112 protein-coding genes and 1 pseudogene (2 of these 113 running past the window's edge) are annotated in these 112,442 nt (G+C 59.9%); 52 read left to right on the top strand and 61 right to left on the bottom strand.

The window, feature by feature from the left end; translation table 11 throughout:
- The 3 genes in view from E8E78_RS23230 to zigA are tightly spaced (at most 39 nt apart) and all read right to left on the bottom strand, a layout consistent with a single transcriptional unit that may run on beyond the window.
- On the bottom strand, positions 1-76 hold the 5' end (the start) of the coding sequence (locus tag E8E78_RS23230; RefSeq protein ID WP_049273936.1) for a CobW family GTP-binding protein. The gene continues 896 nt to the left of window position 1, outside the view; the window shows 76 of its 972 coding nt (coding positions 1-76); the start codon lies at positions 74-76; the stop codon falls past the left edge of the window.
- A 39-nt stretch (positions 77-115) separates the two neighbouring features.
- Positions 116-742 carry a DUF1826 domain-containing protein gene (locus E8E78_RS23225; protein ID WP_049273935.1) on the bottom strand — a complete coding sequence of 209 codons (627 nt, stop codon included), beginning with the start codon at positions 740-742 and terminating at the stop codon, positions 116-118.
- Positions 739-1,947: a zinc metallochaperone GTPase ZigA gene (zigA, locus tag E8E78_RS23220; protein WP_049273933.1), complete on the bottom strand. Its 1,209-nt coding sequence runs from the start codon at positions 1,945-1,947 to the stop codon at positions 739-741. Before zigA ends, E8E78_RS23225 begins: the two co-directional genes overlap by 4 nt.
- Before the next feature lie 115 nt (positions 1,948-2,062).
- Between zigA and E8E78_RS23215 the strand changes: the two genes are divergently transcribed.
- Together E8E78_RS23215 and folE2 are read left to right on the top strand one after the other, a co-directional pair.
- Positions 2,063-2,443 (top strand): hypothetical protein, encoded by a 381-nt coding sequence (locus E8E78_RS23215; protein WP_049273931.1) that lies wholly within the window; start codon positions 2,063-2,065, stop codon positions 2,441-2,443.
- A gap of 26 nt (positions 2,444-2,469) precedes the next feature.
- Positions 2,470-3,375, top strand: a complete 906-nt coding sequence (gene folE2 / locus E8E78_RS23210; RefSeq protein ID WP_049273930.1) for a GTP cyclohydrolase FolE2 — start codon at positions 2,470-2,472, stop codon at positions 3,373-3,375.
- Here folE2 and E8E78_RS23205 read toward each other — a convergent pair.
- Positions 3,359-3,886 carry a DUF3617 domain-containing protein gene (locus E8E78_RS23205; RefSeq protein WP_016502287.1) on the bottom strand — a complete coding sequence of 176 codons (528 nt, stop codon included), beginning with the start codon at positions 3,884-3,886 and terminating at the stop codon, positions 3,359-3,361. The genes folE2 and E8E78_RS23205 overlap by 17 nt on opposite strands.
- 131 nt (positions 3,887-4,017) lie before the next feature.
- On the opposite strand from E8E78_RS23205, the gene cls reads away from it, so the two are divergent.
- The gene (gene cls / locus E8E78_RS23200; RefSeq protein ID WP_049273928.1) at positions 4,018-5,457 is read left to right on the top strand and encodes a cardiolipin synthase; all 1,440 of its coding nucleotides are present in this window, start codon (positions 4,018-4,020) and stop codon (positions 5,455-5,457) included.
- Positions 5,458-5,530: 73 nt separating this feature from the next.
- On the opposite strand, the gene cfaB is transcribed toward cls, so the two are convergent.
- A complete protein-coding gene (gene cfaB / locus E8E78_RS23195; RefSeq protein WP_016502289.1) occupies positions 5,531-6,715 on the bottom strand; it encodes a C17 cyclopropane fatty acid synthase CfaB in 1,185 nt (394 codons plus the stop codon).
- 207 nt (positions 6,716-6,922) lie between these two features.
- Between cfaB and lpdA the strand changes: the two genes are divergently transcribed.
- On the top strand, positions 6,923-8,323 hold the full coding sequence (gene lpdA, locus E8E78_RS23190) for a dihydrolipoyl dehydrogenase (RefSeq protein WP_016502290.1): 1,401 nt from the start codon (positions 6,923-6,925) through the stop codon (positions 8,321-8,323).
- A 324-nt stretch (positions 8,324-8,647) separates the two neighbouring features.
- Positions 8,648-9,523 carry a nucleotide-binding protein gene (locus tag E8E78_RS23185; protein WP_280312655.1) on the top strand — a complete coding sequence of 292 codons (876 nt, stop codon included), beginning with the start codon at positions 8,648-8,650 and terminating at the stop codon, positions 9,521-9,523.
- Between the two features lie 248 nt (positions 9,524-9,771).
- Here the strand turns inward: E8E78_RS23185 and E8E78_RS23180 are convergent, their stop codons facing one another.
- Together E8E78_RS23180 and E8E78_RS23175 are read right to left on the bottom strand one after the other, a co-directional pair.
- Entirely contained in the window at positions 9,772-10,800 is a 1,029-nt protein-coding gene (locus E8E78_RS23180; protein ID WP_280312657.1) for a DUF4238 domain-containing protein, read from the bottom strand.
- A 251-nt stretch (positions 10,801-11,051) separates the two neighbouring features.
- Entirely contained in the window at positions 11,052-11,870 is an 819-nt protein-coding gene (locus E8E78_RS23175; protein WP_280312658.1) for a hypothetical protein, read from the bottom strand.
- Positions 11,871-12,055: 185 nt separating this feature from the next.
- Between E8E78_RS23175 and E8E78_RS23170 the strand changes: the two genes are divergently transcribed.
- A complete protein-coding gene (locus E8E78_RS23170; protein WP_280337143.1) occupies positions 12,056-12,307 on the top strand; it encodes an SDR family oxidoreductase in 252 nt (83 codons plus the stop codon).
- A 93-nt stretch (positions 12,308-12,400) separates the two neighbouring features.
- Here E8E78_RS23170 and E8E78_RS23165 read toward each other — a convergent pair whose 3' ends face one another.
- Entirely contained in the window at positions 12,401-12,916 is a 516-nt protein-coding gene (locus E8E78_RS23165) for a hypothetical protein (RefSeq protein ID WP_280312660.1), read from the bottom strand.
- Positions 12,917-12,939: 23 nt separating this feature from the next.
- Entirely contained in the window at positions 12,940-14,607 is a 1,668-nt protein-coding gene (locus E8E78_RS23160; protein WP_280312661.1) for a hypothetical protein, read from the bottom strand.
- 259 nt (positions 14,608-14,866) lie between these two features.
- Here E8E78_RS23160 and E8E78_RS23155 point away from each other — a divergent pair, with 259 nt between their 5' ends.
- The gene (locus tag E8E78_RS23155; RefSeq protein WP_280312662.1) at positions 14,867-15,424 is read left to right on the top strand and encodes a hypothetical protein; all 558 of its coding nucleotides are present in this window, start codon (positions 14,867-14,869) and stop codon (positions 15,422-15,424) included.
- A gap of 113 nt (positions 15,425-15,537) precedes the next feature.
- Here the strand turns inward: E8E78_RS23155 and E8E78_RS23150 are convergent, their stop codons facing one another.
- Entirely contained in the window at positions 15,538-15,771 is a 234-nt protein-coding gene (locus E8E78_RS23150) for a hypothetical protein (RefSeq protein ID WP_280312663.1), read from the bottom strand.
- 654 nt (positions 15,772-16,425) lie between these two features.
- Positions 16,426-16,812: an antitoxin Xre/MbcA/ParS toxin-binding domain-containing protein gene (locus tag E8E78_RS23145; RefSeq protein WP_280312665.1), complete on the bottom strand. Its 387-nt coding sequence runs from the start codon at positions 16,810-16,812 to the stop codon at positions 16,426-16,428.
- Between the two features lie 481 nt (positions 16,813-17,293).
- Here E8E78_RS23145 and E8E78_RS23140 point away from each other — a divergent pair, with 481 nt between their 5' ends.
- Genes E8E78_RS23140 through E8E78_RS23130 form a run of 3 tightly spaced genes read left to right on the top strand, consistent with a single transcriptional unit; the run spans position 17,294 to position 19,231 of the window.
- Positions 17,294-18,124, top strand: coding sequence for a TIGR04255 family protein (locus tag E8E78_RS23140; RefSeq protein WP_280312667.1), 831 nt, complete (start codon positions 17,294-17,296; stop codon positions 18,122-18,124).
- A complete protein-coding gene (locus E8E78_RS23135) occupies positions 18,121-18,750 on the top strand; it encodes a hypothetical protein (RefSeq protein WP_280312670.1) in 630 nt (209 codons plus the stop codon). Before E8E78_RS23140 ends, E8E78_RS23135 begins: the two co-directional genes overlap by 4 nt.
- A gap of 4 nt (positions 18,751-18,754) precedes the next feature.
- Complete coding sequence (locus tag E8E78_RS23130) at positions 18,755-19,231, top strand: hypothetical protein (RefSeq protein ID WP_280312672.1); 477 nt, start codon at positions 18,755-18,757, stop codon at positions 19,229-19,231.
- A 53-nt stretch (positions 19,232-19,284) separates the two neighbouring features.
- On the opposite strand, the gene E8E78_RS23125 is transcribed toward E8E78_RS23130, so the two are convergent.
- Positions 19,285-20,049 carry an NAD-dependent deacylase gene (locus tag E8E78_RS23125; RefSeq protein WP_280312674.1) on the bottom strand — a complete coding sequence of 255 codons (765 nt, stop codon included), beginning with the start codon at positions 20,047-20,049 and terminating at the stop codon, positions 19,285-19,287.
- Positions 20,050-22,313: 2,264 nt separating this feature from the next.
- On the opposite strand from E8E78_RS23125, the gene E8E78_RS23120 reads away from it, so the two are divergent.
- The 3 genes from E8E78_RS23120 (at position 22,314) to E8E78_RS23110 (ending at position 26,622) form a co-directional block, all read left to right on the top strand.
- On the top strand, positions 22,314-23,318 hold the full coding sequence (locus E8E78_RS23120) for a hypothetical protein (protein WP_280312675.1): 1,005 nt from the start codon (positions 22,314-22,316) through the stop codon (positions 23,316-23,318).
- A gap of 101 nt (positions 23,319-23,419) precedes the next feature.
- A complete protein-coding gene (locus E8E78_RS23115) occupies positions 23,420-25,312 on the top strand; it encodes a transposase (RefSeq protein ID WP_280312676.1) in 1,893 nt (630 codons plus the stop codon).
- Positions 25,309-26,622, top strand: coding sequence for a transposase (locus E8E78_RS23110; protein WP_280312678.1), 1,314 nt, complete (start codon positions 25,309-25,311; stop codon positions 26,620-26,622). Before E8E78_RS23115 ends, E8E78_RS23110 begins: the two co-directional genes overlap by 4 nt.
- On the opposite strand, the gene E8E78_RS23105 is transcribed toward E8E78_RS23110, so the two are convergent.
- The 22 genes from E8E78_RS23105 to rpmH form a co-directional block, all read right to left on the bottom strand.
- Positions 26,619-27,518 carry a hypothetical protein gene (locus tag E8E78_RS23105; RefSeq protein ID WP_280312680.1) on the bottom strand — a complete coding sequence of 300 codons (900 nt, stop codon included), beginning with the start codon at positions 27,516-27,518 and terminating at the stop codon, positions 26,619-26,621. The two genes, E8E78_RS23110 and E8E78_RS23105, sit on opposite strands and share 4 nt — an antisense overlap.
- A 147-nt stretch (positions 27,519-27,665) precedes the next feature.
- Complete coding sequence (gene glmS / locus E8E78_RS23100; protein WP_049273927.1) at positions 27,666-29,501, bottom strand: glutamine--fructose-6-phosphate transaminase (isomerizing); 1,836 nt, start codon at positions 29,499-29,501, stop codon at positions 27,666-27,668.
- A gap of 3 nt (positions 29,502-29,504) precedes the next feature.
- Positions 29,505-30,281, bottom strand: coding sequence for a DeoR family transcriptional regulator (locus E8E78_RS23095; RefSeq protein WP_280312683.1), 777 nt, complete (start codon positions 30,279-30,281; stop codon positions 29,505-29,507).
- Positions 30,282-30,471: 190 nt separating this feature from the next.
- The gene (glmU, locus tag E8E78_RS23090; protein WP_061202514.1) at positions 30,472-31,839 is read right to left on the bottom strand and encodes a bifunctional UDP-N-acetylglucosamine diphosphorylase/glucosamine-1-phosphate N-acetyltransferase GlmU; all 1,368 of its coding nucleotides are present in this window, start codon (positions 31,837-31,839) and stop codon (positions 30,472-30,474) included.
- Positions 31,840-31,960: 121 nt separating this feature from the next.
- Entirely contained in the window at positions 31,961-32,380 is a 420-nt protein-coding gene (locus E8E78_RS23085; protein WP_016489909.1) for a F0F1 ATP synthase subunit epsilon, read from the bottom strand.
- A 43-nt stretch (positions 32,381-32,423) separates the two neighbouring features.
- A complete protein-coding gene (gene atpD / locus E8E78_RS23080) occupies positions 32,424-33,800 on the bottom strand; it encodes a F0F1 ATP synthase subunit beta (protein WP_016502294.1) in 1,377 nt (458 codons plus the stop codon).
- Between the two features lie 27 nt (positions 33,801-33,827).
- Entirely contained in the window at positions 33,828-34,688 is an 861-nt protein-coding gene (atpG, locus tag E8E78_RS23075) for a F0F1 ATP synthase subunit gamma (RefSeq protein ID WP_016502295.1), read from the bottom strand.
- A gap of 48 nt (positions 34,689-34,736) precedes the next feature.
- Positions 34,737-36,281, bottom strand: coding sequence for a F0F1 ATP synthase subunit alpha (gene atpA, locus E8E78_RS23070; protein WP_012274911.1), 1,545 nt, complete (start codon positions 36,279-36,281; stop codon positions 34,737-34,739).
- 21 nt (positions 36,282-36,302) lie between these two features.
- Positions 36,303-36,839, bottom strand: a complete 537-nt coding sequence (locus E8E78_RS23065; protein WP_003253191.1) for a F0F1 ATP synthase subunit delta — start codon at positions 36,837-36,839, stop codon at positions 36,303-36,305.
- A 12-nt stretch (positions 36,840-36,851) separates the two neighbouring features.
- Entirely contained in the window at positions 36,852-37,322 is a 471-nt protein-coding gene (locus E8E78_RS23060) for a F0F1 ATP synthase subunit B (protein ID WP_003253189.1), read from the bottom strand.
- Positions 37,323-37,378: 56 nt separating this feature from the next.
- Positions 37,379-37,636 (bottom strand): F0F1 ATP synthase subunit C, encoded by a 258-nt coding sequence (gene atpE, locus E8E78_RS23055; RefSeq protein ID WP_003097235.1) that lies wholly within the window; start codon positions 37,634-37,636, stop codon positions 37,379-37,381.
- A 142-nt stretch (positions 37,637-37,778) separates the two neighbouring features.
- Entirely contained in the window at positions 37,779-38,648 is an 870-nt protein-coding gene (gene atpB / locus E8E78_RS23050; protein WP_016489912.1) for a F0F1 ATP synthase subunit A, read from the bottom strand.
- A gap of 16 nt (positions 38,649-38,664) precedes the next feature.
- Positions 38,665-39,072 carry a F0F1 ATP synthase subunit I gene (locus E8E78_RS23045; protein WP_008092225.1) on the bottom strand — a complete coding sequence of 136 codons (408 nt, stop codon included), beginning with the start codon at positions 39,070-39,072 and terminating at the stop codon, positions 38,665-38,667.
- A gap of 148 nt (positions 39,073-39,220) precedes the next feature.
- Positions 39,221-40,093, bottom strand: a complete 873-nt coding sequence (locus tag E8E78_RS23040; RefSeq protein ID WP_016502296.1) for a ParB/RepB/Spo0J family partition protein — start codon at positions 40,091-40,093, stop codon at positions 39,221-39,223.
- A 9-nt stretch (positions 40,094-40,102) separates the two neighbouring features.
- Positions 40,103-40,894, bottom strand: a complete 792-nt coding sequence (locus tag E8E78_RS23035) for a ParA family protein (RefSeq protein ID WP_016502297.1) — start codon at positions 40,892-40,894, stop codon at positions 40,103-40,105.
- Between the two features lie 18 nt (positions 40,895-40,912).
- Complete coding sequence (gene rsmG, locus E8E78_RS23030; RefSeq protein WP_016502298.1) at positions 40,913-41,563, bottom strand: 16S rRNA (guanine(527)-N(7))-methyltransferase RsmG; 651 nt, start codon at positions 41,561-41,563, stop codon at positions 40,913-40,915.
- On the bottom strand, positions 41,560-43,452 hold the full coding sequence (mnmG, locus tag E8E78_RS23025) for a tRNA uridine-5-carboxymethylaminomethyl(34) synthesis enzyme MnmG (protein WP_084966817.1): 1,893 nt from the start codon (positions 43,450-43,452) through the stop codon (positions 41,560-41,562). Before mnmG ends, rsmG begins: the two co-directional genes overlap by 4 nt.
- Positions 43,453-44,085: 633 nt before the next feature.
- Positions 44,086-45,456 carry a tRNA uridine-5-carboxymethylaminomethyl(34) synthesis GTPase MnmE gene (gene mnmE, locus E8E78_RS23020; protein WP_114941846.1) on the bottom strand — a complete coding sequence of 457 codons (1,371 nt, stop codon included), beginning with the start codon at positions 45,454-45,456 and terminating at the stop codon, positions 44,086-44,088.
- Positions 45,457-45,544: 88 nt separating this feature from the next.
- The gene (gene yidC, locus E8E78_RS23015) at positions 45,545-47,227 is read right to left on the bottom strand and encodes a membrane protein insertase YidC (RefSeq protein WP_016502301.1); all 1,683 of its coding nucleotides are present in this window, start codon (positions 47,225-47,227) and stop codon (positions 45,545-45,547) included.
- Between the two features lie 2 nt (positions 47,228-47,229).
- Complete coding sequence (yidD, locus tag E8E78_RS23010) at positions 47,230-47,475, bottom strand: membrane protein insertion efficiency factor YidD (RefSeq protein ID WP_080642832.1); 246 nt, start codon at positions 47,473-47,475, stop codon at positions 47,230-47,232.
- Complete coding sequence (gene rnpA / locus E8E78_RS23005; protein WP_003253166.1) at positions 47,468-47,872, bottom strand: ribonuclease P protein component; 405 nt, start codon at positions 47,870-47,872, stop codon at positions 47,468-47,470. The genes yidD and rnpA overlap by 8 nt, the downstream gene beginning before the upstream one ends.
- Positions 47,873-47,885: 13 nt before the next feature.
- On the bottom strand, positions 47,886-48,020 hold the full coding sequence (gene rpmH / locus E8E78_RS23000) for a 50S ribosomal protein L34 (RefSeq protein WP_003253163.1): 135 nt from the start codon (positions 48,018-48,020) through the stop codon (positions 47,886-47,888).
- A gap of 596 nt (positions 48,021-48,616) precedes the next feature.
- On the opposite strand from rpmH, the gene dnaA reads away from it, so the two are divergent.
- Genes dnaA through gyrB form a run of 4 tightly spaced genes read left to right on the top strand, consistent with a single transcriptional unit; the run spans position 48,617 to position 54,849 of the window.
- Entirely contained in the window at positions 48,617-50,161 is a 1,545-nt protein-coding gene (gene dnaA, locus E8E78_RS22995) for a chromosomal replication initiator protein DnaA (RefSeq protein WP_016497343.1), read from the top strand.
- A 40-nt stretch (positions 50,162-50,201) separates the two neighbouring features.
- Positions 50,202-51,305 (top strand): DNA polymerase III subunit beta, encoded by a 1,104-nt coding sequence (dnaN, locus tag E8E78_RS22990; protein WP_016497344.1) that lies wholly within the window; start codon positions 50,202-50,204, stop codon positions 51,303-51,305.
- A 15-nt stretch (positions 51,306-51,320) separates the two neighbouring features.
- Positions 51,321-52,424: a DNA replication/repair protein RecF gene (gene recF / locus E8E78_RS22985; protein WP_016497345.1), complete on the top strand. Its 1,104-nt coding sequence runs from the start codon at positions 51,321-51,323 to the stop codon at positions 52,422-52,424.
- Between the two features lie 4 nt (positions 52,425-52,428).
- The gene (gene gyrB / locus E8E78_RS22980; protein ID WP_016497346.1) at positions 52,429-54,849 is read left to right on the top strand and encodes a DNA topoisomerase (ATP-hydrolyzing) subunit B; all 2,421 of its coding nucleotides are present in this window, start codon (positions 52,429-52,431) and stop codon (positions 54,847-54,849) included.
- A 64-nt stretch (positions 54,850-54,913) separates the two neighbouring features.
- On the opposite strand, the gene E8E78_RS22975 is transcribed toward gyrB, so the two are convergent.
- Positions 54,914-55,321 carry an RcnB family protein gene (locus E8E78_RS22975; protein ID WP_016497353.1) on the bottom strand — a complete coding sequence of 136 codons (408 nt, stop codon included), beginning with the start codon at positions 55,319-55,321 and terminating at the stop codon, positions 54,914-54,916.
- 163 nt (positions 55,322-55,484) lie between these two features.
- Entirely contained in the window at positions 55,485-56,777 is a 1,293-nt protein-coding gene (locus E8E78_RS22970) for a sigma-54-dependent Fis family transcriptional regulator (protein WP_016497354.1), read from the bottom strand.
- A 221-nt stretch (positions 56,778-56,998) separates the two neighbouring features.
- On the opposite strand from E8E78_RS22970, the gene E8E78_RS22965 reads away from it, so the two are divergent.
- The 3 genes from E8E78_RS22965 to E8E78_RS22955 are packed head-to-tail and all read left to right on the top strand — an operon-like array spanning position 56,999 to position 60,006.
- Complete coding sequence (locus E8E78_RS22965) at positions 56,999-57,883, top strand: MBL fold metallo-hydrolase (protein ID WP_197899350.1); 885 nt, start codon at positions 56,999-57,001, stop codon at positions 57,881-57,883.
- A gap of 39 nt (positions 57,884-57,922) precedes the next feature.
- Complete coding sequence (locus E8E78_RS22960; protein ID WP_280312691.1) at positions 57,923-59,191, top strand: FAD/NAD(P)-binding oxidoreductase; 1,269 nt, start codon at positions 57,923-57,925, stop codon at positions 59,189-59,191.
- Positions 59,188-60,006 (top strand): sulfite exporter TauE/SafE family protein, encoded by an 819-nt coding sequence (locus E8E78_RS22955; protein ID WP_016497357.1) that lies wholly within the window; start codon positions 59,188-59,190, stop codon positions 60,004-60,006. The genes E8E78_RS22960 and E8E78_RS22955 overlap by 4 nt, the downstream gene beginning before the upstream one ends.
- Here E8E78_RS22955 and E8E78_RS22950 read toward each other — a convergent pair.
- Positions 59,995-60,882, bottom strand: coding sequence for a LysR family transcriptional regulator (locus tag E8E78_RS22950; protein WP_049274907.1), 888 nt, complete (start codon positions 60,880-60,882; stop codon positions 59,995-59,997). The two genes, E8E78_RS22955 and E8E78_RS22950, sit on opposite strands and share 12 nt — an antisense overlap.
- 240 nt (positions 60,883-61,122) lie before the next feature.
- Between E8E78_RS22950 and E8E78_RS22945 the strand changes: the two genes are divergently transcribed.
- Positions 61,123-62,769, top strand: a complete 1,647-nt coding sequence (locus tag E8E78_RS22945; protein WP_280312693.1) for a GMC family oxidoreductase — start codon at positions 61,123-61,125, stop codon at positions 62,767-62,769.
- Between the two features lie 97 nt (positions 62,770-62,866).
- A complete protein-coding gene (locus E8E78_RS22940; RefSeq protein WP_016497360.1) occupies positions 62,867-64,486 on the top strand; it encodes an MFS transporter in 1,620 nt (539 codons plus the stop codon).
- A 177-nt stretch (positions 64,487-64,663) separates the two neighbouring features.
- Here the strand turns inward: E8E78_RS22940 and E8E78_RS22935 are convergent, their stop codons facing one another.
- From E8E78_RS22935 to glyQ, 4 genes are read right to left on the bottom strand one after another with little or no spacing between them, the layout of a single operon-like run.
- Entirely contained in the window at positions 64,664-65,449 is a 786-nt protein-coding gene (locus tag E8E78_RS22935; RefSeq protein ID WP_019471029.1) for a lysophospholipid acyltransferase family protein, read from the bottom strand.
- Positions 65,450-65,495: 46 nt separating this feature from the next.
- Positions 65,496-66,023, bottom strand: a complete 528-nt coding sequence (gene gmhB / locus E8E78_RS22930) for a D-glycero-beta-D-manno-heptose 1,7-bisphosphate 7-phosphatase (RefSeq protein WP_016497362.1) — start codon at positions 66,021-66,023, stop codon at positions 65,496-65,498.
- Between the two features lie 3 nt (positions 66,024-66,026).
- The gene (gene glyS / locus E8E78_RS22925; RefSeq protein WP_061202801.1) at positions 66,027-68,078 is read right to left on the bottom strand and encodes a glycine--tRNA ligase subunit beta; all 2,052 of its coding nucleotides are present in this window, start codon (positions 68,076-68,078) and stop codon (positions 66,027-66,029) included.
- Complete coding sequence (glyQ, locus tag E8E78_RS22920; RefSeq protein ID WP_019471032.1) at positions 68,075-69,022, bottom strand: glycine--tRNA ligase subunit alpha; 948 nt, start codon at positions 69,020-69,022, stop codon at positions 68,075-68,077. Before glyQ ends, glyS begins: the two co-directional genes overlap by 4 nt.
- 83 nt (positions 69,023-69,105) lie before the next feature.
- Between glyQ and E8E78_RS22915 the strand changes: the two genes are divergently transcribed.
- The gene (locus E8E78_RS22915) at positions 69,106-69,657 is read left to right on the top strand and encodes a DNA-3-methyladenine glycosylase I (protein WP_049274562.1); all 552 of its coding nucleotides are present in this window, start codon (positions 69,106-69,108) and stop codon (positions 69,655-69,657) included.
- A gap of 41 nt (positions 69,658-69,698) precedes the next feature.
- Positions 69,699-70,586 carry a lysophospholipid acyltransferase gene (locus E8E78_RS22910; RefSeq protein WP_016489937.1) on the top strand — a complete coding sequence of 296 codons (888 nt, stop codon included), beginning with the start codon at positions 69,699-69,701 and terminating at the stop codon, positions 70,584-70,586.
- Positions 70,587-70,763: 177 nt separating this feature from the next.
- Here the strand turns inward: E8E78_RS22910 and E8E78_RS22905 are convergent, their stop codons facing one another.
- From E8E78_RS22905 to def, 5 genes are read right to left on the bottom strand one after another with little or no spacing between them, the layout of a single operon-like run.
- On the bottom strand, positions 70,764-71,072 hold the full coding sequence (locus E8E78_RS22905) for a tetratricopeptide repeat protein (protein ID WP_049274561.1): 309 nt from the start codon (positions 71,070-71,072) through the stop codon (positions 70,764-70,766).
- A gap of 11 nt (positions 71,073-71,083) precedes the next feature.
- The gene (gene trkA, locus E8E78_RS22900; protein ID WP_016497366.1) at positions 71,084-72,457 is read right to left on the bottom strand and encodes a Trk system potassium transporter TrkA; all 1,374 of its coding nucleotides are present in this window, start codon (positions 72,455-72,457) and stop codon (positions 71,084-71,086) included.
- Positions 72,458-72,480: 23 nt separating this feature from the next.
- Positions 72,481-73,791 carry a 16S rRNA (cytosine(967)-C(5))-methyltransferase RsmB gene (gene rsmB / locus E8E78_RS22895; RefSeq protein WP_016497367.1) on the bottom strand — a complete coding sequence of 437 codons (1,311 nt, stop codon included), beginning with the start codon at positions 73,789-73,791 and terminating at the stop codon, positions 72,481-72,483.
- Positions 73,788-74,720 (bottom strand): methionyl-tRNA formyltransferase, encoded by a 933-nt coding sequence (fmt, locus tag E8E78_RS22890; protein ID WP_016497368.1) that lies wholly within the window; start codon positions 74,718-74,720, stop codon positions 73,788-73,790. The genes rsmB and fmt overlap by 4 nt, the downstream gene beginning before the upstream one ends.
- A 60-nt stretch (positions 74,721-74,780) precedes the next feature.
- On the bottom strand, positions 74,781-75,287 hold the full coding sequence (gene def / locus E8E78_RS22885; RefSeq protein ID WP_016497369.1) for a peptide deformylase: 507 nt from the start codon (positions 75,285-75,287) through the stop codon (positions 74,781-74,783).
- Between the two features lie 206 nt (positions 75,288-75,493).
- On the opposite strand from def, the gene dprA reads away from it, so the two are divergent.
- The 5 genes and pseudogenes from dprA to E8E78_RS22860 all read left to right on the top strand — a co-directional run bounded on the left by dprA (position 75,494) and on the right by E8E78_RS22860 (position 78,793).
- Positions 75,494-76,591 (top strand): DNA-processing protein DprA, encoded by a 1,098-nt coding sequence (gene dprA / locus E8E78_RS22880; protein WP_049274559.1) that lies wholly within the window; start codon positions 75,494-75,496, stop codon positions 76,589-76,591.
- A gap of 42 nt (positions 76,592-76,633) precedes the next feature.
- Entirely contained in the window at positions 76,634-77,191 is a 558-nt protein-coding gene (locus E8E78_RS22875) for an L-threonylcarbamoyladenylate synthase (protein WP_003253107.1), read from the top strand.
- A gap of 446 nt (positions 77,192-77,637) precedes the next feature.
- Positions 77,638-77,967, top strand: a pseudogene (locus tag E8E78_RS22870) (hypothetical protein).
- Positions 77,968-78,234: 267 nt separating this feature from the next.
- Positions 78,235-78,519, top strand: coding sequence for a type II toxin-antitoxin system prevent-host-death family antitoxin (locus E8E78_RS22865; RefSeq protein ID WP_019473739.1), 285 nt, complete (start codon positions 78,235-78,237; stop codon positions 78,517-78,519).
- Positions 78,485-78,793, top strand: coding sequence for a Txe/YoeB family addiction module toxin (locus E8E78_RS22860; protein WP_084738361.1), 309 nt, complete (start codon positions 78,485-78,487; stop codon positions 78,791-78,793). The genes E8E78_RS22865 and E8E78_RS22860 overlap by 35 nt, the downstream gene beginning before the upstream one ends.
- A 156-nt stretch (positions 78,794-78,949) precedes the next feature.
- On the opposite strand, the gene E8E78_RS22855 is transcribed toward E8E78_RS22860, so the two are convergent.
- A complete protein-coding gene (locus E8E78_RS22855) occupies positions 78,950-79,927 on the bottom strand; it encodes an NADPH:quinone reductase (protein ID WP_197899518.1) in 978 nt (325 codons plus the stop codon).
- Positions 79,928-80,061: 134 nt separating this feature from the next.
- Here E8E78_RS22855 and hemF point away from each other — a divergent pair, with 134 nt between their 5' ends.
- Positions 80,062-80,973 carry an oxygen-dependent coproporphyrinogen oxidase gene (hemF, locus tag E8E78_RS22850; protein WP_019473737.1) on the top strand — a complete coding sequence of 304 codons (912 nt, stop codon included), beginning with the start codon at positions 80,062-80,064 and terminating at the stop codon, positions 80,971-80,973.
- 25 nt (positions 80,974-80,998) lie between these two features.
- Complete coding sequence (gene aroE / locus E8E78_RS22845) at positions 80,999-81,823, top strand: shikimate dehydrogenase (protein WP_049274556.1); 825 nt, start codon at positions 80,999-81,001, stop codon at positions 81,821-81,823.
- Positions 81,824-81,962: 139 nt separating this feature from the next.
- Here aroE and E8E78_RS22840 read toward each other — a convergent pair whose 3' ends face one another.
- The 3 genes from E8E78_RS22840 to betC form a co-directional block, all read right to left on the bottom strand.
- On the bottom strand, positions 81,963-83,528 hold the full coding sequence (locus E8E78_RS22840; RefSeq protein ID WP_049274176.1) for a SulP family inorganic anion transporter: 1,566 nt from the start codon (positions 83,526-83,528) through the stop codon (positions 81,963-81,965).
- A 127-nt stretch (positions 83,529-83,655) separates the two neighbouring features.
- On the bottom strand, positions 83,656-84,579 hold the full coding sequence (gene choX / locus E8E78_RS22835) for a choline ABC transporter substrate-binding protein (RefSeq protein ID WP_016497378.1): 924 nt from the start codon (positions 84,577-84,579) through the stop codon (positions 83,656-83,658).
- Positions 84,580-84,593: 14 nt separating this feature from the next.
- The gene (gene betC, locus E8E78_RS22830) at positions 84,594-86,111 is read right to left on the bottom strand and encodes a choline-sulfatase (protein WP_236197755.1); all 1,518 of its coding nucleotides are present in this window, start codon (positions 86,109-86,111) and stop codon (positions 84,594-84,596) included.
- Between the two features lie 108 nt (positions 86,112-86,219).
- Here betC and E8E78_RS22825 point away from each other — a divergent pair, with 108 nt between their 5' ends.
- Positions 86,220-87,119, top strand: a complete 900-nt coding sequence (locus E8E78_RS22825) for a LysR family transcriptional regulator (protein ID WP_016497380.1) — start codon at positions 86,220-86,222, stop codon at positions 87,117-87,119.
- Positions 87,120-87,190: 71 nt separating this feature from the next.
- On the opposite strand, the gene E8E78_RS22820 is transcribed toward E8E78_RS22825, so the two are convergent.
- Positions 87,191-87,745: an NAD(P)H-binding protein gene (locus E8E78_RS22820; RefSeq protein ID WP_061202799.1), complete on the bottom strand. Its 555-nt coding sequence runs from the start codon at positions 87,743-87,745 to the stop codon at positions 87,191-87,193.
- Positions 87,746-87,797: 52 nt separating this feature from the next.
- Between E8E78_RS22820 and E8E78_RS22815 the strand changes: the two genes are divergently transcribed.
- Positions 87,798-88,130, top strand: coding sequence for a DOPA 4,5-dioxygenase family protein (locus E8E78_RS22815; RefSeq protein ID WP_016497382.1), 333 nt, complete (start codon positions 87,798-87,800; stop codon positions 88,128-88,130).
- A 118-nt stretch (positions 88,131-88,248) separates the two neighbouring features.
- Here the strand turns inward: E8E78_RS22815 and trpA are convergent, their stop codons facing one another.
- Both trpA and trpB read right to left on the bottom strand, forming a co-directional pair.
- The gene (gene trpA, locus E8E78_RS22810; RefSeq protein ID WP_114941835.1) at positions 88,249-89,058 is read right to left on the bottom strand and encodes a tryptophan synthase subunit alpha; all 810 of its coding nucleotides are present in this window, start codon (positions 89,056-89,058) and stop codon (positions 88,249-88,251) included.
- Positions 89,055-90,272, bottom strand: a complete 1,218-nt coding sequence (gene trpB / locus E8E78_RS22805; protein ID WP_016497384.1) for a tryptophan synthase subunit beta — start codon at positions 90,270-90,272, stop codon at positions 89,055-89,057. The genes trpA and trpB overlap by 4 nt, the downstream gene beginning before the upstream one ends.
- A gap of 110 nt (positions 90,273-90,382) precedes the next feature.
- On the opposite strand from trpB, the gene E8E78_RS22800 reads away from it, so the two are divergent.
- Positions 90,383-91,279 carry a LysR family transcriptional regulator gene (locus E8E78_RS22800; RefSeq protein WP_061202797.1) on the top strand — a complete coding sequence of 299 codons (897 nt, stop codon included), beginning with the start codon at positions 90,383-90,385 and terminating at the stop codon, positions 91,277-91,279.
- Here E8E78_RS22800 and E8E78_RS22795 read toward each other — a convergent pair.
- Complete coding sequence (locus E8E78_RS22795) at positions 91,276-91,599, bottom strand: DUF883 family protein (protein WP_016497386.1); 324 nt, start codon at positions 91,597-91,599, stop codon at positions 91,276-91,278. The two genes, E8E78_RS22800 and E8E78_RS22795, sit on opposite strands and share 4 nt — an antisense overlap.
- Before the next feature lie 149 nt (positions 91,600-91,748).
- Here E8E78_RS22795 and E8E78_RS22790 point away from each other — a divergent pair, with 149 nt between their 5' ends.
- Both E8E78_RS22790 and E8E78_RS22785 read left to right on the top strand, forming a co-directional pair.
- The gene (locus tag E8E78_RS22790) at positions 91,749-91,964 is read left to right on the top strand and encodes a dodecin (RefSeq protein ID WP_016497387.1); all 216 of its coding nucleotides are present in this window, start codon (positions 91,749-91,751) and stop codon (positions 91,962-91,964) included.
- A gap of 101 nt (positions 91,965-92,065) precedes the next feature.
- Complete coding sequence (locus E8E78_RS22785; RefSeq protein WP_049276156.1) at positions 92,066-92,287, top strand: DUF1161 domain-containing protein; 222 nt, start codon at positions 92,066-92,068, stop codon at positions 92,285-92,287.
- A gap of 98 nt (positions 92,288-92,385) precedes the next feature.
- Here the strand turns inward: E8E78_RS22785 and E8E78_RS22780 are convergent, their stop codons facing one another.
- Complete coding sequence (locus tag E8E78_RS22780) at positions 92,386-93,390, bottom strand: LLM class flavin-dependent oxidoreductase (RefSeq protein WP_061202796.1); 1,005 nt, start codon at positions 93,388-93,390, stop codon at positions 92,386-92,388.
- Between the two features lie 154 nt (positions 93,391-93,544).
- Between E8E78_RS22780 and E8E78_RS22775 the strand changes: the two genes are divergently transcribed.
- Together E8E78_RS22775 and E8E78_RS22770 are read left to right on the top strand one after the other, a co-directional pair.
- Positions 93,545-93,970 carry an OsmC family protein gene (locus tag E8E78_RS22775; protein WP_019470354.1) on the top strand — a complete coding sequence of 142 codons (426 nt, stop codon included), beginning with the start codon at positions 93,545-93,547 and terminating at the stop codon, positions 93,968-93,970.
- Between the two features lie 73 nt (positions 93,971-94,043).
- Positions 94,044-94,277: a DUF1161 domain-containing protein gene (locus tag E8E78_RS22770; protein WP_016497391.1), complete on the top strand. Its 234-nt coding sequence runs from the start codon at positions 94,044-94,046 to the stop codon at positions 94,275-94,277.
- A gap of 109 nt (positions 94,278-94,386) precedes the next feature.
- On the opposite strand, the gene E8E78_RS22765 is transcribed toward E8E78_RS22770, so the two are convergent.
- Entirely contained in the window at positions 94,387-94,800 is a 414-nt protein-coding gene (locus tag E8E78_RS22765) for a hypothetical protein (protein WP_016484244.1), read from the bottom strand.
- Between the two features lie 55 nt (positions 94,801-94,855).
- Positions 94,856-95,269, bottom strand: coding sequence for a hypothetical protein (locus E8E78_RS22760; RefSeq protein ID WP_016497392.1), 414 nt, complete (start codon positions 95,267-95,269; stop codon positions 94,856-94,858).
- An 85-nt stretch (positions 95,270-95,354) separates the two neighbouring features.
- On the opposite strand from E8E78_RS22760, the gene E8E78_RS22755 reads away from it, so the two are divergent.
- Entirely contained in the window at positions 95,355-96,428 is a 1,074-nt protein-coding gene (locus tag E8E78_RS22755) for an aminopeptidase (protein WP_280312711.1), read from the top strand.
- A 132-nt stretch (positions 96,429-96,560) separates the two neighbouring features.
- Here E8E78_RS22755 and E8E78_RS22750 read toward each other — a convergent pair whose 3' ends face one another.
- The gene (locus tag E8E78_RS22750) at positions 96,561-97,211 is read right to left on the bottom strand and encodes an HAD family hydrolase (protein WP_049277621.1); all 651 of its coding nucleotides are present in this window, start codon (positions 97,209-97,211) and stop codon (positions 96,561-96,563) included.
- A 120-nt stretch (positions 97,212-97,331) separates the two neighbouring features.
- The gene (locus E8E78_RS22745) at positions 97,332-97,880 is read right to left on the bottom strand and encodes a gamma carbonic anhydrase family protein (protein WP_016497395.1); all 549 of its coding nucleotides are present in this window, start codon (positions 97,878-97,880) and stop codon (positions 97,332-97,334) included.
- A gap of 102 nt (positions 97,881-97,982) precedes the next feature.
- On the opposite strand from E8E78_RS22745, the gene prlC reads away from it, so the two are divergent.
- From prlC to E8E78_RS22720, 5 genes are all read left to right on the top strand, one after another.
- The gene (gene prlC, locus E8E78_RS22740) at positions 97,983-100,034 is read left to right on the top strand and encodes an oligopeptidase A (protein ID WP_232861478.1); all 2,052 of its coding nucleotides are present in this window, start codon (positions 97,983-97,985) and stop codon (positions 100,032-100,034) included.
- The gene (locus E8E78_RS22735) at positions 100,031-100,312 is read left to right on the top strand and encodes a YheV family putative zinc ribbon protein (RefSeq protein ID WP_016497397.1); all 282 of its coding nucleotides are present in this window, start codon (positions 100,031-100,033) and stop codon (positions 100,310-100,312) included. The genes prlC and E8E78_RS22735 overlap by 4 nt, the downstream gene beginning before the upstream one ends.
- Before the next feature lie 80 nt (positions 100,313-100,392).
- Entirely contained in the window at positions 100,393-101,451 is a 1,059-nt protein-coding gene (locus tag E8E78_RS22730; protein ID WP_016497398.1) for a PA0069 family radical SAM protein, read from the top strand.
- A 346-nt stretch (positions 101,452-101,797) separates the two neighbouring features.
- Entirely contained in the window at positions 101,798-102,517 is a 720-nt protein-coding gene (locus E8E78_RS22725; RefSeq protein ID WP_016497399.1) for a carbonic anhydrase, read from the top strand.
- A 190-nt stretch (positions 102,518-102,707) separates the two neighbouring features.
- Positions 102,708-104,240 carry a SulP family inorganic anion transporter gene (locus E8E78_RS22720; protein WP_084966191.1) on the top strand — a complete coding sequence of 511 codons (1,533 nt, stop codon included), beginning with the start codon at positions 102,708-102,710 and terminating at the stop codon, positions 104,238-104,240.
- 158 nt (positions 104,241-104,398) lie between these two features.
- On the opposite strand, the gene E8E78_RS22715 is transcribed toward E8E78_RS22720, so the two are convergent.
- On the bottom strand, positions 104,399-105,040 hold the full coding sequence (locus tag E8E78_RS22715) for a hypothetical protein (RefSeq protein WP_016497401.1): 642 nt from the start codon (positions 105,038-105,040) through the stop codon (positions 104,399-104,401).
- Between the two features lie 368 nt (positions 105,041-105,408).
- Here E8E78_RS22715 and coxB point away from each other — a divergent pair, with 368 nt between their 5' ends.
- The 4 genes from coxB to E8E78_RS22695 are packed head-to-tail and all read left to right on the top strand — an operon-like array spanning position 105,409 to position 109,650.
- The gene (coxB, locus tag E8E78_RS22710) at positions 105,409-106,536 is read left to right on the top strand and encodes a cytochrome c oxidase subunit II (protein WP_016497402.1); all 1,128 of its coding nucleotides are present in this window, start codon (positions 105,409-105,411) and stop codon (positions 106,534-106,536) included.
- 43 nt (positions 106,537-106,579) lie between these two features.
- The gene (gene ctaD, locus E8E78_RS22705; protein WP_016497403.1) at positions 106,580-108,169 is read left to right on the top strand and encodes a cytochrome c oxidase subunit I; all 1,590 of its coding nucleotides are present in this window, start codon (positions 106,580-106,582) and stop codon (positions 108,167-108,169) included.
- Between the two features lie 10 nt (positions 108,170-108,179).
- Positions 108,180-108,746: a cytochrome c oxidase assembly protein gene (locus E8E78_RS22700; protein WP_016484257.1), complete on the top strand. Its 567-nt coding sequence runs from the start codon at positions 108,180-108,182 to the stop codon at positions 108,744-108,746.
- 16 nt (positions 108,747-108,762) lie between these two features.
- Complete coding sequence (locus E8E78_RS22695; protein ID WP_016497404.1) at positions 108,763-109,650, top strand: cytochrome c oxidase subunit 3; 888 nt, start codon at positions 108,763-108,765, stop codon at positions 109,648-109,650.
- 29 nt (positions 109,651-109,679) lie between these two features.
- On the opposite strand, the gene E8E78_RS22690 is transcribed toward E8E78_RS22695, so the two are convergent.
- Entirely contained in the window at positions 109,680-109,883 is a 204-nt protein-coding gene (locus tag E8E78_RS22690; protein WP_016484259.1) for a twin transmembrane helix small protein, read from the bottom strand.
- 51 nt (positions 109,884-109,934) lie between these two features.
- Between E8E78_RS22690 and E8E78_RS22685 the strand changes: the two genes are divergently transcribed.
- The 4 genes in view from E8E78_RS22685 to cyoE are tightly spaced (at most 9 nt apart) and all read left to right on the top strand, a layout consistent with a single transcriptional unit that may run on beyond the window.
- On the top strand, positions 109,935-110,672 hold the full coding sequence (locus tag E8E78_RS22685) for an SURF1 family protein (RefSeq protein WP_114941831.1): 738 nt from the start codon (positions 109,935-109,937) through the stop codon (positions 110,670-110,672).
- A complete protein-coding gene (locus E8E78_RS22680) occupies positions 110,641-111,222 on the top strand; it encodes a hypothetical protein (protein ID WP_049272956.1) in 582 nt (193 codons plus the stop codon). Before E8E78_RS22685 ends, E8E78_RS22680 begins: the two co-directional genes overlap by 32 nt.
- A gap of 9 nt (positions 111,223-111,231) precedes the next feature.
- Positions 111,232-112,311 (top strand): COX15/CtaA family protein, encoded by a 1,080-nt coding sequence (locus E8E78_RS22675; RefSeq protein ID WP_016497407.1) that lies wholly within the window; start codon positions 111,232-111,234, stop codon positions 112,309-112,311.
- Positions 112,296-112,442, top strand: the 5' end (the start) of a protein-coding gene (cyoE, locus tag E8E78_RS22670; RefSeq protein WP_059395858.1) for a heme o synthase. The gene runs 747 nt beyond the window's last position; only the first 147 of its 894 coding nucleotides appear in the window; the start codon lies at positions 112,296-112,298; its stop codon lies off the right edge, out of view. Before E8E78_RS22675 ends, cyoE begins: the two co-directional genes overlap by 16 nt.

Below are 112,442 nucleotides of genomic sequence, written 5' to 3'. Positions count from 1 at the left end.
GCAGATGGCGGATCAGGGTGGTCTTGCCGGCCCCCAGTGGGCCAGCAATTACATGGGTGGGAATGTTCTGCAGCATGGGATGGCTTCAGGCGGGGTGATGGCTCACTATGCGCCGTCAGGCTAGCCAGTCAAGGCTGAGCAGCAGGCGCCCCTGCTGGCCCGAGGGCGAGCGGTGCACAAGCCCTGCACCTCCGTTGCCCTGCCACTTCTCGCCCTTGAGTACAGCCACTTCACCTACTTGCAGCTTCTGAATTTTATCCACAGGCACTTGAGCTGTGTGTAACTCCCCGCGCCGGCTCTCCTGCTCTCGCAACCACTCGCTACCCGGGCCCGCATAGGTGGTGAGCAATCGCAACGGCACGTTATCCACATGAAAGCGCGGGCACATGGGCCCGGTCAGCACCCGCAGGCGCAAACCGACCCGCCGCGCGCCAACCAGGCAGGTATATGCCGCCATCAGCCAGGCTACATCGGCCACGAATGCTTCGTAACCGTGGAAGTCCGCCGCTTCGCGTAGCAAATCCGGCAAAACCGGCATCTGCTGTTCGTCCACATCGATTACCCAGTGATCTGCCAGGGGTTGCCCAAGGCTGACTACCAGCTCGGCGAAATCCTCCAGCTGTGGCGGCAAGCGCCGGCGCCATACCGCCAGGTTCACGCCGTCCTGCAGCACGTCGGTCAACACCAGCGGCGTTTCGCCAGACACCTGAAAGATATCCACAGGCTTTAGCGCCTGGTTCATGCTGCTGCCTCCTCGTGCCAAGGACCAAATGGATCGGGCAGACGCAACCATCCCATAGGCCCCAACTCCATTTCTTCATCCGTCAACAAGCAGGTCTCAAGCTCTGTGGATAACTTTTTGAAGTCGATATTCTGACCAATGAACACCAATTCCTGCCGGCAGTCACCGGTTTCGGCGTGCCAGTGTTTCAAGATATCGGCGGTGTTATCCACATCCTGGGGCCACTGCTCGCGCGGCACGAAACGCCACCAACGGCCCGCCAAGCCGTGACGCATCATGCCACCTGCCTGGGACCAGCTACCGGCTTCCTGGTACTTGCTGGCCAACCAGAAAAAACCCTTCGAACGCAGCAGCCGACCATTGCTCCAAGGCTTGTGGATAAAATCGAAAAAGCGTTGTGGATGAAGTGGCCGCCGCCCCTGCCAGGTCGTGGCCGCGATGCCGTACTCTTCAGTCTCCGGCACATGCTCGCCGCGCAATTCTTGCAACCAGCCAGGCGCTTGAGCAGCCTGGTCGAAGTCGAACAGGCCAGTGTCCAGGATGCGCGCCAGCGGCACCTGGCCCATGACCATGGGCACGATCTGCGCCCGGGCGTTGAGGCTACGCAAAATGGCCATGAGTTCCTCACGCTCGTGCTGGCCGATCAGGTCGATCTTGCTCAACAACAGCACATCGGCGAACTCCACCTGTTCGATCAACAGGTCGCTGATCGAGCGCTCGTCCTCTTCGCCCAAGGTTTCGCCACGGCTGGCCAGGCTGTCTGCTGCCTGGTAATCGCGTAAAAAATTCAGGCCATCGACCACGGTGACCATGGTGTCCAACCGCGCCATATCGGAAAGGCTGCGGCCCTGCTCGTCGCGAAACGTGAACGTCTCGGCAACCGGCAGCGGCTCCGAGATACCCGTGGACTCAATGAGCAAATAATCGAAGCGGCCTTCCTCGGCCAGCCGCGCCACCTCTTCGAGCAGGTCTTCACGCAGTGTGCAGCAGATGCAGCCGTTGCTCATCTCGACCAGTTTCTCTTCAGCGCGGTTGAGGCTGACGTTGCGCTGCACCTCGCTGGCGTCGATGTTGATTTCACTCATGTCGTTGACGATGACCGCGACCCGCAGGTTGTCGCGGTTACGCAGCACATGGTTAAGCAAGGTGCTCTTGCCGGCGCCAAGGAAGCCGGACAGCACGGTGACAGGGAGACGATTGGACATGGCGAAACCTCTTCAGGCGAGCGCATTCGAAACGATGCATTGCACAATGTTATAAAGTAACAATACAATTTCGCCAAGCCGTTCTCGACGGACGAGTATTCACCGGGGATGAAAAATGAACCTGCTGCGCGCCATGGTGTTGCTGTTGCTCGCCATGCCTACTTCGCTGTTCGCCATGCCCAAGAACAGCCCATTAGCGATGTGTACACGCAGCGCGACACTGCTTGCCTGCCAGGACGGAAATGGCAGTTCTTACAGCGTGCGCAGCGAAGGCAGTACGTTCTACCTGCGGGGCTACGACTTCAGCAGCCGGCGCCTGTGGGCACAAACCAACAGCCGCTATGGCACGTTGACCTTTTTTACCGGCCTGGCCAGCGATGGCGAAGCCTGGGTGGGTTACAGCCGTCGAGTTGGCTGGACCACCCTGAACCGCGTATCCAGCTCCAGTGGGCAGCGCTTCAAGCTGCATTGCAGCTTGATCGGCGGTTGCCACTGATTGCCCCTTTTTGTTTGGAAAGCCAGATGACCCAGCTCAAGCTCCCCGACATCGCAGCACAAACCCTGGAGTACACCTTGCCTTTGGACTGGGTGGGCATGTGCGGGATTGCCTTGCCTGTGCAATTCGAAGGGCGCACCGCAGCCGCCAAAATCGATGCAGGGGTAAGCCTGGTAGACGGCAGTTCACGCGGTATCCATATGTCGCGACTTTACCTTGCCCTTGAGACATTGGAGCACCAGCCCCTCACTCCACTAGCAATCAGACAGCTACTGGCTGAGTTCCTGAGCAGCCATGAAGGCCTTTCTTCGGCAGCCTACCTGCGCCTGCGGTTTGAGCATCTGCTGAAAAGGCCGGCCTTGATCAGCCCCTTGGCAGGCTGGAAAAGCTACGCCGCTACGGTCGATGCACGGATAGAAAACGAAATGTTCCACGTGGAACTATCTGTTTCCGTACCTTACTCCTCTACCTGTCCATGCTCGGCTGCGCTTGCACGCCAGATGATCCAACAGCAGTTCCTGGACGACTTCAGCGAAGACCAAGTCGAAAAGTCCGCAGTAATGCAGTGGCTTGGCAGTGCCGCAGGTATTGTGGCGACGCCGCACAGCCAACGAAGTACCGCACACATTCAGGTAAGGCTGCGCAGCAATGAGCACGTATTACCCATCACCGAATTGATCGATTGCATTGAGGCAAGCTTGGGGACCGCTGTGCAGACCGCTGTGAAGCGTGCGGACGAGCAAGCGTTCGCCTTGGCCAACGGGCAGAACCTGATGTTCTGTGAAGACGCCGCACGACGCCTGCACAAGGCGCTACGGCAACTGGAATGGAGCACGGCCTTCAAGCTGCGCGTGGAGCATGCAGAAAGCCTGCATGCCCACGACGCCGTCGCCACCAGCCAATGGCAATGGGACGTCAGCTGCGCGGTTTGACCGTGCCACAGTCATTGCCCAGCCACACCGCACGGGTGTTCATGCTGCCTTGCTGCTGTACACCCGAAGCGTTGAAGGTACCACTGACCTGCGTGGTGAATTCCCGGTCACTGAGGAAGGTGGCCTGGCCAGTGCCCTGTGCCTTGGGGCAGCTGAACTGGAACTTCCAAACATTACCGGTACGGTCGGTGATCTTCTGGGTGCAGCCTGACTTCGGGTCCTGCAGTGGGATGTCGTTGGTTGCCACCTGCTCTGGCGTCAGGCACGAACGCACGCCGTTGCCACCGACCGTCACCCCTTGTTTGGCCAACACCCCTTCCATCATCGCGCGCTGCTCTGGCGGCAGGTTTTTCAACTGACCGAGCATGAACTGCATGTCGGGTAGCGGCTTGCCATCGACCTGCATGTTGCTGGTGGTCAGCTCCCACAAACCTGGTTGCAGCACCTGCGCATGCACCAGCGGGCTGCTCGCAGCCAGGGCCAACGCCAACAGTGGCAGACGAATCTTCATGGACGATCGCTCCTGAAAAAACCGGCCAAGCGGGCCGGGCTCAACCTTGGACGCCAAATCCACCTTCAGGTTGCAAGGCGGACCGGGAACGTGTTCTGTTAGCTCAAGTGTACTCGGCAAGCAGGATGCATATGGACTACCACAGCCCCTACTTTTTTGGTTACCTACTCGGACTGATTCACCTACTGGGTATCGTCGCCGCACTGCACGCGATCTTCACCGTGCGTACCGCCCAAGGCGCAATCGCCTGGGCCATGCCGTTGGTCTTCATCCCCTACCTTACCTTGATCCCCTACCTGGTCTTCGGCGCTCGCTCGTTCTATGCCTACATCAAGGCCAGGCGCCAGGCCAACCAGGAAATGCACGTGGCCATGGCCAGTCTCAACTGGCGGCCCTGGGTGGAAGAAGCCCTGACCGCCCGTGAATCAGAAAGCTATGCAGCCCTGCGCGCAATGCCAAAACTGGGGCGCATGCCCTGCCTGGCGAATAACCAGGTGAAGTTGCTGATCGATGGCAAAGCCACGTTCGATGCCATCTTCGCCGCCATCGACAAAGCCCGCGACGTGGTGCTGGTGCAGTTCTTCATCATCCATGACGACACCCTCGGTAAGGCATTACAGCAGCTTCTGCTACGCAAGGCTGCCGAAGGGGTGCAGGTGTTCGTGCTGTATGACCGCGTTGGCAGCCATGCCTTGCCAGCCAGATACAGCCAGCAGCTGCGCGACGGTGGTGTACAGATTCATGCCTTCGCCACTCGCCGCGGATGGTTCAACCGCTTCCAGGTTAACTTCCGCAACCATCGCAAGATCGTGGTAGTGGACGGCCTGCTGGGTTTCATTGGTGGGCACAACGTAGGTGACGAATACCTCGGTGAGCACCCGAAGCTTTCCCCCTGGCGCGACACCCATGTACAGATCAGCGGGCCGGTGCTGGCCTGCCTGCAGGAGTCGTTCGCCGAGGACTGGTACTGGGCCACGCGCCAGCTGCCGCCGCTGATCCTGCCAGATACCTACCCAGATAACGGGGTGCTATGCCAGGCCTTGGCCAGCGGCCCGGCCGACCCGCAGGAAACCTGCTCGCTGTTCTTCCTCGAAGCAATTCATTCCGCTACCCGACGGGTATGGATCACCAGCCCTTACTTCATCCCTGACGAGGCAGTGTTCGCCGCCTTGCGCCTGGCAGTCCTGCGTGGGGTCGATGTGCGAGTGCTGATCCCGTCGCGGCCAGACCACCGGGTGGTCTATGCCGCCTCCAGCCTGTTCGCCTTCGAAGCGGTGCGCGCAGGTGTACGCATGTTCCGCTATCAGCCGGGCTTCCTGCATCAGAAGGTGGTGCTGGTGGATGATGATGTCAGCGCGATCGGTAGCGCCAACCTGGACAACCGCTCTTTCCGTCTGAATTTCGAGATTACCCTGCTGACCGTCGACCGCAGCTTCGCAGACCAGGTCGAGCACATGCTGATCAACGACTTTGAACAATCGCGGGAAATTACTGCGGAGGACAGCCTCGACACTCATCGACTGCAGCAATTGGGGATGCGGATTGCACGGCTGATTTCGCCAATCCTTTAAGCTAAGCAGTCTGAGTATGGGAGCGGCTCTTTCGCTACACAAGGCCGCTCCCATAACGTCCGCATCTACATGCTTAGCGATACAGATCTTCGCGCGTCCAAGGCAGGTCATGGTGCCCGTCGGCGTATGGCTTCACTGCCAAGATCTGGTGCAGGTTGATCCAGCCCTTCTCAAAGGCATACGCGCACCCTGCGAGATACAGGCGCCAGATACGCAGGGTCTTTTCCGGCACCAGCGCTGCGGCCTTGTGCAACTGGTTCTCAAGGTTGGCGCTCCAGTGATGCAAGGTCTTGGCGTAGTGCAGGCGCAGGCTTTCCACGTCTACCACCTCCAGCCCCGCTTCACAGATGTTGGCGCTGATCATCGACAGGTGAGGTAGCTCGCCATGGGGGAACACGTAGCGGTCGATGAACTCACCTGCACCACGCCCTACCGGGCGTCCATCGATGTGCTTGGCGGTGATACCGTGGTTCATCACCAGCCCCCCTTCCCTCACGGCGCCGAACAGTTTCTGGCAATACAGCGCCAGGTTGGCATGCCCGACATGCTCGAACATGCCAACGCTGACAACCTTGTCGAAGCGGCCATCCTGAGGCAGGTCACGGTAGTCGAGAATCTGCAGGTCGACCTTGTCAGCCAAGCCTTCGGCCTTGACCCTCTGCCGGCCAAGCTTGAGCTGCTCCTTGCTCAAGGTGATGCCGAATACCTTGGCGTCATATTCCCGTGCAGCGAAGCGCGCAAGGCCCCCCCAACCACAGCCAACGTCCAGCAGGTAGTCGCCGGCATTCAGGCGCAACTTGCGACACAGGTGGTCGAACTTGTCCTGCTGCGCCTGATCGAGCGTGTTATCAGGCTCGCGAAAGTAAGCGCACGAATAGGCCATGTCCTGGTCCAGCCACAGCCGGTAGAACGCGTTGGAAACATCATAGTGGTAGGAGATGGCTTCGGCGTCAGTGCTTTTGTCATGGGCAAGCCGCGCCGGCGAAGCCTCTTCGAAATCAGGTAACAGCGCCTCGCTCAGCTCATCGCATACCCGGATGGCTTCACCGATATCGCCTTCCAGCTCCAGCTTGCCTTCGACGAACGCGGTGCCCAACTGCTCCAGGCTCGGGTGCGTCAACTGGCTGATCAACTGTGGCTCTTTGACCAGGATGGTGACCTGCGGGCTAGGCCCCAGATCGAACTGGTTACCGTCCCACAATTTCAGCCGCAGCGGCAGATGCAGGCTCTGCAGTGCAGGTGGAAGTTGCGCGAGCATGAACAACCCTCCTATCCGTGTTTGACCACGACGCCTGATATTTCGAACGTCGCCGGATCAGAGTAGTTCATTGGTGGGAGGTTTCCTCTAAACGAGACCAAGGTCTAGAACCAACTGATCTTATCCACACAGCAGATTGTATACAATTCTCGCATCTCAGCTTAACCTTGTGCCCCTCTCGCGCTTCTACATCCTGGAGTTGAACCCATGAAATCCTATGACGTGGTGATCATCGGCGGTGGCCCTGGCGGCTACAACGCAGCCATCCGCGCTGGCCAGCTGGGCCTGAGCGTCGCCTGCGTGGAAGGCCGCTCAACCTTGGGCGGCACTTGTTTGAACGTGGGCTGCATGCCCTCCAAGGCACTGTTGCATGCGTCCGAGCTGTACGAGGCCGCCAGCGGTGAAGAGTTCGCCCACCTCGGTATCGAAGTCAAGCCCACCCTCAACCTCGCCCAGATGATGAAACAGAAGGACGAGAGCGTGACCGGCCTGACCAAGGGAATCGAATACCTGTTCCGCAAGAACAAGGTCGACTGGATCAAGGGTTGGGGCCGCCTGGACGGCGTCGGCAAGGTTGTGGTCAAGGCTGAAGATGGCAGCGAAACGGCGCTGCAAGCCAAGGACGTGGTCATCGCCACCGGCTCCGAGCCTACCCCTCTGCCGGGCGTGACCATCGACAACCAGCGCATCATCGACTCGACCGGCGCGCTGTCGCTGCCGCAAGTGCCCAAGCACCTGGTCGTCATCGGTGCCGGCGTGATCGGCCTTGAGCTGGGTTCCGTCTGGCGCCGCCTGGGCAGCCAGGTCACCGTTATCGAATACCTCGATCGCATCTGCCCAGGTACCGACACGGAAACCGCCAAGACCCTGCAAAAGGCACTCGCCAAGCAAGGCATGGTGTTCAAGCTGGGCAGCAAAGTGACCCAAGCCACTGCAAGTGCCGATGGCGTGAGCCTGACGCTGGAGCCCGCTGCCGGCGGCACCGCAGAATCGCTGCAGGCCGATTACGTGCTTGTGGCTATCGGCCGCCGCCCTTATACCAAGGGGCTGAACCTTGAAAGCGTGGGCCTGGAAACCGACAAGCGCGGCATGCTTGGCAACGACCACCACCGCACTTCAGTGCCCGGTGTGTGGGTGATTGGTGACGTCACTTCCGGCCCGATGCTGGCGCACAAGGCCGAAGACGAAGCGGTCGCCTGCATCGAGCGCATTGCCGGCAAGCCCCACGAGGTCAACTACAACCTCATCCCTGGCGTGATCTACACCCGCCCGGAGCTGGCCACCGTGGGCAAGACCGAAGAGCAGCTCAAAGCCGAAGGGCGTGCTTATAAAGTAGGCAAGTTCCCCTTCACCGCCAACAGCCGCGCCAAGATCAACCACGAGACCGAAGGCTTCGCCAAAGTCATCGCCGATGCCCAAACCGATGAAGTGCTGGGTGTGCACCTGGTGGGCCCAAGCGTCAGCGAGATGATCGGTGAGTTCTGCGTGGCCATGGAGTTCTCGGCCTCGGCAGAAGACATCGCCCTGACCTGCCACCCCCACCCGACCCGCTCCGAGGCCTTGCGCCAGGCAGCGATGAATGTGGACGGCATGGCGATGCAGATCTGAGCGGAGCCGCCAGGTTGATGCTGCCGAATCGTATGTCTGGGTGCGGTGTTTAGTAGGCATCAGAAAGCAAAAAGCCCTCCTTCTGGAGGGCTATCGTGATCTTAAATAAATAAGTCGGTCTCGCCCTGCAACGTGGCTTGGGCTCTGTAGCTTGTCGGAATGAGTTTTTAAGTCAGTCTCGCGACATCGCCGGCGCGGTTTTGGGCTTCGCAAAAATAATTAAGTCAGTCTCGCAGAGACAAGGCGCGACCGGAGCCTCCCAAGGGTGATTGGACATTTCAAATCAGCAATAATGGCCTACCGCTACCAAGGAATGTGTAGACCATGGCACGAAAGACCCCCTCTGTTGTACCTCCACAGCCGAAGCTGAAACTGACATCGCAAGAGATCGACCGTGGCCTTGCTCGGCTATCTGAACGAATTGCAGAGCTCCACGCTTTTGACCTCAACACCGTTCGGAATGGAAACACACCTGAGCTTAAGGCTATGCAGGTTGCCATCAAGGACAGTCTGACCAGATGCTTCGGGGAAGAAACCAGTGCCTATCGGACCTACGCAGCCGCCACAGACCTCACGTACTATCCGATGATCGTCAGTACCGGACAGCAGATTGACTACCACACCCCAATTCAACGCAGGGTACAAAACTCTATTGCTCTGCTGGAGCAAGCGCAGAAAAGTTTGAAGGAGGATCTGGCGGATCTCTCAGCCTCGGAGGAGGTTCAGGTCACTTCATCCCCTGAAGACAGAGTCGTCCATTCAGGCCGAGTGTTCGTTGTCCATGGCCATGACGAGGGAGCACGAGAGTCGGTAGCTCGATTCCTTGAAAAGCTTGGTCTAGAGCCAATCATTCTGCATGAACAGGCAAACCGTGGCGGGACGGTGATCGAGAAGATAGAAAGACACCGAGACGTAGGATTTGCCGTTGTACTGCTCACGCCTGACGACCACGGCGGTGTAAAGGGTGGGGAATTGGAGCCCCGCGCAAGGCAAAACGTCCTGTTGGAGCTCGGTTATTTCCTCGGCTGCCTGGGGCGCGAGAGAGTCTGCGCACTGAAGCGCGGTCAGGTTGAGATTCCAAGCGACTTTGCAGGCGTAGTCTGGACGCCGATGAACGACGACGGTTGGAAGCAAGCCTTGAGTCGTGAGCTCCAAGACGCCGGTTATGAGATTGATTGGAATAAGGTGATGCGCGGCTAGCCCCGCTTGTCATGGTTACGTTGATAACGCTGGTAGACACAGATCAGAAAACGTAACCTGTGACAGCTTGCTCCGAGACCTCGTTGGCGCTCAGCCTCCCCTCGGAGACACCTGATAGCCCGCCCACTAAGGCGGGCTTTTCTATGTGCGTACTTCGCTGATTAGTGAATATTCACCAGTATCCCGGCAGCACCAAGGCCATGGTGCAGTCGGGATACACCTGCCCAAAGCAAAAAGGACTCGATTGATCACATGTCAGGATAATTGGCTTCCTCTCTCGACTGGGTCTCATGCCATTCCTCCCAATGCTTACGTACTGCTTTAAATTGCTCGGGACAGACGGTGCGGGGCCTGTATTCCTCAATATCTCGCGTATCTGTCGCAAATACGTAGTGATGGGCCCCGGTCAAAATCATCGTCCTGAAAAATGCTGACTGAGCGAGACTTAACGTGGTGCCGCGCCGAGGGGGCGGTGAGCCAACACACGTGAACAGGAGGTGCTTGGGACTGAGTGGCATGAACAGCATCGTGCCTGGTACATCCCAACCGCCCTCAAGACTAAGTGCTCCATTCGCCCCAACTCCGACCCTCATGAACGGATTATCGGACGTTGGCCAAGTGACTCCAGGTGGAGCGTGTAAGATGGTCCAACGATGATTCGGCAATCGATTGATAGTGCCCTTAAGCACGTGTTCGATCTGCCAGAGCCAAAATTTCCGCCCGACCAGGATCTCGGCTTGGATGCCTTCTTCGCCATGCTCATTCTTCACACGTTGAATCTTCAGCGGCAGCTTACTGTAATGGTCTAGAACCATAGGGGGTTCAGGCTGAACTCCAGCGGCTGAAGCTGCCTCAATTTGGCCCACTGACCACGCCATAGTCTCAGACAGGAATGCCTCAAGCGTTTCAGTGTGGCGTTTGATAAAGCTCTGCATTTGGGCAGGCGTACGGACAGATTGCGCAACAGCAAAGCGGAACAAGTTGTTCCAATCCTCGCGGGTCAGCTGCGACTCGCTAACTACCTTTTCGATGGATGCGAGTCCTGGACCTTCGAAACCCCGCTCAAGCCAGCGCTCGACTTCGTCGCTCTCCTCAGAGCCAGAGAGACGAGTATAAAGATGCCGAAGCACGGCCACGCTTTTAGTTGAAAGCGGCTTCCAGATCGCGCTTTTTTCATGCGGCACTAGCAGACGGTAGGCGAGGACTTTGCCCTGGATCATCCAGTGCCTCAGGTACGCCTGAGGCACGTAGTGGTTGTCCTTTTTAAAGCTTTCCATTTCTGCTACATCCTCAAATGCCCTGCCACCTGGCAACCGAGCTCGCATGCGCGCCTCGCTGGCGAATCCTATCTCGAACCATCATGGACGAAGGCCAACCTCGCCTCTACATCCTGCTTCTTTGCAGGCAGCTTCGCGCCCGACGCGTTAGCTTTCTCAGGTGCCGCTTGGTAATCATCAGGTGATGGCCAACGAGTACCGAACCCCCTCACGCATCGTGATCCTTGCAGATAGGCCAAGGGGTAACCTTACTAGCGCCAGAACTGCCACCACTTACGGCGCATATCTTGAATCGGCTTCATCGACGCGTACCAATCTTTATATTTCTCTCTGACTCGAACCTGCCGAGCCTCTGCATCTGGTCTCAACAGCAATTTCCTGACAACCACTGGCTCTTTGGAGAACGTCTTTAGGCTCTTCCTCAACGCAGAGGCGTGCTTATACAACTCCAAGCACAGCACTTCGCTAAAAAACAGCATTTCGTCACTTGTCTCGGCGAGGTTCATAACGATGTCATTGTAATCTCTGTGGGCCACCCCACCCACAGGTATGCCGTAGTACATCTCGGCAAAGCCGAACCCGTCGGGATACTGGTTGTTCCTGAATTTTTCGAGAAGCTCGTTGCGACTCTCGATAGCATTAACGGCATGCTCGACCGCTTGGGACAACGACATAATCGCTCGCAGCGCGCTCACTGGCGCTGTCACGTCTTCAAAGATAATCTTCCTCAGCTCAACGATTGGAGGAGTCGAGGCTGAAATGCCACGAACCTCCTGTGGGGTCATGGCTGGTGTGCCGAGGTTGTGCAACCGCATGGATTCTAGGTAGTTTTCACGCATAGGGTGTGCGACTTCGTAAACACCTACGGCATAATCCAGCATGAAAGTAGATATCGTTATGCCAGCGTTACAGGCCCGGATTTCCTTTATGAGGTCGTCGTGCTGCTTGCTGTCCTTCGCGATCTTTTGAGCTGCCGATGCACCACGGCGAGCGCCGATCAACGCAGTGATGAGGGCTGCGGTGGCCGTCAAGATGAAGGGAAACCATTGGAATTTGTCTAGAAAATCCAAGTTCGGCAACCACGACCCCGAAGCCGTAAACACACCGTTAACCGGTCCCCACAACGTCATTGAAATCCCTCTCATTAAACGCCGCGATACTTCGTGGCAAAGCGGGCGATGATAGCGGCGGCGTGGTTCAGGGACAATCAGGCACCTCGTGCCGACGTGCCCACTGCCCTAGCAGACGCAGCACCATGCCGAACTACTATGTCAGGGGCATGGCCAAGGCCAGCCTGAAAGCCGGCGTGCGCTATCTGGCCGGCAGCCTCGGCCCGGAAGGCACTCGCGCCAACGCCATTCGGCAGGTCCGATCCGCACCCTGGCCGCTTCGGGCATCCAGAGTTTTCGCAAGATACTCTACGAAAAACGAGAATCAGACCCCGCTGCGCCGCAACGTCACCATGACGGAGTCGGCAACGCTGCTGCCTTTTTGTGCTCAGACTTAGCGTCGGGCGTTAGCGGTTAAATCATGCACGTAGACGGCGGTTTCGACTTCACTGCAATGGGTAGAATATTCCACGTTGGACAGCAGATAGAGCTCAGGGGTAGGCCATCTCACTCTGCCACTCTTTGAGTGTTTCGGCAGTTCGAGTCTCAAGATCCGCTATGGACACACCGTGTCCAAGGACGAATTTTTCCGAGAGTGCCAAAATTTCCCTCAACAGCTGCGCAGACTCCTCCACTATAGATTCCAGCTTTCTGTGAAGCCCAATATAGGCAGCATCGTCATTCAAAGCGTTTTTGCTATCCGCGTTGGAGCTATGCACTAGCCAGTTGCGGTCTTTTAGCAAGGCCTGGAAGCGCACCAATACGTCTTTCGGGAGGTGTTCACTTCTGGATAGCCGCGAAATGCTGCCTCCGAAGGTCTTCTTTTGAGCGTCTGCTACAAGAAGGTTGCCTTCTTCCTCCCCCATCTGCGGTACGGCTTGCTCGACCAATACGAAAAATTGGGCAGTTGAGCCCTCAAGCGTCTGTAGCTGCCATAACGTGAAGCCGATTGCTTGGCAGATTTCACCAAATCTCTCAGCTCTTTCTAGGTTGTTTGTTGCGTTCATTTTGTCTACCGAGCAGGGAAAAATTAAAGGTTCGATAAGGGGGAAACGGCCAATGCAATGGCTGGTGGCGGACTGATCGGTTGCGCGGTTGGGGACTGTGAAGAAGGTGCGTTTAACCTAGCCTTAGCTTTTTCGGCCTTCCGCTGCTCACGTTTGCGGGCTTCTTCAAACTCCTGCATTGGATGGGTCACGAAGTGCTGTCGATAGGCTTTGATCAGCCCTTGATCATTGCTATTCATGGCTTCAGCAAGGACGTGATCGGAATCACGTAACTGGATATCCAATTTTGGATTCCGCGACCGCGCTGCGTTCACCATCGCAATCGCATTTTCGGAAAGCTTGCCGCTCGTCCACAGCTCGAACCTTTGGCGGATGCCAGACCATTCAGAGTGCGTTTTGACGAACCCCCTGATTACAGGAATCCGCTTGAGCAGCCATTTCTCCACTTCGGCATCATCCAAGGTGCTGATGGGGTGTATCCCCTTGCACTCGATGAACACGACTTCATGATTCGGACGGTGTACCAGCACGTCGACTTCCGCTTCCGCTCCGATGCTATCTTTGACAATCCGGTTCATCTCCTGGGGATATCCCCAGAACGTTGAACGCGCTATCTGGGCAACCGCAAATTCAAAAAGGCTGCCGCGCAGCGTCGAAGCCGCGCCTTCGATTCGGGACAAGTCGTTGAAAATTTTGTCCAGTGCTTCCGGGTCTTGAGTGAGTTTCGCAGTATCAGTCAAAACCATACAAAGGTTCTTCAAGGCTACTGCGACATCCCGGCCAAACAGGCTCTCGGTGGTCGCCGGAATGATGCCCTGCTCCTTGAGAAGGGCAAACGCCTCAGTTTGGTAGCTCTCAGCGACAAAAACCTGAAGGCATTTGCCCACCTTCCTGAGACTACGAAGCGTGACGCATTTGTTGACGAACCCTGTCAGGTGAGCAGCGGTCACCCACCCGTTTAGCGCAAGGTCGCAAACGAAGAAGCCTGGTTTGAGAGTTGTGCTGACGTACTCTCGCATCGGAAATAAGTAGGAGGGGCCGGCCAAGTCCCAATTGAACGTTCCGACCTTGGGTAACGCCTCTGAGCCCTCATCCTCGCGTGTTTCAACAGAGTCGTAGCTCACCATCCCCAGGTTGCGGGCCCAATCCTTCACCGCCAAAAGAGTTACCTTCTCTGCAATGAGCCGGCCTTTCATCTTTGCCCACATGGAGGTCATTTCGAGCATCTGGTGATGATCGCATCGCACCACACAGGATTCGCCACCTGGGAGTGCCACCTCCTTCACAAGCGTGGCTTTCACAAGTCGCTCCAACAGGGTTTCTGCTGAGATGTGTTTCTTCTGAGCCACGGGCGCGCCGCACGCAATAAGAAAATGCCGACGAGGCATCACATTGCCGCGAAGCGCGAGCGCCTGTAATGCCGCGAAATAGGCGCTGCGGGTTTTCTTCAGCGCTTCCATCAAATTGTCGAAGAAGTAGGGAGACCCATAGTCCTCTTGGAGATAGCAAAAGCGTGCTCGATGGGGAAAGATGATGTGATTGAGACGGGTCATCCCAGCGCACCCGCGCTCGACCCGCTTCCTGGCCGCTTCAGGAGTCAGACCAGATCTGGTTTCTAGGAGCTTGGATAAATCACTGCTCAGCAGGGGTCCGGTCTGCTTCAGCAGGTCGATGAGCGCATTGTCAGCCATGATCGTTCTCAAAGGATGTCACACAGCGCTATTTATACTCCTTGTAAACAAGGGTCAACGCTTCGTTTCGGCGCCTGTTTTTCGACATAGGAAAATCAGGCCTTTCCGAGCGCTTCGCTGCGTTTTTGAGTGAAAATGTCACAATATCCTATTTCACCACTACCCCGACGCATTCACTCGGTGATGGGGAATGACCAGCACTTGACCAATTTCTGCATGCGAGCCAAAACTCTCCTCACCCTTCATCTCGGAGCTGATTATGGATGAGCATCGTGAAGCACCGGTTCGACTCGATTACTTCCGCCTAGTTAAACGGCTCAATGAGTACCTGACTAACCTCGGTGACGAGCGAATTGATGAGGAGATTCAAGAAGCCTGGGCAGGCTATTTCCAGGAAATGGCCATAACGCAGGAAGAAGTAGACATCATTGGTCCCTGGTACAACAGGCACTACACGGTGAGCCTCTCGATCCCTACTCTGCGCCATTATCTAGAGCATCTGCGAGCCCGTCGTTCGTTGCCGAATCAACGGCTGGTAAATCAGGTTGAAAGTGATGCCGCTTCCATCCTGGAGACGTGTGCCTCAATGGGGCTGGATGGGCACAGGTTGTCAGACGCGCTTTTTCAGGCTGCCGCGTTGGTTCACCACGCTGCCTACCGTGCGAATTACCCAAACATCGATTCTGCTTGTATAAGGCAGGAAATCGAGAGCCGCGCTCGGCTCGCGGACTACTTCTCACGTGACATTTTGAATGAAGCTCAAAATGGGATCGGGGCCGCAGCCAAGCTAGGTAAGACTCTATTTCCACGCCACTGACATCCACTGCCAGCGCAGCGGCTGTACGCCAGAACATATGGATATCACCTGTGATCCGAGGATGACCCTATTTGTGATTGATGGTCCAGATCAGGGCGGGCAGTCGCCCAGGTTCACTGCTGAGTCTCTTGGACCAGCGAAAGGATAAGCATGGAGAGGCAAACATGCTGATCATGATAAGCCTCCCTGGCCTCCGAAGCCCTCAATCGCAGATTTTCCGCCTCAGCTGGGTCCACCCCCAGCTCGAAAGCTGTCGTGACCTCGGCCAGCACCTGGAGGTAATGCTGAAAAGCCACCTCAATATTCATGAGTTGAGGCACGAAGATTTGCGGATACACCGGTTGCATGGGCTCCCTCCACCTTTCCAAGCTCCTCTACTCAGCATAGCGCGGCTAACACACCTTGAACGGTGGCCAACGTTGGTGCTGCCTCGCAAGACACCAAGTTCAGCAGGGCGTGGGGGTAGCTCCTCGGGATTCTTGGTTTCGCAAGCGGATCGTTTCATCCACTCGTGTCTTTTACCTAACATACACTCTTTCGACGTAGATTTTGGCGCTGCCGGTGTCGGCAATCGACGGGCCGCCACTTCGGAGTCTCTGACTGTTCCCTATGTACCTGCAAAGCTGAGGACTCTTTAAGCTTCGGTATCAAGGTGCCGGAAGCCCCGCCAGGCCAGGCGATGACAATCGACCAAAACCGCTGAGTGGCATGGTGGTTGCGCACATCCACGAATTGGAAACCGTTATCTTGATCAAAAAGAGCTAGACGATGAGGCCGCTCAAAGCGCTACTTGATTCGTGACTTGGTTTTTTGCGCAGTAAGAGAGTCCAGGGCGAAGATTGATCCTCTCCATGCTAAGCAGTGGCCTTTCTCGACAACAGCAAGCCCGCTCCTGCTGCGCCCAGCAGATGGCTAAGGACTGAGCAGCCTAATTTCTCAGCCAAGCTTGGCGTGATCATGACTAGCAAACCTGGACGATCCACTGGCTCGACACGACAACATTATTGATACACACCCAATCGAATGCGTTCCAAGTAGTCCATCACAAGAGAAAAACCGAGCGCTGTATCGACCGCTTCGTATGGGATGATGCCAGATAGCCGAATGCACGGGCTTTTGAGCCAATGCTCGGCTGACGTTACAGAGCCGAAGGTCATTGCGGAGGCTTCGAGTACGTTGGCGTAATGGAAGGCTACTGCGCTCTGCTGAGCATTCAATCGAATTTCATTCGAGGCGTGCTTCAATCTTTGGATCGTGCGAGTAGATTTTCCCAGGATTCGCTCAAGCAGCTTTTGGGATGTGAACAAGCACGAAGAATCCACCATGGCTTGCACGTCACTGAGCGCAAAACCCGCCTGAATAAGGCGCAGAATTTCCAATTGGCTCAAGCTTCCCTTCTCAGCATGAGTCAGATGGAACGTAGGTGGTGGAGCTCTGCCCCCTGCCAGGGGACTTGTGATCCCATAAATCAATGCCTGACCTCCCAATCGCTTCTCTCAGATTAGCGTCTTTCACCGCACGAGGATGCTGTTCAGAGTCAGCGATTCGCGCCTGCCAAGCCCATACCTCAAAAAACGCCCAATCAGAACCAAATCTTTCGAAATGAGGTATCAAATAGGGGGTTGTCATAGGCATTTCGAGCAGCTAGGCTCTGGCCAACGGCCCCTACAGGGTGGCCGTTGGCCAGAGCCTGACGAGGAATTCACCCCTTGAATTTCGTTGGATCTGCCACACTACAGACGAGGAAGTCAGCCAAATGGAAATCGGCGCGCAGCAAGGCTTGAACCCTTGCCCACACCCTTCTCGATTGCCTTTGGCCAGCGTTCCACATTGCTCGGAATTCGGAGCTTCCTACCCATGAGTACAGGCATGTTCAAGCCGGTTCACGGCGCCCACGCCGTGGTTGAAACAGTGTTTTTCTTCGAGTTTGCGGCTCCGATTCTGTCGGACGAGGCAATCGAGGGAAGTCTGCCGGCCGCCTATGCCGATATCCTTGATCGCGTTGATAAAACAGGTTCGATTGAGGTCAGCTTCGATGCAGCTACTCGCCTTTCGAGCCAGCGCGAGATCTTCACGTACACGTTTTCCAACGGAGGCGATGAAGAATCCGAGGCTCCTGAATGGGCTGTGCGCATAATCGATGGGATTCAGATTTCCATTCATTGCACTGCCTACACCCGATGGGATGCCGTATCGAAACAGGCCTTCCAGTTCCTGGATAAGCTGGCAATGCACGCCGAGAACGCACTCGATTTAAGGTCCTTGGGGTTCAAGGTCGTAGATCAGTTCCGGTACGAGCCGTCAGAAGGCCCCTATGACCTACGTCAGCTCTGCGATCCGACCAGCAGCTACCTGGCCCGCAAAAACTTCGAGTCAGGTGAACGCTGGCACAACAATTCCGGCTGGTTCTGGGCGCACCCCAATGGGAAACAGATCCTGAATCACCTGAATGTGAATTCATCAGCGGTAGCGGTTCAATACAAAGCTCCTCACACCTACGTGACCATTGATCATGTCCAAGTCCTGCGACGTGAGGAGGAAGGGTATGCATTGCTCAGTTCGGTCGACGCAGACCAGTTCTCTCGCGTGGTCCATGAGTTCTTTGAGCCGCTTCACGATCAGAACAAGCTGGTGATCAACGACCTATTGACGGAGGACGCATGCCGTCGTCTCAGCCTGGTCGTAGGAGGGAAGCAATGAACGCAACGATGCTCAGCAACCCGTTTGCGAATGCTCAGGAAACCACTACTGGCGGTGGTAAATGGCTGCCGCCCGTAAAGGGAAAGGGTAAGAGCAAGATTATCTACGCGAAGGCCGGCACGGTTCAGAGAACAGTGAAAAGCACGGATTGTTTTTCCGGGTCGTATACCTGGACCTCACGAGTTCTCGCGGCCGGGAGCCAAATTCAGGGTACGCTGCGCGGACAAGCGAGAGCTACTCAATTCCCGCTTTACGACTTCCGTCCGGCTCTAACGCTGAAGAACAGTCTCTTATCGAAGATTCGCGGGCTGCTCGATTTGGAACCAGGATGGGATGGCTACACAGCGAAAGCCCCAGCCGGCGCGGCTATTGACGAGGCCGAGCAATTTTCAAGCAACGTGCTGCCCGCCGAGGGGTTTCAATTGCCCACGGTCACGGCAGCGGCAGACGGCGAGGTTAACTTCTCCTGGAAGAATGCTCTCGGCTATATTGATCTGGGCTTCTACGGTGACGGAAGCTACTCCTACTATGCCAAGACAGCAGTAGGCCAGGAGTTCATGAGTGATGAATCTTCTCTCACTGAGCACCTTCCAGAGCAGGTTTTGAAGATTATCCGGGGAAACTGAGTTCATGGATGTGCCGCCACTGTCCGACGACGAGAGCTTGGTCAGAGCCTTTTTTTGCCCAGAACAGCACGACGGCCAGGTGTTCCTGGCCACTGCTGTGAGCCTCGATGACCTAAAGGACCGAGGGTTCAGTGTCGATCGCCCGACGCTGACACCGCTATCTGTGCTGACGCATCGAGTGGATAACCAGCGTGCGAAAAATCCTGAAAAGCGGGAGTTTCCCAAGTATTCACAGCTTTTCTATTCCAAGCTCAAAGAAGATCGGAACGCTGACGGGCAACACTACTTCGAGATTCAGCCATCACCAGTCTTGGAGTCGGTGGACTTGCCGGGTAATCCTGGCCACGCCTCCATTTACAGTGCTGACAAAAAATTGGGCAATGGCGGCCTTCGCAAGGTCAGGACAGCCCTCATTGAGCACTTGAACAACGTCGTTGAGCTGGAGAACATCCCCTACATTCCCGATGCTGCAACGGAGTGATCAGCCGCTTCAGCCAGTGAGCTGATCCCCCTTGGGCACTTGATCGCTCATGATCACTCCCTCACACCCAAACACCTCAGCAATTCCGGCAGTACCTGCGCAGCGCTGCCTAGCAACATGATCTCCCTATCGCTCCCCAGGCTCACGTCCTCAAGGTTTACGTGGATCACGGTGGCATTCGCTCTGATGGCCATCTCAGGTAGGTCCGCTGCCGGCCGAACTACACCCGATGTTCCTACGGAGATAAGCAAATCGCAGGTCCTGACGAGCCGCACAGCCGACAGCCAAGCATCCTCAGGTAAACTCTCCCTAAACCACACCACTCCGGGTCGAGCCCGACCATTGCAGCGACTGCACCTGGGCGGCTCAACCAGTTCGCCCTCTTTGGAAATACTCAACTGTTCTGGCTCCAATGCAATCGGACGGTGACATGCAAAGCATTTCACCTTCAGCAGGGTTCCATGCAGATGGATAACTGCATCTACTCCGGCCCGCTCATGCAGATCGTCGATATTCTGAGTGATCACCGATACGTCCCAGCCAGCATCCGCCAAAATGCTGATTGAGTGATGACCAGCGTTAGGTTGAGCAAGGGTGACTTGGCGCCGGCGCCACAGATACCAACCCCATACCAGCGCGGGGTTCTGTCGAAACGCGTCAGCCGTTTCCAAACGCTCTGGGTCATGCTTTGCCCACAACCCGGTGAGCTTATCTCGGAAGGTTGGTATGCCGCTTTCTGCTGATATACCCGCACCCGTGAAGAACACGATTCGCCTGGCTTCTGCCAGCACATCGGCCGCTTTCTGCATGTGGTTCATGATGGGCACCCAGGCAATAAGAAATACCCTATCGTTGGGAAAGCAGCTTCATATAGGCCCGAGTCTGGGGATAGCGATCTCGACGCTCCAGACGCTGCGCAAGGCGTGGGAGTATGGTGAAAATCTGCGACTGCTTGAGACCCAGTTTCTGATTCGATCCGAATCGCCGAATGATTTCAGCCTCCAGCTTACGTTTCAGGCCTTCGTCCCTGCTGTTCCAATCGACTCGCGGATTATGGGCTCTGGCAGATTTGGCCATTTCACTAACCTGCGAACTCAACCAACCTCTGTCGTTTCGATGTAGCCAGGCGTAAAGCGCTTGGCATTCGCGGCGAAGCTCAGTGAGTGAATGCGATGGAAATCGCGCCTGAAGCTCAGCCCATCGTAAGCGATGATCAGCCAGAGCGAGAGCCATCCGTCGAGCTGCCCAGGAAGCCTGGACGCCCGGCTCTGATCGGAGCAGCTTGTTTACTGTGGAGATGGTGAGTTGGAACTCCCGGCAAATGTCAGCCTTTGCCGTCCCTACAGCCAGCTGGCTTATTAAAACTGCCCTGATCTCAGGCTTAAGTCGCTTCGGTCGAGGTTGGCCCTTTCTGCTGGCCGGTGATACGGACGCTCCAGGCATTGGAGCCAACGCCGGCTGTGCCGGGAGCGCATTCTGCTGGGCGCAAGCAACATCGTGGCATTCAACAAAGGACGAAACCTCGCCGAACAACCAGGTAATCATCATGAGGTGTTTGAGGGGATGAATGTGCCGGCGTGGCGATCGCACCATTTGCCTGATGAAGCTGGTGGTAGCGGACTCCGTGGATGGTAGCTCTCCATACGGACGAAACCTTCGCAACGCACCGATATGCGCCAATAAGCTCTGTGCCGCATTTTCTGCCGGTAGCCACTTCCGGTAGAGCTGCGCGACCAATACCGGATCAAGGTGCTTGGCCAGGCCTATAGACCCCAAGTCACGGCACGCGGAGGCCAGTTGGACGAGGCGCTTCTGTTCCAGTGAGGTGATCACACCATAGTCCGAATCGCGCAAAGTGCCGGTACAGGGCATTGTCCAAGTGAAGCGTCCACACCAACGACGGTTTTGGATGCACTCGTACAGCACTTCGCCGTGCTCGGGGCAAACCACCACGCCAGGGTACTGATGACACAGGTGCCAATACGAGACGCCGTTCGAAGCCATATCCCGATCCATGCAAGACCTACACGCTCGTAGAGGGTGATCCGCACCGAAACCTCCACAAACGAGGCCCAATCGATACTTCAACGGCCCGAGTGATGAGCTTCTGATCTGAGCAAGCGCCCCAGTGACCGCACTGGCTGACTGAAAAGGAGAGAAGAAAGGGAAAATTGTGTGGTGCTCGATGATGGGGATGGCTGCTCCCCAGAGGCCAGCGGTGTTCCGCTCGAAGGCATCTAGGCCGCACGGGAGGTCATGCTTGATGCTCCGCTCCGTCAGGTTGAATAGCTCCTGCGCAGTGGAGGCCGGCCGTTGGTGCCCGGACATTAAGTGAAGGCGACTGCAAAGACTGAAAAAGGTCTCTCCTGGTAGCCAACAGGGGCAAGCACCCGAACAGGACGCATCCATGGTCACCTCTCTGTAGAACTTGAGACGTGGGAAGGAATATGGCGCTGTGGATAACTCATTGTAGCCCGAAGGCAATTGTGGATAGTTTTTTTGGGAATAAGAGTTGAGTCAGATATTCCGCAACTTTCAGGCCGTGTGGATAACTTTCAGATTATCCAATAACCGGCTGGTGAAGCCGTCCGCACACGCATCGGTAGAAATGATCAGAACTTCAAGAATCTATGAGAGGGACCGGAATCCTGTGTGCGCTCTTAGGAAAACTTTTATGGTTGTCAAGGCCGCTTTCATAGCGTTACCATGCGCCGTGATCGGAATAGGCATAACTGCAAATCGATCTAAAAAAACATAGATAGCGGGATATGATTAGTCTCCAAACTTTGCTACATGCTTGAGGCAAGTAGTTGGAGAGCTAATTAAACTAGCCCGATTGTAATAATACTGAGGTGGGAAAAATGAAGAATTCTGGTTAGCTTTTTTGGGGAGCCAGAATAGACAAGGGCCTGAGTTTTACCCCAGACCCCCGTGTCAAGATTCGAGCCCTGACACGGCCATTGTCTATCCGCGTGCGCGGGGCGTCAAGCCCTGCCGATTCCCCTCGTCCCTAGAAACGTAAATCCGGGTCGCAACAGCACCTGGTCGTATGCATACACCATTCGTATGCATGTACTCATGCATGGCCACCTCTGAATACCAAGTGGCATGGGTATGGACAAAAATGATTTCCGAAAAAACGCTAAAGCGCATCAGAGACCGCCAGGGAAATTTTCGCTGGGGAGATGATTATGTCCCCGCCATCTTTGCAGTGCCGGGTGAAGCACCTAAGACTTCCAGAATCTGCCGCCTGAACAGCCGCAAGCTTGGCCGCACGCTTCACCTGCTCTCTATTCCTGAACGGGTCTTCACACAGCTGGCATTGTTCAATCCAGCTGTATTTGAAATCCATGAACAGAAAATGCTTCAACCGCTGCCACATGTGCATCCACTGCACGGTCACCCGCTAGCCAGCGGTTTGAGCCTCAGCCCATTGGTTGGCACGCTCGCCGCAGCACAGGAAATTGGGATGAACCATGCCAAGGTGGTAGTCGAGTCATCCAATGGGGAACGGCAATGGTCCGCCTATCCCTACCTTGGGGACCTGCTCCTCTACCTTAGCGGGCCTGATTCAGAACCCTATGCTCTCAACTGGAACATCAAGCTTTCCAAGTACGATTTCATGGAAAAAAGTCGCTCCAAATTGAAATCATTGGAAGCGCGAAGGAAAGATAGGGTACTTGCTGATTTACGGCTCCGTCTCGAAGAAACATATTATTCAAGTGCTGGCATTAGAACAGTTAATCTCTCTCTCGACGATATAGATCCCATTGTCGCAGCCAACCTTGATCAGATGTTTGGCTTACATGATCGCCCTTTGAGCCTCGACACTCATTTGCTAGAAGACTTTAGCTCTAAATTGAAAGAGGATTTTGATATCGGTCGCCCTTTAGCGCCTGCTGCGATTGCGTATGCCAACAAGTGGGGTCATCGAGATCAATTTATTGCACGGATATATCAAGATATTTGGAATCGAGCGCTGCCTGTAGACCTGTTTCGATACATACAAATTGACCAACCGCTTGGACAGGCTCAATGCGAGATCATTGATCATTATCGCGGGTTCTTCTCGGAAGCCGCTCAATGATGGCGGGATCTCGACTCACCGCGCCAGAGGGCTGCGGTGAGCTTGTCAAAGGACATGACTACTACTTTCTCATCAGCGATGGGAGCTGTAACCGTGTCCGCATGGTTGAGTTCGACGAAAAAGGGGCTTCCGCCAAGCTGCTCACGATGACCCGCATGCGCTTCGAAGCGGCACTGAAGAACGGTGAGATCGTGGAGATAAGCAGCCACGACCATCCACCATGGCTGACGGCAGCGGCAGGGGTCGAAACCAAATGGCGTGAGAGCCGACGCGTTAGCGCAAAAATGTCGTATGAAGAAATGGTGGATCAGCGCCTCATGAGCATTGCTGAACTGATCCCTAATAGGGCGGAAATACTAGCCTCAGAGGACCCTGAGGCAATCATCAATGCTCACGCCAGAGCCGCAAAGCCAAGGCAGCATCCTGCACGAACCAGACTGTTGTTCTTCACATATATGGTGTTCGGGCAGACGAAATGGGCCTTATTACCCCGTTTTGACCGGTGTGGAAAGTCGAACAGGAGTGGGAATGAATATAAAAAGATGGGTCGCCCCTCCGCCCACGGTCATAATCATGGGAATCCCGTAACAACTGACATGAAAGTGAAGATTCTGGATGGCTTCCTGAAGCATAAACGAGTGGACAGAACCAGAGACGAAGTCTACGGAGAGTCACTGAGAAAGACGTTTGGTTGCCGTACTCGCGAAGGGGCAACAGGGAAAGAGCTTTACCATCCCAAAGGTGAGCCCTTTCCAAGCTTCACTCAATTCTGGTACTGGGTCAAAAAACAAACAGAGCCAGCTGCACTTGCAATAGAAATGCAAGGACCAAGCGCTGCCCGCGCAAAATCTGGCGACGTCGGAACTTATGCGCAGATGATTGGCAACCTAAACCAGCGCCTGGAGTTTGACGGCTATTATCCGAGCGAAAAAATATCGGGGATGATCGAGGGGGCGCCCCTGGATTCGTTTTGCGTGGTACGAACCGCGTGCGCACTGTCAGGAGCAATTGTAGCCGTAGGTTTTGCGAGGGGCAGAGAAAGCATGGAGGCGTACCGGATGGCGTTATTCTGTTTAGCAGTGGGTAAAGTCAAATACTGCGAGCTCTTTGGTATTTCTATAAAGCCGGAAGAATGGCCCTGTAAAGGACTTTCCAGCCAGATGATCTTCGACAGAGGCCCCGCAGCGCACATGGATGTGTCTGAAGCCCAGGATTGGCTGGGCCGTTTGGAGGTTACACCTACGCACTCTGGTCAATCAAAAGCTACCGTTGAATCCTCACATCCAAGGGACAAGCAACTGGACGATGCGGCGGTATACGTTCATAGCGGTCTCAATCTTGTTGAGATGGCTCGTAGAGAAATCCGTCGAGCATTAAAGGACAATGAGAATTCTGATGCTAGCGATCGGATGGATGGAGATATGTGGCTGGAAGGTTTCTCACCAACCCCGCTGAACGTCTGGAAATATCACCATGATTTAGGTCGAGACCATGGCATCAAAATGTCTTTCGACCAAGCGGTTAGGGAATTCTTGACGCCCATGACTGCGGTAATCAAGCAAAGCGGAGTACATTTTTTTGGACGGAAATATAACTCAAAAGAATTAACAGCTACTGGAATATTTGATCGCGTAGGGCCCGGTAGGACGATTCAAGTTACAGCTTACAGCATGACTATGTGCGTACGTCACATATGGGTCGAGGTTGAAGGCAGGCTCTACGAGCTAAGTTTCATCTACACCGCAAGCACGAGAGCAGGCAGTGGGGATATCTCCCTTGAAGATCTCCAGTTCATTAACCAATCGCGGCTCCAAGCTCAAGCAAAACGCCGGAGCGAAAAGGTTGCCATCGATCAGCACCACTATGAAGAATTTGAAAAAGAGACAGGAAAATCCTGGCATGCCGGTGTGAGAAAGCTGGGACGACCTGCAAAAAGTGCTGAAGCGCAGCGGGACTTGGATGATCAGAGAAGACTGATGGGTGATAAATCATGATCGAAATAATGCGAACAAGATTCGACGGTCTGATTGACAACGAGCACATTCGAAGGAAGGTAACGATTCGTCCTGTACCAGTCGGCGACATCGATCAGCTGCCTACTATGTTAGCCGCGCACTTTTTAGAAATGACGCTACGACAGATTTTCCTACCCAATCAATTCAGCATTGAACTAATTGCAGAGTTGGTAGGGAAAGCAGCGGCACACTCGGCGCTGCGTTCGACATCTGAACAAGCGTTTGTCAAAGGAATGTATTACCCAAGTCCAACTGAAACATTCCCGATTTGCCTGACTGGCTTAGCCGGTGTAGGTAAGTCGGCGACCATCGAAGCGCTTCTTCGTGTTATGCCCGGCCCGACTGAGTTCCAGATCGATCACTGCATGACCCCTCTGACAGCAGAGTCACACTGGTACGCTAGCGCTAAGGGCAAGTCATCTGGTAAGCAACTCCTCACCGACTTTCTCGGCATTGAAGCGACGACCCGTGAGAACGCAGCAAGCCTACAACTTAGGGCACAGCAGCAAGCGAACAAGCGTGGTATCTCACTGGCCGTCCTTGAGGAAATGCAGCATTTAACGCCAGGAAAAGGTGTAGCCCTAACAACCGATATACTGCTAACCATGTCCGGCCTCGGCTTGCCTATGGTATTTGTATCGAACTTTAGCCTGGGACATAAGCTGCTTAAGCGTAATCAGGAAGACACACAGCGGTTGGTAGCACATCCAAGAATCATGTGGCCGGACGCGCCAGAGTCAAAAATCTGGGCCGATTTCATAGATGAATGCATCGCAGCGAGTGATGGTCGTATTCGTGCCGATCGCTCAGATTTTTCACATGAAATCTATCGTGGTAGTTATGGGCTTAAACGTGCAGCCATCCATCTTATTGTACAAGCATATATTCAAGCTCGCCTGGCTAATCGCACGTGGATTGAACTAGGAGATGTCCATAAAGCTTACACCTCAAGTGCGTATTATACTTACAGAACCGACGTTGAAGAGCTGGAACGCATCGCAATCAAACAGAAAACCAAGCGAGACGATCTTCTGTGCCCTTTCGGATCACCCACTCGGTCGAATGTAGTGCAGTTCGTAAGGAAAGAGCGTGATAACCGTGTGGCTCAGGCTGCTTTCAAAGGTGCGCTTACAGCAGAGGAACGCGAAACGCACAAAAGCTTGAAGCTGGATATTGACATGAAGGCTGCGCCCCCAAAGCGGCCTAAGCGCAAGCCATTAGGGAAACCGACAAATGATGATTTGGGGAGCGGTTTCAGCGAGTTCTTCGATGATAAGAAGGATGATTAATATCTTGAACGATCGGTATACTCGACACGCATTAGATCATCAACGCTTCGGACTAATACACCTTTTCTACGCAAGCTATCTATCAGACCTGCGAAGCTACCGTGCACAATTGCAATTGTGTCTATTATGTCGTCGCTGTACATAACATCAGGACGATAATTTCTATCCGTATTTGAGATTCTTCTAGAGGCATCTAGCCTCCAAGAAATATAGGTAAGATATTTTTCAGAAATCTTCCCAGAGCTGCACAGTATTTTTGCCTCATCTGCAAGATGCGCTAGCACACATTCAAGGTTAACGGCGACTTCCGACTGTCCAATCTCCGCGAATATTCTCGCAAATATAAGCTTTTCTTCGTCATGGTTTTTCTCAGATTCATATTCATGAAAATAGCGCCCTTTACATCCTTTCCATAACAGATCTTGGCCATATCCAAAGCTGTGACGACTAAAGTCATAACCGCAAACAGGACATTTTCTAAGCAGGACTGTATTGTGTTTAGCGCATACTTTTACGTATCTATGATCACGTCTCCAGTATGGGAAGCCAAGTGAGTTAATATCCTCTTTTGTACAGTCGATGCAAATACCGGCCAGCTGGCTCTCAGTTTCAAATCTTGTATAAGAGTCCTTATACTCTCCTCGGGTATAGCTGTCCTGGCTGGCATCAGGAAAAACTGCCACTTGCGAGTAACTTGTGTGATCGTGGAGCAGGCGGTTGAACTCGTAGGTATCAGACCTTCCAAGTACATCCGCGATTAACCCAATCGATAATCCTCGCATGTAGTACCTGGAGATTTTCTTGAACTCAATCGACTCAGGTGAGCGTGGATCGACAAAGAAATGCCTTTCCAGAAAGGAACGTAAGGACTCCTGCGGTTGGATGGTCAGCAGCAAGGTGGCGCACCAGGGGGGTCAAAGCACGAGAGAGGCAAGGGACATCACGTCGCTTGGAGCCCCTAAAGGCTCCAAGCGAGACTGACTTATTTATTCCGAGACTGACTTATTTATTTAAGATCAATCGAACCGGACAATCAGCGTTGGTTATTCGACAGTAACCGACTTGGCCAAGTTGCGCGGCTGGTCCACGTCGGTGCCCTTCAGCACGGCCACGTAGTAGGACAACAGTTGCAGCGGAATGGTGTAAAGGATCGGCGCCAGCGCATCGACGATGTGCGGAACCTTGATCACATGAGTGCCTTCACCATTGGTCATGCCAGCGTGCTCGTCGGCGAACACTACCAACTCGCCACCACGGGCACGCACTTCCTGCAGGTTGGATTTCAGCTTCTCCAGCAGTTCGTTGTTCGGGGCAACGGTCACCACCGGCATGTCGTTATCCACCAGTGCCAGCGGGCCGTGCTTCAGCTCGCCGGCTGGGTAGGCTTCGGCGTGGATGTAGGAGATTTCCTTGAGCTTGAGCGCACCTTCCATCGCCACCGGGTACTGTGCACCACGGCCGAGGAACAGGGTGTGGTGTTTGTCGGCGAACAGCTCGGCGATTTTCTCGACAGTAGCGTCCATGGCCAGGGCTTCACCCAGGCGGGTCGGCAGGCGACGCAGCTCTTCAACCAGCTCGGCTTCGACGCCCTCTTCCAGGGTACCGCGGACTTGGCCCAGGGCCAGGGTCAGCAGCATCAGCGACACCAGCTGAGTGGTGAAGGCTTTGGTCGAGGCCACACCGATTTCCGGGCCGGCCAAGGTCAGCAGGGTCAGGTCCGACTCACGCACCAGCGAGCTGATGCCCACGTTGCAGATTGCCAGGCTGCCGAGGAAGCCCAGCTCCTTGGCGTTACGCAGTGCGGCAAGGGTGTCGGCGGTTTCGCCAGACTGCGAGATGGAGACGAACAAGGTATCCGGCTGCACCACCACCTTGCGGTAGCGGAATTCGCTGGCCACTTCCACTTGGCACGGGATGCCAGCCAGGCTTTCGAGCCAGTAACGGGCGACCATACCGGCATGGTAGCTGGTGCCGCAGGCAACGATCTGCACGTTGCGCACTTTGGCGAACAGGTCGGCAGCTTTCGGGCCGAAAGCCTGGACCAGCACGTTGTCCTTGCCAAGGCGGCCTTCCAGGGTGCGCTGAACAACGCTTGGCTGCTCGTGGATTTCCTTGAGCATGAAGTGGCGATAGTTGCCCTTGTCGGCAGCTTCGGCACCTTCATGGTACTGCACGGTTTCGCGCTGGACCTTGTTGCCTTGCTGGTCCCAGATGGTGACCTGATCACGGCGGATTTCAGCGATGTCGCCTTCTTCCAGGTATATGAAGCGGTCGGTCACCTGGCGCAGGGCCAACTGGTCGGACGCCAGGAAGTTTTCACCCAGGCCCAGGCCGATGACCAGCGGGCTGCCGCTGCGTGCAGCCACCAGGCGGTCAGGCTGCTTGGCACTGATCAGTGCCAGGCCATAGGCGCCATGCAGGCGCTTCACAGCGGCTTTCAGGGCCTCGGCCAGGTCCGGGATGCTCTTCAGGGTGTGGTGGATCAGGTGGACGATGACTTCGGTGTCGGTCTGCGAATTGAAGACGTAGCCCAGGCCTTTCAGCTCTTCGCGCAGCTCTTCGTGGTTCTCGATGATGCCGTTGTGCACCACAGCCACTTCATCGCCCGAGAAGTGCGGGTGGGCGTTGCCTTCGGTTGGCGCACCGTGGGTGGCCCAACGGGTGTGGGCAATGCCCAGCTGGCCGGCCAGCGGGTCAGCGGCAACAGCGGCTTGCAGCTCGCTGACCTTGCCAATACGACGGCGGCGCTCCAGCTCACCGGCCTGGGTCAGAACGGCCAGGCCGGCGCTGTCGTAACCACGATACTCAAGACGCTTGAGGCCCTCGATCAGGATGGCTGTGATATTGCGCTCGGCGACAGCACCAACGATTCCACACATGTTTTATTTCTCCTGGCTGATCGCGGCGCAGATCAGGTTGATGCCGCGAGCTTGAATTTGTTCGCGTGCCGCTGCAGGCAGGCGTTCGTCTGTAATAAGGGTGTGTACGCTGCCCCAGGGCAGCTCAAGGTTGGGGATCTTGCGCCCCACCTTGTCCGACTCGACCATCACGATCACTTCACGGGCGACTTCGGCCATGACGCGGCTAAGCCCGAGTAGCTCGTTGAAGGTGGTGGTACCCCGGCCCAGATCGATGCCGTCGGCGCCAATAAACAGCTGATCAAAATCGTAAGAGCGTAATACCTGCTCGGCAACCTGGCCTTGGAACGACTCGGAATGTGAATCCCAGGTACCACCGGTCATCAGCAGCACCGGCTCGTGTTCGAGGTCGCAGATGGCTCGGGCCACGTTCAGCGAATTGGTCATCACCACCAGGCCGGGCTGGCGCCCCAGTTCGGGGATCATGGCTGCCGTGGTGCTGCCGCTGTCGATGATGATGCGCGCATGTTCGCGTATACGCCTGACGGCGGCACGCGCAATGGCCTTCTTGTAGGAGGACACAGGCTGGGCCGGCTCACCGAGCAGTTCTTGCGGCACCGGTACCGCACCGCCATAGCGCCGCAGCAACAGGCCATTGGTTTCGAGGGCAGCGAGGTCTTTGCGAATGGTCACTTCCGAAGTTTCGAAACGCTTGGCCAAGGCGTCCACGCTCACCTCACCCTGTTCGCTGAGCAAAGCCAGGATATTGTGCCGCCGCTGCGGTGTGTTTCGTTTCGACATGAGCGCTTAAGTTTCGTTTCGAAAGATAATGGTTGCAATCAAAACCTAACACGCTCGTTTCGTCAAGCAGTTGCTGCCCTGTGGATAGTTTTGTCAGATTTGGCGCGGTCCCACGGGATTACCGATCGGCCAATAAAAAAGCCGACTTATTCGCATAAGTCGGCTTTCGATCGAAGCAGCTGTGGATAACTCAGCTCTTCTTGATTTTCTCCGGCCGCTTCCAGCCCGAGATATTACGCTGGCGCGCACGACCCACAGCCAGGTCGGCGGCTTCGACGGTCTGGGTGATGGTCGAACCGGCTGCGGTGGTTGCGCCGGCCTTGATTTCCACAGGCGCCACCAGCGAGTTGTTCGAGCCGATGAACACGTCCTCGCCCATCACTGTCTTGAACTTGTTGGCGCCATCGTAGTTGCAGGTGATGGTGCCAGCGCCAATATTGGTGCGTGCACCGATTTCAGCATCGCCCAGGTAAGTCAGGTGACCGGCCTTGGCGCCTTCACCCAGGTGGGCGTTTTTCAGTTCGACGAAGTTACCCACATGGGCCTTGGCGTCCAGCACGCTGCCAGGGCGCAAGCGGGCGAACGGGCCGGCATCGCTGCCCTCGCCCATCACGGCGCCTTCAAGGTGGCTGTTGGCCTTGACCACCGCGCCTTTGCGCAGGGTGGTGTTCTTGATGACGCAGTTAGGGCCGATTTGAACATCGTCCTCGATGACCACTTTGCCTTCGAGAATCACGTTGATGTCGATCAGCACATCACGACCAACGGTCACTTCACCCCGTACATCGAAGCGCGCCGGGTCCCGCAGGGTCACACCCTGGGCCATCAGGCGGCGGCCTTCACGCAGCTGGTAGTGACGCTCCAGCTCGGACAGCTGACGACGATCGTTGGCGCCCTGCACTTCCATCGGGTCGTGTGGCTGTTCAGTGGCCACCACCAGGCCGTCGGCCACTGCCATGGCGATGACGTCGGTCAGGTAGTACTCGCCTTGGGCGTTGTTGTTCGACAGGCGGCCCATCCAGTCGGCCAGGCGCGCGGCTGGCAGGGCCAGAATACCGGTGTTGCCTTCCTTGATCGCTTTCTGCGCGTCGTTGGCGTCCTTGTGCTCAACGATGGCAGTCACCTGGCCTTGATCGTTCCGCACGATGCGGCCATAGCCGGTCGGGTCGTCGAGCGTGACCGTGAGCAGGCCCAACTGCTGGTCATTGGCCTTGGCCAACAGGCGTTGCAGGGTCTCCACTTCGATCAACGGCACATCGCCGTACAGCACCAGCACGGTGTCGGCGGTCACGGCCGGCAGTGCCTGGGCTACCGCATGGCCGGTACCCAACTGTTTTTCCTGCATGACGAAGTTCAGGTCGTCAGCAGCCAGGCGCTCGCGAACCAGCTCGGCACCATGACCAATGACCACGTGAATACCTTGCGGCTGCAGCTGGCGCGCGCTGTGGATAACATGGCCGAGCATGGAGTTGCCGGCTACCGGGTGAAGCACCTTGGGCAGCGCCGAACGCATGCGGGTGCCTTGGCCGGCGGCAAGAATAACGATATCGAGTGACATTACTGGCTACCAATCCTGGGCGGTCAGTGAAAGACCGAGGGGAGAAAAATCAGAAAAAGAAAAAGGGTAGCCGAGGCTACCCTTTTACTCAATCGCAACAGAAGTTATCAGCCGAGGCCGATTACTTGCCTTTGCGCATTTGCTGGACGGTACGCAGCTGGGCTGCGGCCTCGGCCAGACGTGCGGCGGCGGCACCGTAGTCGAAGTCCGCGCCTTTCAGATTCAGGGCGTTCTCGGCAGCCTTGAGGGCTTCCTGAGCTTGCGCTTCATCCAGGTCTGCAGCACGTTGCACGGTATCGGCAAGCACCTTGACCATGTTCGGCTGAACCTCGAGGAAACCACCAGAGATGTAGAACACCTCTTGGGCGCCACCCTGCTTGGTCAGCGTAATCGGACCTGGCTTCAGATTGGTGATCAGCGGCGCGTGGCCTGGAGCGATACCAAGATCACCCAGGTTACCGTGCGCAACCACCATCTCGACCAGACCGGAGAAAATTTCTCCTTCCGCGCTGACGATATCGCAATGGACTGTCATAGCCATCTGCTTGCCTCAACCTGATAGCGCCCCTTGCGGGGCGCAGGAATTACAGTTTCTTGGCTTTCTCGATCGCTTCGTCGATGCTGCCGACCATGTAGAACGCTTGTTCTGGCAGGTGGTCGTAGTCACCTTTGAGGATGCCGCTGAAGCCAGCGATGGTGTCTTTCAGGGAAACGTACTTGCCTGGCGAACCGGTGAAGACTTCGGCCACGAAGAACGGCTGCGACAGGAAGCGCTGGATCTTACGAGCGCGGGCTACCAGTTGCTTGTCGGTCTCGGACAGTTCGTCCATACCCAGGATCGCAATGATGTCCTTCAGCTCTTTGTAGCGCTGCAGAACATACTGAACGCCACGAGCGGTGTCGTAGTGCTCGTTGCCGATCACGTTCGGGTCCAGCTGGCGCGAAGTCGAGTCCAGTGGATCGACCGCTGGGTAGATACCCAGGGAGGCGATGTCACGGGACAGAACGACGGTGGCGTCCAAGTGGGCGAAGGTGGTCGCTGGCGACGGGTCGGTCAAGTCGTCCGCAGGTACGTATACGGCCTGAACGGAGGTGATCGAACCTTCCTTGGTGGAGGTGATGCGCTCTTGCAGAACGCCCATCTCTTCAGCCAGGGTCGGCTGGTAACCTACTGCCGAAGGCATACGGCCCAGCAGTGCGGATACTTCGGTACCGGCCAGGGTGTAACGATAGATGTTGTCGACGAACAGCAGAACGTCGTTACCTTCGTCACGGAACTTCTCAGCCATGGTCAGGCCGGTCAGCGCTACGCGCAGACGGTTTCCTGGTGGCTCGTTCATCTGACCGTAGACCAGTGCTACTTTGTCGAGAACGTTGGAGTCCTTCATCTCGTGGTAGAAGTCGTTACCCTCACGAGTACGCTCACCCACACCAGCGAACACGGAGTAACCGCTGTGTTCCATGGCGATGTTACGGATCAGTTCCATCATGTTTACGGTCTTGCCGACACCGGCACCACCGAACAGACCAACTTTACCACCCTTGGCGAACGGGCAAACCAGGTCGATAACCTTGATGCCGGTTTCCAGCAGGTCGTTGCCGCCTGCCTGGTCAGCGAACGAAGGCGCTGGCTGGTGGATACCGCGACGCTCTTCTTCACCGATCGGGCCGGCTTCGTCGATCGGGTTGCCCAGTACGTCCATGATACGGCCCAGGGTGGCCTTACCAACAGGAACGGAAATGGCAGCGCCGGAGTCAACGACTTCCAGACCGCGCTTCAGGCCTTCGGTGGAGCCCATCGCAATGGTACGAACCACGCCGTCGCCCAGCTGCTGCTGAACTTCCAGGGTGGTTTCCGCGCCTTGTACTTTCAGCGCGTTGTATACACTCGGCACGACATCACGTGGGAATTCCACGTCGATGACGGCGCCGATGATTTGAACGATACGTCCGCTACTCATAGCTGGATCCTCTGAATTTTTGAACCGTTAAACCGCGGCAGCGCCGCCGACGATTTCCGAGATCTCCTGGGTGATCGCAGCCTGACGCGCCTTGTTGTAGATCAACTGAAGCTCTTTGATCAAATCACCGGCGTTGTCTGTGGCGTTCTTCATGGCGATCATCCGGGCCGCTTGTTCAGCAGCGTTGTTCTCGACCACCGCCTGGTATACCTGCGACTCCACGTAACGCACCATCAAGCCGTCCAGCAGCTCTTTTGCGTCGGGTTCGTACAGGTAATCCCAGTGATGCTTGAGATCCTGATCCGGGGTTGCCACCAACGGTACCAATTGCTCGACCGTTGGCTTCTGGGTCATGGTGTTGATGAACTTGTTCGAAACCACGGAGAGGCGATCGATACGGCCGTCCAGGTAGGCGTCCAGCATCACTTTGACGGAGCCGATCAGATCGTTGATCGATGGCTCTTCGCCCAAGTGGCTGATCGCTGCTACGACGTTGCCGCCAAAGATGCGGAAGAAAGTCGCACCCTTGCTGCCGATCACGCACAGGTCGATTTCAACGCCCTGTTCGCGGTTTGCGCTCATGTCCTTGACCAAGGCCTTGAACAGGTTGGTATTCAAGCCACCGCACAGACCACGGTCACTGCTCACCACGATATAACCGGCGCGCTTTACAGGGCGCTCGATCATGAACGGGTGGCGGTATTCCGGGTTGGCGTTGGCCAGATGACCGATCACCTGGCGGATACGCTCCGCGTAAGGACGGCTAGCAGCCATGCGCATTTGTGCCCTGCGCATCTTGCTGACCGCCACTTTCTCCATGGCGCTGGTAATTTTTTGCGTGCTTTTGATGCTCGCAATCTTACTGCGAATCTCTTTTGCGCCTGCCATGTATCACCTATCAGGTTAGCAAGCGGGGGCCAGGGCCCCCGCTGCGGCTTACCAGGTCTGGGTGGCCTTGAACTTCTCGATACCGGCTTTCAGGCCTGCGTCGATTTCGTCGTTGAAGTCACCCTTCACGTTGATCTTCGCCATCAGTTCAGCGTGATCACGGTTGAAGAAGGCGATCAGTGCTTGCTCGAAGCTGCCGATCTTGGAGACTTCTACGTCGGTCAGGAAGCCACGCTCAGCGGCGTACAGCGACAGTGCCATGTCCGCGATGGACATTGGCGCGTACTGTTTCTGCTTCATCAGCTCGGTAACGCGCTGACCATGCTCCAGCTGCTTGCGGGTCGCTTCGTCCAGATCGGACGCGAACTGGGCGAATGCAGCCAGTTCACGGTACTGAGCCAGCGCGGTACGAATACCACCGGACAGCTTCTTGATGATCTTGGTCTGAGCGGCACCACCTACGCGGGATACCGAAACACCGGCGTTCACTGCAGGGCGGATGCCCGAGTTGAACATGGCCGATTCCAGGAAGATCTGACCGTCGGTGATGGAAATCACGTTGGTCGGAACGAACGCGGAAACGTCGCCAGCCTGGGTTTCGATGATCGGCAGAGCGGTCAGGGAACCGGTTTTGCCAGTGACAGCACCGTTGGTGAACTTCTCGACGTACTCTTCCGAAACGCGCGATGCACGCTCCAGCAGACGGGAGTGGAGATAGAACACGTCGCCTGGGTACGCTTCACGTCCTGGTGGACGGCGCAGCAGCAGGGAGATCTGACGGTAGGCAACGGCCTGCTTGGACAGGTCATCGTAAACGATCAGAGCGTCTTCACCGCGGTCACGGAAGAACTCGCCCATGGTGCAACCGGCGTATGGCGCCAGGAATTGCAGTGCGGCGGATTCCGAAGCACTGGCAACAACCACGATGGTGTTGGCCAAGGCGCCGTTTTCTTCCAGCTTGCGAACGATGTTGGCGACGGTGGAACGCTTCTGGCCGACAGCTACATAAACACAGAAAATACCGGAGTCTTTCTGGTTGATGATGGCGTCGATGGCCATGGCGGTCTTGCCGATCTGACGGTCGCCAATGATCAGCTCACGCTGGCCACGGCCGACAGGGATCATGGCGTCGACGGATTTGTAGCCAGTCTGTACAGGCTGGTCTACCGACTTACGCCAGATCACGCCTGGAGCAACTTTTTCGACCGCGTCGGTCTGGGTGTTGCCCAGAGGACCTTTGCCGTCGATCGGGTTGCCCAGTGCGTCGACGACGCGACCCAGCAGTTCCTTACCAACTGGAACTTCCAGGATGCGGCCGGTGCACTTGGCGCTCATGCCTTCGGCGAGGGTGTCGTAGGCACCCAGGATCACAGCACCTACGGAGTCTTGCTCCAGGTTCAGTGCCATGCCGTAGACGCCACCCGGGAACTCGATCATTTCGCCGTACATGACGTCGGCCAGACCGTGGATCCGCACGATACCGTCGGAAACCGAAACGACGGTACCTTCGTTACGGGCTTGGGAGCTCACATCGAGGTTGTCGATGCGGCCCTTGATGATTTCACTAATTTCGGAAGGATTGAGTTGCTGCATTGCTCTGCTGCCCCTTCAAACTCAAGATTTCAATGCTTCGGCCAGTTTCGCGATTTTGCCGCGAACAGAGCCATCGATTACCAGGTCACCAGCGCGGATGACGACGCCGCCAATCAGGCTGGCATCCTCCGACGCGTGCAGGCGCACTTCCTGGCCTAACCGTGCACTGAGAACCTTGGCGAGTTTGTCTTGCTGTTCTTGGTTCAACGCGAAGGCACTGGTGACTTCCACGTCCACGGATTTCTCTTGCTCGGCCTTGTACAGGTCGAACAGAGCGGCAATCTCCGGCAGAAGCAGGAGACGGTCGTTTTCCGCGGCAACATGAATGAAATTCTGTGCCTGTGCATTGAACTTGTCACCGCACACGTCAATGAACGTGGCGGCCTTTTCTGCGCTCGTCAGTCGCGGGGCCTTGAGCAGGCGCTGCATGGTGTCGTCTTGCGACACCGCAGCAGCCAGGCCGAGCATGGCTGACCAATTGGCCAGTTGCTGATGGGCCTGGGCATGCTCAAAGGCAGCCTTAGCGTAAGGTCGGGCCAACGTGGTCAGTTCTGCCATGATCGCCCTCGCTTAAATTTCAGCGGCCAGTTTGTTAACCAGCTCCGCATGCGCGTTTTGATCGATTGTGGCGCCAAGGATCTTTTCAGCACCGCCAACGGCCAGAGCACCCACTTGGGCACGCAGGGCGTCTTTAGCGCTGTTCAGTTCCTGTTCGATCTCGGCCAGAGCCTGAGCCTTCACACGGTCAGCTTCGACGCGGGCCTGTTCACGGGCTTCCTCGACAAGCTGAGCAGCGCGTTTCTTGCTTTGCTCAATGATTTCGGCTGCCTGTGCTTTAGCTTCACGCAGTTGCTGACCCGCTTTCTCTTGGGCCAGCTCCAGGTCGCGAGCTGCGCGGTTGGCAGCGTCCAAACCGTCGGCAATCTTCTTTTGGCGCTCTTGCAGAGCAGTGATGACCGGAGGCCATACATACTTCATGCAGAAGAGTACAAAAATCAGGAAAGCAACGGATTGGCCAATCAGGGTTGCATTAATGTTCACGCCAACACCTCGCTCGGTCTTAATTCATACAGCCATCAACTCGTGGTGACGAGTGATTAGCCGGCGATCTGACCAACGAACGGATTCGCGAAGGTGAAGAACAGAGCGATACCAACACCGATCATGGTTACGGCGTCGAGCAGACCGGCAACGATGAACATTTTGACCTGCAGCATCGGAACCATTTCTGGCTGACGAGCAGCGCCTTCCAGGAATTTGCCGCCCAGCAGGCCGAAACCAATGGCGGTACCCAGAGCACCCAGGCCGATCAGCAGAGCAACAGCGATAGCGGTCAGACCAACTACAGTTTCCATCTTTCCTCCCGACTTTTACGTCGTATTGGTTAGGTTTTTAGTTTGAAGCGGTAAAACAAATCGTGAGTACAGCTGCCCTTGCGGACTTTTTAAGCCCTCCCCCCGAACAGGCGGGGAAGGCTATCAGACACGCCAGGCGGTCTTAATGGTTATCTTCGTGCGCCATCGACAGGTAGACGATGGTCAGCATCATGAAGATGAAAGCTTGCAGGGTGATGATCAGGATGTGGAACACAGCCCACGCCCATTGCAGCACCACACCCAGGCCGCTGAGCCACAGCAGGCCGGAGCCGAACATGACCGCGATCAGGATGAACACCAGTTCGCCGGCATACATGTTGCCGAACAGACGCAGTGCCAGCGAGATCGGTTTGGCGATCAGGGTGACGAATTCGAGCAGGAAGTTGACCGGAATCAGCAGGATCTGCACGAAGATGTTCTTGCTGCCGAACGGGTGCAGGGTCAGTTCACCGATGAAGCCGCCCAGGCCCTTGACCTTGATGCTGTAGAAGATAATCAGGGCGAACACGCTGAAGGCCATGGCCAGGGTCGCGTTCGGGTCGGTGGTCGACACGGCGCGGAACGGAATGTGCGGATCACCGGAAATCAGGATGGCCAGCTGAGGAATCCAGTCGACCGGTACCAGGTCGACGGCGTTCATCAGGAATACCCAGACGAAGATGGTCAGTGCCAGCGGTGCGATTACCGGGCTACGGCCGTGGAAGGAGTCCTTCACGCTGCCGTTGACGAAATCGACCATCACTTCCACGAAGTTCTGCAGACCGCCAGGCTGGCCGGAAGTCGCCTTCTTTGCCGCCATGCGGAAAATGAACAGGAAGATCAGACCCAGCGCGACGGACCAACCCAGGGTGTCCAGGTGGAACGCCCAGAAGCCCATTGCCTTGGCTTCTGCAGCAGAATGGGCAAAGCCCCAGCTGCCGTCTGGTAGTTGACCGTAGGTCAGGTTCTGCAAGTGGTGCTGGATATAGCCCGAAGCGGTTTCTGCTGCCATGGTTGCCTCAAACGCCCTAAGGTCTCGAAAGTCTTTTATTCATCAGCAGGGGCGCGAACCAGCTGACCAAAAGGGTCAACACGAAGACGCCGAATACTGCTAACGGCGCCAGTGGCTTCACTCCTGCGAAGGTCAGTGCAAAAAGCACTGCCGTCAAAATCATCTTGCCTGCCTCGCCAGCGTAGAACGACTTGACGATGGCTTGTGCTGCCCGAGCTCCGCTGAAGCGAAAAGCCTTCCAGGCGAAATACACATTGGGCAGCCACGCAATCAAACCTCCGCAAAGGCCTGAATATCCACTGACCGCCCCTTTCCACTGCCACAACACCAGGGTTGCCAGCAGCAGTACGACGAATTGAGCCAGCAGTACCGGAAAAACCGCCCAGCGATGGAAAGGCAGGCGGTTTGGCGTGCGGATTTCCATCACAACTGCTCCTCGGAAGTCGACCAACAAGTCAGCTATGACTTGGCATAATTTGTGCCGACAAAATGCGCGCAGAGTATAGGGGTGGATTAACCCCTATTCAACTCTTCGTAGTGATTTCCGACTGCGCGCTACAACAGGAATTGTTTCAGCGGATGTGAGCAAGCACGCCTTGCAACTCGTCAAGCGAGTTGTAACGAATAACCAACTGGCCCTTGCCCTTGTTGCCATGACGGATCTGGACGGCCGACCCCAGGCGCTCTGCGAGCCGCTGTTCAAGGCGTGCGATATCCGGATCAGGTTTGCTTGGTTCGACCGGATCAGGCTTGTCACTGAGCCACTGACGAACCAGTGCCTCGGTTTGGCGCACAGTGAGACCACGTGCGACAACATGACGCGCCCCCTCCTCCTGTCGATTTTCGTCCAGGCCGAGCAATGCGCGTGCATGGCCCATCTCCAGGTCACCGTGGGCGAGCATGGTCTTGATCGCCTCCGGCAAGGTGATCAGGCGCAGCAGGTTGGCCACGGTGACCCGCGACTTGCCCACGGCGTCGGCCACCTGTTGCTGGGTGAGCTCGAATTCCTGCTGCAGACGCTGCAGGGCCATGGCCTCTTCCAGCGGGTTGAGGTCTTCGCGCTGGATGTTCTCGATCAGCGCCATGGCAATGGCGGCTTCATCGGGCACTTCGCGGACCATGGCCGGGATCGTGTCCAGGCCGGCCTGCTGGGTCGCGCGCCAGCGGCGCTCACCGGCGATTATCTCGAAGCGGTTGTCGCCAATCGGGCGGACCACGATCGGTTGCATGACGCCATGGCTGCGAATCGAATGCGCGAGCTCTTCCAGCGCCTCCGGGTCCATGTCCCGACGCGGCTGGTACTTGCCACGCTGGATCAGCTCGACCGGCAGGTGTTGCAGTTCTTTCTGGTCGATCTTCACAGCCTGCTCTTCGAGCGCGCTGACGGAAGGACCACTGAGCAGTGCATCCAACCCACGTCCGAGACCCCGTTTCTTGACGGCCATACGGATTCCTTAAGTTGTTTGTGCAGTGCGTGATGGACGGCGCTGGCGGCGAACCAGTTCCCCGGCCAGGGCCAGATAAGCCAGCGCGCCGCGCGATTGCTTGTCGTAGGCCAGGGCCGGCATGCCGAAGCTGGGGGCCTCGGCCAAGCGAATATTGCGCGGAATGACCGTGTCGTACAGCTGCGGGCCAAAGTGTTCCTTCAGCTGCGCCGAAACATCGTTGTTCAGGCTCAGGCGAGGATCGTACATGGTCCGCAGCAAGCCCTCGATCTTCAGCTCCGGATTCAACCGGGCGGCGATGCGCTTGATGTTATCCACAAGGTCGCTGAGGCCTTCCAGTGCGTAGTACTCGCACTGCATGGGGATGATCACGCCATCGGAAGCGACCAGGGCGTTGAGCGTGAGCATCGACAGCGACGGCGGACAGTCGATGAGGATGTAGTCGTAGTTCTCACGGATAGGCGCCAGTGCGTTGCGCAGACGGCTCTCCTTGACCTGCATTTCCAGCAGCACCACCTCGGCGGCGGTCAGGTCGCGGTTGGCCGGCAGCAACTGGAACCCACCGTGCTCGGAGTAATGCATGGCCTGGGCCAGGTCGCATTCCCCGATCAGCAGGTCGTAGACCGAGTGCTCGAGCTCGTGCTTGTCCACACCGCTGCCCATGGTGGCGTTGCCCTGCGGATCGAGGTCGATCAGCAGCACACGACGCTTGGTCGCGGCCAGCGAGGCGGCGAGATTGATACAGGTGGTGGTCTTGCCTACACCACCTTTCTGGTTCGCGATTGCGAATACCTTAGCCATTGATGCGCGTGTTCCCAGTCATGCCTTGCGGCGCAGTATCAGCAGATGGCGCTGGCCCTGGCAACCTGGAACGGTCAGGGCCTGTTCGCTTTCCACTGTGAAGTCTGCGGGCAATGCTACCAGTTCATCGGCAGGATGCAGCCCCTTCATTGCAAGCCATTGCGTCCCGGTGTCGCCCAGATGGCGGGTCCAGTTGGTGAAGTTCTCCATGCTGCTGAAAGCGCGGGAGATGATTCCGTCGAACGGCTGCGCCGGCTGGAAGGCTTCGACCCGGCTGTGGATAACCGTGAGGTTGTCCAGTTTGAGCTCCATTTTCACCTGGGTCAGGAAGCGGGTCTTCTTGCCGTTGGAGTCCAGCACCGTCACGCGCTTGTGCGGATGCAGGATAGCCAACGGAATACCCGGCATGCCACCGCCGCTGCCGACATCCAGCCAGTTGTCACGCTCGCTGTGGATAAACGCCATGACGCTCAGGCTGTCGAGCAGATGGCGCGACACCATCTCGTCCGGGTCGCGCACGGCCGTGAGGTTGTAGGCTTTGTTCCATTTGATCAACAGGGCCAGGTAGCCAAGCAGTTTCTCGTGCTGCTCGGCGCTCAGCTCGACACCGAGCTGGCGCGCGCCTGTGGACAACTCTTCAGCGTGTTGCGGGGTGACCAGGGAACTCAAGCGCTTTGCTCCAATTCGCGGCCAGCGCCGCGTTTTTTCAAGTAAATCAGCAACAGGGAAATCGCCGCCGGGGTCACGCCTGGGATGCGCGAAGCCTGGCCCAGGGTTTCCGGGCGGGTCTGGCCAAGCTTGCCCTGAATCTCCTTGGAAAGGCCGGAAATCGTCGTGTAGTCGATATCCACAGGCAGGCGGGTGTCTTCGCTGGCGCGCAGGCGAGCGATTTCATCCTGCTGGCGGTCGATGTAGCCCGCGTACTTGGTGCGGATCTCGACCTGTTCGGCGACCTGTGGATCGATTGCGTCACCGCCGGTCGCCTCGATCAGCCCGGCGTAGTCGATTTCCGGGCGCGCCAACAGGTTCAGCAGGCTGTACTCGTGGCTGAGCGGCGTGCCGAACTTATCCACAATGGCTTGGCCTTGTTCGGTGTTCGGCCGAACCCAGGTCGACTTCAGGCGCTGTTCCTCACGCTCGATGCCGTCACGCTTGGCGCAGAAGGCGGCCCAGCGCTGATCGTCGATAAGGCCCAGTTCACGGCCTTTCTCGGTCAGGCGCAGGTCGGCGTTGTCTTCGCGCAGGATCAGGCGGTACTCGGCACGTGAGGTGAACATGCGGTACGGCTCCTGAGTACCCAGGGTGATCAGGTCGTCGACCAGTACGCCGATGTAGGCTTCGTCGCGGCGCGGGCACCAGCTTTCGCGGCCCTGTGCGCGCAATGCGGCGTTGGTCCCGGCCAGCAGGCCCTGGGCACCGGCTTCTTCGTAACCGGTGGTGCCGTTGATCTGCCCGGCGAAGAACAGGCCACCGATGACTTTGGTCTCGAGGCTGTACTTGAGGTCACGCGGGTCGAAGTAGTCGTACTCGATGGCGTAGCCCGGGCGGACGATGTGGGCGTTTTCCATGCCGCGGATCGAACGCACCAGCTCCAGCTGCACGTCGAACGGCAACGAAGTGGAAATACCGTTGGGGTACAGCTCATGGGTGTTCAGGCCTTCCGGCTCGATGAACACCTGGTGGCTTTCCTTGTCGGCGAACCGGTGGATCTTGTCTTCGATCGATGGGCAGTAGCGCGGACCGACGCCTTCGATCACACCCGAGTACATCGGCGAACGATCGAGGTTTGAGGCGATGATCTCGTGGGTACGCGCATTGGTATGGGTAATCCAGCAGCTCACCTGCCGTGGGTGCATTTCGGCATTGCCCATGAAGGACATGACCGGGATCGGCGTATCACCTGGCTGCTCGGTCATCATCGAGAAATCCACAGAGCGCCCATCGATGCGTGGCGGAGTCCCGGTTTTCAAGCGGCCGACGCGCAGCGGCAGTTCACGCATGCGGTGGGCCAGGGCGATCGAGGGTGGATCACCGGCACGGCCACCGGAATGGTTTTGCAGACCAATGTGGATAAGCCCGCCGAGGAAAGTACCAGTGGTCAGTACCACCGATTCGGCGAAGAAACGCAAACCCATCTGGGTAACTACGCCCTTGACCTGGTCCTGCTCGACGATCAGGTCGTCGCAGGACTGCTGGAATATCCACAGGTTCGGCTGGTTTTCCAGGATTTCACGCACCACCGCCTTGTAGATGGCGCGGTCGGCCTGCGCACGGGTGGCGCGTACCGCCGGGCCCTTGCGGTTGTTCAGAACGCGGAACTGGATGCCGCTCTTGTCGGTGGCCAGCGCCATGGCGCCGCCGAGGGCATCGATCTCTTTGACCAGATGGCTTTTGCCAATACCGCCGATGGCGGGGTTGCAGCTCATGTGACCGAGGGTTTCCACGTTATGGGTCAGCAGCAGGGTTTTCACACCCATGCGTGCAGACGCAAGCGCAGCCTCGGTACCGGCATGGCCGCCGCCGATGACGATCACTTCAAAACGGGAAGGGAAATCCACCACGCACCTCGTGCCTGTTTTTGCGAATAGAGAAGGTAAGCCGACAAGTATAGGGACTTCACCCCCTTTAAAGAAACCGTCTGCGCAAATTTTGACCAGTCTGTGGATGAGTGGCAGACAACAGAAATCAACAAGAAGAAATTTATAAAAGCTTTGTTTTTATGTTTATTCTTATGCACAACGATATCTGTGGATAAAACTCTGTAGGCCATGAATGGCGCTGTGTAGAGAGAAATTAAACCCTGTGTCTGGAGTGCCATGAGGGCTATGGATAACGTCATTTAGCCTGTGGATGAAATGCCTGTTTACCCACAGGCGGATTTCTCCTCAGGAAAAAAGCCTGCTTATCAACTGAGCTGAAGATGGGTTTTCCACAGGGCTCCTGAGCGCAGTTTTCAGGTTGTGGATGAAAAAATACTCAAGATCGCGACCGACGCGGACAAGGCGACAGCCGGATTTCCGCAAAAGCGTCGGCCCAGCCATAGAGATCTAGCGGTTGTACTGGCGTCTTCGCGGGCATGCCCGCGCCCACAGGTGCGCTGTTGACCTCGCTGTGGTTATCTCCTGCAACGAATTTGAGGCAAAAAAAAGCCGCTCCCTAAGGAGCGGCGCTTGGCCTTTCCTGGCTGTGGATTACTTGCCGATGCAGAAGCTGGAGAAAATGCGCCCCAGCAGGTCATCCGAGCTGAACGCCCCGGTAATTTCCCCCAGGGCGTGCTGTGCTTGGCGCAAGTCCTCTGCCAGCAGCTCTCCTGCGCCCGCCAAGGTCAACTGTGCACGGCCGTGCTCCAGGTGCTCGCTGGCCTGGCGCAAGGCATCCAGGTGCCGCCGGCGGGCACTGAAACCACTCTCCGCCGTCTGTTCGTAACCCATGCAGGCCTTCAGATGGTCACGCAGCAGTTGCAGCCCGGTGTCGTCGCCCTTGGCACTGAGGGTGATGGTCACATGGCCGTCATCGCACTGTTCCAGCGCCACCCGCTCGCCACTCAGGTCGGCCTTGTTGCGAATCAGCGTGACCTTGGCAGGGTCGGGCCGCTGATCGAGAAACTCGGGCCATAAAGCGAACGGGTCGCTGGCCTCGGGCGCTGTGGAGTCGACCACCAGCAACACACGATCGGCCTCGCCAATGGCCTTCAGGGCGCGTTCCACGCCGATCTTTTCCACATGGTCATCGGTATCACGCAAACCGGCGGTATCGACCACATGCAGCGGCATACCGTCGATGTGGATATGTTCGCGCAGGATGTCCCGGGTGGTGCCGGCGATATCGGTGACAATGGCGGCTTCCCGACCAGCCAGTTGATTGAGCAGGCTCGACTTGCCGGCGTTCGGCCGCCCGGCGATGACCACCGTCATGCCGTCACGCAGCAAGGCACCCTGCCCGGCCTCACGTTGCACGGTGGATAACTCGCCGCGCACTGCATCGAGCATCGACAGGACGTGGCCATCGGCGAGGAAGTCGATCTCCTCTTCGGGGAAGTCGATTGCCGCCTCGACGTAGATGCGCAGGGCAATCAGTGCCTCGGTCAGGCTGTGCACACGCTTGGAGAACTCCCCCTGCAGCGAGCGCAGGGCGTTACGTGCCGCCTGGCTGGAGCTGGCCTCGATCAGGTCGGCAATGGCTTCGGCCTGGGCCAGGTCGAGCTTGTCGTTGAGGAACGCGCGTTCGCTGAATTCACCCGGGCGGGCCAGGCGACAGCCAACTTGTACACAGCGCTGCAGCAGCATGTCCAGGACCACTGGGCCACCGTGGCCCTGGAGTTCGAGCACATCTTCGCCGGTGAACGAGTTCGGCCCAGGGAAGAACAACGCAATCCCCTCGTCAAGCACCAGCCCTTCATCGTCGCGGAACGGGCCGTAATGGGCATGGCGAGGGGTCAGCTTACGACCGGTGATCAACTGCCCGGCCTTGCTGGCCAAAGGGCCGGACAACCTGACAATACCCACACCACCGCGGCCTTGGGCGGTAGCGATGGCGGCGATGGTTTCACGCACAGTGTTCATGCTCGAAAGCCTCTACGACAAAAACGACAGATAGCAAAAACGCCCCACTAGGGGGCGTTTTTTATTCACAGGCTAGCGTACTAGCCCGTCAAGCAGCAGCTTTTTTGGTGGCTGCTTCGATACGGCGAGTGATGTACCACTGCTGCGAAATCGACAGGCAGTTGTTCACAACCCAGTACAGAACCAGACCAGCCGGGAACCACAGGAAGAAGAAGGTGAAGATGATCGGCATCATTTTCATCACCTTGGCCTGCATCGGATCCGGCGGCGTAGGGTTCAGGCGCTGCTGGATGAACATGGTGGCGCCCATGATGATCGGCAGGATGAAGAACGGATCCTTGATCGACAGGTCGGTAATCCACAGCATCCATGGGGCCTGGCGCATTTCTACGCTTTCCAGCAGTACCCAGTACAGGGCCAGGAATACCGGCATCTGCACCAGGATTGGCAGGCAGCCACCCAGCGGGTTGATCTTCTCTTTCTTGTACAGCTCCATCATCGCCTGGGACATCTTCTGGCGATCGTCACCGAAGCGTTCCTTCAGCGCGGCGAGCTTGGGCGCAACAGCACGCATACGTGCCATGGAGCGGTAGCTGGCAGCCGACAGCGGGAAGAACAGGCCTTTGATCAGCATGGTCAGCACGATGATCGACCAGCCCCAGTTACCCAGCAGGCTGTGGATATGTTGCAGCAGCCAGAAGATCGGCTGGGCGATGAACCACAGGAAGCCGTAGTCGACGGTCAGTTCCAGGCCTGGGGACAACTCTTTCAGCTTGGACTGGATCTTCGGGCCGGCGTACAGCATGGCGCTGGTTTCGACCTTGCCACCAGCAGGGACGCTGAGGGCTGGGCCGGTGTAGCCGATGATGTAGTTGCCCTGGCTGTCCTTGCGGGTCTGGACAACGTTGTTGTCCGACTTGGCCGGAATCCAGGCGGTCACGAAGTAGTGCTGCAGCCATGCAACCCAGCCGCCGGACACATTTTCTTTCAAACTACCTTTGTCGATGTCCTTCATCGAGACCTTTTTGTAAGGCTCGGAAGCTGTCCACAGGGCTGCGCCAAGGTAGGTGGCGGTGCCAGTGGCAGTGCTCGAGGACGGATCGCCGCTGGCGTCACGCTTGAGCTGGGCAAACATGTTGCCGCTCCAGGCCTGGTCGCTCTGGTTGTCGATCAGGTAGCTGACATTCAGGTCGTACTCACCGCGCTTGAAGCTGAAGCGCTTGATGTAGTTGACACCGTTGTCGCTGAACTTCAGGTCGACCACCAGTTGTTCCTGGCCGTCGGCCAGCTGGTAGCTCTTCTGCTCGGCGGCATACAGCGGGCGGCCGCTGGCGCGGGCATCCGGGCCGTTGGCACCGGTCAGACCGCTTTGTGCCAGGTAAACACGCTCACCACCGTTGTCGAACAACTGGAACGGAATGTTCGGGTGGTCTTGACGGCGTGGGTACTTCGGCAGGTTCAACTGGACGATGTCACCACCGACCGGATCGATAGCCAGTTCCAGAACGTCGGTCTTGACTCGGATCAGGTCCTTGCTGAGTGCGACCGGTGCCAGTTCGGCAGGGCTCGATTCGGCGTTGGCGCTCGGTACATCGGCGCTGGCGCCGTTGTTACCGGCCGGCACGCCATCGGGCAAGCCCGGCGCAACAGTGCTGGCAGCAGTATTCTGAGTCGGCAGGGCAGCCTGGCCGTAGTCATCGTTCCACTTCAGGACCATGACGTAGGACACGACTGCCAGCGCGGCGATCAGGATCGTGCGTTTAATATCCATGATTACTCGGCTATCGAAGAAGTTCGGGAGGAAGGAGCGGGTGGAACGGGGTCGAAACCGCCGTCATTCCACGGATGACAACGCCCCAGGCGACGAACGGCCAGCCACCCACCACGCCAGACGCCATGGTTTTCGATGGCTTCATAAGCGTAACAGGAGCAACTGGGGAAAAAACGACAGTGGTTGGCCATCAGAGGACTAATGGCGTAACGGTAAAACTGGATCGGAACGAGTGCCAGTTTACGCATCTTGACTGTCTACCCCTGCGGAATTGGCGGTGACTGCTGGAGTTGGCCGGCTGCGCGCCAGACGTTTCCAGAGTTTGCCAAAGTGTTGGTGCAATTCCGGGTTTTCTATCTCACCCAATCCCTTGCGCGCGACGATCACGATGTCCAACCCGGCAAGCAACTGCTGGTTCAGGCGAAAGGAATCGCGCATCAAGCGCTTGAGGCGGTTGCGTTGAACGGCGAGCTTGACGCTCTTCTTGCCGATCACCAGGCCGAGACGAGGGTGATCGAGACCGTTCTCGCGAGCAAGGATCAGCAGGTTTTTCCCTGGAACCTTGCCGGTTGGGGAGTCGAAGACCGCTTTGAAGTGTCGGGGTGTAAGCAGTCGCTTTTCCCGACTGAAGTCCTGACTCACCACCTGTGCCGAAAAATCAAATGGCCAGACGCTTACGGCCTTTGGCACGACGACGCGACAGAACGGCGCGGCCGTTTTTGGTAGCCATACGGGCACGGAAACCGTGGGTGCGGGCGCGCTTGATGGTGCTTGGTTGGAAAGTACGTTTCATGGCGTGTTACCTGGTTTGTCGACGACGGGCCGGGATGGCCCCCTTTTTAAGAGACCGGCGATTCTAGAGAAAGCAAGCCCATAGGTCAATTTCCAACCAGCCTTTCCCTATAGGGCGTGTGATGGACGGTGCTTGCTCGTCCATCCTCGAGGGGATGCTTGATCGGACACACGAATCGGGGACAACATGAAAAAAAAGAAGAGACATATAAAAAGCTTTTCTGAAGAACTTATAGATATTAGGTGGATAACCTTCTGTGGATAACCTTCTGTAGGCCACAAAATTCGCCATGTACAGAGTTTTGAAACTTTGTTCTCAACCGGTGCTGCGCTTGTTTTCATCGTGGTCGAAAGCTGTGGATTAAAATGGCACTTACCCACAGCAGAGTTATCAACAGACTACGACCCAGGGTTGTGCATAGCCCTCATGGTCGCTTATCCACAGGGCTTATGCACAGTGCGACGAAGACGTTTTGGTCGATAAATGGCTGTTTTGTCATGGTTCCTAACGTGTCCACATGTGGATAACTGAACGCTCGACCGGTACAATGGCGGATTGTTTTTGCCTCATCCGGCTTTCAAACTCAGGGGATATCCGTGTCAGTGGAACTTTGGCAGCAGTGCGTGGAGCTTCTGCGCGATGAACTGCCTGCCCAGCAATTCAACACCTGGATCCGTCCGCTACAGGTCGAAGCCGAAGGCGACGAGTTGCGCGTCTATGCGCCTAACCGTTTCGTTCTCGATTGGGTCAATGAAAAGTACCTGGGTCGCTTGCTCGAGCTGTTGGGTGAAAACGGCAGCGGAATTGCGCCTGCCCTTTCCTTATTAATAGGCAGCCGTCGCAGCTCGGCTCCACGGGCTGCGCCCAACGCGCCAGTCAGCGCTGCCGTGGCCGCCTCGCTGGCGCAGACCCGGGCGCAGACCCAAGCTCAAAGGCCTTTGCCGGTAGCGGCCGCAGCCGAGCCTGCGGCTGTAGCAGCGGTAGAGCCTGTGCTGGTCAATGAATTGGCCGAGCCGTCGTCGCGTGACAGCTTCGATGCCATGGCCGAGCCCGTCTCGCCGCCAGCCAGCAACAACCGGACCGAACAGCGCACTGTGCAGGTGGAAGGTGCGCTCAAGCACACCAGCTACCTGAACCGCACCTTCACTTTCGACACTTTCGTGGAAGGTAAGTCGAACCAGTTGGCGCGCGCGGCTGCCTGGCAGGTGGCCGATAACCCCAAGCATGGCTATAACCCGCTGTTCCTGTATGGCGGCGTGGGCCTGGGTAAAACCCACCTTATGCATGCTGTGGGTAACCATCTGCTGAAGAAGAACCCGAACGCCAAGGTCGTGTACCTGCACTCGGAGCGCTTCGTCGCAGACATGGTCAAGGCGCTGCAGCTCAACGCCATCAACGAATTCAAGCGCTTCTACCGTTCGGTGGATGCGTTGCTGATCGACGATATCCAGTTCTTTGCCCGCAAAGAGCGCTCGCAGGAAGAGTTTTTCCACACCTTCAACGCCCTGCTTGAGGGCGGCCAGCAGGTAATTCTCACCTCTGACCGTTACCCCAAGGAGATCGAAGGCCTGGAAGAGCGCCTGAAGTCGCGCTTTGGTTGGGGCCTGACGGTGGCTGTAGAGCCACCAGAGCTGGAAACCCGCGTAGCGATCCTGATGAAGAAGGCCGACCAGGCCAAGGTCGAGCTGCCACATGATGCGGCCTTCTTCATTGCCCAGCGCATTCGCTCCAACGTACGTGAGCTGGAAGGTGCACTGAAGCGGGTGATTGCCCACTCGCACTTCATGGGCCGCGACATCACCATCGAGCTGATCCGTGAGTCGCTGAAAGACTTGCTGGCGCTGCAAGATAAACTGGTGAGTGTGGATAACATTCAGCGAACCGTCGCCGAGTACTACAAGATCAAGATCTCTGATCTGTTGTCCAAGCGTCGTTCGCGTTCTGTCGCACGTCCACGTCAGGTGGCCATGGCCCTGTCCAAGGAGCTGACCAACCACAGTCTGCCGGAAATCGGTGACATGTTCGGTGGTCGCGACCACACGACCGTGCTGCACGCCTGCCGCAAGATCAACGAATTGAAGGAATCCGACGCGGACATCCGCGAGGACTACAAGAACCTGCTGCGGACGCTGACGACCTGATGGCCGTCTGCGCAGCTAATTGAAGGCAAGGGACTAGACCATGCATTTCACCATTCAACGCGAAGCCCTGTTGAAACCCCTGCAACTGGTCGCCGGTGTCGTAGAGCGCCGTCAGACCTTGCCGGTCCTGTCCAACGTATTGCTGGTCGTACAAGGCCAGCAACTGTCGTTGACCGGTACCGACCTGGAAGTCGAACTGGTAGGCCGCGTACAACTGGAAGAGCCGGCCGAGCCTGGCGAAATCACCGTGCCGGCGCGCAAGCTGATGGACATTTGTAAGAGCCTGCCGAACGACGCCCTGATCGATATCAAGGTCGACGAGCAGAAACTGTTGGTGAAGGCCGGCCGCAGCCGCTTCACCCTGTCGACCTTGCCAGCCAATGACTTCCCGACTGTAGAAGAAGGCCCGGGTTCGCTGACCTGCAACCTGGAACAAAGCAAGCTGCGCCGTCTGATCGAGCGCACCAGCTTCGCCATGGCCCAGCAGGATGTGCGCTACTACCTCAACGGCATGCTGCTGGAGGTTTCCCGTAACACCCTGCGCGCAGTTTCCACTGACGGCCACCGCCTGGCGCTGTGCTCCATGACCGCGCCAATCGAGCAGGAAGATCGACACCAGGTCATCGTGCCACGCAAAGGTATCCTGGAACTGGCCCGCCTGCTGACCGACCCGGAAGGCATGGTCAGCATCGTCCTGGGCCAGCACCACATTCGCGCCACAACCGGTGAATTCACCTTCACCTCCAAGCTTGTGGATGGCAAGTTCCCGGACTACGAGCGTGTACTGCCCAAGGGCGGCGACAAACTGGTGGTCGGTGACCGCCAGGCGCTGCGTGAAGCCTTCAGCCGTACTGCGATTCTTTCCAACGAAAAGTACCGCGGTATTCGCTTGCAACTGGCTGCTGGCCAACTGAAGATCCAGGCCAACAACCCTGAGCAGGAAGAAGCTGAAGAAGAGATCAGCGTGGACTACGAAGGTAGCTCGCTGGAAATCGGCTTTAACGTCAGCTACCTGCTGGACGTGCTGGGCGTTATGACTACCGAGCAAGTTCGTCTGATCCTGTCCGACTCCAACAGCAGTGCGCTGCTGCAGGAAGCTGGCAATGACGATTCTTCCTACGTTGTCATGCCGATGCGCCTGTAACCTGTAGCAGGCGCAATGTCCCTTCGACGGATCATGGTCACCGCGGTGCGCAACTTGCACCCGGTGACCCTCTCGCCCTCCCCCCGCATCAATATCCTTTACGGCGCCAATGGCAGTGGCAAGACAAGTGTGCTTGAAGCTGTGCACTTGCTCGGGCTGGCGCGGTCATTTCGCAGCACCCGCCTGAACCCGGTTATCCAGTATGAGCAGTCTGCCTGTACCGTGTTTGGTGAAGTGCAGTTGGCTGAAGGTGGCACCAGTAACCTGGGTGTCTCTCGAGAGCGGCAGGGAGAATTCACCATACGCATCGATGGGCAGAATGCACGTAGCGCCGCCCAGCTGGCGGAACTGTTACCGCTGCAGCTCATCAACCCAGACAGTTTCCGGCTGTTGGAAGGTGCCCCGAAAATACGCCGCCAGTTCCTGGACTGGGGTGTGTTCCACGTGGAACCTCGCTTTTTGCCAGCCTGGCAACGGCTGCAGAAGGCGCTGAGGCAGCGGAACTCGTGGTTGCGTCATGGTACACTTGACGCAGCTTCGCAAGCCGCCTGGGACCGGGAATTGTGCCTGGCCAGCGCGGAAATAGATGAATACCGTCGCAACTACATCAAGGCCTTGAAGCCTGTCTTCGAGCGAACCCTGAGCGAACTGGTCGAGCTGGACGGGTTGACCCTGAGCTACTATCGAGGCTGGGACAAGGACCGGGAACTGCAAGAAGTACTCGCATCCTCTCTCCTTCGCGATCAGCAGATGGGCCATACCCAGGCCGGTCCGCAGCGTGCTGATCTGCGTCTTCGTCTGGCTGCCAATAACGCGGCCGACATCCTGTCGCGTGGTCAGCAAAAGCTGGTGGTGTGCGCATTGCGCATTGCCCAAGGCCACCTCGTCAGCCAGGCTCGTCGCGGTAACTGTATTTATCTCGTGGATGACTTGCCGTCCGAACTGGACGACAAGCATCGCCGCGCACTGTGCCGCTTGCTTGAAGAATTACGCTGCCAGGTGTTCATCACCTGTGTAGATCACGAATTACTGAGGGAAGGCTGGCAGACGGAAACGCCAGTTGCTTTGTTCCACGTGGAACAAGGCCGTATCACCCAGACCCACGACCATCGGGAGTGAAGGCATGAGCGAAAATCAAACGTACGACTCCTCCAGCATCAAGGTGCTGAAAGGTTTGGATGCCGTACGCAAGCGTCCCGGCATGTACATTGGCGACACCGATGATGGTAGCGGCCTGCACCACATGGTCTTCGAGGTGGTCGACAACTCGATCGACGAAGCCCTCGCCGGTCACTGCGATGACATCACCGTCATCATCCACACGGACGAATCCATCAGTGTGCGCGACAATGGTCGCGGCATTCCGGTCGACGTGCATAAAGAAGAAGGCGTTTCCGCAGCCGAGGTCATCATGACCGTACTGCACGCCGGCGGTAAGTTCGATGATAACTCCTACAAAGTATCTGGCGGCTTGCACGGCGTAGGTGTTTCTGTTGTGAACGCGCTGTCCGAGAAGCTCGTGCTGACCGTTCGCCGTAGCGGCAAGATCTGGGAGCAGACCTACGTTCACGGCGTACCACAAGCGCCGATGGCTGTTGTCGGTGAAAGCGAAACCACCGGTACCCACATCCACTTCAAGCCGTCGGCTGAGACCTTCAAGAATATCCACTTCAGCTGGGACATCCTGGCCAAGCGTATTCGCGAGTTGTCGTTCCTCAACTCGGGCGTTGGCATTCTGCTGAAGGATGAGCGCAGCGGTAAGGAAGAGTTCTTCAAGTACGAAGGCGGCCTGCGTGCCTTCGTCGAGTACCTGAACACCAACAAGACGCCAGTCAACTCCCAGGTGTTCCACTTCAGCGTTCAGCGTGAAGACGGCGTGGGCGTGGAAGTTGCTCTGCAGTGGAACGACAGCTTCAACGAAAACCTGCTGTGCTTCACCAACAACATTCCACAGCGCGACGGTGGCACCCACTTGGTGGGCTTCCGTTCTTCGCTGACCCGTAGCCTGAACAGCTACATCGAACAGGAAGGCCTGGCGAAGAAGAACAAGGTGGCGACCACGGGTGACGACGCCCGTGAAGGCCTGACCGCGATCATCTCGGTGAAGGTACCGGATCCCAAGTTCAGCTCGCAGACCAAAGACAAGCTGGTTTCCTCGGAGGTGAAAACCGCCGTGGAACAGGAGATGAACAAGTACTTCTCTGACTTCCTGCTGGAAAACCCGAACGAGGCCAAGGCCGTCGTTGGCAAGATGATCGACGCCGCTCGTGCGCGTGAAGCAGCACGTAAAGCCCGCGAGATGACTCGCCGCAAAGGTGCGTTGGATATCGCCGGCCTGCCAGGCAAGTTGGCGGACTGCCAGGAGAAGGACCCTGCCCTTTCCGAACTGTACCTGGTGGAGGGTGACTCCGCAGGTGGCTCGGCCAAGCAAGGTCGTAACCGTCGTACCCAGGCGATCTTGCCGCTGAAGGGTAAGATCCTCAACGTCGAGAAAGCACGCTTCGACAAGATGATCTCGTCCCAGGAAGTGGGCACGCTGATCACTGCGCTTGGCTGTGGTATCGGCCGCGAAGAGTACAACATCGACAAGTTGCGTTATCACAACATCATCATCATGACCGATGCTGACGTTGACGGTTCGCACATCCGTACCCTGCTGCTGACCTTCTTCTTCCGTCAGTTGCCGGAACTGGTCGAGCGTGGCTACATCTACATTGCCCAGCCGCCACTGTACAAGGTGAAAAAAGGTAAGCAGGAGCAGTACATCAAGGACGACGAGGCCATGGAAGAATACATGACCCAGTCGGCTCTGGAAGACGCAAGCCTGCACCTGGACGAGTCGGCCCCAGCGGTTTCTGGCGTGCAGCTGGAAAGCCTGGTGAACGAATTCCGTAGTGTCATGAAGACCCTCAAGCGCCTGTCGCGTTTGTACCCGGAAGAGCTGACCGAGCACTTCGTGTACCTGCCTGAGGTGACCCTGGAGCAGTTGGGTGACCACGCGGTGATGCAAGCCTGGCTGGCCAAGCTGCAGGAGCGTCTGAACTCCAGCCAGAAGTCTGGCCTGGCTTACAACGCGAGCCTGCGTGAAGACAAAGAACGCAACGTATGGCTGCCGGAAGTGGAAATCACCTCCCACGGCCTGGCCAGCTACATCACGTTCAACCGTGACTTCTTTGGCAGCAATGACTACCGGACCGTCGTCAACATCGGTGCCAAGCTCTCCAGCCTGTTGGGTGAAGGTGCTTACGTACAACGTGGTGAACGCCGTAAGGCAATTGTCGAGTTCAAGGAAGGCCTGGACTGGCTGATGAATGAGACCACCAAGCGTCACACCATCCAGCGATACAAAGGGCTGGGTGAGATGAACCCGGACCAGCTGTGGGAAACCACCATGGACCCGACCGTTCGCCGTATGCTCAAGGTCACCATCGAGGATGCGATCGCTGCTGACCAGATCTTCAACACCCTGATGGGTGATGCAGTCGAGCCGCGTCGTGAGTTCATCGAAAGCAACGCGTTGTCGGTGTCGAACCTGGACTTCTGATCAGGTGTAAATCGACAGACACTAAAAAGCCCGCTGATGCGGGCTTTTTAGTGTCTGCAAAAAATCAGTAGCCGGTAAGAATGTTCACGATCACACCACTGGCAATGGCCACCAGCACGTAGTCACCGTTCACATACAACCAACGGTGGTCGCGTGGTGGTGCATACAGGTGGCGCGCTTTCCAGTCGGTTACCCAGTAACGGTCACCACGGTAATGCGGGTCAACGGCATGACCACGCTGCCATTGCTGATGAGGTACCGGCATGCCTTGTTGTGGACGGAAGTTCGGATCACGGTAAGCAGGACCGCGGCCGTTGTCATGTCGGCCCTGTTGCTGGGGCTGACCATGAGGCGAGTTGCCTTGGTGCGATGGGCCGCCATCATGTCGGTCTGGTGGGCCCGGCTGCGCGAAGCTGGCCAACGGTGCGCTGAACATGAGCGCGGCGCAGATCACGGTTAGGGTTTTCTTCATTTGTTGCGGTCCTCTGCCTGTTAACGCCCGGTTATCACTGTCTGGGTACCGGGTGCGGTTAACCAATCAGACCACGGTTCTAGCCGTTTAATGTAAGGGCAGAGGTAAAGGTCGGGTAAAGGTGCAGGTGGGGCGAACACCGTGGGAGCGTTGCCGATACGCGTTAATTCAGGCCCAGGGCCTTCAAGCGGCGATAGAGCGTGCGTTCACTCATCCCAAGATGGCTGGCAAGTTCGCTACGCGAGCCCTTGAACTGGTCCAGCGCCTGCGCCAGCTCACCCAAGTCATTACGACGGCCGCTTCCTTTCAGCGCCCCCACCGGCCCGATATCTTCCGGTAAGTGCTCGGGTCGAATCAGCCCGTCATCGGCAAACAGACGCGCCCTTTCCAGGATGTTGCGCAGCTCGCGGATATTGCCCGGAAACGCATGCAACCCAAGTTGCTGCAAGGCATCGTCACTCAGCCTGGGCGTCGGCTTGCCAGACATTCGCTGCAGCAGGCTCTGCGCAAGCAGCGGCAAATCTTCCACCCGCTCTCGCAATGCCGGCAAGCGGATCGGGAACCCGCTGATACGGTAATACAGGTCTTCACGGAAGGTGCCGTCCGCCACCATCTGTTTGAGCGGCTTGTGGGTGGCCGATACCAGGCGAAAATCCGAATGCACCGTGCGCAGGCTGCCCACCGGGCGGAAGCTGCCAGACTCGATCAGACGCAGCAGCTTCACCTGCATCGCCAGCGGTACTTCGCCAATTTCGTCGAGGAACAGCGTGCCGCCATGGGCCGCCTCAGCCAAGCCGATCTTGCGTTGGTTGGCACCGGTGAACGCGCCTTTCTCATAGCCGAACAACTCGCTTTCGAACAACGACTCCGTCAAGCCAGTGCAGTCGACCACCACCAGCGGGCCGTTTGCTCTGGGGCTGCCGATGTGCACCGCGCGGGCGAACAGTTCTTTACCGCTACCCGACTCGCCTTGCAGCAGCACCGGGATCTGCGCTGGCGCCGCACGTTGCAGGCTGGCCAAGGCAGCCTTGAAAGCTGGAGCCCGGCCGACCAGGCCTTGCTCCTGAGGTTGCGCTGACGCGAGGGTGATGGTGGTCAGGCGTTCGACAAAGGCCACCACCCTGCCCTGTTCATCCAGAATCGGGCGCAGCTCGACATCGACATGCTCGGGGCCGCGTGGTGTGTGATGAACATGCAGCACTCGCTCGGGCACCTTGCTGTCCCACGCCTTGCGCAGGGGGCAATGCTCACCGGCCTGGTCGCACGGTACGGCATAGTGGTGCGAGACCTTGTGACACTTCTCACCCAGCGGTGCCTGGTCATCACGGCCGAACTGACGGCGATAGGCGGCGTTGGCGGCCAGGATGTTGTAGTCGGTGTCCAGCACGATTGCTGGCAGGGCATCGTGCTCAAGGTAGGAAACCAGAGCTAGGATGAGGGGATGGGCTTCAGACATGACGGCACCGTTTGGATGACCGGGGCAGCGTAACAAGGACTGCCAAACACTGCCATTGGCTGACAGTCGACTGCCACATGTTCTGCCACCATTGCTGCCAGTTGCCTGTGACGGACCGGTTTCATTGGCGCAAGCGCGCTGCAAAGCCTGGCATGCATCTTGATAAACCTCCTGTCACTGCCTACGCCTTGCAAGGTGGGGCGGATAAATTGGAGAACGTGATGATCATCGGCAACAACCTGCACGTGGACGCCTTTTACGACGAGGCGACCTCGACCATCAGCTACCTGGTCATGGACCGTGAAACCCGGCAATGCGCGTTGATCGACAGCGTGCTGGATTACGACCCCAAGTCCGGGCGCACTTGCAGCGCTTCGGCCGACCGCCTGATCGAACGCGTGACCGAACTGAACGCCAGCGTGCGCTGGGTGCTGGAAACCCATGTGCACGCCGACCATCTTTCCGCGGCGGCCTACCTGAAGGAAAAACTGGGCGGCCATACTGCTATCGGCGCGCACATCACCCAGGTGCAGAAAGTATTCGGGGCTTTGTTCAATGCAGAGCCTGGCTTCGCCCGTGATGGCAGCCAGTTCGATGTGCTGCTCGAAGACGAGGAAGGGTTCCGTATCGGCAACCTGCACGCCCGGGCACTGCACACGCCCGGGCATACGCCCGCGTGCATGAGCTTCATGATCGAAGACGCCGGCGAGATCGCGGTGTTTGTGGGTGACACCCTGTTCATGCCCGACTATGGCACTGCCCGGTGCGACTTCCCCGGGGCCGATGCCCGTACCCTGTATCGCTCTATCCGTCGTCTGCTGGCTTTCCCCGACCAGACCCGGCTGTTCATGTGCCACGACTACCTGCCAGGTGGCCGCGACATGCAGTACGTCACCACCGTGGCTGAGCAGCGCACCAGCAATATTCATATTCACCAAGGCATCGATGAAGACAGTTTCGTCGCCATGCGCGAAGCCCGTGACAAGACCCTCGACATGCCGGTGCTGATCCTGCCTTCGGTGCAGGTGAACATGCGCAGCGGCCAGCTCCCCGCCCCGGAAGAGAACGGCGTGAGCTATCTGAAAATCCCGCTGAACAAGCTGTAACCGCCCTGCCCCATAATCAGATTTCCAGGATTTACCGCCATGCCTGCCTTGTTGTCCCCTGCCAATACCGACCATCACAAAGTCGTCATCGTCGGTGCCGGTGCCGCTGGTATCGCCACCGCTTCCAGCCTGGTCAGCCGTGACCCGTCGCTGGACGTTGCCTTGATCGACCCTGCCGACGTGCATTACTACCAACCCGGCTGGACCATGGTCGGTGCCGGAGTATTCACGGCACCGAGTACCGCCCGCACCATGGCCTCGACCATCCCGCGCGGTGTGCGCTGGGTCAAGGCGCGGGTGCAGGGTTTCGACCCTCTGGGCCAGCTGGTCATCCTTGAGGACGGCCGCGCCATCAGCTACGAACAGCTGGTGGTCTGCCCCGGGCTCACGCTGGACTGGGCGGCCATCGATGGGCTCAGCGAAACCCTGGGCCGCAACGGTGTCACCTCCAACTACCGCTACGACCTCGCGCCCTATACCTGGGAGCTGGTACAGAAACTCAAGCAAGGCCGCGCCGTGTTCAGCCAGCCGCCCATGCCGATCAAATGTGCGGGCGCGCCGCAAAAGGCGCTGTACCTGTCTTGCGACCACTGGTTGCGCAACGGCCATCTTGGTGTGGTGAAAGCCAGCTTCTTCAATGCCGGTGCAGTCTTGTTCGGTGTGGCGGACTATGTGCCCGCGCTGATGAAGTACATCGAAAAATACGCGGTAGACCTCAATTTCTCCCACCGACTGGTCGCCGTGGATGGCCCGAACAAGCGCGCCACCTTCGTGCGCACCCTGCCCGATGGCAGCAGCGAAACCCGCATCGAGGCTTTTGACATGCTGCACGTGGTACCGCCACAAGTGGCGCCGGCGTTTATTCGCGAAAGCCCGCTGGCCGATAATGGCGGCTGGGTCGATGTCGACCCGCATACCCTGCGCCATCGCAAGTACACCAACATCCATGCCCTGGGTGACGTGGCCAATACCAGCAATGCCAAGACCGCCGCAGCGGCCCGCAAGCAGGCGCCGGTAGTGGCCAACAATGTGCTGGTGGCACTGGGCCGGCTGCCCACCCTCGCCCAGTACGATGGCTATGGTTCGTGCCCGCTGACGGTAGAGCGCGGCAAGATCGTCCTGGCCGAGTTCACCTATGGCGGCAAACTGGCACCGAGCTTTCCCAGTTGGTTGCTGGATGGCCGCAAGCCGACGCGCCTGGCCTGGTTGCTCAAGGCGCAGGCGCTGCCGCCGCTGTACTGGCAAGGCATGCTCAAGGGCCGCGAGTGGCTGGCGCGCCCGCAGCTGGTAGCTGAGGGTGGGCAGTGATCGAACATCAATTGTTGGGGGCGGGCCTGGGCGCGATCATCGGTGCGGTGCTGGCGTTGACCGGCGCCGGCGGTGGCATTCTTGCTGTGCCCTTGCTGGTGTTCGGCCTGGGGCTGTCGATGGTCGAGGCTGCACCGGTCGGCCTGTTGGCCGTAGGCATGGCGGCGGCGGTTGGCGCAGTGCTGGGGCTGCGTCAGGGGTTGGTGCGTTATCGGGCGGCGCTTTTTATCGCGCTGATCGGCGTAGCAGCGGCGCCGTTCGGGCTGATGCTGGCGCACCGCTTGCCGAATACACCTTTGCAGTTGGTGTTTGCCGGGGTGCTGGTGTATGCCTGCCTGCGTATCTGGCGTAAGGCGGCCAGGGAACTGCGCGGTGAGGCCAATGACGCCCATCGCTATATCGAACCCTGTGTGCTGAACCCGTTGCAAGGCCGCTTGCGCTGGACCCTGCCCTGCGCACGCGCCTTGGCATTCACCGGTGCCTTGTCCGGGCTGCTGTCGGGTTTACTCGGGGTTGGCGGTGGTTTTGTCATCATCCCGGCCCTGAACCGCTATACCAACCTGCGCATGGCCAGCATCGTGTCCACCTCGCTGGCGGTGATCGCACTGGTGTCCACCGGCAGTGTGGTCAGCGCCAGCCTGGCGGGTGTCATGCATTGGCAGGTCGGAGCCCCGTTCGCATCAGGCGCGGTGCTCGGCCTGCTGCTGGCGCGGCCATTGGCGGCCAAGCTGGCCGGGCCGCGTTTGCAGCAGATGTTTGCGGTGGCCGGTTGGACCGCGGCATTGCTGCTGGCTGGCAAGGCGCTATTGGGCTAGCAGCGAGTCCTGTTCTGCCGCGCACAGCGCCAGCAGGTAGTCCCACACCACCCGCAGGCGCACTGACTTGTGCAGCTCGCGGCGGGTGCAGATCCAGTAGCTGCGCTGGATGGTCTCGCCAGGCAGTACGCGCACCAGCGTCGGGTCGTCGTGAGCCATGTAGTTGGGCAGTACGGCGATGCCCAGCCCGGCGCGGGCGGCAGCCTGTTGGGCAATGACGCTGGTGCTGCGAAACACCACGGTCGGTGCCCGGCAGAAACTGTTGAGAAACAGCAGCTCCTGGCTGAACAGCAGGTCGTCGACGTAGCCGATCCAGTTGTGCCGGGCCAGGTCTTCGCGGTTGCGCAACGGCGGTGCTTGGTCCAGGTAGCCCTGGCTGGCGTAGAGCGCCAGGCGGTAGTCGGTGAGCTTGCGGGTTATCAACAGGTCGGCGTTGGGGCGTTCCAGGTGAATGCTGATCTCCGCTTCGCGGTTGAGGATGCTGACAAAGCGCGGCACCGCCACCAGTTCCACCTCCAGGCCCGGGTAGCGCTCGAACAACGCGTTCATGCGTGGGGTGAAGAACATGATGCCGATGCCTTCGGTCACCCCCAGGCGAATTTTGCCCAACGGGGTGATGGCCTGGGTGATTTCTTCCTGCGCCAACAGCGCGACGTTTTCCATGGCTTCTGCATGCTTGAGCAGGGCCTGGCCTGAGGGCGTCAGCTCGTAGCCCTGGGCATGCTGCACGAACAGCGCAGTGCCCAGGCTTTGCTCGATGCTCTCGATGTGCCGGGCTACGGTGCTGTGGGTTGTGTTGAGGCGCTTTGCGGCAGTAAGCAGGCGGCCGCTGCGCTGCAACTCTAGGAAAAACCGCAGATCGTTCCAGTCGAACATGCTGATCCTTTTTGGCAGTTCGTTCCGGCCTCTTCGCGGGCATGCCCGCTCCCACAGGTACAGAGAACATCCTGAAGGCAACGAGATCCCTGTGGGAGCGGGCGAGCCCGCGAAGAGGTCGGTCCAGGCTTACCCCTGTGCTAAAACGCACAACGGCTGCGCGAAATCACGTGTTTCACTCACGAAATTACGCACTAAGATGGATCGGGACAAGAATAAAAAACGGGCGCGAGGTTGCACATGCCATCAGCCGATTCTGTCTTCGACTACGTGGTCGTAGGGGCCGGTCCCGCCGGTTGCCTGCTGGCCAACCGTTTGTCCGCCGACCCATCCTGCCGCGTTTTGCTGCTGGAAGCAGGTGGCCGCGACAACTATCCCTGGATTCACATCCCCGTCGGCTATCTCTATTGCATCGGCAACCCGCGCACTGACTGGTGCTTCAAGACCGAGGCGCAGCCAGGCCTGAGGGGGCGCGCACTGGGCTACCCACGCGGCAAGGTGCTCGGTGGCTGTTCTTCAATCAACGGCATGATCTACATGCGTGGCCAGGCGGCGGACTATGACCGCTGGGCCGAGCAAGGCAATGACGGCTGGGCCTGGAAGGACGTGCTGCCGCTGTTCAAGGCCAGCGAAAACCACTTCGCCGGCGCCAGTGAGCACCACGGCGGCGATGGCGAATGGCGGGTCGAGCGCCAGCGCTACAGCTGGCCGATCCTCGATGCTTTCCGTGATGCCGCCGAGCAAAGCGGCATCGGCAAGGTCGACGACTTCAACACCGGCGACAACCAGGGCTGTGGATACTTTCAGGTCAACCAGCGCAGCGGCGTACGCTGGAACGCCTCCAAAGCTTTCCTGAGGCCGATAAAGGACCGCGCCAACCTCACTGTGCTGACCGGCGTTCAGGTTGACCAGGTACTGCTCAACAACACCCGGGCGCGGGCCGTGAAAGCATTTTGGCAAGGCGCCTGGCACGAGTTTGCGTCGCGTCGCGAAATCATCCTCTGCGCCGGCGCTGTTGGTTCACCCGGTATTCTGCAACGCTCCGGCATCGGTCCGCGCCAGCTGCTGGAAAGCCTGGGCATTGGTGTACGCCACGATATGCCGGGCGTGGGTGGCAACCTTCAGGACCACCTGCAACTGCGCCTGATCTACCAGATCCGCAATACCCGCACCTTGAACCAGATGGCCAATAGCCTCTGGGGCAAGATGGGCATGGGCCTGCGCTACCTCTATGACCGCAGCGGCCCGCTGGCCATGGCGCCGAGTCAGCTGGGCGCGTTCGTGCGTTCGAGCCCGGAACAGGCCACCGCCAACCTGCAGTATCACGTACAGCCGCTGTCACTGGAGCGCTTCGGTGAACCGCTGCACCCGTTCCCGGCCTTTACCGCATCGGTGTGCAACCTTCGCCCGGTCAGCCGCGGGCGTATCGATATCAGCAGCACCGACATGAACAGCACGCCGCTGATCGACCCCAACTACCTCAGCGACCCACAGGACCTGCGCGTGGCCGCCGATGCCATCCGCCTCACCCGGCGCATCGTGCAGGCCCCTGCCCTTGCAGCGTTCGACCCCAAGGAATACCTGCCAGGCCCAGCCCTGCAAACCGAGCAAGAGCTGTTTGAGGCAGCCGGCAAGATTGGCACCACCATCTTCCACCCGGTGGGTACCTGCCGCATGGGCAGCGGTGCCCAGGACGTTGTGGATAACCAGCTGCGCGTACACGGCATCCCCGGTTTGCGCGTGGCCGATGCCTCGATCATGCCGCAGATCACCTCCGGTAATACCTGTTCACCGACCCTGATGATCGCCGAGAAGGCGGCGCAATTGATCCTCAAAGGAGCTGCTACCCAGACCTACTTGAACGAAGACGCGATACCGACCCCCTGACCCGGGTGCGTGCAACACCGGCGGCTCGCGGTCAGAAGCCGCCGACAGTGGAACAAAAAGAATAATCACTGTGGCCTGCGGGCCGAGGACAGCAACGATGTCGGATTACATCCAGGAACAGGATGCGGTGGCCAGCAGCCCCAGCCGCCGTGAAGAACGCAAGATCATTTTCGCGTCATCCCTCGGGACGGTTTTCGAGTGGTATGACTTTTTTCTCTATGGAGCGCTGGCTGCTGTCATCAGCAAGCAGTTCTTTGCTGGCGTGAACGACACCACCGCCTTCATCTTTGCCCTCATGGCCTTTGCCGCCGGCTTCCTGGTGCGGCCGTTCGGTGCATTGGTGTTCGGCCGCCTAGGCGACATGATCGGGCGCAAGTACACCTTCCTGGTCACCATCGTGCTGATGGGCCTATCCACATTCGCTGTGGGGCTGTTGCCCACCTATGCCAGCATCGGCATAGCCGCACCGATCATCCTGGTGATCCTGCGCATGCTGCAGGGTCTGGCGCTGGGTGGTGAGTACGGCGGTGCTGCCACCTATGTGGCCGAGCATGCGCCCCAGGGCAAACGGGGCTTCTACACCGGTTTCATCCAGTCCACCGCCACCCTTGGCCTGTTGCTGTCGCTGCTGGTGGTGCTGGGCAGCCGCTACATCAGTGGCGACCAGTTCGAAACCTGGGGCTGGCGCTTGCCGTTCCTGCTGTCGATAGTGCTGCTGGCCATCTCCACCTGGATCCGGATGAGCATGCACGAGTCGCCGGCCTTCGTGAAAATGAAGGCCCAGGGAAAGGTCAGCAAGTCGCCGATCCGTGAGTCGTTCACCTCCTGGCCAAACCTGAAAGTGGTGCTTACCGCGCTGTTCAGCATCAACGCCGGGCAAGCCGTGACGTTCTACACGGCGCAGTTCTACGTGCTGTTCTTCATGACCCAGATGCTGAAAATGGACCCGGCCCAGGCCAACACCCTGCTGATCATCAGCGTGGTGATTGGTGCGCCGTTCTTCGTGTTCTTCGGCTGGTTATCGGACCGCATTGGCCGCAAGCCGATCCTGATGCTCGGCCTGCTGCTTGCCACGGTACTGTACTTCCCGCTATTCAAGGCGCTGAGCCACTACGCAAACCCTCAGATCGACGCCGCCAGCCGGCAGGCGCCGATCGTGGTCACCGCCGACCCGCAAAGCTGTACCTTCCAGTTCGACCCGGTGGGCAAAGCGCGTTTCGACAGCCCGTGCGACAAGGTCAAGACGTTCCTGGTCAAGCAGGGCCTGCCGTACAGCTCGGTAAGCGTGGCCGGCAGCGATGTAGTGGTCAATATTGGTGAAAAGACCATCAATGGCTACGACGAAGCGGCCATGCGCAGCGCAGTGGAGCAGGCTGGCTACCCGGCCAAGGCTGACCCAGGGCAGGTCAACCAGGTCATGGTGGTGGTGCTGATCGTGGCGATGATCCTGATCGCTACCATGACCTATGGCCCGCTGGCAGCCGTGATGGTCGAACTTTTCCCGACACGCATCCGCTACACCTCGATGTCCCTGCCCTACCATATTGGCAATGGCTGGTTCGGCGGCTTCCTGCCAACCGTGTCGTTCGCGCTGGTGGTGTATACCGGGGATATCTTCTACGGGCTGTGGTACCCGGTGCTGGTGACCGGGATCAGTTTGGTCGTGGGGATTTTCTGCCTTAAAGAGACCAAAGACGTGGATCTCGACAAGGTCTGAGGCTGTTCACAGGGCACAAAAAAACCGGCTGTAAAAGCCGGTTTTTTTATGCCTCAAAAAAACTTATGCACGATTTTAAGAAAAAAGTCATACGTAGAAATAAACAGCTAATTCAACGACTTAGCGTTCAATTCAAGCATTTGATCGAAAAACTGCTCACAAGTTATCCACAGATCATCAAGCGGTCTGCTGTTGGGTTTTTTCATCGGCTGGGGGCAGCGAACCCAAGGCCCGTTGGGTGGCTTCGTTCCACGCCGCTGCGCGGTCGTTGAGCTCGGCGATGGCACGTGGCCCGGTGCCATTGGCGTACATCGGCTCGCCAATCACCACTTCGATGGTACCGGCACGCTTGCCCCAACCGGTCTTCGGCCAGAACTTGCCGGCATTGTGGGCAATCGGCAGCACCGGCAGCCCGGCATTCACGGCCAGCGCAGTACCGCCGCGGGAGAACTTGCCGACGGTGCCGTACGGCACGCGGGTGCCTTCCGGAAAGATCAGCACCCAAGTCTTCTGCTTGAGCAGCTCGTCGCCTTTGCTTGCCACCTGGCGCAACGCTTCCTTTGGGTTGTCGCGGTTGATCGCGATCGGCCGCAGCATGGCCATGGCCCAACCGAAGAACGGCACGTACAGCAGTTCACGCTTGAGCACCTGGCTCAGCGGCGAAAAGTACTGGGAAAGGAAGAACGTTTCCCAGGTGCTCTGGTGGTTGGACAGGATCACGCAGGGCTCATTCGGCACGTTCTCGGCGCCGGTGACCTTGTAGTCGATGCCGAGAATGGTGCGCACCAGGAACAGCGCGCAGCGACACCAGTACACGTTGATGAACCTGTAGCGCTTGGGGAACGACAGGAACGGCGCGATGAAGAAGCTCAGCGAGCACCACAGCAGCGAACTGGTGCCCAGCAGCAGGTAAAAAAGAAAGATTCTGATCGCCTGCAGGATCGACATAGTGGCTTGTACCATTGCGGGGCATGCCCGCCTGAGAAAAATGCGCCCGAGGGCGCACCGTTTAAATTAGTTCTCTGGCGATAGCTGCCAGATCGTCGAAAATCAGTGTAGTTTCAGGGACACCTTTTTCCAGGGTCCGCTCGCCCTTGCCGGTTTTTACCAACACGGGTTGTGCACCGACGGCCAGGGCGGCCTCCAGGTCACCTTTGCTGTCGCCGACGAACCAGACGCCTTGCAGGGCGACCCGGTAATGCTCGGCAATCGCCACCAGCATGCCAGGCTTTGGCTTGCGGCAATCGCAGCCTTCGTCCGGCCCGTGCGGGCAATACACGATATGGCCCACCTCGCCCCCCTGCTCCGCCACCAGCTCGCGCAGGCGTGCGTGCATGGCTTCCAGGGTTGCCAGTGTGTAATAGCCACGGGCAATGCCGGACTGGTTGGTGGCCACGGCCACCGTCCAGCCCGCTTTGCTCAACTGCGCGATGGCCTCGACCGAGCCAGGGATCGGCACCCATTCTTCCAGCGTCTTGATGTAGGCGTCGGAGTCATGGTTGATGACCCCGTCACGGTCGAGAATCAGCAGTTTCAAGGCTTACCCCAGCAGCGAAATGTCGGCCACGCCCAGGAACAGGCCGCGCAGGCGGCTGAGCAGGGCATAACGGTTGGCGCGTACCTTGGCGTCTTCAGCGTTGACCATCACCGCCTCGAAGAAGGCGTCGACCGGGTCACGCAGGGCCGCCAGGCGGGCCAGCGATTCACTGTACTGGCGTGCAGCAGCCATCGGTTGCACGGCCTGGTCGGCCTGCTGGATGGCCGAGTACAGCGAGAACTCGTTGGCGTTGTCGAAGTACTTTGGCTCGACCTGTTCGGCGATGGCGCCTTCGGCCTTGCTCAGCAGGTTCGATACACGCTTGTTCACCGCGGCCAAAGCTTCGGCTTCCGGCAGCTTGCGGAACGCCTGCACAGCTTGCACACGCTGGTCGAAGTCCAGGGCCGAGCCCGGCTGCAGGGCGCGCACCGACAGGTAGGTGGCCACGTCGATGCCTTCGTCTTCGTAACGCGCACGAAGGCGGTCGAAGATGAACTCCAGCACTTGCTCGGCCAGGCCGGCGGCCTTGACCTTGGCGCCGAACTGCTTGACTGCGAACTCGACCGCACCGGTCAGGTTCAGGTCCAGCTGCTTCTCGATCAGAATGCGCAGCACGCCCAAGGCAGCACGGCGCAGGGCGTACGGGTCCTTGCTACCGGTGGGCAGCATGCCGATGCCGAAGATGCCAACCAGGGTGTCGAGTTTGTCGGCGATGGCCACAGCAGCACCGGTGAGGGTCTGCGGCAGCTCGGCGCCAGCACCGCGCGGCATGTACTGCTCGTTCAGGGCCAGGGCGACGTCCTGCGGCTCACCGTCGTTGAGCGCGTAGTAGTAACCGGCAACACCCTGCATTTCAGGGAACTCGCCGACCATCTCGGTGGCCAGGTCGCACTTGGACAGCAGGCCGGCACGGCCGGCGCGCTGGGCGTCGCCGCCGATCAGCGGGGCAATGAACGCAGCCAGTCTGGAGACACGCTCGGCCTTGTCGTACACAGTGCCCAGCTGAGCCTGGAACACCACGTTTTTCAGGCGCTCGTTGAAGGTTTCCAGCGGCTGCTTCTTGTCCTGCTTGAAGAAGAACTCGGCGTCGGTCAGGCGCGGGCGCACGACCTTCTCGTTGCCTTGCACGATCTGCTTCGGGTCGCGGCTCTCGACGTTGGCCACGGTGATGAAGCGCGGCAGCAGCTTGCCTTCGCTGTCCAGCAGGCAGAAGTACTTCTGGTTGTCCTGCATGGTGGTGATCAGGGCTTCCTGTGGCACTTCAAGGAAACGCTCCTCGAACGAGCACACCAGCGGCACTGGCCACTCGACCAGGGCAGTCACTTCGTCCAGCAGCGCAGGCGGCACGATGGCGGTGCCTTCCTGCTGCATGGCCAGCTCGGCAGTACGCTTGCTGATCAGCTCGCGGCGCTCGGCGAAGTCGGCCAGCACGTAGGCTGTGCGCAGGTCTTCGACGTAGTTGGCCGGGGTGGTGATGACGACGTTTTCCGGGTGGTGGAAGCGGTGGCCACGGGATTCACGGCCGGCTTTCTGCGACAGGATGGTGCAGTCGACCACCTGGTCGCCCAGCAGCATCACCAGCCATTGCGTCGGGCGCACGAACTCTTCACGGCTGGCCGCCCAGCGCATGCGCTTGGGAATCGGCAGGTCGTTGAGCGAATCTTCGACGATGGTTGGCAGCAGGCTGACGGTGGACTTGCCCGGGATATGCTGGGAGAAGCGCAGCTTGGCGCCGCTCTGGTCGATTTCCGACAGATCTACACCGCATTTCTTGGCAAAGCCAAGAGCAGCCTGGGTCGGCTCGCCGTCTTTGAAAGCAGCCTGCAGGGGCGGGCCGTCGATATTGATGCTGCGGTCAGGCTGCTGCACGTCCAGCTGGCGGATCAGCACGGCCAGGCGGCGCGGCGCGGCGTACACCTGCTTGCCGGTGTAGTTCAGGCCAGCGGCCTGCAGGCCTTTCTCGATGCCGGCCAGGAAGGCGTCGCCGAGGGTGGCCAAGGCCTTGGGTGGCAGCTCTTCGGTGCCCAGTTCTACCAGGAAATCTTGAGCACTCATTGTGCAGCCTCCAGCTTAGCCAACACTTCGTCACGCAGTTCAGGGGTGGCCATCGGGAAGCCCATGCGTGCGCGGGCTTGCAGATAGCTTTGCGCCACGTCCCGGGCCAGGGTACGTACACGCAGGATGTAACGCTGGCGCTCGGTTACCGAGATGGCGCGGCGCGCGTCCAGCAGGTTGAAGGTGTGCGAGGCCTTCAGGACCATTTCGTAGGTCGGCAACGGCAGATCCAGCTTGATCAGGCGGTTGGCTTCGCTTTCGTAGAAGTCGAACAGTTCGAACAGCTTGTCGACGTTGGCGTGTTCGAAGTTGTAGGTCGACTGCTCCACTTCGTTCTGGTGGAACACGTCACCGTAGGTGACCTTGCCGAACGGGCCGTCGGCCCACACCAGGTCGTACACCGAATCGACGCCCTGGATGTACATGGCCAGGCGCTCCAGGCCGTAGGTGATTTCACCGGTGACCGGGTAGCACTCGATACCGCCTACCTGCTGGAAGTAGGTGAACTGGGTGACTTCCATGCCGTTCAGCCAGATTTCCCAGCCCAGGCCCCAGGCGCCGAGGGTCGGCGATTCCCAGTTGTCTTCGACGAAGCGGATGTCGTGCACCAGCGGGTCCAGGCCGATGGCTTTCAGCGAGCCGAGGTACAGCTCCTGGAAGTTGGCCGGGTTGGGCTTGAGCACTACCTGGAACTGGTAGTAGTGCTGCAGGCGGTTTGGGTTTTCGCCATACCGCCCGTCGGCAGGGCGACGGCTAGGCTGCACGTAGGCGGCGTTCCAGGTTTCTGGGCCGACGGCGCGCAGGAACGTGGCGGTATGGAAAGTGCCGGCGCCTACTTCCATATCGTAGGGCTGAAGCACCACACAACCTTGAGCTGCCCAGTAGTTCTGCAGGGCGAGGATCAGGTCTTGGAAGGTACGCACGGCTGGCGTAGGCTGGCTCACGAAATTCACCTGTATCTGGGGATGCGGATGTAAAGAGCGGGAGTATAACCTGATTCGCCTCGCCCTCTACTCATTGGAGCCTTATGCCACGCTGCTTTTGGTGTACCGACGATCCGTTGTACCAGGCCTACCACGACCAGGAATGGGGAACGCCACAGCGTGACCCGGCGTTGCTCTTCGAGATGCTTTTGCTCGAAGGGTTCCAGGCCGGGCTGTCGTGGATAACCGTTTTGCGCAAACGCGAGCGTTATCGCCAGGTGATGTACGGCTTCGACCCGGTGAAACTGGCGGCCATGAGCGACGAACGCATCGAAGAACTGATGCAGGATGCCGGCATCATCCGCAACCGCCTCAAACTCAAGGCTGCCCGGCGCAATGCCCAGGCGTGGCTGGCTGTGGATAACCCGGCCGAATGGTTGTGGTCGTTCGTCGGCGGTGCGCCGAAGGTCAACCATTTCACAGGCCGCAGCGATGTGCCGGCGGTTACCGATGAAGCCAAGGCCATGAGCAAGGCCCTGCAGAAAGCCGGGTTCACCTTTGTCGGCCCGACCATCTGCTACGCCTTCATGCAGGCCACCGGCATGGTCATGGACCACACCACCGATTGCGATCGCTACGCCGCCTTGTTGCGCTGAGGGGTTACAATGCGCGCCTTGCTGAAATAAGGAATTCGCCTGTGGAAAAGTTCAAGGGCGCCCTGATGGTCGGGGTGCTGCGCCTGTTTGCCAAGCTGCCCTGGGGCGCTGTGCAGCGCGTCGGCGCGGGTATTGGCTGGCTGATGTGGAAGGTCCCCAACGGTTCGCGCAATGTGGTGCGAATCAACCTGGCCAAGTGTTTCCCGGAGATGGACCCGGTTGCCCGTGAGCAGCTGGTTGGCCAGGCGCTGCGGGATATCGGCAAATCCTTTGTCGAAAGTGCCTGTGCCTGGATCTGGCCGCCGCAGCGTTCGCTGGAGCTGGTCAAGGAAGTGCACGGCCTGGAAGTGCTGGAGCAGGCCCTGGCCTCGGGCAAGGGCGTGGTGGGTATCACCAGCCACCTGGGTAACTGGGAAGTGCTGAACCACTTCTACTGCAACCAGTGCAAACCGATCATCTTCTACCGCCCGCCTAAGCTCAAAGCGGTGGATGACCTGTTGCGCGAGCAGCGCGTGCAGATGGGCAACCGCGTGGCGCCTTCGACCAAGGAAGGCATTCTCAGCGTGATAAAGGAAGTGCGTCGCGGTGGCCAGGTGGGTATTCCTGCCGACCCGGAGCCGGCCGAATCGGCAGGGGTGTTTGTGCCGTTCCTGGGCACCCAGGCGCTGACCAGCAAGTTCGTGCCGAACATGTTGGCGGGTGGCAAGGCGGTGGGGGTATTCCTGCATGCGCTGCGGCTGCCGGATGGTTCGGGCTTTCGGGTGATTCTGGAAGCAGCGCCAGAAGCGATGTACAGCACCGATGTGACCGAGTCGGCGGCGGCGATGAGCAAGGTGGTCGAGCGCTATGTGCGCGAGTACCCGAGCCAGTACATGTGGAGCATGAAGCGCTTCAAGAAGCGCCCGGCTGGCGAGCCGCGCTGGTACTGAGATTTCTGGGGGCGCTTTGCGCCCTTTCGCCGGCAAGCCAGCTCCCACCTTGACCTTGCCGGCCCGAGCTCATGCTTTCGGCTTAGACAAGCTCTGGCTTGTACAAGGCCCATGGGCTTGCTCGGCCCCGTGGGAGCTGGCTTGCCGGCGATGGGCTGCAAAGCAGCCCCGGCAATCTCAGGCCTTGTTGAGTTTCTTCAGGAACACAGTCATCTCTTTCTCGGCCTGCTTGTCCCCATGGGCCTGCGCCGCCACGATCCCGTCTTCCCAGGCCTTGCGCGCCGCTGCCGGGTCACCCTGCAATTGATGCGCCTTGCCCAGCAGCTTCCACGCCGCGGAATACTTGGGATCCTGCTCCACACACCGTGCCAGGTGCACCGCCGCTTCAGCGCCGTTGCCTTCATCCAGCCAGGCCTTGCCCAAGCCAAACCTCAGCAGCGGGTTATCCACACCCTTGGCCAGCATCTTCTCCAGCGATTCGCGCATGCCTTCTTCTCCTAGAAGAAACTCAAGCCGACGTGGAACAGCTTCTCCACATCCCGGATTTGTTTTTTATCCACAACGAACAGGATCACATGGTCCCCCGATTCGATCACGGTGGCGTCGTGGGCGATCATCACCTCTTCGTCGCGGATGATGGCGCCGATGGTGGTACCCGGTGGCAGGGCGATGTCTTCGATGGCCTTGCCCACAACCTTGCTCGACTTCGAATCCCCGTGCGCCACCGCCTCGATGGCCTCGGCCGCACCACGGCGCAGTGAGTGCACGCTGACAATGTCGCCCCGGCGCACGTGCGCAAGCAGGGTGCCGATGGTAGCCAGCTGCGGGCTGATGGCGATGTCGATATCACCGCCCTGCACCAGGTCGACATAGGCCGGGTTGTTGATGATGGTCATTACCTTGCCTGCGCCCAGGCGCTTGGCCAGCAGCGACGACATGATATTGGCTTCGTCATCGTTGGTCAGGGCCAGGAAGATGTCGGCGTCGGCGATGTTCTCTTCGAGCATCAGGTCCTTGTCCGAGGCGCTGCCCTGCAGCACCACAGTGCTTTCCAGGGTATCGGAGAGGTGCCGGCAGCGGGCCGGGTTCATCTCGATGATCTTCACCTGGTAGCGGCTCTCGATGGCTTCAGCCAGGCGCTCGCCGATCTGCCCACCGCCGGCGATGACGATGCGCTTGTTGGTCTCGTCGATGCGGCGCAGCTCGCCCATCACGGCGCGGATGTCCTTCTTGGCGGCGATGAAGAACACTTCGTCGTCAGCCTCGATCACGGTGTCGCCACGCGGGGTGATCGGCCGGTCGCGACGGAAGATGGCCGCCACGCGGGTGTCGACGTTGGGCATGTGCGCACGGATCTGACGCAGTTGCTGGCCGACCAGCGGGCCGCCGTAGTAGGCCTTCACCGCTACCAGCTGGGCCTTGCCTTCGGCGAAGTCGATCACCTGCAGCGAGCCTGGGTGCTCGATCAGGCGCTTGATGTAGTTGGTCACCACCTGCTCGGGGCTGATCAGTACATCGACCGGGATATGGTCGTTGTCGAACAACTCTTCGCGGGTGAGGTAAGCCGACTCGCGCACCCGGGCGATCTTGGTCGGGGTGTGGAACAGCGAATAGGCCACCTGGCAGGCGACCATGTTGGTTTCGTCGCTGTTGGTCACTGCCACCAGCATGTCGGCATCATCGGCACCGGCCTGACGCAGCACCGTCGGCAGCGAGCCTCGGCCCTGCACGGTGCGGATGTCCAGGCGGTCACCGAGGTCGCGCAAGCGCTCGCCATCGGTGTCGACCACGGTGATGTCGTTCGCTTCGCTGGCCAAATGCTCTGCCAGCGTACCGCCTACCTGGCCTGCGCCGAGGATGATGATCTTCATCCGCTACTCCCTACCGTTTGTATTTATCCGCGAGAGGCGGCGATCTTGATCAGCTTGGCATAGTAGAAGCCGTCGTGGCCGCCTTCCTGGGCCAGCAACTGGCGGCCGTGGGGCTGGCGCAAGCCGGCCTCGGTGGCCAGGTCCAGCTCACGGGCGCCTGGGGTGCGGGCAAGGAAGGCGCCTACCACTTCGGTGTTCTCGGTCGGCAGGCTGGAGCAGGTGGCGTACAGCAGCATGCCGCCTACTTCCAGGGTCGGCCACAGGGCGTCAAGCAGCTCGCCTTGCAGCGCTGCCAGTGCCGGGATGTCGTCGGCCTGGCGGGTCAGCTTGATGTCCGGGTGGCGGCGGATCACGCCGGTGGCCGAACACGGCGCGTCGAGCAGGATGCGCTGGAACGGCTTGCCGTCCCACCAGCTGGCGGTGTCGCGGGCATCGCAGGCGATCAGCTCGGCGTCCAGTTGCAGGCGGTCGAGGTTCTCGCGCACGCGGGTCAGGCGCTTGGCTTCGAGGTCGATGGCCACCATCTGCGCCAGGCCGGCTTCGGCCTCCAGCAGGTGGCAGGTTTTGCCACCCGGGGCGCAACAGGCGTCCAGCACGCGCTGGCCAGGGGCCAGTTCGAGCAGGTCGGCGGACAGCTGCGCGGCTTCGTCCTGCACGCTCACCCAGCCCTCGGCAAAGCCTGGCAGGCCGCGCACGTCGCAGGCCTCGGCCAGCACGATGCCGTCACGGCTGTACTGGCAGGCGCTGGCGCCAATGCCCGCTTCGGCCAGCAGTGCCAGGTAGGCATCGCGGCTGTGGTGACGGCGGTTGACCCGCAGAATCATCGGCGGGTGGGCGTTGTTGGCGGCGCAAATGGCTTCCCACTGCTCCGGCCAGAAGGCTTTCAGCGCCTTCTGCAGCCAGCGCGGGTGGGCAGTGCGTACCACTGGGTCCCGCTCCATGCCGGCGAGCAGTTCTTCGCCTTCGCGCTGGGCGCGGCGCAGCACGGCATTGAGCAGGCCCTTGGCCCACGGCTTTTTCAGCTTGTCGGCACAGCCCACGGTTTCGCCGATGGCGGCGTGGGCCGGAATGCGGGTGTAGAACAACTGGTACAGGCCGACCAGCAGCAGCGCCTGCACATCGGCGTCGGCCGCCTTGAAAGGCTTTTGCAGCAGTTGCGCGGCCAGCAGGTCGAGGCGCGGCTGCCAGCGTGCGGTGCCGAACGCCAGGTCCTGGGTCAGGCCACGGTCGCGTTCATCAACCTTGTCCAGTTGTGCCGGCAGCGAGCTGTTCAGCGAGGCCTTGCCACTGAGCACAGCGGCAAGGGCACGGGCGGCGGCGAGACGTGGGTTCATTGGCCCAGCACCTTGCCGACGGCGAACTTCTCGCGGCGGCTGTTGAACAGGTCGCTGAAGTTAAGCGCCTTGCCGCCGGGCAATTGCAGGCGGGTCAGGCTCAGCGCCTGATCACCGCAGGCAACGACCAGCCCGTCCTTGCTGGCGGACAGGATTTCGCCCGGGGCGCCCTGGCCTGTGGACAAGTTGGCGGCCAGCACCTTCACGCTTTCACCATCGAGGGTGCTGTGGCACACCGGCCACGGGTTGAAGGCGCGGATCAGGCGCTCCAGCTCAACCGCCGGGCGGCTCCAGTCGATGCGCGCCTCGTCCTTGTTCAGCTTGTGTGCGTAGGTGGCCAGGGCATCGTCCTGCACTTCACCGTGCAGCGACCCGTCGGCCAGGCCGGCGATGGCCTGTACCACGGCGGGCGGGCCCATTTCGGCCAGGCGGTCGTGCAAGGTGCCGCCGGTGTCATCGGCGTTGATGGGAGTGACCACCTTGAGCAGCATCGGGCCGGTGTCCAGGCCAGCTTCCATGCGCATCACGGTCACCCCGCTCTCGGCGTCGCCGGCCTCCACGGCGCGCTGGATCGGCGCCGCACCGCGCCAGCGTGGCAGCAGGGAGGCGTGGCTGTTGATGCAGCCCAGGCGCGGGATATCCAGCACTGCCTGCGGCAGGATCAGGCCGTAGGCGACCACCACCATCAGGTCCGGCTTCAGCGCGGCCAGTTCGGCCTGTGCATCGGCGTTGCGCAGGGTCTGCGGCTGGAACACCGGGATGTCATGGGCGACGGCCAGTGCCTTGACCGCACTTGGCATCAGCTTCTGGCCACGGCCGGCCGGGCGGTCGGGCTGGGTGTAGACGGCCACGATCTCGTAAGGGCTGTCGAGCAGGGCCTTGAGGTGTTCGGCGGCAAACTCTGGAGTGCCTGCAAAGACGATGCGCATGGAGTTCTCGCTTCAAAATAGAAAAAGGCTTGCCGGAGCAAGCCTTCTGGAAGGTAGGGATCAGGCTTGCTGGCGGTGCTGCTTTTCCAGCTTCTTCTTGATCCGGTCGCGCTTGAGCTGCGACAGGTAGTCAACGAACAGCTTGCCGTTGAGGTGATCGAATTCGTGCTGCACGCACACCGCCAGCAGGCCTTCGCATTCCAGCTCGTAAGGCTTGCCGTCGCGGTCCTGGGCCTTGACCCGCACACGCAGCGGGCGGTCTACGTTCTCGTAGAAGCCGGGCACCGACAGGCAGCCTTCCTGGTACTGGCCCATGTCGTGGGTCAGTTCTTCGACCGTGGGGTTGATGAAGACGCGCGGCTCGCTGCGGTCTTCGCTGAGGTCCATGACCACGACCTGCAGGTGCACGTTGACCTGGGTGGCGGCCAGGCCGATACCAGGGGCTTCGTACATGGTTTCAAACATGTCGTCGATCAGCTGACGCAGGGCGTCGTCGAACTCCGTCACCGGTTTGGCGATAGTGCGCAGGCGCGGGTCCGGGAATTCGAGAATGTTCAAGATGGCCATAAGGTCAGGCAGTCACTGTGCGTTCGGTTGAAAACTGAGCACACATAATAAAGGGAAACGGGGATTTCGGCACCTGGCAAGCTCGTCTAGGGTGTCTATGGGCTTTATAGCCCCCAGCCAATGGACAGGTTTTCAAAGTGTTACTCACAGAGTTATCCACAGGTTGTGCCACGTAGATGGCCCTGTTTCGATCAAGGACGATCCCCATGCCCAGTTACCATTCGTCGCTCTGCCCGCCTGCCGAACTGGAGGCGCGATTACGCCTGCATCGCTTGCCCGAGACAGGATTGCGACGTTTTCGCACCTTGCTGGATGCGTTCGGCAGCGCCTCTAGTGCGCTTAGCGCTCCCGGTTCGGCCTGGCGAGCGTTGGGCATCCCCCAAGCCACCATCGATGCCCGGCGCAGTGCCGAGGTACGCGAGGGCGCGCTCGCCGCAATGGCCTGGTTAGAGCGCCCCGGCCAGCATTTGCTGATGTGGGACGGCCCTGGCTACCCAGCGTTGCTGGCAGAAATCGACGATGCCCCGCCGCTGCTTTTCGTTGCCGGCGACCGGGCCTTGCTCGACCGCCCTCAGTTGGCGATTGTGGGCAGCAGACGTGCCACACCCCCGGCGCTCGACACCGCCCGGGGATTTTCCCGCTACCTTGCGCAGGCTGGTTTCACCATTACCAGCGGGCTTGCGGTGGGTGTCGACGGTGCCGCTCATCGGGCCGCGTTGCAGGCCGGTGGGTGCACGATTGCCGTGCTCGGTACGGGGCTGCAAAAACTTTATCCACAGCGCCATCAAGAGCTTGCGCAGGCGATGATCGACAACGGCAGTGCGCTGGTTTCCGAGTATCCGCTGGACGCCGGGCCACTGCCCGGCAACTTCCCACGGCGCAACCGCATCATCAGCGGCTTGTCGCTGGGCGTGCTGGTGGTCGAGGCCAGCTTGGCCAGTGGCTCGCTTATCACTGCGCGCTTGGCGGCCGAGCAAGGCCGCGAGGTGTATGCCATTCCGGGTTCCATTCACCACCCGGGGGCCAAGGGCTGCCACCAGCTGATCCGTGATGGGGCGCTGCTGGTGGAAAGTGTGGAGCAGATCCTGGAAAGCCTGAAGGGTTGGCAGAACCTGCCGCCTGCAGTTGTGGACAGGTTCGACCATCCCCTGCTTGCCCTGCTGCATGCAGCGCCTCAAACCAGCGAAAGCCTCGCACACTGCAGCGAGCTGCCGCTGGCCGAAGTGTTGGCGCAGCTGACCGAGCTGGAGCTGGAAGGCCGGGTAAGCAATGAAGCCGGGCGTTGGTTTGCCCGCGCGGGCTAAGTACACTGCGCACAAGCAAGGTATTCAGGCGGAGAAACAGCAATGGTGAGCAGTTTTCGTGTGCAACAAGCCGCACGTGAGATCCGGGCGGGCGCAGTAATCGCCTACCCGACGGAAGCGGTCTGGGGCCTGGGCTGCGACCCATGGAACGAGGACGCGGTCTATCGTCTGCTGGCGCTGAAATCGCGGCCTGTGGATAAAGGGCTGATTCTGATCGCTGACAACATCCGCCAGTTCGATTTCCTGTTCGAGGACTTCCCCGAAGACTGGATCGACCGCATGGGCAGCACCTGGCCGGGGCCGAATACCTGGCTGGTGCCACACCAGGACCTGCTGCCCGAGTGGGTAACGGGGCAGCATGACACCGTGGCGCTGCGGGTCAGTGACCACCCGGTGGTGCGTGAACTGTGCGCGCTGGTGGGGCCGCTGATTTCCACCTCGTGCAACCCCGGCGGTCGCCCGGCGGCGAAGACCCGGTTGCGGGTGGAGCAGTACTTCCACGGGCAGCTGGACCTGGTGCTTGGGGGGGCGCTGGGGGGGCGGAAGAACCCGAGTGTGATTCGCGACCTGGCAACCGGCGAGGTTGTGCGCCCGGGCTGATACCGCTGGCGAGGGCTTCGCCCTCGATCGCCGGCAAGCCAGCTCCCACAGGTACTGCACATGGCTTGAAGCCGGTGCGGTCGGTGTGGGAGCTGGCTTGCCGGCGATTGGGCCGCAAAGCGGCCCTAGAACCCCGCAGATTTTTCTGATTTTGCCAAAATGGCTGTCCAGCTTGCGGCTTGGGAAATATCCTACGAGCCGCGTCCTCTGCCATCACCTTCTCAGTGGGAACCTCTGCCCTTAGGCTTAAACCGTCGCCGAATAACTTGGCGATCGGGTGTGATAACCCGGATGTGCGAATTCTGAATGGCAGCCATGGCGGCTGTGCGCGTGAGGCTTTCGAGCCTGCCGGGTTTGGGATTCGTCCGGTTTACCACCCCGCGTGCAGCTGCCACCCATTTCGTGTGGTAACGGATTGAGCGGCCGCCCTGATCAGGTGAATTCCCATGAGCAAGAAATAAGTCCCCGATCCACCCCTTCCATGCACCTCCACCCGCCCCTTCGGCCGCTGCGACGCCGGCCATGACCCGCTCTTCACCGTCAACCCGAACATTTCCGCCGAGGACGCTCTGGTCCACGTAGCCCTGTACCTGCGCAGCGCCTACGAAACCGGCTACAAAGCCCTGGACTACATGCGCGAAGAGGGCCGTGGCATGTTCTGGTCGAACCTGCATGCGATTGAGATGGCAGAGGGTGTGATTGAGGCGATACTCGATGGCATCGAGTCGACCCCTCCATCCACAAGCGGTTCTCCCCAAAACAGCGTCGTACCTTAATTCGATGCGATTACTGTGGGAGTAGGCAGGCCTGCTCTCGCAGCGATTTCCTACAAGCTCTGGCGAAGGCAAACACCTGCCCACCAGAAGACATCCAATTTATGCTTTGCATCCTCAAGGTTCCCGACCATGGGATGTTGAAGTTTGTACCTAGGCTTGTACAATGTTTGAGTTGGTAGGAAGCCACCAAGCCTAGCGCCCATTCAGCAGTGCTGAGTGGGTCGAGAAAAACCTGATCCGGGCCCTGCCTGGGAAGGATTTGAAGAAATGCATGTACTGACTTTTAGCCAGGCTCGCGCCGACCTGAAGCAGACGATGGATGATGTATGTCGGGATCACGAACCTGCGATCATTACACGCCAGCGTGGTGAGCCGGTGGTCATGATCTCGCTTGAAGACTACAACGGCATGCAAGAGACCATGTACCTGTTGGGTTCTTCAGCCAATGCCAAGCGCTTGCGCGCATCCATTGATCAGCTGCGGTCGGGTGAAGCGGCTACCCATGAGCTGCCCATAGATGAACATGAAGTCAAAACAACGCAACAAGACTGAGGCTCGCAATTCTGTAAGCGTTGCGTTCACTTCAGAGGGTTGGGAAGACTACTGCCATTGGAAGGATGCTGACTCTGATGTATTCGCGACGATCAACACACTGATCAGGGAGTGCCTACGTACTCCGTTCAAAGGTACTGGCAAGCCCGAGCCGCTCAAGGGCGACCTGTCAGGATTCTGGTCTCGCCGTATTACTCGCGAGCATCGGTTGGTATACCTTTTCGAAGGTGGTCAGATGACGATCTTGCAGTGCCGATACAACTACGACGATTAATCAAGGCGAAGCAATCCATATGGGATTGCGCCGTAATCCAGGTCGACTCAATACACTGTGGGAGCGGGTTTACCCGCGAACACCGGCAGAGCCGGTGCCATCCACCGCGGTGGCTGCTTCGCGGGCATGCCCGCTCCCACAGGGAACGTGTGTGGCTCAGGGGATTAGTACAGTCGATCCTACAGTCCGCCGCGCCGACAGCTCCGCCTGTGCCTTGGCCGCCTCGCTCAATGGATACCGCTGCTGGATATCCACAACCAGCTTGCCGCTCGCAATCATCGCAAACAGGTCATCGGCCATGGCCTGGGTGTTCTCGGCATTATTGGCATAAGTCGCCAAGGTCGGCCGGGTGACGTACAACGAGCCCTTCTGCGCCAGGATCCCCAGGTTCACCCCGCTCACCGCGCCCGAGGCATTGCCAAAGCTCACCATCAACCCGCGTGGCTGCAGGCAGTCCAGCGAGGTGAGCCAGGTATCGGCGCCCACGCCGTCATACACCACCGGGCATTTCTTGCCGTCGGTCAGTTCCAGTACCCGCTTGGCCACATCTTCGTGGCTGTAGTCGATGGTTTCCCATGCCCCCAGCGCCTTGGCCCGCTCGGCCTTCTCGGCAGAACTCACGGTGCCGATCAGCTTGGCGCCCAGGGCCTTGGCCCACTGGCAGGCCAGCGAACCGACGCCACCCGCTGCGGCGTGGAACAGGATCACATCGCCCGCCTTCACTTCATAGGTCTGCTTCAACAGGTACTGAACGGTCAAACCCTTGAGCATCACCGCTGCCGCCTGCTCGAAGCTGATGTTGTCGGGCAGCTTGACCAGGTTGGCCTCCGGCAGCGTATGCACCTCGCTGTACGCACCCAGCGGGCCACCGGCATGGGCCACGCGGTCACCCACCTTCAGGCGGGTCACACCCTCGCCCACAGCCTCGACCACGCCGGCCGCCTCGGTACCCAGGCCAGAAGGCAGGGACGGCGGTGCATACAGCCCGCTGCGAAAGTACGTGTCGATGAAGTTCAGGCCGATGGCGTGGTTACGCACGCGCACCTGCTGCGGCCCGGGCGGGGTGGGTTCGAATTCCACAAACTGCAGCACTTCCGGGCCGCCATGCTGGCTGAACTGGATACGCTTGGCCATCTCGCACTCCTGTAGTCGGGATCGGGAAAAGGCCTTCTATCGGACGCCTTTGCTTGATCGCCGTCAACTGCGGCGCGCGCGCTGGCGGTGGTATGCTACGCGCGAATTCTTCCCTGCCCGTTCCTGGTGACCCGATGACTAGCCGCACCGAGGCCGTGAAAGCCTACCTGCTCGACCTGCAAGACCGCATCTGCTCTGCCCTCGAAACCGAAGACGGCGGCGCCCGTTTCGTCGAGGATGCCTGGGTGCGCGAAGCCGGTGGCGGGGGCCGCACGCGGGTGATCGGCGACGGCAAGGTGATCGAGAAAGGCGGGGTCAACTTCTCCCACGTGTTTGGTGCCGGCCTGCCTCCCTCGGCCAGCGCCCACCGCCCTGAACTGGCGGGCCGTGGCTTCGAGGCCCTGGGGGTGTCGCTGGTGATCCACCCGCACAACCCGCATGTGCCCACTTCCCACGCCAATGTCCGGTTCTTCATCGCCGAAAAGGAAGGTGAAGAGGCCGTATGGTGGTTCGGCGGCGGTTTCGACCTGACGCCGTACTATGGCAACGAAGAAGACTGCATCCACTGGCACCGAGTGGCCGAACAGGCCTGCGCACCGTTCGGCGCCGACGTGTATCCGCGTTACAAGGCCTGGTGCGACCGCTACTTCCACCTCAAGCACCGTGGCGAGCCACGCGGCATCGGCGGCCTGTTCTTCGACGACCTGAACGAGTGGGACTTCGACACCTGCTTCGCTTTTATCCGCGCCATCGGCGATGCCTTCGTCAACGCCTACCTGCCGATCGTCCAGCGCCGCAAGGACACGCCCTACACCCCGCAGCAGCGCGAGTTCCAGGAATACCGCCGCGGCCGCTACGTGGAGTTCAACCTGGTCTACGACCGTGGCACCCTGTTCGGCCTGCAGTCCGGTGGCCGCACCGAGTCCATCCTCATGTCGCTGCCACCTCAGGTGCGTTGGGGTTACGACTGGAAGGCCGCACCCGGCAGCGAAGAAGCGCGCCTGACCGAGTACTTCCTGCAGGACCGCGACTGGCTTGGCCAGTAAGCTTGTGGATAAACAAGGAGCCGTCATGGACCAGTACGTCGTTTTTGGTAACCCCATCGGCCACAGCAAGTCGCCGCTGATCCACCGCCTGTTCGCCGAGCAGACCGGCCAGGATCTGGAATACGCCACCCTGCTGGCGCCGCTGGACGAGTTCAGCGATTGCGCGCGCGGCTTCTTCAAGCAAGGCAGCGGCGGCAACGTCACCGTGCCGTTCAAGGAAGAGGCCTACCGCCTGTGCGACAGCCTGACCCCGCGTGCCCAGCGCGCTGGCGCAGTGAACACGCTGAGCAAGCTGGCTGATGGCACCCTGCAGGGCGACAACACCGATGGCGCGGGGCTGGTGCGCGACCTGACAGTGAATGCCGGGGTCGAACTGGCTGGCAAACGCATTCTCATCCTCGGTGCCGGTGGCGCCGTGCGTGGCGTGCTGGAGCCTATTCTGGCGCACAAACCGCAGTCGCTTGTGGTTGCCAACCGCACTGTGGAAAAAGCCGAGCAGCTGGCGCGAGAGTTTGATGAGCTGGGGCCGGTGGTGGCCAGCGGGTTTGCCTGGTTGCAGGAGCCTGTGGATGTAATCATCAACGCCACCTCGGCGAGCCTGGCCGGGGAGATGCCGCCGATTGCCGACAGCCTGGTCGAGGCGGGGCGCACGGTTTGCTACGACATGATGTATGGCAAGGAGCCGACGCCGTTTTGCGCGTGGGCTACCAAGCTGGGGGCTGCGAAAGTACTGGACGGGTTGGGGATGCTGGCTGAGCAGGCGGCTGAAGCCTTCTTTATCTGGCGTGGGGTGCGGCCTGATACCGCGCCAGTGTTGGCTGAGCTGCGCCGGCAGCTGGCTCGGGGCTGAAATTGTCGGGGCCGCTTTGCGGCCCATTCGCGGCACAAGGCCGCTCCTACAACGCCCGCGCTATCCGGGCTAACGCGATCCCCTGTAGGAGCGGCCTTGTGCCGCGAATGGGCTGCGCAGCAGCCCCAGAATCTCAGCCTCACTCCTCAAACCGGATCGGGCACAACTCCACCCCTTCCAGCTTCTGCAACTCTTCGATCACTTGGGGCCTGGCCCGGTGCAGTGTCAAGCTCCCGCCCAAGCGCCGCAAGCGCCGCGCCTCACGGTGCAACATATCCACACCCGAGTAATCGATAAAATTCACCTGCCGCGCGTCGATCACCACATGTGGCCCCTGGCAGCGCTGCAAGCGCACCTGCAGGTAATGCGCCGCCCCAAAGAATATTGACCCGCCCACCCGTAACACATCCGCGTCTCCTTCACGGCTTTGCTGCACCCGTGGCCGGGAAGTGCGCTTCAAGTAGAAAAACAGTGACGCCAGCACCCCGGCATAGATGGCCGTCTGCAGCTCCAGCAACAACGTCGCCGCCGCCGTCAGTGCCATGACCAGAAACTCCGAGCGACTGACCCGAAACAACGCGCGAATCCCCCGATGGTCCACCAGCCCCCAGCAGATCAGCAGGATGCTGCCGGCCATGGCGGGTATCGGCAGGTGCGCGATCAGGCCGGCGCCTGTAACGGCAAACAGCGCCACCCACAGAGCCGAGAACACCCCGGCCATCGGTGAACGGGCGCCCGCCTCGTAGCTCAGGCCCGAGCGGGTGAAGGAACCGGCGGACAGGTAGCCGGAGAAAAATGCACCGGCAATGTTCGACAGGCCCTGTGCGCGTATTTCCTGGTCCGGGTCGATCAGTTGTTCTGAACGTGCCGATAACGAGCGGGCAATCGACAGGCTGGTGACCAACCCCAGCATGCCTACCGCAACGGCGCTGGGTAGCAGACGCAACATGAGCTCCACGTCTAGCAAAGGCAGCGGGCTGAAAGGCGGGAGTTGCCCGGTAAACGCTGCCACCCGTGGCACATCGCCGAAGTAGCCCGGCAACAGCCAAGCCAGCAAGCTGACCAGCATCAGGCTTATCAACAGGCTCGGCCAGCGTGGGCGCCAGAGCTTGAAGGCCACGCCGATCACTACGGTGGCCAGGCCCAACAGCAAGGAAGGCAGGTCGACCTCCCCTGCATGGCTGGCCAGGTCCTGTACGGTTTTCAGTGCCGTAGCCTGGCTGGGCAGGTCCATGCCCAGCAGGTTGGGCAATTGGCCCAGGGCAATGACGATAGCGGCGCCCAGGGTGAAACCGAGTACTACCGAGTGGGAGACGAAGTTGACCAGCGCGCCAAAGCGCAAAAGCCCGAGCAGCAGCTGGAAGATGCCGCCGAGGAAGGTCAGCAGCAGCACCAGGGTGATGTAATCGGCACTGCCGGCCACGGCCAGCGGGCTGATGCTGGCGTAGAGCACGATGGAGATGGCAGCGGTGGGGCCGCAGATCAGGTGCCAGGACGAACCCCACAGGCAGGCGATCAGCACCGGTACGATGGCGGCGTACAGGCCATATTCGGCAGGCAAGCCGGCGATCAGGGCGTAGGCGATGGATTGTGGCAGGGCGAGGATGGCACCGCTCAGGCCCACCAGCAGGTCCTGGCGCAGGCTGCGGCCCGATTGGCGCGGGAGCCAGGTGAGGAAGGGCAGCAGGTGAATGATGCGATGCATGAGATATTCACATTTCCAAAGGTCCACTGTCCCCTGTGGGAGCGGGTTTACCCGCGAATGCGTCGGTACATGCAATGCAGCATTCGCGGGTGAATCCGCTCCCACAGGGGGCGCGTCGTGTCTGAAACTACAGTTTGGCTTTGACGGCCTCCAGGGCATTGCCATCGGCCTTGGTAGTCACCCCAGCCAACCACCCTTCCAGCACCTCTGGATACGTTTTCACCCAAGCCCTGGCAGCGTCATCGAAGCTGATCTTCTTATCCACAACCTCGGCCATGATGGCGTTTTCCATGTCCAGGGTAAATTTCAGGTTACCCAACAGCTTCGCCGCATTCGGGCAGGCTTGTGGATAACCCTTTCGGGTCAGCGTGTACACCTCGCCCTTGCTGCCGAACCACTTTTCCCCGCCAGTCAGGTAATGCATTTTCAGCTTCACGTTCATCGGGTGCGGGGTCCAGCCAAGGAAGGTGATGAACTGCTGTTTCTTCACCGCCCGGTCGACCTGGGCCAGCATCGCCTGCTCGCTGGACTCCACCAGTTTCCACTGGCCGAGGTTGAATTCATTCTTGTCGATGATTGCCTTCAGCGACAGGTTGGCCGGTGCACCGGAGCCGATACCGTACAGCTTCTTGTCGAACTGGTCGGCATGCTTCTGCAGGTCGGCAAAGTCCTTCACCCCGGCATTCCACACGTAGTCGGGCACCGCCAGGGTGAACTCGGTTCCTTCCAGGTTACGTGACAGTTGCTGCACATCGCCGTTGGCGATGAACTTGTCATGGAAGCCTTGCTGCGCCGGCATCCAGTTGCCCAGGAAGACATCGACGCGGCCGTCCTTCAAGCCGCCGTAGATGATCGGCACGGCCAGGCTGTCGATCTTCACCTTGTAGCCCAGGCTTTCCAGTAACAGACGGGCCACGGCGTTGGTCGAGGCGATATCGCTCCAGCCGGGGTCGGCCATTTTTACGGTACTGCATTGCGCGTCGCTGTCGGCGGCGTGGGCCGTGGCGGTGCCCAGGGCCAGGGCGAACACGGCGGCGGAGAACTTGTGCATGGCGGCCTCTCTTTTCAATCCAGGGGTGCGGGCTGTGGATAACGTGCCTTGCGCTCGAGGTCGTCGAGATCGATGTGGTTGCGCATGTACTGTTGGCTGGCGTCCACCAGCGGTTGGTGGTCCCAGCTTTTCAGCGTGCCGATGGCCAGCGCCTCCGCCACCAGGCGGCGGCGCCGCTGGCTGGCGAGTACCTGCTGGCGCAGGCTGGGGATATCCCAACGCTGTCGTGCTTCATCGGCAAATGCCTGCAGCAGCGCCTGGTGGTCCGGGCTGCCGGCGAGGTTCTCCCGCTCGTGCGGGTCGCGGCTCAGGTCATAGAGTAGCCATGGGTCGTCTTCGCTGTACACGAACTTGTAAGGCCCACGGCGGATCATCATCAGCGGGCCGACGGTGCCTTCGGCCATGTATTCGCCGATCACTTCATCGTGGCCGCCCTGCCCTTGCAGGTGGCCAAGCAGCGAGCGGCCGTCCAGATGCAGGTTGTTATCCACAGTGCCGCCAGCCAGTTCTACCAAGGTTGGCAGCAGGTCGCAGGTCGATACCGAGGCACTGACCCGAGCCGCCGCAAAGTGCTTGGGCGCATGGATCAGCAGCGGTACCCGCGCCGACATCTCGAACCAGTGCATCTTGTACCAGAGGCCACGCTCGCCAAGCATGTCGCCGTGGTCGCCGGAGAACACGATCAGGGTGTCGTCGGCCAGGTTGCACTCTTCCAGGGTTTGCAGCAGCTGGCCGATGTTGTCGTCGATGTAGCTGCAGGCGCCGAAGTAAGCGCGGCGGGCGTCGTGGATCTTGTCCACAGGCAGCGGCTTGTTCCACAGGTCGTAGACCTTGAGCAGGCGTTGCGAGTGGGGGTCGAGTTCTGCCTGGTTGAACTCGGCGCGGGGCATGGGGATATCCACACCTTCGTAGCGGTCCCAATAGCGCTTGGGGATGGTGTACGGGTCGTGCGGGTGAGTCATCGAAACGGTCAGGCAGAATGGCCGGCCATCGTTCTCGCGCACATGGTCGTACAGGTACTGGCGCGCCTTGAACACCACTTCCTCGTCGAAATCCAGCTGGTTGGTACGTATGCATGGGCCGGCCTGCAGTACCGAAGACATGTTGTGATACCAGCTCGGGCGCACATCCGGTTCGTCCCAGTTCACCGCCCAGCCGTAGTCGGCCGGGTAGATGTCGCTGGTCAGGCGCTCTTCATAGCCGTGCAGCTGGTCCGGGCCGCAGAAGTGCATCTTGCCGGACAGCGCGGTGCGGTAGCCCAGGCGGCGCAGGTAGTGGGCATAGGTCGGCACATCAGCGGGAAAATCGGCGGCATTGTCGTAAGCGCCGATGCGGCTGGGCAACTGGCCGCTGACCAGGGTGAAGCGTGACGGCGCGCACAGCGGGCTGTTGCAGTAGGCCGAGTCGAATACCACCGCCTGCTCGGCCAGGCGGCTCAGGTGCGGCATCTGGATGGGCGAATGGGCGTAGATCGGCAGCAAGGGTGCGGCCATCTGGTCGGCCATGATGAACAGGATATTCGGGCGCGTCATGGTGGCTTCCATCGTTGAGGGTTATGCGATTCACTTGCCTTCCAAGATGCGACTGCGGATAACATGGGTAAAGCCCATGGCGGGCAATGACTGGGATTAGCTGAGCTTATGTTTGAGCACCTTGCCGAGCTGTCGCTGGATACCTTGCGCGTGTTCGAAGCTGCGGCACGCCTGCGGGGGTTTACTGCGGCGGCGCTGGAGCTGGGCACGACACAGCCGGCAGTGAGCCAACAGGTGAAACGCCTGGAAGCCCAGCTGGGCACGCGCTTGTTTGACCGTATTTATCGCGGCATCGAGCTCACCGAGGCCGGCCAGCTGTTGTTTGAACAGGTACACCAGGGCCTGCAAGCCATGGATGACGGCATTTCCCAGGCCAGCGGGCGCGGTCAGCGCGAAGTGCTGCAGGTGGCCACCGACTTTGCCTTTGCGGCCTTCTGGCTGATGCCAAGGCTGCAACGCTTTCACGAGGCTTATCCACAGGTGGATGTGAGCCTGGTGACCGGTGAACGCAGCCAGGGGATGTTGCGCCCGGACATCGATGTGGCGGTGCTGTTTGGCGATGGGCGCTTTCACCAGGGTGAAAGCCGCTGGCTGTTCGATGAAGAAGTTTTCCCGGTGTGCAGCCCCCGCCTGACGGATGGCAAACCCTTGTCAGCCGTGGCTTTGCAACGTTTGCCTTTGCTGCATTTGAAGGGCGAGCAGGCCAGCCGCTGGTTTGACTGGGCGGGGGTTTTCCGCGGGTTTGGCGTGGCCAGCCCACCGCCTGCGGGGCAATTGCGGTTCGACAACTATACGTTGCTGATTCAGGCAGCGATTGCAGGGCAAGGGGTGGCAATTGGTTGGCGGCACCTGGTGGATGGGTTGGTGGAGCAAGGGTTGCTGTGCCGGCCGCTGGCGGGGAGTTTGCGCTCGCAGCGCGGGTATTACGCGGTGCTGCCGCCGCGCAAGCGGCGTGGGGCGCTGATTGAGCGGTTTGTGGGGTGGCTTGAGGATGAGCGCAGCCTTTGAGATTGTGGGGCCGCTTTGCGGCCCATCGCGGCACAAGGCCGCTCCTAGAGGGGACCGCATCAGCCGGCGACCTAGACCACGAAGTTCAGATGCTCGCCCCGGTGCAGGTCCAGTTCCAGCATATCCGCCATCCCCGCCGCCACACGTGCCCACCCCTCATCGGGCAAAGCCTGCGGCGTATTGATCAAGGTCCAGTGCAAAGCACTGCGCTGCAACCCATCAACCACATGGTCCACACATTCCCGCTCCACCTCGCTGTACTTGGCCGGCTCATCCAGCACAGCGAAATCGCCCACCAGCAACAGCCGGCGTATAGTCGTACGCTCAAGCCCCGCCACCAGCGCCTCGCTCAGCCGTGCTTGCCCCGGCAAGTAACCTGGCGCCAGCGCCGACAACAAGGCGATTATCGCCGAGCCGCCTGCCGCGCCCTGCTCTGCCTGGTCGGCATCGTCCAGCCCGCCTATCTTGAAGTGCAGGCCCGGGCGTGCGGTGTGGCGGTTCAGGTCATCGACCACGGCGGTGACTTCGTGCTGGCGCGACAGCAGCTCGGCCATCAGGGCATTGCCAAGGCTGCTTTCAGGCCCGAACAAGACCAGTTTGAACACTGGGGTTTCGGCGTTTTTCACTGCATCACTCCCTTTGCAGGTGGTGATGGTTGGACCGCAATCAGGAGTTATCGTGCAGAGGATCAAGGGTTACCACGCCCACGTTTATTACGACGCAGCGACCATGGAGCAGGCCCGTGAACTGTGCGAGGAGGCGGCGCGGCTGTTTCCCGTGACGATGGGGCGCATGCATCAGAAGCCGGTTGGGCCACACCCGGACTGGAGTTGCCAGCTGGCGTTCGGGCCTGAAGTGGTAGGGGTGGTTTTGCCTTGGTTGGCGCTTTACCGCAAGGGACTGGTGGTATTCATGCACCCGGAAACCGGGGATGAACTGGCGGACCACCGGGATCATGCGATCTGGATGGGGGCCGTGCGGCCATTGAAACTGTCGATTTTTGGTGGGTAATTCTATTGCCTGTGATGGCCTCTTCGCGGGCTTGCCCGCTCCCACAGGTCCTCCACAGTTCTCAGCATCTGTGTAGTCCCTGTGGGAGCGGGCAAGCCCGCGAAGCAGGCGACGCGGTTTAGCGGCGGGCGCCGCGCACGCCTTCAGCCAGTGCCGAGCACAGGCTCAATACATCACTCACCGCCTGGTCGGCACTTTTAGCCTGGGCGATCTTGTCGACCAGCGCCGAGCCCACCACCACACCATCCGCCAGGCGGGCAATGTTCGCAGCCTGCTCTGGGGTACGAATGCCAAAACCGACGCTGATAGGCAGGTCGGTATGCCGGCGCAGGCGGGCAATGGCTTCGGTCACGTGCTCGGTGGTCGCCGAGCCGGCACCGGTCACACCGGCCACCGACACGTAGTACACAAACCCGGAGCTGCGCTCCAGCACGCGCGGCAGGCGCGCATCGTCGGTGGTCGGGGTGGTCAGGCGGATGAAGTCGATGCCTGCAGCCTGGGCCGGGGTGGCCAGTTCGGCGTCATGCTCTGGCGGCAGGTCGACGATGATCAGGCCATCGACACCTGCTTCCTTGGCTTCAGCCACGAACGCGTCCACGCCAAAGCGGTGGATCGGGTTGTAGTAGCCCATCAGCACGATTGGCGTAGTGTGGTTATCCACACGGAATTCGCGAACCATCTGCAGGGTCCTGGCCAAGGTCTGGCCAGCTTCCAGGGCGCGCAGGGTGGCCAACTGAATGGCCACGCCATCGGCCATCGGGTCGGTGAACGGCATGCCCAGTTCGATCACGTCGGCACCGGCTGCCGGCAGCCCCTTGAGGATCTGCAGCGAGGCGTCGTAGCCCGGGTCGCCTGCGGTGACGAAGGTGACCAGTGCCGATCGGCCTTCGGCCTTCAGTTCGGCGAAGCGTTGTTCAAGACGGCTCATGCCTGTTTCTCCTGGGCGGCCATGTGGTTCATGACGGTTTGCATGTCTTTGTCGCCGCGGCCCGACAGGCACACGACCATCAGGTGGTCCTTGGGCAGCTTCGGTGCGCGCTTGATCGCTTCGGCCAGGGCGTGGGAGCTTTCCAGCGCCGGGATGATGCCTTCCAGACGGCAGCTGGCGTGGAACGCATCCAGCGCTTCGTCATCGGTAATGCTGACGTACTCGACGCGCTTCACTTCGTGCAGGTAGGCGTGCTCCGGGCCGATGCCCGGGTAGTCCAGGCCTGCGGAAATCGAGTGGGCGTCGGTGATCTGGCCGTCTGCATCTTGCAGCAGGTAGGTGCGGTTGCCGTGCAGTACGCCCGGTACCCCGCCGTTCAGGCTGGCAGCGTGCTTGTCGGTGTGCACGCCGTGGCCACCGGCTTCGACGCCGATGATCTGTACGCTTGGCTCTTCGAGAAACTCATGGAACAGGCCCATGGCGTTGGAACCACCACCGACGCAGGCAACCAGGCTGTCTGGCAGGCGGCCTTCCTTCTCTTGCAGCTGAGCGCGGGTTTCCTTGCCGATGATCGACTGGAAGTCGCGGACCATGGCCGGGTACGGGTGTGGGCCAGCGACAGTGCCGATCAGGTAGAAGGTGTCTTCGACGTTGGTGACCCAGTCGCGCAGGGCTTCGTTCATGGCGTCTTTCAGGGTGCCGGTACCGGCGGTAACCGGGACGATTTCGGCGCCCAGCAGCTTCATGCGGAACACGTTCGCCTGCTGGCGCTCGATGTCGGTGGCGCCCATGTAGATCACGCACGGCAGGCCGAAGCGGGCAGCGACGGTGGCGGTGGCCACGCCGTGCATGCCGGCGCCGGTTTCGGCGATCAGGCGCTTTTTGCCCATGCGCTTGGCCAGCAGCACCTGGCCGATGCAGTTGTTCACCTTGTGCGCGCCGGTGTGGTTGAGCTCTTCACGCTTGAAGAAGATCTTCGCACCGCCACAGTGCTCGGTCAGGCGCTCGGCGAAGTACAGCGGGTTGGGGCGGCCGATGTAGTCGCGCTGGAAGTAGGCCAGCTCTTCGAGGAACTTGGGGTCTGCCTTGGCCGCTTCGTATTCGCGGGCCAGGTCCAGCACCAGTGGCATAAGGGTTTCGGCCACGTAGCGGCCGCCGAACGAGCCGAACAGGCCATTGGCGTCGGGGCCGGGGCGGTATTGGGACTGGGTCATGGGGCGCTCCAGGGCGTAATGAATGAGTGATGGGCTTTACTCTAACCACGGCAAGCCCGGCTGAAAACCGATAAGATTGCGCAAACTTGTCAGAAAAACTCACAGGTAAAATGGCCCACGATCTCCCTCCCCTGAATGCCCTGCGCGCCTTCGAGGCCACCGCCAGGCTCAACAGCGTTAGCCAGGCGGCTGAAGCGCTGCATGTTACCCATGGCGCTGTCAGCCGGCAGATCAAGGTGCTTGAGGAGCACCTGGGGGTGGCGCTGTTCGTCAAGGACGGGCGTGGCATCAAACTCACAGATGCCGGTGTGCGTCTGCGCGAGGCCAGCGGTGAGGCCTTCGACCGGTTGCGCAGCGTGTGTACAGAACTCAGCCGCGATGTCAGCGAGGCGCCGTTTGTGCTGGGCTGCTCGGGGAGCCTGCTAGCGCGTTGGTTTATCCCCAGGCTTGGTCGCCTGAAGGCGGAATTGCCTGAGTTGCGCCTGCACTTGTCCGCAGGTGAAGGTGACCTCGACCCCCGTCGTCCAGGGCTCGATGCATTGCTGGTATACGCTGAACCCCCATGGCCGGCGGACATGCAGGTGCATGTGCTGGCTGAGGAGCGTATCGGGCCGGTGCTTAGCCCGCATTTTGCCGGCTTCGATCGCTTGCGAGATGCGCCCGCCAAAGCCCTGCTGGAGGAGGCCCTGTTGCATACCACCTCGCGGCCACAAGCATGGCCGACATGGGCTGGGCAACAGGGATTGGACCCGGCCGGGTTGCAGTACGGCCAGGCGTTCGAGCATTTGTACTATTTGCTGGAGGCTGCGGTTGCAGGCCTTGGGGTGGCCATCGCGCCACAGCCGCTGGTGGCTGATGACTTGAGGGCCGGGCGCCTCAGCGCGCCGTGGGGCTTTTCCCCTACCCGGGCAGCGCTGGCCTTGTGGGTGCCGCGGCGCGCCGCAGATGGGCGCGCCGAGCAGTTGGCGCAGTGGCTGCGCCGCGAATTGGAACGCCAGGCGGGTTAGTTGCGACGGGTCAGCAGATAGGCCGCCAGCAGGCCGAGGGCGCCAAGCGCCACGCCCGCTGTCGTAACCGGGTGCTCCTGTGCGTAATCACGGGTAGCAATACCGGTCTGGCGGGTGCGGGTCTTCACTTCCTCGTAAGCATCGCTGAGCAGGCTGCGCGAGTGTTTCAGCGCGCTTTCGGCGTTGCTGCGGATTGCCTTCACCGACTTCTGGGACTCTTCCGAGGCGTCATGCTTGAGGTTTTCCAGGCTTTTCAGAAGGCTTTCGATCTCCGCTTCCATGCTTTCCAGGGATGTTTTACGCAGCGAGTTGCGGTGCATGTTGACTCTCCTTTGCAGTATGGGCTGTAAGGTTGCGACCCTTGGCCCGCGCGAAAGTGCGATCGAACTTTCACCTTGGCGGACGGCTCGCAGGTAAACCAGGCCTACCCTGCTAGGCTGAATTTCACCGTTATCCAAGGAGCGTGAACATGACTGACCATCATACGTACAAGAAGATCGAACTGGTGGGATCCTCGCCAACCAGCATCGAAGACGCGATCAACAATGCCCTGGCAGAAGCCGGCAAGAGCATCAAGCACCTGGAATGGTTTGAAGTGGTCGATACCCGTGGGCATATTGAAGGCAACAAGGCCGCGCATTTTCAGGTCACGCTGAAGGTGGGCTTTCGTATCGCCAATAGCTGAAACACTGCCGGTCTGGATGATCCCGGCCTAATGGGGTATTCAGGAGAGGGGCGCCTTGGCGGGCGCCCTTTCTGATTTCATCTGCACAAGGAAAGCGATCGATGAACAAACTGATTCTGGCGCTGGGCCTGATGACATTGGCCGGTGGTGCGCTGGCGGCGGGCAAGCCGTGCGAAGAGCTGAAGGCAGAAATTGCCGCCAAGCTGGATGCCAAAGGGGTTACTGGCTACAAGCTGGAGGTCGTCAACAAGGGCGAGCCGGCCGGCAAGGTGATTGGTAGCTGCGAGGCGGGTACCAAAGAGATTGTGTACCGCCGCGGTTGATGCGTTTGCTTTTTCGCGGGCTCGCCCGCTCCCACAGGTAATACACAGGGTCAGGCACCCGTGCAGTCCTGTGGGAGGGGGCGAGCCCGCGAAGAAGGTCAGGCGGTCTTGAGGGCCTGCGCCAACAGCTCATAGGACCGGATCCGGTCCGCATGCTCATACAGGTCACAGGTAAAGATCAGCTCGTCCGCCCCGGTCTGCTCCAGCAGCACCTCCACCTTGGCCCTTACCTTCTGCGGGCTGCCGATCATCGCCAGGCCGAGGAAACTGCCTACCGTATCCCTCTCATGGGGCAACCACAGCCCATCCATGCTTTCTACGGGCGGCCTCTGCATCAGGCTCTGGCCGCGAATCAGCGCCAGGATGCGCTGGTACACCGAGGTTGCCAGGTATTCGGCCCTTTCGTCGGTTTCTGCCACCACCATGGGGATGCCCAGCATCACATACGGCTTGTCCAGTGTGGTCGAAGGCTTGAAATGATTGCGGTAAACGCGGATCGCCTCGTGCATGTAGCGCGGCGCAAAGTGTGAGGCAAAGGCATAGGGCATGCCGCGCATGCCCGCCAGCTGGGCGCTGAACAGGCTGGAACCGAGCAGCCACATCGGCACGTCAGTGTCGTGCCCCGGCACGGCGATCACTTTTTGATCATCGGTACGCGGGCCGAGGTAGCGCGACAGTTCCTCGACATCGTCCGGGAAGTCGTCCGGGCCGCCGGCACGGTCGCGGCGCAGGGCGTAGGCGGTCATCTGGTCCGAGCCCGGCGCACGGCCCAGGCCCAGGTCGATACGCCCCGGGTAGAGGCTGGCCAGGGTGCCGAACTGCTCGGCGATCACCAGCGGCGCGTGGTTGGGCAGCATCACCCCGCCAGAGCCTACGCGAATGGTCGAGGTGCCACCGGCCAGGTAGCCGATCAGCACCGACGTCGCCGAACTGGCGATGCCGTCCATGTTGTGGTGCTCCGCCACCCAGAAGCGGTTGTAGCCAAAACGCTCGACGTGTTGCGCCAGGTCCAGCGAGTTGCGCAGCGATTGCGCCGGGCCTGCATCGGCGCGCACGGGCACCAGGTCGAGGGTGGATATTTTCAGGTCACGCAGCTGCGTCATGGGAGCCTCCGCAAAGGTGGTTGGCCAGAGGCCTTTGTAACTCTGTATGGGCATATTCGGGGGATTCAATGTTTGCTGTGCGATTGGTCTGAACTTGCCGTAAGTGGCGGGCCTCTGAATCCATAACCACGTAACCGAATGACCAGGAGGCAGTATGAAAAAGACAGCATCGGCGATCTGGCAAGGTGGCTTGAAGGATGGCAAGGGCCTGCTTTCTACCGAAAGCGGCGCGCTCAAGCAGAACCCGTATGGCTTCAACACCCGTTTCGAGGGCACGCCTGGAACCAACCCGGAGGAGCTGATTGGCGCCGCGCATGCCGGCTGTTTCTCGATGGCGTTGTCGATGATGCTCGGTGAAGCAGGGCTGACTGCGGACCGGATCGACACCGCTGCCGAGGTGACGCTCGACAAGCTGCCGGATGGTTTTGCCATTACGGCCGTGCATCTTGTGCTCCGGGCCAAGGTACCGGGCGCGAGCGAGGCGCAGTTCCTGGAGATTGCCAACAAGGCCAAGGAAGGGTGCCCGGTGTCCAAGGTGCTGAACGCAAAAATCAGCCTGGATGCAGCGCTGGTGGGCTGAAGCGGCGCAACGGAGGCGGTTTGCTGTAGTCTAAACAGCGTCGGCAGCACGCTGCCTTTTCAGGAGCCGTTCCATGATTCGCGTAGCAATCGCCGTGTTGGCTTCTCTGGTCGCCACATCCACGTTGGCGGCGGTCAAGCCGTGCGAGGAACTGAAAGCCGAGATCGAGGCCAAGATCCAGGCTCAGGGTGTGCCGTCCTACACCCTGGAGATCGTGCCCAACAGTGAGGTCAAGGACCAGAATATGGTCGTCGGCACTTGCGATGGCGGGACGAAGAAGATCATTTACCAGAAGAATGATCGGTAGATTCGGGGCCGCTTTGCGGCCCATCGCAGCACAAGGGTGCTCCTACAAACGTACGCGATCCCTGTAGGAGCAGCCTTGTGCTGCGAATGGGCTGCAAAGCAGCCCCAGCTCACGGAATGCAGAACACGTTACTAGGCTCGTTCACCAGCACTTTGCGGCTGGCGTCGTACAGCAGCACCTGCGGCTCCATCACCGGCGCCCGCGCTTCCAGGCGATAGCGCTCGCCGGCCTTGAAGTCGTCAAAGCGCACGGTCAGGTAGCAGGTTCGGTCCCTGGGTTCGGACATGATGCCGCCCGAGTAGATTTCATAATCGAAGCGCACCACCAGTTCGTGCTTGCCGGGCGTTACCTGAAAGTAACGGCCGTCCTCCAGGCGCTTGCCATCGAGGCGGTCGGCCATGATCACGCGGCCGGGGGTCATGGTGTACAGATCAACCCAGGCCTGCTTGGGGTCGACGGGGGGCAAGGGGCTGGCGCAAGCCCCCAGTGCACTGAGGGCGATCAGCATCATGGGCTGGCGCATGGCAAAACTCCCACTTGCGATTTACAAGTAACAAGCATAGCGCCGTTTGTGCGGTTCAGGTGCGTTGGCAGCCTGCAGGCAAGCCTTGGCCGACCATTTTCTGCTGGTCGTCGTAGAGCTTGATCCAGGGGCGGAAGCCGATACTGCCAGCGTGCAGCTGATAGCGCTGCCCGGCGGCAAAGTCCTTGAAGCTCAGTTTGACCTGGCAGTCGCGCCACAAGGGCTCGTCGACCGGGCCGATATTGCTGGGTGTGACCGGGAACTGGTAGCGCACGGTCAGCTCGTGGCTGCCGGGCTGTACTTCGAAATAGCGGCTGTCGGCCCAGTCACGTTCATCGACCTGCACGGCGTCCAGCGAGGTGTTGTCGTAGGGGGTAAGGTCGATCCAGGCCTGATTCGGGTCCGGGGCCGGCAACGTGGAACAGGCGGATATCAGCAGCAGTGAACCGGCGACCAACAATGCACGCATGGCGAAACTCCCCCTTGGCGAGATAGTCTTGGAGCGAATTTGGCCTTGAGCGAGTCATACAGCCCGGATGCTTCGACTTTTTTTTATGCAGCGCTCAGGCCCTGGGGCACTCGACCGCGTTTTCACCCGTTTGGTTCCCCTGCTGGGGGCGCTCCTGCTGAACGGTTGCAGCAGCGTGGCCTACTATGGGCAGCTGGCCGAGGGCCAATTGCAGCTGCTGCGTGCGCGACAGCCAGTCGCGCAGGTGCTTGCCGACCCCACCACGTCACCGCAGTTACGCTCGCGCCTGGCGCACGCTGAACAGGCGCGGGTGTTCGCCAGCCAGCAGTTGAAACTGCCGGATAACCGCAGCTACCGGGTTTATGCCGACATTGGCCGGCCTTATGTGGTGTGGAATGTGTTTGCCACGCCCGAACTGTCGTTGCAGCCGGTGACGCACTGTTTCCCGATTGCGGGGTGCGTGGCCTATCGCGGCTACTACCAGCAAGGTGCGGCACGCGGGGCGGCGGCATTGATGCGCCAGGACGGCCTGGATGTGTATCTGGGGGGCGTGGAGGCGTATTCGACCCTTGGCTGGTTCGACGACCCGATCCTGTCGTCAATGGTCGGTTGGGGCGACGAGCGCCTGGCCACGCTCATCTTCCATGAACTGGCTCACCAGCGCTTCTATGTGCAGGACGATACCGAGTTCAACGAATCGTTTGCCTCCTTTGTCGAGCAGGAAGGCACCCGGCAATGGCGTGCAGCGCGTGGGCTTGCCGCTGTTGGCGAGGAGCAGGGGCAGCAGCGTGACCAGTTCATGAGGCTGGTGCTGGCCAGCCGTGAGCGGTTGCAGGCGATTTATGGCGGGCCGCTGGACGATGCGCACAAGCGGCTGGCCAAGCAGGCCGAGTTTGAGCGTTTGAGGCGTGAGTACCGGCAGGTGCGTGATGGCCAGTGGGGCGGTGACAAGCGTTATGACGCCTGGATTTATGGGCCGATGAGTAATGCCAAGTTGTTGCCGTTCGGGCTGTATGACCAGTGGGTGCCGGCGTTTGCGGCGGTGTTTCGTGAGGTGGGTGGGGATTGGCTTCGGTTTTATCAGCGGGTCGAGCAGCTGGGGCGGTTGCCGATTGAAGAAAGGAAAGCGGCGCTGCAGCGTCTGGTGGTTAGCCTGTGACATCTTGGGGCCGCTGCGCGACCCATCGTCGGCAAGCCAACTCCCACAGGGACCGCGCAAGGTTTGAATTTGATGCAGGACCTGTAGGCGCTGGCTTGCCGGCGATGGGCTGCAAAGCAGCCCCTAGGGCACTCAAGCCTTGATGAATGCCTGATGCATCTCGGCCAAGGTCGCAAAGTGGTAGGCCGGCTCTTCTGCCATCAGTTCTTCCTGGCTACCAAACCCATACCCCACCGCCACTGCCTGCAAGCCATTGCTGCGCGCGCCGATCAGGTCATGCTTGCGGTCCCCGATCATCAGGGTTTGCGCCGGGTCCAGCCCTTCTTCATCCAGCAGATGGCGAATCAGCTCGACCTTGTTGGTGCGGGTGCCGTCCAGTTCGCTGCCGTAGATCACCTTGAAGTGTTGGTCGAAGGCGAAGTGCCGGGCGATTTCGCGGGCAAATTCCCACGGTTTGGAAGTGGCGATGTACAGCGTGCGGCCCTGCCCGTTCAGGGCTTCGAGCAACTCCGGCACGCCCTGGAACACCAGGTTTTCGTACAGGCCGGTGACGCGGAAACGCTCCCGGTAGAAGTTCACCGCCTCCCAGGCCTTGGCTTCGTCGAAGCTGTAGAACTGCATGAAGGCCTGTAGCAAAGGCGGGCCGATGAAATGTTCGAGGCGGGCCAGGTCCGGCTCGTCGATGCCCAGTTTGGCCAAGGCATACTGGATCGAGCGGGTGATGCCCAGGCGGGGGTCGGTCAGGGTGCCGTCGAGGTCGAAGAGGATGTTTTGCTGATGCATTTGCGGGTTCCACTTTGAATGCTGCGTGGTCTTCTTCGCGGGTAAACCCGCTCCCACAGGGATATCACAGGGCCTGAGGCCGGCGCCGTACCTGTGGGAGCGGGTTTACCCGCGAAGCGGTCATTCCGGTTGGTCGTAGCCTTCGGCCAGGTGCTGGTCCTTGAGCTTTACGTAGTTGCCGGCGCTGTAGGAGAAGAACGCGCGCTCTTTGTCGTTCAGCAGCCGGGCCTGTTTCACCGGGCTGCCCATGTACAGGTAACCACTGACCAGGCGTTTGCCCGGCGGTACCAGGCTGCCGGCACCGATGATTACTTCGTCCTCGACGATGGCGCCATCCATGATGGTGCTGCCCATGCCGACCAGGATGCGGTTGCCCAGGGTGCAGCCATGCAGCATCACTTTGTGGCCGATGGTCACCTCGTCACCGATGATCAGCGGGAAACCGTCCGGGTTGAACGGGCCGGCGTGGGTGATGTGCAGCACGCTGGCGTCCTGCACGCTGGTGCGTGCGCCGATGCGGATGCGGTGCATGTCGCCGCGTACCACTGTCATCGGCCAGATCGAGCTGTCTTCACCGATCTCCACGTCGCCCAGCACCACTGCCGAGCGGTCGACGAAGGCACGTAGCCCAACTTTCGGAGTGTGTTGCTGGAAGCTTCGGATGGCCATGATAGCGTCTCTCATCTGTGCCGATAGGCAGGCTGCCTGCTGCGGTCGGCGTCGATTGTAATTAAGATGGGGCAGTGTTTCTTCTGCCAAGGTATCCAAACCGTGACTGCGAACAACCCGCTTCTGCAATCCCACGATCTGCCGCCCTTCTCGCAAATCCGTGCCGAACACGTGTTGCCGGCGATCGAAGCTATCCTGGCCGACAACCGTAAAGCCATTGCCGAGATCCTCGAAAAGCAGGGCAAGGCCCCTACCTGGGCTGGCCTGGTGCTGGCCATGGACGAACTGAACGACCGCCTGGGCGCTGCCTGGAGCCCGGTCAGCCACCTCAATGCGGTGTGCAACAGCGCCGAGCTGCGTGAAGCCTACGAGTCGTGCCTGCCTGCATTGAGCGCCTACTCGACCGAACTGGGTCAGAACCGCGCGCTTTTCGAAGCCTACCAGGCGCTGATCGATAGCCCCGAAGCCGCGGGCTTCGATGTGGCGCAAAAGACTATTCTCGAACACGCCCTGCGTGACTTCCGCCTGTCGGGTATCGACCTGCCGGCGGACAAGCAGCAGCGCTACGCCGAAGTGCAAAGCAAGCTCAGCGAGCTGGGCAGCCGCTTCTCCAACCAGCTGCTCGACGCCACCCAGGCCTGGACCAAGCACGTTACCGACGAAGCCGCACTGGCCGGCCTGACCGATTCGGCCAAGGCGCAGATGGCTGCCGCTGCCCAGGCCAAGGGCCTCGACGGCTGGCTGATCACCCTGGAATTCCCCAGCTACTACGCCGTGATGACCTACGCCAGCGACCGCGCCCTGCGCGAAGAGGTGTACGCCGCCTACTGCACCCGCGCCTCGGACCAGGGCCCGAATGCCGGCCAGTTCGACAACGGCCCGGTCATGCAGGAAATTCTCGACCTGCGCCAGGAACTGGCTGCGTTGCTGGGTTACAAGAACTACGCCGAGCTGAGCCTGGCCACCAAGATGGCCGAGTCCAGCGATCAGGTGTTGAGCTTCCTGCGGGACCTGGCCAAGCGTTCCAAGCCGTTTGCCGCCCAGGACCTGGAGCAGCTGAAGGCCTATGCCGCCGAACAGGGCTGCCCTGAACTGGCCAGCTGGGACGCCGGCTACTTTGGCGAGAAGCTGCGCGAGCAGCGCTACAGCGTGTCGCAGGAAGCCCTGCGCGCCTACTTCCCGATCGACAAGGTGCTGGGCGGCCTGTTCAGCATCGTGCAGCGCCTGTACGGCATCGAAATCGCCGAGCTCAAGGGCTTCGACAGCTGGCACCCGGATGTGCGCCTGTTCGAGATCAAGGAAAACGGCCAGCATGTCGGCCGCTTCTTCTTCGACCTTTACGCCCGCGCCAACAAGCGCGGCGGTGCGTGGATGGACGGCGCCCGCGACCGTCGTCGCACTGCCGGTGGCGAGCTGCAGAGCCCGGTGGCCAATCTGGTGTGCAACTTCACCCCGGCCGCACCCGGCAAGCCTGCACTGCTGACCCACGATGAAGTCACCACCCTGTTCCACGAATTCGGCCACGGCCTGCACCACCTGCTGACCCGCATCGAGCATGCCGGTGTTTCCGGTATCAACGGCGTGGCCTGGGACGCGGTCGAGTTGCCAAGCCAGTTCATGGAAAACTGGTGCTGGGAGCCGGAAGGCCTGGCGCTGATCTCCGGCCACTACGAAACCGGCGCGGCCCTGCCCCAGGACCTGCTGGACAAGATGCTGGCGGCGAAGAACTTCCAGTCGGGCATGATGATGGTGCGCCAGTTGGAGTTCTCGCTGTTCGACTTCGAGCTGCACGCCAGCCATGGCGACGGTCGCAGCGTACTGCAGGTGCTCGAAGGCGTGCGTGACGAGGTGTCGGTCATGCGCCCACCGGCGTACAACCGCTTCCCCAACAGCTTTGCGCACATTTTTGCGGGCGGTTATGCGGCGGGCTACTACAGCTACAAGTGGGCTGAAGTGCTGTCGGCTGACGCGTTCTCGCGCTTCGAGGAAGAAGGTGTGCTGAATGCCGAGACCGGGCGTGCCTTCCGCGAGGCTATCCTGGCCCGTGGCGGTTCGCGCGAGCCGATGGTGCTGTTTGTCGACTTCCGTGGCCGTGAGCCTTCCATCGATGCGCTGCTGCGCCATAGTGGTCTTACCGAAGGCGCTGCGGCGTGAGCGAGGTAGTTGTGAACAAGACCAAGAAACGCTTCATTGCCGGGGCGGTATGCCCCGCGTGCAGCGAGCCCGACAAGCTGATGATGTGGAGCGAAGATGACGTACCGCACCGCGAGTGCGTCGCCTGCGGGTTCACCGACACCCTCAACGAGCAGGGCTTGTCGGTGCCCAAGGAGCTCGGCACCCGGGTCAACCACCTGGCGCCCAAGGCGGCGCCGGCCAAGGTCCAGACGGTGCAGTTCTTCCCTAATCCGAAGCTGAAGAAACCGACAGAGTAAGCACTGGCTGTCGGATCAGAGGCGCTGGTGGATTCATGGTAGCTGCGATACTGTATGTAAATACAGTATAGGGGTTAGCCATGAATCCTCCAGCACCACTAAAGGGCCGTGGCACGGCGCACAATCCGCACAACCGTTTTGCCCCCAACCATTCGGTGGTCGAGGACGACGGCTGGTATCAGGAAGTGCCGCAGACCCAGGGCACCGAAGTGCGCAGCGAGACGGCGAAGTCGGTCATCTCCCGCAATACCTCGCCCGACCTGCCCTTCGACCGCTCCATCAACCCCTATCGCGGCTGCGAGCATGGCTGCATCTACTGCTATGCCCGCCCTTCCCATGCCTATTGGGACCTCTCCCCCGGCCTGGATTTTGAAACCAAGCTGATCGCCAAGACCAATGCCGCCGAAGTGCTTGCGCAACAGCTGAGCAAGCCGGGTTACGTGTGCGCGCCGATCAACCTGGGCTCCAATACCGACCCGTACCAGCCGATCGAGCGGGAGCAGTTGCTGACCCGGCGGCTGCTGGAAGTGTTGCTGCGTTTTCGTCACCCGGTGACCATCGTGACCAAAGGTTCGCTGGTGTTGCGCGACCTCGACCTGCTGGCCGAAATGGCCCGGCAACGTTTGGCGCGGGTAATGATCAGCCTGACCACGCTGGACGACGACCTCAAGCGGGTTCTGGAACCGCGGGCGGCGTCACCCAGTGCCCGGTTGAGGGCCATCCGCGTGTTGCGCGAGGCGGGTGTGCCGGTGGGTGTGTTGTGTTCGCCGATGATTCCGATGATCAACGACAGTGAGCTGGAGCGTTTGCTGGAGGCTGCCAGGGAGGCGGGCGCACAGAGCGCGGCCTACATGATGCTGCGCCTGCCACTGGAGGTGGCGCCGCTGTTCGAGCAGTGGCTGCAGGACCATTACCCGCAACGGGCGGCCCATGTGTTGAGCCTGATCCGCCAGAGCCGGGGCGGCGAGCTGTATGACAGCCGGTTTGGTGCGCGCATGCGCGGTGAAGGGGTATTTGCCGAGCTGTTGGCACAACGGTTTGCCAAAGCCATGAAGCGGCTGGATTTTGAAGGGCGCGAGGCGCAGACGCTGGACTGCTCTGCCTTCTGCCCGCCCAATGGGCAGATGGCCCTGTTTTGATTTTGAAAAGATCACGGTTTTTGTGGGAGCGGGCAGCTTGCAGGTCTCAGGTCCCCAAATGGGGCCCATTGCCAGCCCTCAATACAACTAATCCGAGTTAATAATTGCGCTAATACATATTGGCAGTTGATGTTTTTTTGCTATTATCCAGAACCCGCCTTTTATATCTGGAACGCCCGTTCTAGAGCCTTCGAATTAAGTTTCAGTTAAGTTTTCCCCGCTAGCGTAGGAAATCAGTCCACACCGACTGTGATCTATGGCCCGTGCGTGTCATCTAAAACCCTGCATAGCCAGAATCTTTCACCGGTAAAATGGATTTACCAACACACCGTCAAGAGGATGAATCATGCCCGTCAAGGACCCATCCAAGGTCGTTCCGGAGGTACCCGCTGAGGGCGCCGATGCCGCCCTGAAGCACATCGTCGACGGCTTCCTGCGCTTTCACCATGACGTCTTCCCCGAACAGCAAGAGCTGTTCAAGAAGCTCGCCACTGCGCAAACGCCGCGTGCCATGTTCATCACCTGCGCCGACTCGCGCATCGTCCCCGAGCTGATCACCCAGAGCTCGCCCGGCGACCTGTTCGTAACCCGTAACGTGGGTAACGTGGTACCGCCCTACGGTCAGATGAACGGCGGCGTTTCCAGCGCCATCGAATACGCCGTGCTTGCGCTGAAAGTGCACCACATCATCGTCTGTGGACATTCCGACTGTGGCGCCATGCGTGCAGTACTCAACCCGCAATCGCTGACCAAGATGCCGACTGTTTCCGCCTGGCTGCGCCATGCCGAAGTGGCGCGTACCGTGGTCGAGAACAACTGCTCGTGCGGTACCGAACACGAAACCATGCAGGTGCTGACCAAGGAAAACGTGATCGCCCAGTTGCATCACCTGCGCACCCACCCTTCGGTTGCCTCGCGCCTTGCAGCCGGTGAGCTGTTCATTCATGGCTGGGTTTACGACATCGAAACCAGCAAGATCGAAGCTTATGACGCCATCAGCGACAGCTTCCTGCCCCTGGCTGCTGGCGAGCCGGTCCCCTGCGCTACTCCGAGAGGCCGCTACTAAGCGACCCATCCACCGCTAGAACCTTGATAGCCGGCTGCACCCTATGGGGTGTGGCGCGGCCTTCGGCTGCCTTGAATTCCCTGACTGCCTTGCCGGCAAGCCCGCTGGCGGCCCGCGCTTGCGCGCTCGTCAGGGGCAAACGTGCCCACGGCCAGAGGAATGGCCGTGCGACAGAGAAAGGAGAAACACGGTGAACATTACACAGTTGAAAGCGGCCCTGCCGCGTGAGTTGCTGGCGTCGGTGGTGGTCTTTCTGGTGGCCCTGCCGTTGTGCATGGGTATCGCGATAGCCTCGGGCATGCCGCCGGCCAAGGGCCTGATTACCGGCATTATCGGCGGCATTGTGGTGGGTTTCCTCGCCGGTTCGCCGTTGCAGGTCAGCGGCCCAGCCGCCGGCCTGGCGGTACTGGTGTTCGAGCTGGTGCGCCAGCATGGCATGGCCATGCTTGGGCCGATCCTGTTGCTGGCCGGGCTGCTGCAGTTGCTGGCCGGGCGCCTGCGCCTGGGTTGCTGGTTTCGTGTCACTGCGCCAGCGGTGGTGTACGGCATGTTGGCGGGGATTGGCGTGCTGATCGTGTTGTCGCAGGTGCATGTGATGTTCGACACGGCGCCGCAGCCTTCCGGGTTGCAGAACCTGCTGGAATTCCCGTCCACCGTTGCCGCAGCCCTGCCACAGGAAAACGCAGGCTCCGGCTGGATGGCCGGTGCGCTGGGCCTGGGCACCATCGCCATCATGTGGGGCTGGGAACGCCTGCGACCGCAGCGGCTGCGCTTCGTCCCTGGCGCCCTGCTGGGTGTTGCCGCCATGACTGCCATCAGTATGTGGCTGGCCTTGCCGGTAAACCGCGTGCAGGTGCCGGCAGACCTGTCCGAGGCCATCGACTGGCTCCGCCCGGCAGACCTGATGCATTTGGCCGACCCTACCCTGCTGGTCGCTGCCTTTGCCCTGGCCTTCATCGCCAGCGCCGAAACCTTGCTCTCGGCCGCCGCGGTAGACCGAATGCACAGCGGCCAGCGTTCGGACTTTGACCGTGAACTGTCGGCTCAAGGTATCGGCAACATGCTCTGTGGCGTGCTGGGCGCGCTGCCGATGACGGGTGTGATCGTGCGCAGCTCGGCCAATGTGCAGGCGGGGGCGCAGACGCGGGCATCGGCAATCTTCCACGGCCTGTGGCTGTTGGCCTTCGTGGTGGTGTTGAGCAGCGTGCTGCAGCAGATTCCGGTGGCGAGCCTGGCGGGTGTGCTGGTGTTTACCGGGGTCAAGCTGGTCGACTTCAAGGCATTTCGTGGCCTGGGCCGTTATGGTCGCATGCCGATGTTCACCTATGCGGCGACGGCGCTGGCCATCATCTTCACCGACCTGCTGACCGGTGTGCTGCTGGGCTTTGCCCTGACCCTGCTGAAGCTGGCGTTCAAGGCAGCGCGGCTGAAGATCAACCTGGTGAGCCTCGCCAAGGATGGTCACATGGAACTGCGCCTCAGTGGCGCGGCCACGTTCCTGAAGGTGCCGGCGCTGACCCAGGTGCTGGATACCGTACCCGCGGGCACCACGTTGCATGTGCCGTTGGGCAACCTGAGCTACATCGACCACTCGTGCCTTGAGCTGCTGGAGGACTGGAACCGCAGTAATGCGGCCAATGGGTCGCGGTTGTTGATCGAGCAGCGGCGCCTGAAGCGGCGGATCGAGGGACGGTTGCGGACTACGGCGGGGGTTGGTACCTGATATCGGTCCTGAACAGGGTGATTTTTGTAGGAGCGGCCTTGTGCCGCGAAAGGGCCGCGCAGCGGCCCCAAGGTTTCACAGTTGAGATTGCTGGGGCTGCTTTGCAGCCCTTTCGCGGCACAATGCCGCTCCTACAGGGATCTCACAGGGCTCTGGATTCAGGCTGGCTGACCTAGCTCCACACCCAGCTGTCGCGACAGGCAAGGCCAGCGCTTCCACGCCTCGCCGGTTGCCGGGCTGCTCAGCTTTTCGCGGTAAGCCTCCACCGATTCCACCGCAAAGCTTTCATCATTGAGCATTTCGTCAACCGAGTGGTGCACCACTTCATCTAGCTGGTTGGCAAAGCTCTCGCCAATCAGCTGGTGGGCAATCAGGTTGGCGACCGTGGTGTCGACCGGGATCAGCGGCTGCTGGAAGTGGCGGATGTACAGGTCATTCACCTCTTCCACCAGGCGGTGCGCCAGGTAGGCCTCATCCAGTAGGCAGTCCAGGCCTACATGCCCTTGCATCACGCTGGGCGGCTGCAGGAAGTAGGCCTCGGCAATTTTCAGTACAGGTTTGATCTGCGATTCGATCCCGGCTTCGCGGGCGACCGCGTGGGCGGCCTCCAGCAGTTCCGGAACCTGATCGATGTAGGCGCTGACGAAGCGCGCCAAAGTACCCTGGGCGTCCTGCTCAGGCAGTTGGATCGAGGGGTGCAGATGGGGCAGTTGCAGCTCGAGACGCTGTTTCAATTGGCCGGTCTGGCCTTCATGTTGATGGGCTTGGCTTACCTGCTCGCGTACAGCAGCGATGTTCATGACAACTCCAGGGACATTACGTTTCAAACGGAAGACACTAAATTAGCTCGGTATACAGAATACCTAAGACGCATTTGTTATAAGCGGCGCAAACGTGTGCGCTCTCAGGTATATGGGAGTGCCATTATTGCGCCACACCCTATCAAGCGCGCGGTTTTCAGACCATTCAGTCATTTCGTGAAGTTCATTTCACAGGCTTCATTGCGTGCCATTGGTCGCTGTCTATACTCCCGTTGAACGTGATTCGTTGATGAGGCCCGACTGCTTTTGCAGGGGCTCGGTCGTCGAAGCCAGGCAGTCTTGACCGCCGTTCCCTCTTGCCGCAGGCCACGCCTCCGGGACAACAAGAATTAGAAGGGGAACCCGCAATGATGCGACATCCACATGTCTGGATGGGCCTCCTGTTGTGGTCGGTTTTTGGTCAGGCCAACGCCGCCTGGACCGTGAACATGCACCCGGGGGCGACGGAGGTTTCCAACGCCGTCTTCGACCTGCATATGACCATCTTCTGGATCTGCGTGATCATCGGCGTAGTTGTATTCGGCGCGATGTTCTGGTCCATGGTCGTCCACCGCCGCTCCACTGGCCAGCAGGCCGCGCATTTCCACGAGCATACCTGGGTGGAAATCATGTGGACCGTGGTGCCCTTCCTGATTCTGGTGGTGATGGCCATCCCGGCCACCAAGACCCTGATCGACATCTACGACGCCAGCGAGTCGGACATCGACATCCAGGTCACTGGCTACCAGTGGAAGTGGCACTACAAATACCTGGGCCAGGATGTGGAGTTCTTCAGCAACCTGGCCACCCCCACCGATCAGATTCACAACAAGGCCCCCAAGGACGAGCATTACCTGCTCGAAGTCGACCAGCCGCTGGTGCTGCCGGTGGGCGCCAAGGTGCGCTTCCTGGTGACTGCCGCCGACGTCATCCACTCCTGGTGGGTGCCGGCCTTCGCGGTCAAGCGCGACGCCATCCCCGGCTTTGTCAACGAAGCCTGGACCCGTATCGAAAAGCCCGGCATCTACCGCGGCCAGTGCACCGAGCTGTGCGGCAAGGACCACGGCTTCATGCCGGTAGTGGTGGAGGTCAAGTCCAAGGCCGACTACGACACCTGGCTGGGCGAGCGCAAGGCTGAAGCCGCCAAGCTCAAGGAACTGACCAGCAAGGAGTGGACCCTGGAAGAGCTGGTGGAACGTGGCGACAAGGTCTACCACACCACCTGCGTGGCCTGTCACCAGGCCGAAGGCCAGGGCCTGCCGCCGATGTTCCCGGCGCTCAAGGGCTCGAAGATCGCCACCGGGCCGAAGGAAGGCCACCTGAGCATTGTCTTCCACGGCAAGCCCGGTACCGCCATGGCGGCGTTCGGCAAGCAGCTCTCGGAAGTCGACATTGCCGCCGTTGTCACCTACGAACGCAACGCCTGGGGCAACAACAAGGGCGACATGGTCACGCCGAAGGACGTGCTGGCGCTGAAGCAGGCAGAAGCCAAGTGAACCGGGTTACTCGCGGCAATCAATGGGTTGCAGGAGACAGGACATGAGCACAGTGATCGACGACCACGCCCACGGCCATGAGCACGCCCACGGCCCGGCCAAGGGCTTGATGCGCTGGGTACTGACCACCAACCATAAAGACATCGGCACGATGTACCTGTGGTTCAGCTTCATCATGTTCCTGCTTGGCGGCTCGTTCGCCATGGTGATCCGCGCCGAGCTGTTCCAGCCTGGCCTGCAGATCGTGGAGCCAGCCTTCTTCAACCAGATGACCACCATGCACGGCCTGATCATGGTGTTTGGCGCGGTGATGCCGGCCTTCGTCGGCCTGGCCAACTGGATGATCCCGTTGATGATCGGCGCGCCTGACATGGCCCTGCCGCGCATGAACAACTTCAGCTTCTGGCTGCTGCCGGCAGCCTTCCTGCTGTTGGTCTCGACCCTGTTCAGCCCGGGTGGCGGGCCGAACTTCGGCTGGACCTTCTACGCCCCGCTGTCGACTACCTACGCCCCCGCCAGCGTCACCTTCTTCATCTTCGCCATCCACCTGATGGGTATCAGCTCGATCATGGGCGCGATCAACGTGATTGCCACCATCCTCAACCTGCGTGCGCCTGGCATGACCCTGATGAAGATGCCGCTGTTTGTCTGGACCTGGCTGATCACGGCCTTTCTGCTGATTGCGGTGATGCCGGTGCTGGCCGGTGTGGTGACCATGATGCTGATGGACATTCACTTCGGCACCAGTTTCTTCAGCGCGGCCGGGGGCGGTGACCCGGTGCTGTTCCAGCACGTGTTCTGGTTCTTCGGCCACCCCGAGGTGTACATCATGATCCTGCCGGCCTTTGGTGCGGTCAGCTCGATCATTCCGGCGTTCTCGCGCAAGCCGCTGTTCGGCTACACCTCGATGGTGTACGCCACCGGCGCAATTGCATTCCTGTCGTTCATCGTCTGGGCCCACCACATGTTCGTGGTCGGCATCCCGGTAGTCGGTGAGCTGTTCTTCATGTACGCCACCATGCTGATTGCCGTGCCCACCGGCGTGAAGGTGTTCAATTGGGTCAGCACCATGTGGGAAGGCTCACTCACCTTCGAAACGCCGATGTTGTTCGCCATCGCCTTCGTCATCCTGTTTACCATCGGCGGCTTCTCCGGGCTGATGCTGGCCATCGCCCCGGCGGACTTCCAGTATCACGACACCTACTTCGTGGTGGCGCACTTCCACTACGTGCTGGTGCCCGGGGCAATCTTCGGCATCTTCGCCTCGGCGTACTACTGGCTGCCGAAATGGACCGGCCACATGTACGACGAAACCCTTGGCAAGCTGCATTTCTGGCTGTCGTTCATCGGCATGAACATGGCCTTCTTCCCCATGCACTTCGTAGGGCTGGCCGGCATGCCGCGGCGCATCCCGGACTACAACCTGCAGTTCGCCGACTTCAACATGGTGTCGTCCATCGGCGCGTTCATGTTCGGCGCCACGCAGATCTTCTTCCTGTTCATCGTCATCAAGTGCATCCGCGGCGGGGCGCCGGCACCGGCCAAGCCCTGGGATGGCGCCGAGGGCCTGGAGTGGTCGATCCCCTCACCTGCGCCCTACCACACCTTCCAGACACCCCCGGAAGTGAAATAGGAAACCCGCCATGAACGGCCTGTCGCTGAAACGCCTGGTAACGCGCCTGCTGATGCTGACGGTGGTGATGTTCGCCTTCGGCTTCGCCCTGGTGCCGATCTACGACGTGATGTGCAAGGCCTTCGGCATCAACGGCAAGACCGGAGGGCAATACGAGGGCAGCCAGGTCAGTGACCCGTCGCGTTCGGTGCGGGTGCAGTTCATGTCGACCAATGCCAGCGACATGGTCTGGGACTTCTACTCCACGGCTGACCAACTGGAGGTCAACCCGGGGGCGGTGAACCAGATGATCTTCGTCGCGCACAACCCGACCGACCGACCCATGAGCGCGCAGGCGATACCCAGCATCACCCCGGCCGAGGCCGCAGCGTACTTCCACAAGACCGAGTGCTTCTGCTTTACCCAGCAGGTGCTGCAGCCCGGCGAACGCATCGAGATGCCCGTGCGCTTCATCGTCGACCGCGACCTGCCGGCCAGCGTGAAGCACCTGACACTGGCCTACACCTTGTTCGACATCACCGCTCGCCACCCGCCGGTCGCGCATGTCGCGGCCCAGGACGTCCAGGGCGCCCGTTAAGGGAAGGAGAACAGCAATGGCAAGTCATCAGCACTACTACGTACCGGCGCAGAGCAAGTGGCCGATCATTGCCACCATCGGCATGTTCATCACGGTGTTCGGCCTGGGCACCTGGTTCAACGACATGAAGGCCGGCCACCCGGAATCGCACGGGCCGCTGATCTTCTTCGTGGGTGCGTTGTTTCTGGCCTACATGCTGTTCGGCTGGTTTGGCGCAGTGGTCAAGGAGAGCCGGGCCGGGTTGTACAGCCCGCAACTGGACCGCTCGTTCCGCTGGGGCATGAGCTGGTTCATCTTTTCTGAAGTCATGTTCTTCCTGGCCTTCTTCGGTGCGCTGTTCTACGTGCGCGTCCTGGCAGGGCCGTGGCTGGGTGGCGACGGGGCCAAGGGTGTTGCACACATGCTGTGGCCCACGTTCGAATTCACCTGGCCGCTGCTGCACACGCCCGACCCGAAGCTGTTCCCGCCGCCCAAGGAAGTGATCGACCCGTGGCACCTGCCGCTGATCAACACCATCTTGCTGGTCAGTTCCAGTGTGACCATCACCATTGCCCACCACGCCCTGCGCCGTGATCACCGCGGGCCGCTGAAATTCTGGATGGCCCTGACCATCCTGCTGGGGCTCAGCTTCATTGCATTGCAAGCCTTCGAGTATCACGAAGCCTATACCAAGCTGGGGCTGACGTTGGGGTCGGGGATCTATGGCGCGACGTTCTTCATGCTCACCGGGTTCCACGGTGCCCACGTGACCTTGGGCACGATCATCCTGATCGTGATGTTCGTGCGCATCTTGCGCGGGCATTTCAACCCCGAGAAACACTTCGGGTTCGAGGCAGCCAGCTGGTATTGGCACTTCGTCGACGTGGTGTGGGTGGGGTTGTTCATCTTTGTGTATGTGCTGTAGGGCCAATCGCCGGCAAAACGAGTGCAGTTTCAGAAGGGCGCGTGTGAAACCAGCTGACCGCTGAGCAAACCCCAGGCGACCAGGGCAATGGTCAGGGCCGCCAGGGTCACCCGCACGGTCAGAGCCTTCAGCAGACGCGTCGAGTTTTCGTCGTCCTTGACCAGAAACACCAGGCCACTGAACAGGCTGGCAATCGTGGCCAACAGCATCAGGACAATCGCGGCCTTGAGCATGGCGCTACTCCCGGGGGATGCGGTGATGTGGATAAGTATAGCGAGGCGCCCGTGAGGCCGTTTCGCCCAGGCTGGGTACCGACCCTGGTGGTGCTTGCACTGCTGCCGGGGCTGGTTGCGCTCGGCTGCTGGCAACTCGGCCGCGCCGAGGAGAAGCGCGCGCTATTGGCCACCTATGCCGAGCGGCGCATCGAGGCGCCGATCACCACCGCCCAGCTCGCATCAAGCGACGACAATGCGTTTCGCCGCGTGCACCTGTACGGCCGCTTCGACGCCGAGCACAGCGTATTGCTGGACAACCGCATGCGCGATGGCCAGGCCGGTGTCGAACTCCTGCAACCCTTCCATGACCAGGCCAGTGGCCAGTGGCTACTGATCAACCGCGGCTGGCTGCCATGGCCAGACCGCCGTGTGCCGGTGCATTTCGATACCCCTGCACACGCCATGGCACTGGACGCTTCGGTGTATGTATCGCCGGGGAGCACGTTCCAGCTGCATCCCGACCCTGAAGGCGGCCAATGGCCGCACCTGCTCACTGCCGTTGATGCCGCGCAGCTATGGCCGGCGCTGGGCCGTGGAGGCTTTGCCCATGAGTTGCGCCTGGAGCCCGGCCCGGCGGCCTATCGCCTGGACTGGCCGGTTGTCGCCATGGGCCCGGAAAAACACCTGGCCTACGCCGTGCAGTGGTTTGCCCTGGCGGGTGCACTGGTTCTGCTTTACCTCTATTTCGGCTGGCACCACAACAAGGAGAAACGCCATGGCCACCGCCACTCCACTGGACGTGCCTGAACGTAGCAAACCCAGAGCCCGCGGGCGTTTGCAGCTTTTGCTGATCCTGCTGGTAGTGCTCGGGCCGATGATTTTGGCCACCAGCATGTACAAGCTGAAGTTCTGGGTGCCGGAGGGCCGCAGCTACCACGGCGATATGATCGGCAACGGTGAGAGCCGCACTGATATCGGCGTGTCAGGCGAGGACGAGCGTTGGCAATTGTTGGTCAGCGCCCCCGAAGCCTGTGCCGAGGACTGCCAGCGCCTGGTGTACCTCGCCCGGCAGATCCAGGTGGGCCTGGGCCGCGACGCCAGCCGTGCCAGCCATGCACTGGCCACCGCCCAGCCGCTGAGCGCCGACTACCAGGCGCTGCTGAGCCGCGAGTATCCGCAGCTGCAACGCTACCCGCTGGATGCCCCGCGCTACTTGCAGAAGGTGGGCGAGCCTGGCCCGCAACTGTGGATCGTCGACCCCCACGGCAACCTGGTGCTGCGTTACGACGGCAAGGCCAACGGCAAGCATGTGCTGGATGACCTGCGCCACCTGCTCAAGCTGTCCAACATCGGCTAGGAGCCTGCCATGGCCAGACCTGGATTCCGCATTGCTGTGTTCGCCACCCTGTTGGCACTGCTGGTCGTCCTGCTGGGTGCCTACACCCGCCTGACCCACGCCGGCCTCGGCTGCCCCGACTGGCCGGGTTGCTATGGCTTCATCAGCGTGCCCAAGAGCGAGGCCCAGCTTGCCCATGCCGAGCTGCACTTCCCCGATCACCCGGTGGAAGAGGCCAAGGGCTGGGCGGAAATGGTCCATCGCTATTTCGCCGGTACCTTGGCCATGGTGATTGCCCTGCTCGCCTTCCAGGCGCTGCGTCGGCATGCCCGCGATGGCCAGCCTTACCGCCTGCCGGTGCTGTTGCTGGGTGTGGTGCTGGCCCAGGCGGCTTTCGGCATGTGGACGGTCACCCTGAAGCTGTGGCCGCAGGTGGTCACGGCGCATTTGCTGGGCGGCTTCACCACCCTGAGCTTGCTATTCCTGTTGTCACTGCGTCTATCCCGGGCCTTTGCGCCCTTGCCGAAACTGCCACTGAGCCTGCGGCGGATCGCTGCGCTGGCGCTGTTGGTGGTGGTCGGCCAGATCGCCCTGGGCGGCTGGGTCAGTGCCAACTATGCAGCGGTCGCCTGCATTGACCTGCCGACCTGTCACGGCCAGTGGTGGCCAGCGGCGGACTTCAGCAATGGCTTCCACCTGACCCAGCACGTCGGCCCCAATTACCTTGGCGGGCAACTGGACAGTGATGCCCGCACGGCCATCCACATCAGCCACCGCCTGGGCGCGCTACTGGTCACCTGCGTGCTGCTGATGCTCAGTTGGAAGCTGTACCGCTGTGGCCTCCCCGGCCTGGCGCGGCTGGTGCTGCTGGCGCTGGCCCTGCAAGTGGGCCTGGGCATCAGCAACGTGGTATTCCACCTGCCGCTGGCGGTAGCGGTTGCGCACAATGCCGGCGGAGCGCTGTTGCTGTTGAGCATGGTGCTGGTGAACTACCGCATTCGAGTGGTCGACAAGGTTCGCGTGGGTGTCGGCCAAGGTTGGCGCCTGCGTCCGGTGGCCGGCGTGGGCATTTCCCATCACATGAGGAACGACTCGTGGCGACGCTTCTGAGCGCACGACGGGCCAGCTGGCGCGATTACCTGGAGCTGACCAAGCCCAAGGTGGTGGTACTGATGCTGATCACTGCGCTGGCCGGCATGTTCCTGGCCACACGGGCGGGGGTCGGCTGGAGCGTGCTGCTG

Source organism: Pseudomonas sp. BN505 (assembly GCF_029873175.1).
Lineage (GTDB): Bacteria > Pseudomonadota > Gammaproteobacteria > Pseudomonadales > Pseudomonadaceae > Aquipseudomonas > Aquipseudomonas putida.
The sequence above is the reverse complement of the archived record's forward strand: the minus strand, read 5'-3'. Positions and strand labels throughout refer to the sequence as shown.

What these genes read in the sequence shown, in the direction of transcription:
- E8E78_RS23225 (WP_049273935.1), bottom strand. Translation starts at nt 742, where the DNA reads ATGAACCAGGCGCTAAAGCCTGTGGATATCTTTCAGGTGTCTGGCGAA.
- zigA (WP_049273933.1), bottom strand. Translation starts at nt 1,947, where the DNA reads ATGTCCAATCGTCTCCCTGTCACCGTGCTGTCCGGCTTCCTTGGCGCC.
- E8E78_RS23215 (WP_049273931.1), top strand. Translation starts at nt 2,063, where the DNA reads ATGAACCTGCTGCGCGCCATGGTGTTGCTGTTGCTCGCCATGCCTACT.
- folE2 (WP_049273930.1), top strand. Translation starts at nt 2,470, where the DNA reads ATGACCCAGCTCAAGCTCCCCGACATCGCAGCACAAACCCTGGAGTAC.
- E8E78_RS23205 (WP_016502287.1), bottom strand. Translation starts at nt 3,886, where the DNA reads ATGAAGATTCGTCTGCCACTGTTGGCGTTGGCCCTGGCTGCGAGCAGC.
- cls (WP_049273928.1), top strand. Translation starts at nt 4,018, where the DNA reads ATGGACTACCACAGCCCCTACTTTTTTGGTTACCTACTCGGACTGATT.
- cfaB (WP_016502289.1), bottom strand. Translation starts at nt 6,715, where the DNA reads ATGCTCGCGCAACTTCCACCTGCACTGCAGAGCCTGCATCTGCCGCTG.
- lpdA (WP_016502290.1), top strand. Translation starts at nt 6,923, where the DNA reads ATGAAATCCTATGACGTGGTGATCATCGGCGGTGGCCCTGGCGGCTAC.
- E8E78_RS23185 (WP_280312655.1), top strand. Translation starts at nt 8,648, where the DNA reads ATGGCACGAAAGACCCCCTCTGTTGTACCTCCACAGCCGAAGCTGAAA.
- E8E78_RS23180 (WP_280312657.1), bottom strand. Translation starts at nt 10,800, where the DNA reads ATGGAAAGCTTTAAAAAGGACAACCACTACGTGCCTCAGGCGTACCTG.
- E8E78_RS23170 (WP_280337143.1), top strand. Translation starts at nt 12,056, where the DNA reads ATGCCGAACTACTATGTCAGGGGCATGGCCAAGGCCAGCCTGAAAGCC.
- E8E78_RS23165 (WP_280312660.1), bottom strand. Translation starts at nt 12,916, where the DNA reads ATGAACGCAACAAACAACCTAGAAAGAGCTGAGAGATTTGGTGAAATC.
- E8E78_RS23160 (WP_280312661.1), bottom strand. Translation starts at nt 14,607, where the DNA reads ATGGCTGACAATGCGCTCATCGACCTGCTGAAGCAGACCGGACCCCTG.
- E8E78_RS23155 (WP_280312662.1), top strand. Translation starts at nt 14,867, where the DNA reads ATGGATGAGCATCGTGAAGCACCGGTTCGACTCGATTACTTCCGCCTA.
- E8E78_RS23150 (WP_280312663.1), bottom strand. Translation starts at nt 15,771, where the DNA reads ATGCAACCGGTGTATCCGCAAATCTTCGTGCCTCAACTCATGAATATT.
- E8E78_RS23140 (WP_280312667.1), top strand. Translation starts at nt 17,294, where the DNA reads ATGTTCAAGCCGGTTCACGGCGCCCACGCCGTGGTTGAAACAGTGTTT.
- E8E78_RS23135 (WP_280312670.1), top strand. Translation starts at nt 18,121, where the DNA reads ATGAACGCAACGATGCTCAGCAACCCGTTTGCGAATGCTCAGGAAACC.
- E8E78_RS23130 (WP_280312672.1), top strand. Translation starts at nt 18,755, where the DNA reads ATGGATGTGCCGCCACTGTCCGACGACGAGAGCTTGGTCAGAGCCTTT.
- E8E78_RS23125 (WP_280312674.1), bottom strand. Translation starts at nt 20,049, where the DNA reads ATGAACCACATGCAGAAAGCGGCCGATGTGCTGGCAGAAGCCAGGCGA.
- E8E78_RS23120 (WP_280312675.1), top strand. Translation starts at nt 22,314, where the DNA reads ATGGCCACCTCTGAATACCAAGTGGCATGGGTATGGACAAAAATGATT.
- E8E78_RS23115 (WP_280312676.1), top strand. Translation starts at nt 23,420, where the DNA reads ATGGTTGAGTTCGACGAAAAAGGGGCTTCCGCCAAGCTGCTCACGATG.
- E8E78_RS23110 (WP_280312678.1), top strand. Translation starts at nt 25,309, where the DNA reads ATGATCGAAATAATGCGAACAAGATTCGACGGTCTGATTGACAACGAG.
- glmS (WP_049273927.1), bottom strand. Translation starts at nt 29,501, where the DNA reads ATGTGTGGAATCGTTGGTGCTGTCGCCGAGCGCAATATCACAGCCATC.
- E8E78_RS23095 (WP_280312683.1), bottom strand. Translation starts at nt 30,281, where the DNA reads ATGTCGAAACGAAACACACCGCAGCGGCGGCACAATATCCTGGCTTTG.
- glmU (WP_061202514.1), bottom strand. Translation starts at nt 31,839, where the DNA reads ATGTCACTCGATATCGTTATTCTTGCCGCCGGCCAAGGCACCCGCATG.
- E8E78_RS23085 (WP_016489909.1), bottom strand. Translation starts at nt 32,380, where the DNA reads ATGGCTATGACAGTCCATTGCGATATCGTCAGCGCGGAAGGAGAAATT.
- atpD (WP_016502294.1), bottom strand. Translation starts at nt 33,800, where the DNA reads ATGAGTAGCGGACGTATCGTTCAAATCATCGGCGCCGTCATCGACGTG.
- atpG (WP_016502295.1), bottom strand. Translation starts at nt 34,688, where the DNA reads ATGGCAGGCGCAAAAGAGATTCGCAGTAAGATTGCGAGCATCAAAAGC.
- atpA (WP_012274911.1), bottom strand. Translation starts at nt 36,281, where the DNA reads ATGCAGCAACTCAATCCTTCCGAAATTAGTGAAATCATCAAGGGCCGC.
- E8E78_RS23065 (WP_003253191.1), bottom strand. Translation starts at nt 36,839, where the DNA reads ATGGCAGAACTGACCACGTTGGCCCGACCTTACGCTAAGGCTGCCTTT.
- atpE (WP_003097235.1), bottom strand. Translation starts at nt 37,636, where the DNA reads ATGGAAACTGTAGTTGGTCTGACCGCTATCGCTGTTGCTCTGCTGATC.
- atpB (WP_016489912.1), bottom strand. Translation starts at nt 38,648, where the DNA reads ATGGCAGCAGAAACCGCTTCGGGCTATATCCAGCACCACTTGCAGAAC.
- E8E78_RS23045 (WP_008092225.1), bottom strand. Translation starts at nt 39,072, where the DNA reads ATGGAAATCCGCACGCCAAACCGCCTGCCTTTCCATCGCTGGGCGGTT.
- E8E78_RS23040 (WP_016502296.1), bottom strand. Translation starts at nt 40,093, where the DNA reads ATGGCCGTCAAGAAACGGGGTCTCGGACGTGGGTTGGATGCACTGCTC.
- E8E78_RS23035 (WP_016502297.1), bottom strand. Translation starts at nt 40,894, where the DNA reads ATGGCTAAGGTATTCGCAATCGCGAACCAGAAAGGTGGTGTAGGCAAG.
- mnmE (WP_114941846.1), bottom strand. Translation starts at nt 45,456, where the DNA reads ATGAACACTGTGCGTGAAACCATCGCCGCCATCGCTACCGCCCAAGGC.
- yidC (WP_016502301.1), bottom strand. Translation starts at nt 47,227, where the DNA reads ATGGATATTAAACGCACGATCCTGATCGCCGCGCTGGCAGTCGTGTCC.
- yidD (WP_080642832.1), bottom strand. Translation starts at nt 47,475, where the DNA reads ATGCGTAAACTGGCACTCGTTCCGATCCAGTTTTACCGTTACGCCATT.
- rpmH (WP_003253163.1), bottom strand. Translation starts at nt 48,020, where the DNA reads ATGAAACGTACTTTCCAACCAAGCACCATCAAGCGCGCCCGCACCCAC.
- dnaN (WP_016497344.1), top strand. Translation starts at nt 50,202, where the DNA reads ATGCATTTCACCATTCAACGCGAAGCCCTGTTGAAACCCCTGCAACTG.
- recF (WP_016497345.1), top strand. Translation starts at nt 51,321, where the DNA reads ATGTCCCTTCGACGGATCATGGTCACCGCGGTGCGCAACTTGCACCCG.
- gyrB (WP_016497346.1), top strand. Translation starts at nt 52,429, where the DNA reads ATGAGCGAAAATCAAACGTACGACTCCTCCAGCATCAAGGTGCTGAAA.
- E8E78_RS22975 (WP_016497353.1), bottom strand. Translation starts at nt 55,321, where the DNA reads ATGAAGAAAACCCTAACCGTGATCTGCGCCGCGCTCATGTTCAGCGCA.
- E8E78_RS22970 (WP_016497354.1), bottom strand. Translation starts at nt 56,777, where the DNA reads ATGTCTGAAGCCCATCCCCTCATCCTAGCTCTGGTTTCCTACCTTGAG.
- E8E78_RS22965 (WP_197899350.1), top strand. Translation starts at nt 56,999, where the DNA reads ATGATCATCGGCAACAACCTGCACGTGGACGCCTTTTACGACGAGGCG.
- E8E78_RS22960 (WP_280312691.1), top strand. Translation starts at nt 57,923, where the DNA reads ATGCCTGCCTTGTTGTCCCCTGCCAATACCGACCATCACAAAGTCGTC.
- E8E78_RS22950 (WP_049274907.1), bottom strand. Translation starts at nt 60,882, where the DNA reads ATGTTCGACTGGAACGATCTGCGGTTTTTCCTAGAGTTGCAGCGCAGC.
- E8E78_RS22945 (WP_280312693.1), top strand. Translation starts at nt 61,123, where the DNA reads ATGCCATCAGCCGATTCTGTCTTCGACTACGTGGTCGTAGGGGCCGGT.
- E8E78_RS22940 (WP_016497360.1), top strand. Translation starts at nt 62,867, where the DNA reads ATGTCGGATTACATCCAGGAACAGGATGCGGTGGCCAGCAGCCCCAGC.
- E8E78_RS22935 (WP_019471029.1), bottom strand. Translation starts at nt 65,449, where the DNA reads ATGGTACAAGCCACTATGTCGATCCTGCAGGCGATCAGAATCTTTCTT.
- glyS (WP_061202801.1), bottom strand. Translation starts at nt 68,078, where the DNA reads ATGAGTGCTCAAGATTTCCTGGTAGAACTGGGCACCGAAGAGCTGCCA.
- E8E78_RS22915 (WP_049274562.1), top strand. Translation starts at nt 69,106, where the DNA reads ATGCCACGCTGCTTTTGGTGTACCGACGATCCGTTGTACCAGGCCTAC.
- E8E78_RS22905 (WP_049274561.1), bottom strand. Translation starts at nt 71,072, where the DNA reads ATGCGCGAATCGCTGGAGAAGATGCTGGCCAAGGGTGTGGATAACCCG.
- trkA (WP_016497366.1), bottom strand. Translation starts at nt 72,457, where the DNA reads ATGAAGATCATCATCCTCGGCGCAGGCCAGGTAGGCGGTACGCTGGCA.
- rsmB (WP_016497367.1), bottom strand. Translation starts at nt 73,791, where the DNA reads ATGAACCCACGTCTCGCCGCCGCCCGTGCCCTTGCCGCTGTGCTCAGT.
- fmt (WP_016497368.1), bottom strand. Translation starts at nt 74,720, where the DNA reads ATGCGCATCGTCTTTGCAGGCACTCCAGAGTTTGCCGCCGAACACCTC.
- def (WP_016497369.1), bottom strand. Translation starts at nt 75,287, where the DNA reads ATGGCCATCTTGAACATTCTCGAATTCCCGGACCCGCGCCTGCGCACT.
- dprA (WP_049274559.1), top strand. Translation starts at nt 75,494, where the DNA reads ATGCCCAGTTACCATTCGTCGCTCTGCCCGCCTGCCGAACTGGAGGCG.
- E8E78_RS22875 (WP_003253107.1), top strand. Translation starts at nt 76,634, where the DNA reads ATGGTGAGCAGTTTTCGTGTGCAACAAGCCGCACGTGAGATCCGGGCG.
- E8E78_RS22865 (WP_019473739.1), top strand. Translation starts at nt 78,235, where the DNA reads ATGCATGTACTGACTTTTAGCCAGGCTCGCGCCGACCTGAAGCAGACG.
- E8E78_RS22860 (WP_084738361.1), top strand. Translation starts at nt 78,485, where the DNA reads ATGAACATGAAGTCAAAACAACGCAACAAGACTGAGGCTCGCAATTCT.
- E8E78_RS22855 (WP_197899518.1), bottom strand. Translation starts at nt 79,927, where the DNA reads ATGGCCAAGCGTATCCAGTTCAGCCAGCATGGCGGCCCGGAAGTGCTG.
- hemF (WP_019473737.1), top strand. Translation starts at nt 80,062, where the DNA reads ATGACTAGCCGCACCGAGGCCGTGAAAGCCTACCTGCTCGACCTGCAA.
- aroE (WP_049274556.1), top strand. Translation starts at nt 80,999, where the DNA reads ATGGACCAGTACGTCGTTTTTGGTAACCCCATCGGCCACAGCAAGTCG.
- E8E78_RS22840 (WP_049274176.1), bottom strand. Translation starts at nt 83,528, where the DNA reads ATGCATCGCATCATTCACCTGCTGCCCTTCCTCACCTGGCTCCCGCGC.
- choX (WP_016497378.1), bottom strand. Translation starts at nt 84,579, where the DNA reads ATGCACAAGTTCTCCGCCGCCGTGTTCGCCCTGGCCCTGGGCACCGCC.
- betC (WP_236197755.1), bottom strand. Translation starts at nt 86,111, where the DNA reads ATGACGCGCCCGAATATCCTGTTCATCATGGCCGACCAGATGGCCGCA.
- E8E78_RS22825 (WP_016497380.1), top strand. Translation starts at nt 86,220, where the DNA reads ATGTTTGAGCACCTTGCCGAGCTGTCGCTGGATACCTTGCGCGTGTTC.
- trpA (WP_114941835.1), bottom strand. Translation starts at nt 89,058, where the DNA reads ATGAGCCGTCTTGAACAACGCTTCGCCGAACTGAAGGCCGAAGGCCGA.
- trpB (WP_016497384.1), bottom strand. Translation starts at nt 90,272, where the DNA reads ATGACCCAGTCCCAATACCGCCCCGGCCCCGACGCCAATGGCCTGTTC.
- E8E78_RS22800 (WP_061202797.1), top strand. Translation starts at nt 90,383, where the DNA reads ATGGCCCACGATCTCCCTCCCCTGAATGCCCTGCGCGCCTTCGAGGCC.
- E8E78_RS22795 (WP_016497386.1), bottom strand. Translation starts at nt 91,599, where the DNA reads ATGCACCGCAACTCGCTGCGTAAAACATCCCTGGAAAGCATGGAAGCG.
- E8E78_RS22790 (WP_016497387.1), top strand. Translation starts at nt 91,749, where the DNA reads ATGACTGACCATCATACGTACAAGAAGATCGAACTGGTGGGATCCTCG.
- E8E78_RS22785 (WP_049276156.1), top strand. Translation starts at nt 92,066, where the DNA reads ATGAACAAACTGATTCTGGCGCTGGGCCTGATGACATTGGCCGGTGGT.
- E8E78_RS22780 (WP_061202796.1), bottom strand. Translation starts at nt 93,390, where the DNA reads ATGACGCAGCTGCGTGACCTGAAAATATCCACCCTCGACCTGGTGCCC.
- E8E78_RS22775 (WP_019470354.1), top strand. Translation starts at nt 93,545, where the DNA reads ATGAAAAAGACAGCATCGGCGATCTGGCAAGGTGGCTTGAAGGATGGC.
- E8E78_RS22770 (WP_016497391.1), top strand. Translation starts at nt 94,044, where the DNA reads ATGATTCGCGTAGCAATCGCCGTGTTGGCTTCTCTGGTCGCCACATCC.
- E8E78_RS22765 (WP_016484244.1), bottom strand. Translation starts at nt 94,800, where the DNA reads ATGCGCCAGCCCATGATGCTGATCGCCCTCAGTGCACTGGGGGCTTGC.
- E8E78_RS22760 (WP_016497392.1), bottom strand. Translation starts at nt 95,269, where the DNA reads ATGCGTGCATTGTTGGTCGCCGGTTCACTGCTGCTGATATCCGCCTGT.
- E8E78_RS22755 (WP_280312711.1), top strand. Translation starts at nt 95,355, where the DNA reads ATGCAGCGCTCAGGCCCTGGGGCACTCGACCGCGTTTTCACCCGTTTG.
- E8E78_RS22750 (WP_049277621.1), bottom strand. Translation starts at nt 97,211, where the DNA reads ATGCATCAGCAAAACATCCTCTTCGACCTCGACGGCACCCTGACCGAC.
- E8E78_RS22745 (WP_016497395.1), bottom strand. Translation starts at nt 97,880, where the DNA reads ATGGCCATCCGAAGCTTCCAGCAACACACTCCGAAAGTTGGGCTACGT.
- E8E78_RS22730 (WP_016497398.1), top strand. Translation starts at nt 100,393, where the DNA reads ATGAATCCTCCAGCACCACTAAAGGGCCGTGGCACGGCGCACAATCCG.
- E8E78_RS22725 (WP_016497399.1), top strand. Translation starts at nt 101,798, where the DNA reads ATGCCCGTCAAGGACCCATCCAAGGTCGTTCCGGAGGTACCCGCTGAG.
- E8E78_RS22715 (WP_016497401.1), bottom strand. Translation starts at nt 105,040, where the DNA reads ATGAACATCGCTGCTGTACGCGAGCAGGTAAGCCAAGCCCATCAACAT.
- coxB (WP_016497402.1), top strand. Translation starts at nt 105,409, where the DNA reads ATGATGCGACATCCACATGTCTGGATGGGCCTCCTGTTGTGGTCGGTT.
- ctaD (WP_016497403.1), top strand. Translation starts at nt 106,580, where the DNA reads ATGAGCACAGTGATCGACGACCACGCCCACGGCCATGAGCACGCCCAC.
- E8E78_RS22700 (WP_016484257.1), top strand. Translation starts at nt 108,180, where the DNA reads ATGAACGGCCTGTCGCTGAAACGCCTGGTAACGCGCCTGCTGATGCTG.
- E8E78_RS22695 (WP_016497404.1), top strand. Translation starts at nt 108,763, where the DNA reads ATGGCAAGTCATCAGCACTACTACGTACCGGCGCAGAGCAAGTGGCCG.
- E8E78_RS22690 (WP_016484259.1), bottom strand. Translation starts at nt 109,883, where the DNA reads ATGCTCAAGGCCGCGATTGTCCTGATGCTGTTGGCCACGATTGCCAGC.
- E8E78_RS22680 (WP_049272956.1), top strand. Translation starts at nt 110,641, where the DNA reads ATGGCCACCGCCACTCCACTGGACGTGCCTGAACGTAGCAAACCCAGA.
- E8E78_RS22675 (WP_016497407.1), top strand. Translation starts at nt 111,232, where the DNA reads ATGGCCAGACCTGGATTCCGCATTGCTGTGTTCGCCACCCTGTTGGCA.